This window comes from Pseudomonas sp. TE3911 (assembly GCF_054062775.1).
Genome location: NZ_JBSSFP010000001.1, coordinates 4406429 through 4519045 on the forward strand (window position 1 = coordinate 4406429; position 112617 = coordinate 4519045).

112 protein-coding genes, 2 pseudogenes and 1 riboswitch (1 of these 115 running past the window's edge) are annotated in these 112617 nt (G+C 58.2%); of the genes and pseudogenes, 49 read left to right on the forward strand and 65 right to left on the reverse strand.

Features of this window, described 5'->3' with window-relative positions; translation table 11 throughout:
• Window positions 1-266 precede the first annotated feature (266 nt).
• Both ACVWXD_RS19970 and ACVWXD_RS19975 read right to left on the reverse strand, forming a co-directional pair.
• Window positions 267-1949 carry a fatty acid--CoA ligase gene (locus tag ACVWXD_RS19970; protein WP_260367765.1) on the reverse strand — a complete coding sequence of 561 codons (1683 nt, stop codon included), beginning with the start codon at window positions 1947-1949 and terminating at the stop codon, window positions 267-269.
• 262 nt (window positions 1950-2211) lie between these two features.
• A complete protein-coding gene (locus ACVWXD_RS19975) occupies window positions 2212-2844 on the reverse strand; it encodes a LysE family translocator (protein WP_016978297.1) in 633 nt (210 codons plus the stop codon).
• Window positions 2845-2928: 84 nt separating this feature from the next.
• On the opposite strand from ACVWXD_RS19975, the gene ACVWXD_RS19980 reads away from it, so the two are divergent.
• The 3 genes from ACVWXD_RS19980 (at window position 2929) to ACVWXD_RS19990 (ending at window position 5768) form a co-directional block, all read left to right on the forward strand.
• Window positions 2929-3894, forward strand: a complete 966-nt coding sequence (locus ACVWXD_RS19980) for a 2-hydroxyacid dehydrogenase (RefSeq protein ID WP_032886304.1) — start codon at window positions 2929-2931, stop codon at window positions 3892-3894.
• Window positions 3895-3924: 30 nt separating this feature from the next.
• On the forward strand, window positions 3925-4923 hold the full coding sequence (locus tag ACVWXD_RS19985) for a class I SAM-dependent methyltransferase (RefSeq protein WP_032886303.1): 999 nt from the start codon (window positions 3925-3927) through the stop codon (window positions 4921-4923).
• Between the two features lie 50 nt (window positions 4924-4973).
• A riboswitch (yybP-ykoY riboswitch) is annotated at window positions 4974-5095 on the forward strand.
• Window positions 5096-5183: 88 nt separating this feature from the next.
• Window positions 5184-5768 carry a TMEM165/GDT1 family protein gene (locus ACVWXD_RS19990; protein ID WP_005784895.1) on the forward strand — a complete coding sequence of 195 codons (585 nt, stop codon included), beginning with the start codon at window positions 5184-5186 and terminating at the stop codon, window positions 5766-5768.
• A gap of 136 nt (window positions 5769-5904) precedes the next feature.
• Here ACVWXD_RS19990 and ACVWXD_RS19995 read toward each other — a convergent pair whose 3' ends face one another.
• The 4 genes from ACVWXD_RS19995 to ACVWXD_RS20010 form a co-directional block, all read right to left on the reverse strand.
• Entirely contained in the window at window positions 5905-6723 is an 819-nt protein-coding gene (locus ACVWXD_RS19995; protein WP_032886302.1) for a M48 family metallopeptidase, read from the reverse strand.
• 141 nt (window positions 6724-6864) lie between these two features.
• Window positions 6865-7485 (reverse strand): SOS response-associated peptidase, encoded by a 621-nt coding sequence (locus tag ACVWXD_RS20000; protein WP_457371273.1) that lies wholly within the window; start codon window positions 7483-7485, stop codon window positions 6865-6867.
• Window positions 7486-7521: 36 nt separating this feature from the next.
• Window positions 7522-7782: a putative signal transducing protein gene (locus ACVWXD_RS20005; RefSeq protein WP_095183856.1), complete on the reverse strand. Its 261-nt coding sequence runs from the start codon at window positions 7780-7782 to the stop codon at window positions 7522-7524.
• 11 nt (window positions 7783-7793) lie between these two features.
• A complete protein-coding gene (locus ACVWXD_RS20010) occupies window positions 7794-7976 on the reverse strand; it encodes a CPXCG motif-containing cysteine-rich protein (protein WP_081797681.1) in 183 nt (60 codons plus the stop codon).
• A gap of 132 nt (window positions 7977-8108) precedes the next feature.
• Between ACVWXD_RS20010 and ACVWXD_RS20015 the strand changes: the two genes are divergently transcribed.
• Window positions 8109-9272 carry a 1-acyl-sn-glycerol-3-phosphate acyltransferase gene (locus tag ACVWXD_RS20015; RefSeq protein WP_177326426.1) on the forward strand — a complete coding sequence of 388 codons (1164 nt, stop codon included), beginning with the start codon at window positions 8109-8111 and terminating at the stop codon, window positions 9270-9272.
• Window positions 9273-9392: 120 nt separating this feature from the next.
• On the opposite strand, the gene ACVWXD_RS20020 is transcribed toward ACVWXD_RS20015, so the two are convergent.
• Window positions 9393-9650 (reverse strand): hypothetical protein, encoded by a 258-nt coding sequence (locus ACVWXD_RS20020; protein ID WP_095184310.1) that lies wholly within the window; start codon window positions 9648-9650, stop codon window positions 9393-9395.
• A gap of 183 nt (window positions 9651-9833) precedes the next feature.
• On the opposite strand from ACVWXD_RS20020, the gene ACVWXD_RS20025 reads away from it, so the two are divergent.
• On the forward strand, window positions 9834-10043 hold the full coding sequence (locus ACVWXD_RS20025; protein ID WP_122680353.1) for a hypothetical protein: 210 nt from the start codon (window positions 9834-9836) through the stop codon (window positions 10041-10043).
• Window positions 10044-10099: 56 nt separating this feature from the next.
• Here the strand turns inward: ACVWXD_RS20025 and ACVWXD_RS20030 are convergent, their stop codons facing one another.
• The gene (locus ACVWXD_RS20030; RefSeq protein ID WP_032886297.1) at window positions 10100-10687 is read right to left on the reverse strand and encodes a YajG family lipoprotein; all 588 of its coding nucleotides are present in this window, start codon (window positions 10685-10687) and stop codon (window positions 10100-10102) included.
• A gap of 194 nt (window positions 10688-10881) precedes the next feature.
• Between ACVWXD_RS20030 and ACVWXD_RS20035 the strand changes: the two genes are divergently transcribed.
• Both ACVWXD_RS20035 and mqo read left to right on the forward strand, forming a co-directional pair.
• Window positions 10882-11115 (forward strand): hypothetical protein, encoded by a 234-nt coding sequence (locus tag ACVWXD_RS20035; protein WP_032886296.1) that lies wholly within the window; start codon window positions 10882-10884, stop codon window positions 11113-11115.
• Window positions 11116-11843: 728 nt separating this feature from the next.
• Entirely contained in the window at window positions 11844-13352 is a 1509-nt protein-coding gene (gene mqo, locus ACVWXD_RS20040; RefSeq protein WP_032886295.1) for a malate dehydrogenase (quinone), read from the forward strand.
• A gap of 55 nt (window positions 13353-13407) precedes the next feature.
• On the opposite strand, the gene ACVWXD_RS20045 is transcribed toward mqo, so the two are convergent.
• The 3 genes from ACVWXD_RS20045 to ACVWXD_RS20055 all read right to left on the reverse strand — a co-directional run bounded on the left by ACVWXD_RS20045 (window position 13408) and on the right by ACVWXD_RS20055 (window position 14924).
• A complete protein-coding gene (locus ACVWXD_RS20045) occupies window positions 13408-13695 on the reverse strand; it encodes a PA4642 family protein (RefSeq protein WP_095183854.1) in 288 nt (95 codons plus the stop codon).
• 125 nt (window positions 13696-13820) lie between these two features.
• The gene (locus ACVWXD_RS20050; protein WP_032886293.1) at window positions 13821-14306 is read right to left on the reverse strand and encodes a hypothetical protein; all 486 of its coding nucleotides are present in this window, start codon (window positions 14304-14306) and stop codon (window positions 13821-13823) included.
• 60 nt (window positions 14307-14366) lie between these two features.
• Window positions 14367-14924 (reverse strand): hypoxanthine-guanine phosphoribosyltransferase, encoded by a 558-nt coding sequence (locus ACVWXD_RS20055; protein ID WP_032886291.1) that lies wholly within the window; start codon window positions 14922-14924, stop codon window positions 14367-14369.
• Window positions 14925-15088: 164 nt separating this feature from the next.
• Between ACVWXD_RS20055 and upp the strand changes: the two genes are divergently transcribed.
• The gene (gene upp / locus ACVWXD_RS20060; protein WP_004372055.1) at window positions 15089-15727 is read left to right on the forward strand and encodes a uracil phosphoribosyltransferase; all 639 of its coding nucleotides are present in this window, start codon (window positions 15089-15091) and stop codon (window positions 15725-15727) included.
• A gap of 2 nt (window positions 15728-15729) precedes the next feature.
• Window positions 15730-17004, forward strand: a complete 1275-nt coding sequence (locus tag ACVWXD_RS20065) for a uracil-xanthine permease family protein (protein ID WP_099601142.1) — start codon at window positions 15730-15732, stop codon at window positions 17002-17004.
• 124 nt (window positions 17005-17128) lie between these two features.
• Here the strand turns inward: ACVWXD_RS20065 and hisC are convergent, their stop codons facing one another.
• The 9 genes and pseudogenes from hisC to mlaE form a co-directional block, all read right to left on the reverse strand.
• Window positions 17129-18181 (reverse strand): histidinol-phosphate transaminase, encoded by a 1053-nt coding sequence (gene hisC, locus ACVWXD_RS20070; protein WP_032886289.1) that lies wholly within the window; start codon window positions 18179-18181, stop codon window positions 17129-17131.
• A 3-nt stretch (window positions 18182-18184) separates the two neighbouring features.
• The gene (gene hisD, locus ACVWXD_RS20075; RefSeq protein WP_032886288.1) at window positions 18185-19504 is read right to left on the reverse strand and encodes a histidinol dehydrogenase; all 1320 of its coding nucleotides are present in this window, start codon (window positions 19502-19504) and stop codon (window positions 18185-18187) included.
• A 128-nt stretch (window positions 19505-19632) separates the two neighbouring features.
• The gene (gene hisG / locus ACVWXD_RS20080; RefSeq protein ID WP_003171824.1) at window positions 19633-20268 is read right to left on the reverse strand and encodes an ATP phosphoribosyltransferase; all 636 of its coding nucleotides are present in this window, start codon (window positions 20266-20268) and stop codon (window positions 19633-19635) included.
• A gap of 239 nt (window positions 20269-20507) precedes the next feature.
• Window positions 20508-21773 carry a UDP-N-acetylglucosamine 1-carboxyvinyltransferase gene (gene murA, locus ACVWXD_RS20085; protein WP_010213103.1) on the reverse strand — a complete coding sequence of 422 codons (1266 nt, stop codon included), beginning with the start codon at window positions 21771-21773 and terminating at the stop codon, window positions 20508-20510.
• A gap of 23 nt (window positions 21774-21796) precedes the next feature.
• Entirely contained in the window at window positions 21797-22036 is a 240-nt protein-coding gene (locus ACVWXD_RS20090; protein WP_032886286.1) for a BolA family protein, read from the reverse strand.
• Between the two features lie 114 nt (window positions 22037-22150).
• The gene (locus ACVWXD_RS20095; protein WP_032886285.1) at window positions 22151-22456 is read right to left on the reverse strand and encodes an STAS domain-containing protein; all 306 of its coding nucleotides are present in this window, start codon (window positions 22454-22456) and stop codon (window positions 22151-22153) included.
• Window positions 22453-23100, reverse strand: coding sequence for an MlaC/ttg2D family ABC transporter substrate-binding protein (locus ACVWXD_RS20100; protein ID WP_032886283.1), 648 nt, complete (start codon window positions 23098-23100; stop codon window positions 22453-22455). Before ACVWXD_RS20100 ends, ACVWXD_RS20095 begins: the two co-directional genes overlap by 4 nt.
• Window positions 23101-23111: 11 nt before the next feature.
• A complete protein-coding gene (gene mlaD / locus ACVWXD_RS20105) occupies window positions 23112-23579 on the reverse strand; it encodes an outer membrane lipid asymmetry maintenance protein MlaD (RefSeq protein WP_003171814.1) in 468 nt (155 codons plus the stop codon).
• Window positions 23579-24293 (reverse strand): annotated as a pseudogene (gene mlaE, locus ACVWXD_RS20110) (lipid asymmetry maintenance ABC transporter permease subunit MlaE). Before mlaE ends, mlaD begins: the two are co-directional and overlap by 1 nt.
• Between mlaE and ACVWXD_RS20115 the strand changes: the two are divergent.
• A complete protein-coding gene (locus ACVWXD_RS20115) occupies window positions 24219-24407 on the forward strand; it encodes a hypothetical protein (RefSeq protein ID WP_457371606.1) in 189 nt (62 codons plus the stop codon). The pseudogene mlaE and the gene ACVWXD_RS20115 overlap by 75 nt on opposite strands.
• On the opposite strand, the gene ACVWXD_RS20120 is transcribed toward ACVWXD_RS20115, so the two are convergent.
• Window positions 24377-25186, reverse strand: coding sequence for an ATP-binding cassette domain-containing protein (locus ACVWXD_RS20120; RefSeq protein WP_003171811.1), 810 nt, complete (start codon window positions 25184-25186; stop codon window positions 24377-24379). The genes ACVWXD_RS20115 and ACVWXD_RS20120 overlap by 31 nt on opposite strands.
• Window positions 25187-25497: 311 nt before the next feature.
• On the opposite strand from ACVWXD_RS20120, the gene ACVWXD_RS20125 reads away from it, so the two are divergent.
• From ACVWXD_RS20125 to ACVWXD_RS20170, 10 genes are all read left to right on the forward strand, one after another.
• Window positions 25498-26472, forward strand: a complete 975-nt coding sequence (locus tag ACVWXD_RS20125; RefSeq protein ID WP_032886281.1) for a KpsF/GutQ family sugar-phosphate isomerase — start codon at window positions 25498-25500, stop codon at window positions 26470-26472.
• On the forward strand, window positions 26473-26997 hold the full coding sequence (locus tag ACVWXD_RS20130; RefSeq protein ID WP_095183849.1) for a KdsC family phosphatase: 525 nt from the start codon (window positions 26473-26475) through the stop codon (window positions 26995-26997).
• A gap of 8 nt (window positions 26998-27005) precedes the next feature.
• Window positions 27006-27578, forward strand: a complete 573-nt coding sequence (gene lptC / locus ACVWXD_RS20135) for an LPS export ABC transporter periplasmic protein LptC (RefSeq protein ID WP_032886279.1) — start codon at window positions 27006-27008, stop codon at window positions 27576-27578.
• Window positions 27565-28098, forward strand: a complete 534-nt coding sequence (gene lptA / locus ACVWXD_RS20140; RefSeq protein ID WP_095183848.1) for a lipopolysaccharide transport periplasmic protein LptA — start codon at window positions 27565-27567, stop codon at window positions 28096-28098. Before lptC ends, lptA begins: the two co-directional genes overlap by 14 nt.
• Window positions 28098-28823: an LPS export ABC transporter ATP-binding protein gene (gene lptB, locus ACVWXD_RS20145; protein ID WP_004372092.1), complete on the forward strand. Its 726-nt coding sequence runs from the start codon at window positions 28098-28100 to the stop codon at window positions 28821-28823. Before lptA ends, lptB begins: the two co-directional genes overlap by 1 nt.
• A gap of 197 nt (window positions 28824-29020) precedes the next feature.
• On the forward strand, window positions 29021-30514 hold the full coding sequence (locus ACVWXD_RS20150) for an RNA polymerase factor sigma-54 (RefSeq protein ID WP_032886277.1): 1494 nt from the start codon (window positions 29021-29023) through the stop codon (window positions 30512-30514).
• A gap of 75 nt (window positions 30515-30589) precedes the next feature.
• On the forward strand, window positions 30590-30895 hold the full coding sequence (gene hpf, locus ACVWXD_RS20155) for a ribosome hibernation-promoting factor, HPF/YfiA family (RefSeq protein WP_017138237.1): 306 nt from the start codon (window positions 30590-30592) through the stop codon (window positions 30893-30895).
• A 12-nt stretch (window positions 30896-30907) separates the two neighbouring features.
• On the forward strand, window positions 30908-31372 hold the full coding sequence (ptsN, locus tag ACVWXD_RS20160; RefSeq protein ID WP_032886276.1) for a PTS IIA-like nitrogen regulatory protein PtsN: 465 nt from the start codon (window positions 30908-30910) through the stop codon (window positions 31370-31372).
• Window positions 31373-31374: 2 nt separating this feature from the next.
• Entirely contained in the window at window positions 31375-32232 is an 858-nt protein-coding gene (gene rapZ, locus ACVWXD_RS20165; protein ID WP_032886275.1) for an RNase adapter RapZ, read from the forward strand.
• A 16-nt stretch (window positions 32233-32248) separates the two neighbouring features.
• On the forward strand, window positions 32249-32521 hold the full coding sequence (locus tag ACVWXD_RS20170) for an HPr family phosphocarrier protein (protein WP_032886274.1): 273 nt from the start codon (window positions 32249-32251) through the stop codon (window positions 32519-32521).
• Between the two features lie 37 nt (window positions 32522-32558).
• On the opposite strand, the gene ACVWXD_RS20175 is transcribed toward ACVWXD_RS20170, so the two are convergent.
• The 6 genes and pseudogenes from ACVWXD_RS20175 to pmbA all read right to left on the reverse strand — a co-directional run bounded on the left by ACVWXD_RS20175 (window position 32559) and on the right by pmbA (window position 37806).
• Window positions 32559-33452 (reverse strand): ZIP family metal transporter, encoded by an 894-nt coding sequence (locus ACVWXD_RS20175; protein WP_260367761.1) that lies wholly within the window; start codon window positions 33450-33452, stop codon window positions 32559-32561.
• A 33-nt stretch (window positions 33453-33485) separates the two neighbouring features.
• Window positions 33486-34097, reverse strand: a complete 612-nt coding sequence (locus ACVWXD_RS20180) for a superoxide dismutase (RefSeq protein WP_260367760.1) — start codon at window positions 34095-34097, stop codon at window positions 33486-33488.
• 1 nt (window position 34098) lies between these two features.
• Window positions 34099-34526: pseudogene (locus ACVWXD_RS20185) on the reverse strand (hypothetical protein).
• A gap of 27 nt (window positions 34527-34553) precedes the next feature.
• Window positions 34554-35930 (reverse strand): class II fumarate hydratase, encoded by a 1377-nt coding sequence (locus ACVWXD_RS20190; RefSeq protein ID WP_095183842.1) that lies wholly within the window; start codon window positions 35928-35930, stop codon window positions 34554-34556.
• Complete coding sequence (locus tag ACVWXD_RS20195; protein ID WP_032886269.1) at window positions 35923-36318, reverse strand: hypothetical protein; 396 nt, start codon at window positions 36316-36318, stop codon at window positions 35923-35925. The genes ACVWXD_RS20190 and ACVWXD_RS20195 overlap by 8 nt, the downstream gene beginning before the upstream one ends.
• A 141-nt stretch (window positions 36319-36459) precedes the next feature.
• A complete protein-coding gene (pmbA, locus tag ACVWXD_RS20200) occupies window positions 36460-37806 on the reverse strand; it encodes a metalloprotease PmbA (protein ID WP_457371274.1) in 1347 nt (448 codons plus the stop codon).
• Window positions 37807-37914: 108 nt separating this feature from the next.
• Between pmbA and yjgA the strand changes: the two genes are divergently transcribed.
• Window positions 37915-38436 (forward strand): ribosome biogenesis factor YjgA, encoded by a 522-nt coding sequence (gene yjgA, locus ACVWXD_RS20205; RefSeq protein ID WP_017138246.1) that lies wholly within the window; start codon window positions 37915-37917, stop codon window positions 38434-38436.
• A 45-nt stretch (window positions 38437-38481) separates the two neighbouring features.
• On the opposite strand, the gene tldD is transcribed toward yjgA, so the two are convergent.
• The 8 genes from tldD to mreB all read right to left on the reverse strand — a co-directional run bounded on the left by tldD (window position 38482) and on the right by mreB (window position 49706).
• Window positions 38482-39924 (reverse strand): metalloprotease TldD, encoded by a 1443-nt coding sequence (gene tldD / locus ACVWXD_RS20210; RefSeq protein ID WP_032886267.1) that lies wholly within the window; start codon window positions 39922-39924, stop codon window positions 38482-38484.
• A 16-nt stretch (window positions 39925-39940) separates the two neighbouring features.
• Entirely contained in the window at window positions 39941-40789 is an 849-nt protein-coding gene (locus tag ACVWXD_RS20215) for a carbon-nitrogen hydrolase family protein (protein WP_099601135.1), read from the reverse strand.
• Window positions 40790-40852: 63 nt separating this feature from the next.
• Window positions 40853-44668, reverse strand: a complete 3816-nt coding sequence (locus tag ACVWXD_RS20220; RefSeq protein ID WP_401383048.1) for a YhdP family protein — start codon at window positions 44666-44668, stop codon at window positions 40853-40855.
• A 76-nt stretch (window positions 44669-44744) separates the two neighbouring features.
• A complete protein-coding gene (gene rng / locus ACVWXD_RS20225; RefSeq protein ID WP_032886264.1) occupies window positions 44745-46202 on the reverse strand; it encodes a ribonuclease G in 1458 nt (485 codons plus the stop codon).
• Between the two features lie 70 nt (window positions 46203-46272).
• Window positions 46273-46869 carry a Maf family protein gene (locus tag ACVWXD_RS20230; protein ID WP_032886263.1) on the reverse strand — a complete coding sequence of 199 codons (597 nt, stop codon included), beginning with the start codon at window positions 46867-46869 and terminating at the stop codon, window positions 46273-46275.
• A 51-nt stretch (window positions 46870-46920) separates the two neighbouring features.
• On the reverse strand, window positions 46921-47409 hold the full coding sequence (gene mreD, locus ACVWXD_RS20235) for a rod shape-determining protein MreD (protein WP_032886262.1): 489 nt from the start codon (window positions 47407-47409) through the stop codon (window positions 46921-46923).
• Window positions 47409-48530, reverse strand: a complete 1122-nt coding sequence (gene mreC / locus ACVWXD_RS20240; protein WP_095183838.1) for a rod shape-determining protein MreC — start codon at window positions 48528-48530, stop codon at window positions 47409-47411. The genes mreD and mreC overlap by 1 nt, the downstream gene beginning before the upstream one ends.
• A gap of 138 nt (window positions 48531-48668) precedes the next feature.
• Window positions 48669-49706 (reverse strand): rod shape-determining protein MreB, encoded by a 1038-nt coding sequence (mreB, locus tag ACVWXD_RS20245; protein ID WP_002555108.1) that lies wholly within the window; start codon window positions 49704-49706, stop codon window positions 48669-48671.
• 210 nt (window positions 49707-49916) lie between these two features.
• On the opposite strand from mreB, the gene gatC reads away from it, so the two are divergent.
• From gatC to ACVWXD_RS20275, 6 genes are all read left to right on the forward strand, one after another.
• Window positions 49917-50204, forward strand: a complete 288-nt coding sequence (gene gatC / locus ACVWXD_RS20250) for an Asp-tRNA(Asn)/Glu-tRNA(Gln) amidotransferase subunit GatC (protein WP_003188556.1) — start codon at window positions 49917-49919, stop codon at window positions 50202-50204.
• A gap of 16 nt (window positions 50205-50220) precedes the next feature.
• The gene (gene gatA, locus ACVWXD_RS20255) at window positions 50221-51672 is read left to right on the forward strand and encodes an Asp-tRNA(Asn)/Glu-tRNA(Gln) amidotransferase subunit GatA (RefSeq protein ID WP_457371275.1); all 1452 of its coding nucleotides are present in this window, start codon (window positions 50221-50223) and stop codon (window positions 51670-51672) included.
• Window positions 51673-51682: 10 nt separating this feature from the next.
• The gene (gatB, locus tag ACVWXD_RS20260; protein WP_032886259.1) at window positions 51683-53128 is read left to right on the forward strand and encodes an Asp-tRNA(Asn)/Glu-tRNA(Gln) amidotransferase subunit GatB; all 1446 of its coding nucleotides are present in this window, start codon (window positions 51683-51685) and stop codon (window positions 53126-53128) included.
• A gap of 159 nt (window positions 53129-53287) precedes the next feature.
• The gene (locus ACVWXD_RS20265) at window positions 53288-53659 is read left to right on the forward strand and encodes a septal ring lytic transglycosylase RlpA family protein (protein ID WP_032886258.1); all 372 of its coding nucleotides are present in this window, start codon (window positions 53288-53290) and stop codon (window positions 53657-53659) included.
• A gap of 58 nt (window positions 53660-53717) precedes the next feature.
• Window positions 53718-54764, forward strand: a complete 1047-nt coding sequence (locus tag ACVWXD_RS20270; protein ID WP_122755591.1) for a calcium/sodium antiporter — start codon at window positions 53718-53720, stop codon at window positions 54762-54764.
• Window positions 54761-55141 (forward strand): carboxymuconolactone decarboxylase family protein, encoded by a 381-nt coding sequence (locus ACVWXD_RS20275; protein WP_457371276.1) that lies wholly within the window; start codon window positions 54761-54763, stop codon window positions 55139-55141. The genes ACVWXD_RS20270 and ACVWXD_RS20275 overlap by 4 nt, the downstream gene beginning before the upstream one ends.
• Here ACVWXD_RS20275 and ACVWXD_RS20280 read toward each other — a convergent pair.
• From ACVWXD_RS20280 to kdgD, 5 genes are all read right to left on the reverse strand, one after another.
• Window positions 55138-56079, reverse strand: a complete 942-nt coding sequence (locus ACVWXD_RS20280; RefSeq protein ID WP_122755590.1) for an AEC family transporter — start codon at window positions 56077-56079, stop codon at window positions 55138-55140. The genes ACVWXD_RS20275 and ACVWXD_RS20280 overlap by 4 nt on opposite strands.
• Before the next feature lie 191 nt (window positions 56080-56270).
• On the reverse strand, window positions 56271-57824 hold the full coding sequence (gene garD / locus ACVWXD_RS20285) for a galactarate dehydratase (protein ID WP_032886254.1): 1554 nt from the start codon (window positions 57822-57824) through the stop codon (window positions 56271-56273).
• An 11-nt stretch (window positions 57825-57835) separates the two neighbouring features.
• Window positions 57836-59200, reverse strand: coding sequence for an MFS transporter (locus ACVWXD_RS20290; RefSeq protein ID WP_032886253.1), 1365 nt, complete (start codon window positions 59198-59200; stop codon window positions 57836-57838).
• Between the two features lie 98 nt (window positions 59201-59298).
• Window positions 59299-60744: an aldehyde dehydrogenase family protein gene (locus tag ACVWXD_RS20295; RefSeq protein WP_032886252.1), complete on the reverse strand. Its 1446-nt coding sequence runs from the start codon at window positions 60742-60744 to the stop codon at window positions 59299-59301.
• A gap of 54 nt (window positions 60745-60798) precedes the next feature.
• Window positions 60799-61710, reverse strand: a complete 912-nt coding sequence (gene kdgD / locus ACVWXD_RS20300) for a 5-dehydro-4-deoxyglucarate dehydratase (RefSeq protein WP_032886251.1) — start codon at window positions 61708-61710, stop codon at window positions 60799-60801.
• A gap of 234 nt (window positions 61711-61944) precedes the next feature.
• Here kdgD and ACVWXD_RS20305 point away from each other — a divergent pair, with 234 nt between their 5' ends.
• Together ACVWXD_RS20305 and ACVWXD_RS20310 are read left to right on the forward strand one after the other, a co-directional pair.
• Window positions 61945-63099, forward strand: a complete 1155-nt coding sequence (locus ACVWXD_RS20305) for a phospholipase (protein ID WP_457371277.1) — start codon at window positions 61945-61947, stop codon at window positions 63097-63099.
• A gap of 276 nt (window positions 63100-63375) precedes the next feature.
• Window positions 63376-63618, forward strand: coding sequence for a hypothetical protein (locus tag ACVWXD_RS20310; protein ID WP_032886249.1), 243 nt, complete (start codon window positions 63376-63378; stop codon window positions 63616-63618).
• 80 nt (window positions 63619-63698) lie between these two features.
• Here the strand turns inward: ACVWXD_RS20310 and ACVWXD_RS20315 are convergent, their stop codons facing one another.
• From ACVWXD_RS20315 to rplM, 8 genes are all read right to left on the reverse strand, one after another.
• Complete coding sequence (locus ACVWXD_RS20315) at window positions 63699-64445, reverse strand: FadR/GntR family transcriptional regulator (RefSeq protein ID WP_457371278.1); 747 nt, start codon at window positions 64443-64445, stop codon at window positions 63699-63701.
• A gap of 157 nt (window positions 64446-64602) precedes the next feature.
• The gene (locus tag ACVWXD_RS20320) at window positions 64603-65022 is read right to left on the reverse strand and encodes a ClpXP protease specificity-enhancing factor (protein WP_181642847.1); all 420 of its coding nucleotides are present in this window, start codon (window positions 65020-65022) and stop codon (window positions 64603-64605) included.
• A gap of 17 nt (window positions 65023-65039) precedes the next feature.
• Window positions 65040-65657: a glutathione S-transferase N-terminal domain-containing protein gene (locus ACVWXD_RS20325; RefSeq protein ID WP_032886246.1), complete on the reverse strand. Its 618-nt coding sequence runs from the start codon at window positions 65655-65657 to the stop codon at window positions 65040-65042.
• A gap of 148 nt (window positions 65658-65805) precedes the next feature.
• On the reverse strand, window positions 65806-66585 hold the full coding sequence (locus tag ACVWXD_RS20330; RefSeq protein ID WP_095183832.1) for a cytochrome c1: 780 nt from the start codon (window positions 66583-66585) through the stop codon (window positions 65806-65808).
• Entirely contained in the window at window positions 66585-67796 is a 1212-nt protein-coding gene (locus ACVWXD_RS20335) for a cytochrome b (protein WP_032886244.1), read from the reverse strand. The genes ACVWXD_RS20330 and ACVWXD_RS20335 overlap by 1 nt, the downstream gene beginning before the upstream one ends.
• Window positions 67796-68389 (reverse strand): ubiquinol-cytochrome c reductase iron-sulfur subunit, encoded by a 594-nt coding sequence (petA, locus tag ACVWXD_RS20340; RefSeq protein WP_032886243.1) that lies wholly within the window; start codon window positions 68387-68389, stop codon window positions 67796-67798. The genes ACVWXD_RS20335 and petA overlap by 1 nt, the downstream gene beginning before the upstream one ends.
• 266 nt (window positions 68390-68655) lie before the next feature.
• The gene (rpsI, locus tag ACVWXD_RS20345) at window positions 68656-69048 is read right to left on the reverse strand and encodes a 30S ribosomal protein S9 (RefSeq protein ID WP_003216038.1); all 393 of its coding nucleotides are present in this window, start codon (window positions 69046-69048) and stop codon (window positions 68656-68658) included.
• Window positions 69049-69062: 14 nt separating this feature from the next.
• Window positions 69063-69491 carry a 50S ribosomal protein L13 gene (rplM, locus tag ACVWXD_RS20350; RefSeq protein WP_003171742.1) on the reverse strand — a complete coding sequence of 143 codons (429 nt, stop codon included), beginning with the start codon at window positions 69489-69491 and terminating at the stop codon, window positions 69063-69065.
• Window positions 69492-69739: 248 nt separating this feature from the next.
• Between rplM and ACVWXD_RS20355 the strand changes: the two genes are divergently transcribed.
• Window positions 69740-70780: an NADP(H)-dependent aldo-keto reductase gene (locus ACVWXD_RS20355; protein WP_457371279.1), complete on the forward strand. Its 1041-nt coding sequence runs from the start codon at window positions 69740-69742 to the stop codon at window positions 70778-70780.
• Window positions 70781-70885: 105 nt separating this feature from the next.
• Here the strand turns inward: ACVWXD_RS20355 and ACVWXD_RS20360 are convergent, their stop codons facing one another.
• A complete protein-coding gene (locus ACVWXD_RS20360) occupies window positions 70886-72022 on the reverse strand; it encodes an acyl-CoA dehydrogenase family protein (RefSeq protein WP_099601127.1) in 1137 nt (378 codons plus the stop codon).
• Window positions 72023-72242: 220 nt separating this feature from the next.
• Between ACVWXD_RS20360 and ACVWXD_RS20365 the strand changes: the two genes are divergently transcribed.
• A complete protein-coding gene (locus ACVWXD_RS20365; RefSeq protein ID WP_177326430.1) occupies window positions 72243-73163 on the forward strand; it encodes a GlxA family transcriptional regulator in 921 nt (306 codons plus the stop codon).
• 112 nt (window positions 73164-73275) lie between these two features.
• Here the strand turns inward: ACVWXD_RS20365 and zapE are convergent, their stop codons facing one another.
• The 3 genes from zapE to ACVWXD_RS20380 all read right to left on the reverse strand — a co-directional run bounded on the left by zapE (window position 73276) and on the right by ACVWXD_RS20380 (window position 76459).
• Entirely contained in the window at window positions 73276-74370 is a 1095-nt protein-coding gene (gene zapE / locus ACVWXD_RS20370) for a cell division protein ZapE (protein WP_457371280.1), read from the reverse strand.
• Between the two features lie 79 nt (window positions 74371-74449).
• The gene (locus ACVWXD_RS20375; protein WP_122755587.1) at window positions 74450-75805 is read right to left on the reverse strand and encodes a tryptophan--tRNA ligase; all 1356 of its coding nucleotides are present in this window, start codon (window positions 75803-75805) and stop codon (window positions 74450-74452) included.
• 24 nt (window positions 75806-75829) lie between these two features.
• Window positions 75830-76459: an alpha/beta hydrolase gene (locus tag ACVWXD_RS20380; RefSeq protein WP_095183828.1), complete on the reverse strand. Its 630-nt coding sequence runs from the start codon at window positions 76457-76459 to the stop codon at window positions 75830-75832.
• Window positions 76460-76606: 147 nt separating this feature from the next.
• On the opposite strand from ACVWXD_RS20380, the gene ACVWXD_RS20385 reads away from it, so the two are divergent.
• Window positions 76607-77044, forward strand: a complete 438-nt coding sequence (locus tag ACVWXD_RS20385) for a YhcB family protein (RefSeq protein WP_032886236.1) — start codon at window positions 76607-76609, stop codon at window positions 77042-77044.
• A gap of 166 nt (window positions 77045-77210) precedes the next feature.
• Here the strand turns inward: ACVWXD_RS20385 and ACVWXD_RS20390 are convergent, their stop codons facing one another.
• The 3 genes from ACVWXD_RS20390 to ACVWXD_RS20400 form a co-directional block, all read right to left on the reverse strand.
• Window positions 77211-78935, reverse strand: coding sequence for an SbmA/BacA-like family transporter (locus ACVWXD_RS20390; protein WP_442116529.1), 1725 nt, complete (start codon window positions 78933-78935; stop codon window positions 77211-77213).
• A gap of 97 nt (window positions 78936-79032) precedes the next feature.
• Window positions 79033-79593 carry a response regulator transcription factor gene (locus ACVWXD_RS20395; RefSeq protein WP_003171731.1) on the reverse strand — a complete coding sequence of 187 codons (561 nt, stop codon included), beginning with the start codon at window positions 79591-79593 and terminating at the stop codon, window positions 79033-79035.
• Entirely contained in the window at window positions 79586-80848 is a 1263-nt protein-coding gene (locus ACVWXD_RS20400) for an ATP-binding protein (RefSeq protein WP_032886234.1), read from the reverse strand. The genes ACVWXD_RS20395 and ACVWXD_RS20400 overlap by 8 nt, the downstream gene beginning before the upstream one ends.
• 396 nt (window positions 80849-81244) lie before the next feature.
• On the opposite strand from ACVWXD_RS20400, the gene ACVWXD_RS20405 reads away from it, so the two are divergent.
• The 11 genes from ACVWXD_RS20405 (at window position 81245) to ACVWXD_RS20455 (ending at window position 98068) form a co-directional block, all read left to right on the forward strand.
• Window positions 81245-81949, forward strand: a complete 705-nt coding sequence (locus ACVWXD_RS20405; RefSeq protein WP_095183826.1) for an SIMPL domain-containing protein — start codon at window positions 81245-81247, stop codon at window positions 81947-81949.
• A gap of 880 nt (window positions 81950-82829) precedes the next feature.
• On the forward strand, window positions 82830-85334 hold the full coding sequence (locus ACVWXD_RS20410; RefSeq protein WP_401382581.1) for a hypothetical protein: 2505 nt from the start codon (window positions 82830-82832) through the stop codon (window positions 85332-85334).
• A gap of 111 nt (window positions 85335-85445) precedes the next feature.
• On the forward strand, window positions 85446-87047 hold the full coding sequence (locus tag ACVWXD_RS20415; protein WP_122680371.1) for an ABC transporter substrate-binding protein: 1602 nt from the start codon (window positions 85446-85448) through the stop codon (window positions 87045-87047).
• Between the two features lie 258 nt (window positions 87048-87305).
• Window positions 87306-88934 (forward strand): ABC transporter substrate-binding protein, encoded by a 1629-nt coding sequence (locus ACVWXD_RS20420; RefSeq protein ID WP_032886231.1) that lies wholly within the window; start codon window positions 87306-87308, stop codon window positions 88932-88934.
• A 355-nt stretch (window positions 88935-89289) separates the two neighbouring features.
• Window positions 89290-90843, forward strand: coding sequence for an ABC transporter substrate-binding protein (locus ACVWXD_RS20425; RefSeq protein WP_375803695.1), 1554 nt, complete (start codon window positions 89290-89292; stop codon window positions 90841-90843).
• Window positions 90844-91014: 171 nt separating this feature from the next.
• Complete coding sequence (locus ACVWXD_RS20430; RefSeq protein ID WP_032886229.1) at window positions 91015-92430, forward strand: OprD family outer membrane porin; 1416 nt, start codon at window positions 91015-91017, stop codon at window positions 92428-92430.
• A gap of 80 nt (window positions 92431-92510) precedes the next feature.
• The gene (locus ACVWXD_RS20435) at window positions 92511-94109 is read left to right on the forward strand and encodes an ABC transporter substrate-binding protein (protein ID WP_095183824.1); all 1599 of its coding nucleotides are present in this window, start codon (window positions 92511-92513) and stop codon (window positions 94107-94109) included.
• A 76-nt stretch (window positions 94110-94185) separates the two neighbouring features.
• Entirely contained in the window at window positions 94186-95196 is a 1011-nt protein-coding gene (locus ACVWXD_RS20440; RefSeq protein WP_003171721.1) for an ABC transporter permease subunit, read from the forward strand.
• Window positions 95197-95206: 10 nt separating this feature from the next.
• A complete protein-coding gene (locus tag ACVWXD_RS20445) occupies window positions 95207-96118 on the forward strand; it encodes an ABC transporter permease subunit (RefSeq protein ID WP_032886481.1) in 912 nt (303 codons plus the stop codon).
• Between the two features lie 10 nt (window positions 96119-96128).
• Entirely contained in the window at window positions 96129-97097 is a 969-nt protein-coding gene (locus tag ACVWXD_RS20450; RefSeq protein ID WP_095183823.1) for an ABC transporter ATP-binding protein, read from the forward strand.
• Window positions 97097-98068, forward strand: coding sequence for a peptide ABC transporter ATP-binding protein (locus ACVWXD_RS20455; RefSeq protein WP_095183822.1), 972 nt, complete (start codon window positions 97097-97099; stop codon window positions 98066-98068). The genes ACVWXD_RS20450 and ACVWXD_RS20455 overlap by 1 nt, the downstream gene beginning before the upstream one ends.
• Window positions 98069-98165: 97 nt before the next feature.
• Here ACVWXD_RS20455 and ACVWXD_RS20460 read toward each other — a convergent pair whose 3' ends face one another.
• The 6 genes from ACVWXD_RS20460 to ACVWXD_RS20485 form a co-directional block, all read right to left on the reverse strand.
• Window positions 98166-98426, reverse strand: coding sequence for a hypothetical protein (locus ACVWXD_RS20460; RefSeq protein WP_095183821.1), 261 nt, complete (start codon window positions 98424-98426; stop codon window positions 98166-98168).
• Window positions 98427-98522: 96 nt separating this feature from the next.
• On the reverse strand, window positions 98523-98768 hold the full coding sequence (locus ACVWXD_RS20465) for a hypothetical protein (protein ID WP_032886224.1): 246 nt from the start codon (window positions 98766-98768) through the stop codon (window positions 98523-98525).
• 308 nt (window positions 98769-99076) lie between these two features.
• On the reverse strand, window positions 99077-100276 hold the full coding sequence (locus ACVWXD_RS20470) for an MFS transporter (protein WP_122752407.1): 1200 nt from the start codon (window positions 100274-100276) through the stop codon (window positions 99077-99079).
• Window positions 100269-101201 (reverse strand): hypothetical protein, encoded by a 933-nt coding sequence (locus ACVWXD_RS20475; RefSeq protein ID WP_457371281.1) that lies wholly within the window; start codon window positions 101199-101201, stop codon window positions 100269-100271. The genes ACVWXD_RS20470 and ACVWXD_RS20475 overlap by 8 nt, the downstream gene beginning before the upstream one ends.
• Before the next feature lie 133 nt (window positions 101202-101334).
• The gene (locus tag ACVWXD_RS20480; protein WP_457371282.1) at window positions 101335-102708 is read right to left on the reverse strand and encodes a DUF6002 family protein; all 1374 of its coding nucleotides are present in this window, start codon (window positions 102706-102708) and stop codon (window positions 101335-101337) included.
• A gap of 248 nt (window positions 102709-102956) precedes the next feature.
• The gene (locus ACVWXD_RS20485) at window positions 102957-104540 is read right to left on the reverse strand and encodes a peptide chain release factor 3 (RefSeq protein ID WP_032886221.1); all 1584 of its coding nucleotides are present in this window, start codon (window positions 104538-104540) and stop codon (window positions 102957-102959) included.
• A gap of 295 nt (window positions 104541-104835) precedes the next feature.
• Here ACVWXD_RS20485 and ACVWXD_RS20490 point away from each other — a divergent pair, with 295 nt between their 5' ends.
• The 6 genes from ACVWXD_RS20490 (at window position 104836) to ACVWXD_RS20515 (ending at window position 110484) form a co-directional block, all read left to right on the forward strand.
• The gene (locus tag ACVWXD_RS20490; protein WP_242460935.1) at window positions 104836-105588 is read left to right on the forward strand and encodes an ABC transporter permease; all 753 of its coding nucleotides are present in this window, start codon (window positions 104836-104838) and stop codon (window positions 105586-105588) included.
• Window positions 105589-105608: 20 nt separating this feature from the next.
• On the forward strand, window positions 105609-106502 hold the full coding sequence (locus ACVWXD_RS20495; RefSeq protein WP_286819136.1) for a glycine betaine ABC transporter substrate-binding protein: 894 nt from the start codon (window positions 105609-105611) through the stop codon (window positions 106500-106502).
• Window positions 106503-106514: 12 nt separating this feature from the next.
• Window positions 106515-107168 carry an ABC transporter permease gene (locus tag ACVWXD_RS20500; RefSeq protein ID WP_027604864.1) on the forward strand — a complete coding sequence of 218 codons (654 nt, stop codon included), beginning with the start codon at window positions 106515-106517 and terminating at the stop codon, window positions 107166-107168.
• Complete coding sequence (locus tag ACVWXD_RS20505; protein ID WP_032886218.1) at window positions 107165-108322, forward strand: osmoprotectant ABC transporter ATP-binding protein OsmV; 1158 nt, start codon at window positions 107165-107167, stop codon at window positions 108320-108322. Before ACVWXD_RS20500 ends, ACVWXD_RS20505 begins: the two co-directional genes overlap by 4 nt.
• A gap of 231 nt (window positions 108323-108553) precedes the next feature.
• Window positions 108554-108901 (forward strand): hypothetical protein, encoded by a 348-nt coding sequence (locus tag ACVWXD_RS20510; RefSeq protein ID WP_181642855.1) that lies wholly within the window; start codon window positions 108554-108556, stop codon window positions 108899-108901.
• Window positions 108902-109320: 419 nt separating this feature from the next.
• Complete coding sequence (locus ACVWXD_RS20515; protein WP_181642856.1) at window positions 109321-110484, forward strand: type III PLP-dependent enzyme; 1164 nt, start codon at window positions 109321-109323, stop codon at window positions 110482-110484.
• A 73-nt stretch (window positions 110485-110557) separates the two neighbouring features.
• Here ACVWXD_RS20515 and ACVWXD_RS20520 read toward each other — a convergent pair whose 3' ends face one another.
• From ACVWXD_RS20520 to ACVWXD_RS20535, 4 genes are all read right to left on the reverse strand, one after another.
• Window positions 110558-110959 carry a type II toxin-antitoxin system HicB family antitoxin gene (locus tag ACVWXD_RS20520; RefSeq protein WP_095183816.1) on the reverse strand — a complete coding sequence of 134 codons (402 nt, stop codon included), beginning with the start codon at window positions 110957-110959 and terminating at the stop codon, window positions 110558-110560.
• Between the two features lie 55 nt (window positions 110960-111014).
• The gene (locus tag ACVWXD_RS20525; RefSeq protein ID WP_095183815.1) at window positions 111015-111197 is read right to left on the reverse strand and encodes a type II toxin-antitoxin system HicA family toxin; all 183 of its coding nucleotides are present in this window, start codon (window positions 111195-111197) and stop codon (window positions 111015-111017) included.
• Between the two features lie 197 nt (window positions 111198-111394).
• On the reverse strand, window positions 111395-112144 hold the full coding sequence (locus ACVWXD_RS20530) for a tetratricopeptide repeat protein (protein WP_181642857.1): 750 nt from the start codon (window positions 112142-112144) through the stop codon (window positions 111395-111397).
• A gap of 2 nt (window positions 112145-112146) precedes the next feature.
• Window positions 112147-112617, reverse strand: partial view of a Fe2+-dependent dioxygenase gene (locus ACVWXD_RS20535; RefSeq protein ID WP_032886214.1) — the 3' portion only. The gene runs 210 nt beyond the window's last position; the window shows 471 of its 681 coding nt (coding positions 211-681); its start codon lies off the right edge, out of view — the gene reads right to left on this strand; the stop codon is at window positions 112147-112149.

A 112617-nucleotide genomic window follows, 5' to 3' on the forward strand; every position in this document is an offset into this window, starting at 1 on the left:
GGAATACAACGATTCCAATGCCGCCTGGCAACTGAACCTCCATGGCCCGAAGCGACGCATCCTTGAAAAACTCTGGGTGGGACTATAGCCAGCAGGGGGTACCGCTTGATCCCTCTAAAGTGTGATTTGCATCACCAACCCGTCTGCCACAGCCCTTTCGCCATGTCGGCGAAGGCCGACGCGGCAAGGATGGCTGAAAATTGGCAAATCACAAGTGAGGGCGCGAGATAGAGCATCGCCGTGCCACGAGGGCACGGCAAATCAGCTCAGAGGGTGGACAGGAAGGTACTGTTGTTGGCCTGCCACTCGATGATGTCAATACGGATACGTTTTTTGTCGAGCTTGCCGACACTGGTCTTGGGAATTTCGGTAACAACGGCGATCTGGCTCGGAATCGCCCACTTGCTCAAATGGCCCAGTTCGACAAAAGGCTTGAGGTGCTCCTTGAGCTCGCGGGCCCCTATCACATGGCCATCATGCACCACCAGCAGCGCAAACGGACGCTCGCCCCACTGCGGATCGGCGATGCCCACCACCGCTACTTCGCGTACCGCCGGGTGACGGCTGACCAGGTCTTCAAGGGCCAGGGAGGAGATCCACTCGCCGCCGGTCTTGATCACATCCTTGATGCGGTCGCGGATATCGATCACGCCAAATGCATCCAGCGTGGCCACATCGCCGGTGTGCATCCAGCCGCCGGCCCATAGCTCCGCGCCCTTCTGCGGCTCGTTGAAATAGCCCTCGCTGAGCCACGGCGCACGCAGCACCAGCTCGCCCTGGGACTCGCCGTCGGCGGGCAGGAAGTTGCCCTCGCTGTCGATGATTGCCGCGTCGACCAACGGCCCTGGCACGCCGGCCTTGATGCGGTAGGTGATGCGCTCGTCTTCGCTGCCGGCCAGTAGTTCTTCGTTGAGGTGGGCGCAGGACACCAGCGGCCCTGTCTCGGACATGCCGTACGCAGCGGTCAGCTGAATCCCACGAGCCTTCGCCGCCTCATACAACGTGCGATTGAGGGCGCTGCCACCGATGACGATTTTCCAACCGCCAAAATCGACGCCTTGGGCGGCCTTGGCGTTGAGCACCATTTGCAGGATGGTCGGCACGCAGTGGGAGAAAGTGACCTTCTCCTTGCGCCACAGCTCCACCAGGTATTCGGGGTCGTAGCGGCCGGGGTAGACCTGTTTCAGGCCGAGCATGGTCGCCACATACGGCAGGCCCCAGGCGTGAACGTGAAACATCGGCGTGATCGGCATGTACACGTCGTTGGTGCCTAGCAGGCGCACGCTGTCGATGCTGCCCATGATGGTCGACACCCCGATGGTGTGCAGTACCAATTGGCGGTGGGTGAAGTACACGCCTTTGGGGTTACCGGTGGTGCCGGTGGTGTAGAACGTGGTCGCGACGGAATGCTCGTCGAAATCCTGAAAGTCGTACTTGGTGCTGGCGGCAGCCAACAGGGTTTCGTACTCGCCTACCAGGTTAGGCAGCTCGGCCGTTTTTGATTCACCGTCAGTGAGCAGCAGCGTCTTGTCGACGGTGGTAAGTTGCCCGGCGATGGCTTGGTACAATCCCACGAACTCACTGTTGACCAGCACAAAGCGGTCTTCGGCGTGGTTCATGGTGTAGAGAATCTGTTCCGGCGACAGGCGCACGTTGATGGTGTGGATCACCGCGCCGATCATCGGGATCGCAAACATGCATTCCAGGTAACGATGGCTGTCCCAGTCCATCACTGCCACGGTATCACCGGCCTTTACCCCGGCTTCGGTCAGCACGTTGGCCAAGCGCGCGACCCGCTCGATCAGGGTCGGGTAGGTGTAACGCAGCTTGTCGCGGTAGACGATTTCCCGGGTCTTTTCGTAACGGGCGCCGGACATCAACAGGCGCTTGATCAACAGCGGATATTGGTACGCACCTTCGGCGGGGGGAATAACACGGGTCTGCAACATACGAATCCCTTTTATGACTGCACGGTCTTGGCTGAACGATCTGCACTGTAGAGCGCTTATGTTTCAGCTAAATCAGCCAAAGGAATGATTTGCAGCCCCCAGTGAATGCTAGCTTTGCGCCATTATCCAGGGACACTAGAGGTCAAATGTGGGAGGGGGCTTGCTCCCGATAGCGGTGTTTCAGTCGACACACGTATTGACTGATCCACCGCCATCGGGAGCAAGCCCCCCACATTCGATTGTCTTCACTTGAGACCCGCGTTTACTTCATGCTCGTGAACGCCAGTTTCACGCCGATTGCAATCAACACCGCCCCCATGGTCCGATCAAACCAGTGCCCCATCCGCGCAAAGCCTGCGCGCACGCGCTGCTGGCTGAACAACATCGCCACCAGGCAAAACCACAGCGCCGTCGCCACCGCCAGATACACACCGTAACCGGCCTGGATCGCCAGCGGCGTGTGAGGGTTGATCACTACGGTGAACAGCGAAAGGAAGAACAGCGTGGCCTTGGGATTCAAGCCATTGGTCACGAAACCGGCGGTAAACGCGCCGCGCGGGGTGCGCTCGCCCGCTTCACGGTGCAACTCGCCCTCGGCGACAGGCTTGGCCGGTTGCGCGCGCAGGGCCTTGAAGCCGATGTACAGCAGGTAGGCCGCCGCCGCCCATTTCAGGGCGTTGAACAACACGATGGACTGGGAAACGATCAGGCCGATACCGAGCAACGAATAGCCCACGTGCAGAAAAATCGCCGAGCCCACTCCCAGCGCGGTCCAGGTCCCGGCGCGACGGCCGTGGGTAACACTTTCGCGAACCACCACCGCGAAATCCGGGCCGGGGCTGGCCACCGCCAACAGGTGAATCAGGGCTACGGTCAAAAACTCGGCGGCGTACATATTCACTCCATTAAGTAACGGATTATTTCATCTGATAGGCTCGGCAGATTACGCCTTCGAACCCTGTCGCAAAAGGTACAGTTGATGACGAACAATCGCCGCGCCGTCTTCCTTGATCACCCGTCCCTGGACCTTGGGGACCTCGACCTCAGCGGTCTGAGAGACTGCTTCAGCGACCTGCAGCTGTACTCTGATACCACGCCGCTGAATGTGATTGCGCGCCTGCAAGGCGTCCAAGTAGTTATCAGCAACAAGATTGCCCTGAACACCGAAACCCTGGCGGCCTGCCCGGACCTCAAGCTGATCCTGGTATCGGCCACCGGCACCAACAACGTTGACCTCGACGCCGCCCGCGCTCACGGCATCACGGTGAGCAATTGCCAAGGCTACGGCACGCCTTCAGTGGCGCAGCATACGATCATGCTGCTGCTCAACCTGGTGACGCGCGTAAAGGACTATCAGCGCGATGTGAGCGCAGGCAAATGGCAAGAAGCCAAGCAGTTCTGCCTGCTGGACTACCCCATCGTCGAGCTTGAAGGCAAAACCCTCGGTTTGCTCGGCCATGGTGAATTGGGCAGCGCCGTGGCACGGCTGGCCGAGGCTTTTGGCATGCGCGTAATTCTTGGGGCCATTCCCGGGCGCCCTGCACGTGCCGACCGCGTGCCCCTGGATGAACTGCTGGCCCAAGTGGACGCACTCACCCTCCACTGCCCACTCAACGAGCACACTCGCGACTTTATCGGCGCCCGCGAACTCGCACTGCTCAAGCCAGGCGCGTTTGTGGTCAACACCGCGCGCGGTGGCTTGATCAACGAACAGGCCCTGGCGGATGCCTTGCGCAGCGGTCACTTGGGCGGCGCGGCCACCGATGTGCTGAGCGTGGAGCCACCAGTCAACGGCAACCCGTTGCTGGCCGATGACATTCCCCGGCTGATCGTCACACCACACAACGCCTGGGGCAGTCGCGAAGCGCGGCAGCGCATCGTCGGCCAACTGACGGAAAACGCCCTGGGCTTTTTCAGCGGCGCCCCGCTGCGCGTCGTCAGTTGATAAACTGCGCCCCTTTTCAAGGAGCAGACCATGGATCCGCGCAGTGAAGTACTGCTTCGTCAGGCCGAACTTTTTCAAGGCAACCTGCTGTTGGTGGGCTTGCCCGCCGACGACCTGCTGGGTCGCCTGCCCAACGCCCATGGGTGGTGCTGGCATGCCGGTGACCAGGCGGCGCTCGACGCACGCTTCCCGGACCGCAGCCAATTTGGCGTGAATGTGCCAGAGCGTGAGTTCGACGCAGCGGTGATTTTCCTGCCCAAGTCCAAGGACCTCACTGACTACCTGCTCAACGCCGTGGCCGCACGCCTGCCCGGCGCCGAGCTGTTTTTGGTCGGCGAGAAAAAAAGCGGTATCGAAAGTGCCGCCAAGCAGATGATCCCCTTCGGCAAGCCGCGCAAGCTCGACAACGCCCGGCATTGCCAGCTGTGGCAAATCACCGTTGCCAACGCGCCGCAAGCAGTGGAACTGGAGAGCCTGGCGCAAGTCTTCGAAGTGCCACTGGCCGAAGGTCCGCTCAAAGTAGTGAGCCTGCCGGGCGTGTTCAGCCATGGCCGCCTGGATCGTGGCACCGAGTTGTTGCTGGCGCATTTGGACAAATTGCCGAGTGGCCATCTGTTGGACTTTGGTTGCGGCGCCGGCGTGCTGGGGGCTGCGGTGAAACGTCGCTACCCGCACAACAGCGTGACGATGCTGGACGTGGACGCCTTCGCCGCTGCCAGCAGCCGCTTGACCCTCGCTGCCAATGGGCTGGAAGCCGAGGTGCTCACCGGTGATGGCATCGATGCTGCACCGATGGGTCTGAATGCGATCTTGAGCAACCCGCCGTTCCATGTCGGTGTACACACCGATTATTTCGCCACCGAGAACCTGCTGCGAAAAGCAGCGAAACACTTGGCAAAAGGCGGCGAACTTCGCCTGGTAGCTAACAGTTTCCTGAAATACCAACCGCTGATTGAAGAGCATTTGGGCGTGTGTGCGATCAAGGCCGAGGGCAATGGTTTTCGCATCTACCGTGCCAAACGCGGCTGATGGCTATTTGAAAAAGAAGGCTTGCCGAATGGATTTTGCCTAGGCAGAATCCGCTCCGTCCTAGGGGAGTAGTCTCCCACGAGCGCCACGCTCGTCCGGCATACGTCAACATACTTGGTCAACAGACCATGGCGTATGCGACCCAGGAGTCCGCACAGACGGACCGGGGTTTGACAAGACCTATGACACGCACACCTTACCCGGGGCGGGAAGGCTGTACGTGTCATAGCCGTGTCGACCCGCCCCTGGAAACTTACCTGATGCTGGATTCATTACTCGTTCCTACCGCAATCGTTGCCTTGGCCGAAATCGGCGACAAGACGCAACTGCTCGCGCTCATTCTCGCTGCTCGCTTCCGCAAGCCTTGGCCAATCATCGCCGGCATCGTCGCCGCGACCCTGGCCAACCATGCGGCTGCCGGCGCAGTGGGGGCCTGGTTTGGCAGTTTTTTCTCGGATGCGGTGTTGCACTGGATCCTCGCAGCCAGCTTCTGCGCCACCGCGCTGTGGACCCTGGTGCCAGACAAACTCGACGATGACGAAGCCAGTACCACGCGCAAGTTCGGGCCGTTCCTGACCACGCTGATTGCATTCTTCCTGGCGGAAATCGGTGACAAGACTCAGATCGCCACGGTGATGCTGGCCGCGCAATATCCGGAGCTGTGGCTGGTGATTATCGGCACCACTCTGGGCATGTTGATTGCCAACGTACCGGTGGTTCTGGCGGGGAATTTCGCGGCGGAGAAACTGCCGCTGACGTTGATTCGTCGACTGGCGGCTACGGCGTTTTTTGTCCTGGCGATCGTGGCGGTGTACAAGGCCATGCAGAGCAGCGGGTGGATCTAAGGATCTAAGCCTGCAAACCCAATCCAATGTGGGAGGGGGCTTGCCCCCGATAGCAGTAGATCAGTCAATGCATCTGCTAACTGACCCAACACCATCGGGGGCAAGCCCCCTCCCACATTTGGATCTTCATCAAGCCTTAGGACTTCTTGGCCTGTTGATACAACGGCATCACCTTAGGAATCGCCGCCTGCAAGGACGCGATTCGGCTGTCCGACGCCGGGTGAGTACTCATGAACTCCGGTGGCGAGCCTTCCGACGCCTTGGCCATCTTGTTCCACAGCGTGATGGCCGCGTTCGGGTTGTAGCCGGCGCGAGCCGACAGTTCCAGGCCGATCAGGTCCGCTTCGTTTTCATTGCTCCGGCTGTTGGGCAAGGTCATGCCGTAGTTGGCGACCGTGTCCGCCAATGCCAGGCTATCTTGACCCAAACCGAACAACGCACCAGCACCCTGCTTGGCGATCTCGATACCGTACGCCTTGGACATTGCCTCACGACCGTGCTCGCGCAAGGCGTGGGCGATTTCATGGCCCATCACTGCTGCCAACTCGTCATCGGTAAGCTTGAGATTGTCGATCAGTGCGCTGTACACAAAGATCTTGCCGCCAGGCCCACAGTTGGCGTTCATCTCATCGCTTTTGATCAAATTCACTTCCCACTTCCACTGCGCTGCATCAGGACGGAAGGTGGGCGCCTGGGCGATCAAACGCTTGGCAATTGCCTGCACGCGCTTGGCGTTGGCGCTGGTCTTGTCCAACTGGCCTTTGGTACTGGCCTCACCCAGCGTCTGCTGGTAGGACTGGGCATACATCTGGTCGACTTCCTGACTCGACAGCATGCTGAACATGTATTGCTTGCGCTCAACCCCAACGGCGCCGCCGCTGGTGGTATTGACCGACTGACACCCAGCCAGCAGCATCGCCGCAGCCAATACACTTACCGCCAATGTTCTTTTCATCAACACTCTCTCCCTGAAAAAGACGCCCTGAAAAACGCCCTCAAAACATGGCGCGTATCGTAGGCGCTCATTTGTATCAGCGCCAGATACAACAGACGCGTAACCGCGGATTTTCGGATACATCCCACGGCGCCTTCAGGTTTAGGCCGGAGTCAGGCACTCCGGCCCATTGAGCTTGGGATCGTTGACCATATTAGCCAGGACCCGCTCGCGCAGTGGGACGGGCTCACTGGCCAATAGACCTTGCAGCACATGCAACGGCGTCTCGGGATCGAGCCAGGCGGCCTGCCCTGCGGCATCAAGAATCAGCGGCCGGCGCTGGCTCTGGGCCGCCTGGGTCACCACCGCCGTGCTCAACCACACTTGTTCCTGCACCGGGTAGGCCTCCCAGATCGCCGCAAAAAACAACGTGGAGCCTTCCCCCGGCGTCAGCCAGTACGGGCGTTTGCGCTGGGTGCCGCGCCACTCATAAAAACCATTGGCGGGCAGCAGGCAGCGGCGCTGGCGAAAGGCCTCGCGGAACATCGGCTGCTCGGCGAGGGTTTCGGCGCGAGCATGGGCCGGGGTGCGGGAAAGGTCGGTCAGCCAGGGCGGCGTCAGGCCCCAACGGGCGCGGGCCAGGGTGTGATGGCCGTCGTTCAGGCGCTGGATCAGCACCGAATCATTCGGGGAGATGTTCCACTGGGCCTGCTGGTCAGCCGGAAAGCCTGGCAAGGCAGCAAAGGAGGGATTCCAGCGAAACAGGGCATAACGTCCACACATGGGGCAACACGACTCTTGGGTAAACCGGCCGACAGCCTAACAGACCAGCACGTCGGGGAAGCTGTCGGGTTCATCACCCGGCAGCGGTTGCGCCCCGATATAGGCAGTAATCAGCTCCCGGGCATCAGCCGCCCGGTCATTGTCTACTTCCAAACCCAGAAGACCGAAGATCGGTAGCTCGCCGGTGCCGCCGAGCAAATGGCGCCCCACCAAATGTGCTTCGATGCCTTCGCTGGCGAGCATCTGTTGCAGCAGCTCGCCTTCCATCAGGTTTTCCGGTTCGTAGATTCGCTGCATGAGCTTGCCTGTTATTCGTTTTCACTGCGGGTTTCAAGCATCCACTCTTCACCATGGACCTGCAGGTCGAAAATAATCGGTCGGCAACACACCTGACAATCTTCTATGTAGGTCTGATCACCGCCGGATAAATCCACCGCTGTCTCTACCGTTTCACCACAATAAGGACAATCGTACGTCGTAGTTTCCAGCATCGCAGCCTCCAAGGTGACTTGTGCGTATAATCGCCGGTCTATTTACAGGGCTATTTCCGGCCGAGCCCATTACTCGGGCCGCACCCTGATATTTCCTCTACTTACCCTAGCCGTTTCTAACAAGAGAGCATGATGGGCGAATTCGATACCATCCGACCTTACAACGACAGCGAAGTCCCGGCAGTGCTGGACCGACTGTTCAGTGACAAGGCCTTTCTGGACATCCTGACCCACTTCCGCTTCCCGCGCTTTGCCGGCGCCCTGGGCTGGCTGCTCAAGCCGATGATTGCCCGCAAGCTGCGCCGTGAATTTGCCGGCGTCACCACCGTGGCTACGCTGCAGGACAAAGTCGAGTACTACGTCGACCATACCATTGACCGGGCGACCGATGGCGTTACCTACACAGGCGTCGAACAGCTCAAATCCGGTACCGCTTACCTGTTTCTGGCCAACCACCGCGACATCGTGATGGACCCGGCCTTCGTCAACTATGCCGTGTACCACGCCGGCCTGCCGACGCCACGCATCGCCATCGGCGACAACTTGCTGCAAAAGCCGTTTGTCAGCGACCTGATGCGCCTGAACAAGAGCTTTATCGTGCACCGCTCAATCACCGGGCGAAAGGAGAAGATGGCGGCGTTCAACCTGCTATCGGCCTACATCAATCATTCGATACGCAACGACTGCCAGTCGATCTGGATCGCCCAGGCCGAAGGCCGCGCCAAGGATGGGGATGACCGCACCGAGTCAGCCATCCTCAAGATGTTCCATGTCAGCCGCAAGGACGAGCCGTTTGCCGAGGTGATCCAGTCACTGAACCTGACGCCGGTATCCATCAGCTACGAGTACGACCCGTGCGATGCAGCCAAGGCCCGCGAGTTGTATATCCGCGCCACCACCGGGACCTACGTCAAGGCGCAGGGTGAAGATGACGTGAGCATTGCCCTGGGCATCACCGGCTACAAAGGCCGCGTGCACATCAACTTCGCGCCGCCCATTAGCGAGCGCTTCGAAGACACCAAAGTGCTGGCCGTGGAAATGGATCGGCAAATTCTCGGCGGTTATCGGCTATTCCCGGTGCACTACCTGGCGTACGCCCAGTGGGCCGACGCCGACCCGCAATTGCAGGTGCCAAAGGCGGCCGAAGTGTTCCCGGCCGATGAGCTGGCGAAAGCGAAAGCTGAGTGGGAGCGGCGCTTGAACGAATGCCCGGCGGAACACCGACCATTTCTGGTGGTGCAATATGCGACGCCGGTGCGTAATCAATATCGGGTCAAGGCCGGAATCCCGCTGTAAACACCGATCAGAAAATGTGGAAGGGGGCTTGCTCCCGATAGCGGTGAGTCAGCTAATGAATACTTGGCTGACACACCGCTATCGGGGGCAAGCCCCCTCTTACATTGGTTCTGCCGTGTTTTAGATTCGGGTGCTGAGCCAGGAAATAGCCAGCGCCAGCACCAGGCAGGCGAACCCGATGCGGTAAGCCACACGATTTGCCCGCTCGGTACGCGCGTCCAGGAACAGCATGGGCTGATCAATCGCGCGCGCTTCACTTTGCGCAGCCAGGTCAGCCATGGCGCGCTGCTCGCGCAGGCGGGTGATGGAGAGCAGCGCTGCACCGGAGCAGGCCACCAATAAAGCCACAACATTGATCAACAGTGCGGGCAGCGCCATCGCAAACCTCGGGTGAAACGGTGTCTGGGTATCGGTTCCGATATCAACCTGAACGGTAGTGGCGGCCAGCGCCAAACCGCTCCATCTTCCATGGACGGCTAATGTATCCAGTAATTTACGGCGTCACCTGAACGTCACCTTAACAAGCCACTCTGTTGCCCTTCGAACACTCAGGAGCTTGTCATGCTGCACGCGCACAACCAGGATCGGCTGTATCTAATTGCTCAAAGCGATGAGCAGGAGGCGCTGGTCGGCAGCCTGGCGTTCAACGTGCAGGACCGCCATTGGCTGGTCTATTGCGCCCTTGGCGGGCACCAGCATGCAAACTCGCCAGAGGCCGACCTGTTGACAGGTGTGAGCCTGCTGGACTTCTGTATCGACACCGCCGCGTGAAACTGCAGACGAAAAAAAACCGGGCTCATGACTGAGCCCGGTCTTTATTTGGACGGTTACTGCGAGCTGAGCAATGAACCGATGCTTGGATCCTTGAACAGGCGAGTCAAGGCGTCGCTCAGGACGTCGCTGACCAGCTTGGTATTGGTTTCCTGGTTCGGCGACATACCGAAACGCTGGTTCAACGATGCGCCGTAACGACCGCTATAGCGACGGGTGCCCGCGGTGACATCGGACTTGAAGGTTGCGCCGATGGCGGCTTCTGTCACATAGAGACCTTCTTTAGGCGACTGATACTTCAGCTCAGCCAAGGTGATGGTCAACTGAGGAGCGCCCGGCGCGTTGGCGCTCGGGGTAAAGCCCAGCAGGCGCACGGCGGCTTCGGCCTGAGCTTGCAACTTGGGCAGCACGTCCTGACCAGTCACAGAGATAAGCGCGGTCTCCGGGTACAAGCCCCCGCGAGAGCCCAACGTTGGCGAAGGACGACCATCCACAACACGCACCGACACCGGCTGACCATGACCCACTGGCGCCAACTGCGTGGTGAGCTTCGGTTGCGGGCTCAGTTGTTGCGGGCTGTTGGCGCAGCCAACCAAGGTCAAACTGGTCACAGTGATCAAACCGAACAACAGGCGTTGCAACATGCGCTTCTCTCCAGAAATCAGGTACCGACAGGCCGGCAGTATAACGGGGCGCCCCCGCAGGGAACTAGCGTCAGTTACAACCTATGACTCGTCGGCTCGACAGCGGTTCGCTGTCACCGATATGTAATAGCCGTTACATGGGCTCGTCATCCTCGCAAGGCATGCTTGGCCTCAATCTCAGGAGGTCTATCGCCATGCATTTTCTCTGGACGCTGTTTACGCGCAAACCTGCCCTTCGCCAGTTCGCCCGGCTTGATGCGCAAGGCCGCTGCCAGGCCTTTAAAGAGTGCAGCCAGCCGCCTTTGGGCGACGGCTGGGTAGAAATTGATGAAATCCGCCTGAGCTGGATGCACCACCCGCTGCCCGCCGGCGCCCGTGTCAGCCCACGCCCGGCGCGGTCGCCGCGGCACCAGCCGTTGGCCGCCTGACCGAAGACCTAATAAAAGTCATAAAACACGCCCATTTCCCTGACGTTCTTCGCTACAATCTCCCCCCGATTATAAGGACGTCTCCTGATCGGGCCTCGCAGCATCGTTAATGCCTCGGTATTAACTCCAAGAATCGCCCACAGAGAGCCGCCCACACAGATCGAGTGAAGCTGGCGCGCTTGCTGTTTCCTTTGCAAACCACCCGCCTTTACCGAATCTGCCAGAGCTGCCATTGCGCTCGGCCACTTGAGTTGTTTGCCCGTATTGCCGCGTGTCGGCAGATGTCTTGCGGGCCAAGTGCCAGGCTGAGGCAGCCCTTTTTTGAGGTTCACGTCTTCAAAAGAGCGTGAAAAAACGGGTTTTCACAACTTCACAAGAGTGTGGCGAGCAAATGAATAGTTTGGCGTTTGTAAAAGCACCATCAGCGTCTGGAACAGCCCAACCACACAGGACTGAGTACTCCTCAACAACCGGAGCTTGAGCCTGTCCGCTACGGATTGATTGCACGAATCGCACGCTTTGACCATAAGTCGAATTGCCACAGGCGCCCATGAATGCGTTCATAGGCAGATTAGGCCGGGCAGGAAGCGTGCGCCGAAGTTGCAAAGAATTGCGAAACGGACATGGCGATCCTGGCCATGGGTAACCTGGGGCAACACGTGAACCGCCCCGTCACTCCTGGCAGCCATGCCGTCAATTTGGTGCTGCAGATTTTGGAGACGCGTTAAATGGCGCATAACGAAGCAGTCGACGTAGTACTGGTAGGGGCCGGCATCATGAGTGCCACCCTGGCCGTATTGCTCAAAGAGCTCGACCCCGGCCTCAAGCTGGAAGTCGTTGAGCTGATGGATTCGGGTGCAGCGGAGAGTTCCAACCCATGGAACAACGCCGGTACCGGTCATGCCGGTCTGTGCGAGCTGAACTACACGCCGCAGGCCGCCGATGGTTCCATCGACATCAAGAAAGCCGTGCACATCAACACTCAGTTCGAGGTGTCGAAGCAGTTCTGGGCGTACCTGACCAAAAAGGGCACCTTTGGCTCGTCCAAGTCCTTTATCAGTCCGGTGCCGCACCTGAGCTTCGTACAGGGCGACAAAGGCGTGGACTTCCTCAAGAAGCGCTTTGAAACCCTCAGCCAGCACCACGCGTTTTCGGACATGCACTACACCGAAGACCGCAGCGAAATGGCCGAATGGATGCCGCTGATGATGCCGGGCCGCCCGCTCGACGAAAAAATCGCTGCCACTCGCGTAATGAATGGCACCGACGTCAACTTCGGCGCCCTGACCAATCAGCTGCTTAGCCATCTGACCAGCTCCCCGGATGCCCAGGTCAAGTACAGCAAGCGCGTGACCGGCCTCAAGCGCAACGGCGCCGGCTGGACCGTGAGCATCAAGGACGTCAACAGCGGTACCAGCCGTGAGGTGGACGCCAAGTTTGTATTCCTCGGCGCCGGTGGCGCGGCGCTGCCGCTGCTGCAAGCTTCGGGCATCGAAGAAAGTAAAGGCTTCGGCGGCTTCCCGGTCAGCGGCCAATGGCTGCGTTGCGACAACCCGGAAGTGGTCAAGCACCACCAGGCCAAGGTCTACAGCCAGGCCGCCGTCGGCTCGCCACCGATGTCGGTGCCGCACCTCGACACCCGTGTAGTGGATGGCAAGAAATCCCTGCTGTTCGGGCCATACGCCGGCTTCACCACCAAGTTCCTCAAGCACGGCTCGTTCCTAGACCTGCCGATGTCGATTCGTGCCAGCAACATCGGACCGATGCTGGCCGTGGCCCGCGACAACATGGACCTGACCAAGTACCTGGTCAGCGAAGTGCGTCAGTCCATGGAACAACGCCTGGAATCCCTGCGTCGCTTCTACCCTGAGGCGAAAGCCGAAGACTGGCGTCTTGAAGTGGCCGGCCAACGGGTGCAGATCATCAAGAAAGACCCGAAAAAAGGCGGCGTGCTGCAATTCGGCACCGAGCTGGTAGCGGCCAAAGACGGCTCGCTGGCGGCGCTGCTGGGCGCGTCCCCAGGTGCCTCGGTGACGGTGTCGATCATGCTGGAACTGATTGAGCGCTGCTTCCCGGCCAAAGCCGCCGGTGAGTGGGCAGCCAAGCTGCACGAGATCTTCCCTGCCCGGGAAAAAGTGCTTGAGACTGATGCCGAGCTGTATCGCAAGATCAACACGCAGAACAACATCAGCCTGGAACTGGTTGAGCAAAGCAACGAGGCCGAAAGCTACGCTTGAGGCCTGGCTGCAATAAAAAAACGCCCCTCGGGGCGTTTTTTTGTGGCCGGGATAATCAGCCGCGAGCGTTTTTGATCAGCTCGATGTAATCGTCCGCGTTGCGCTGATCCTTGATCAGATCAACGAAGGTCTGCCCATGCTCATCCTTGCCATCCAGGTCCAGGCCGGCTTCCTTGAAAAAGCCCAGGAAGCGCTCAAAGTCGTCGATACGCAGGCCACGATAGGCCTTGATCAGTTTGTGCAGGGACGGTGAAGTCGCGTCGACCGGCTCGAAGTCCAGGAACAACTTGATCTGATCGTCGCCGATCTCATCGCCAATCACCTGTTTCTTATCTTTACGCATTACCGACTCCAGCCTGCAGACATTTACACGGGGTTTGAAGTCTACCTGCGAGCCGCGGGCTTCGAAAGCGCTGAAGAACCAATATGGGAGCAATCCCCCACCACATTTATTCTTCAATGTTAGCGCTACTTGGTACGTACAACGCCGGTATGCAGGTCCGCCCAGATATGGCCGTTGGCGTAACTGAGGAACTGAACATACACCGTGTCATTGCGCAGCAAATCGACGATCACCCGGTACTGGGCCACCGGATAAGACAGCGTCAGGGTCTTGCTCTTGTCGTCAAACACCGGCTTTTTCAGGCTTTTACTTTCGGCATCGAAGTTGAGCACCACTTGGCTGATGCTCGCACCTTTGTTCAGGGGCTTGCCCTTCAGCCGGAGCATCAGTGGCGAGGTCACCGGGATAGGTTGTTGGTTGGATTGGCGCTGGTTGCCCACCACCACCGCGTACTCCGTGACTTGCAGCAACTGCTGCTGGTCAGGGCTTTCAGTCCGCAGGGTGAGGTCATCGGGAGGCAGAAATTGACCATGCATAGGCGCCGGTGCGGCGGCCAGGGGCAAACTCAGGGTCAGCGCCAGGGCGGCGCAAGTGCGAATCAAAAGGCTCATGGACAGCTCCAGACGCAGGGGCCAAGCACGATAGCATGACAACCCTGCGCCGGGCCTGGATCACATACCTTTGACGGCGTAGATCCCATTGGCGTTGCGCCAGTAGCCTTTGTAGTCCATGCCATAACCGAAGATGTAGCGGTCGATGCACGGCAGGCCAACGTAATCAGCCTTAAGGTCCGGGCGAGCCTTGCGGTCGTGGTCTTTGTCGATCAGTACGGCGGTGTGCACTTTGCGCGCGCCGGCGTGTTTGCAGAAATCGATGATCGCGCCGAGGGTGTGACCTTCGTCGAGGATGTCGTCGATGATCAGCACGTCGCGGTCAATGAACGAGACTTCCGGCTTGGCCTTCCAGAACAGATCGCCGCCAGTGGTTTCGTTGCGATAGCGAGTCGCGTGCAGGTAAGACGCTTCCAGCGGAAATTGCAGGTGAGTCAGCAATTTGCCGGCGAAGATCAGGCCGCCGTTCATCACGCAAAAGACCACCGGGTTGGTGTCGGCCATTTCGCGAGTGATGTGGGCGCCAACCTTGGCGATCGCAGCTTCGACTTGCGCTTCGGTGTACAGGCAATCAGCCTCACGCATGATTTGACGGATATGCTCAAGATCAGCGGACATGGCGCTCTCCAAGGGGGTGCTGTGGCAAGAAAAGCGGGCGAAGGTACGCTTCTCATGCGCTCCGAGCAAGCCTTAATGGACTAACGTACTAGATGCCTATAGGACAACACCCTCGGATAGATTAATCTAGGCCGGTTTTTTTGCCCGCCGCCGGAGCCTTTCCCATGCCCACTCGCGAGATCCGCCACCCGCTGATCCAGCACAAGCTCGGCCTTATGCGCCGCGCCGACATTAGCACGAAGAACTTCCGTGAGCTTGCTCAGGAAGTCGGAGCGTTGCTCACTTACGAAGCCACCAAGGATTTGCCCCTGGAAACCTACGAGATCCCCGGTTGGGCCGGTCCCGTCCAGGTGGAAAAAATCGCTGGTAAGAAAATAACCGTGGTGCCGATCCTGCGCGCCGGTATCGGCATGCTCGAAGGCGTACTCAGCCTGATTCCGGGTGCCAAAGTCAGCGCCGTGGGCGTGGCCCGCAACGAAGAAACCTTGCAGGCTCACACCTACCTGGAAAAACTCGTACCGGAAATCGACGAGCGCCTGGCCATGATTATTGACCCGATGCTCGCTACCGGCAGTTCCATGGTCGCCACCATCGACCTGCTGAAGAAAGCCGGCTGCAAGGACATCCGCGCCATGGTGCTGGTCGCCGCTCCCGAAGGCATCGCCGCCGTCGAGAAAGCCCACCCGGACGTGCAGATCTACACCGCTTCCATCGATGAGCGCCTGAATGAACACGGTTACATCATCCCTGGCCTGGGCGACGCCGGTGACAAGATCTTCGGCACCAAGCAGAAGGACGCGTGAGCATGCAGGATGAATTCAACGACCCGCTTTGGCGCCAGATCCTGTCTGGCGCACAAATGCTCTTCGTAGCATTTGGCGCGCTGGTGTTGATGCCGCTGATCACAGGTCTTGATCCAAACGTCGCACTGTTCACCGCCGGCCTGGGCACGTTGTTGTTCCAGGTGGTGACAGGGCGGCAGGTGCCGGTATTCCTGGCATCGAGCTTTGCCTTCATTACCCCGATCATTCTCGCCAAGCAGCAGTTCGGCCTGGCGGCGACCATGGGCGGGGTAATGGCGGCCGGTTTTGTTTACACCTTCCTAGGGGCAGCGGTAAAGATCAAAGGCACTGGTTTCATCGACCGACTACTACCGCCTGTGGTAATCGGGCCAGTGATTATTTCCATCGGCCTGGCCATGGCGCCGATCGCGGCCAACATGGCGATGGGTAAAGGCGACAACGGTGCCGAACTGATCCCGTACAAGACCGCCATGCTGATCTCGATGCCAGCGCTGCTTACCACGTTGATCGTGGCGGTGTTCGGCAAAGGTATCTTCCGCCTGGTGCCGATCATCTCCGGTGTGCTGGTAGGTTTTGCCATGTCGTTCTACTTTGGCGTTGTCGACACGGCCAAGATCGCCGCTGCGCCTTGGTTCGCCCTGCCCCACTTCACCGCGCCGGAATTCAACTGGCAGGCGATCCTGTTTATCGTCCCAGTGGCCCTGGCCCCGGCGATTGAACACATCGGTGGTGTGATTGCGGTGGGCAGCGTGACCGGTCGCGACTACCTGAAGAAGCCTGGTCTGCACCGCACCCTGCTGGGTGACGGGATCGCCACCACGGCAGCCGGCCTGTTTGGCGGCCCGCCGAACACTACCTACGCCGAAGTAACCGGCGCGGTAATGCTGACCAAGAACTACAACCCGAAAATCATGACCTGGGCGGCGGTATTCGCCATCAGCCTGGCGTTTATCGGCAAGTTCGGCGCGCTACTGCAGAGCATTCCGGTGCCGGTAATGGGGGGGATCCTGTGCCTGCTGTTCGGCTCGATTGCCGCAGTGGGGATGAACACATTGATTCGCCACAAGATCGACCTGGGCGAGGCGCGCAATCTGGTGATTGTGTCGGTGACCCTGGTGTTCGGTATTGGCGGTGTGCTGGTGGGGACCGGAACTGGTCCAGATGACTTCGGCCTGAAGGGCATTGCTCTGTGCGCGGTGGTAGCGATTGGTTTGAACCTGCTGCTGCCGGGCAATGATGGCTGGAAGAACAAGAAGCCAGATGAGCCGTTGATCTAACTGCCAATACAAACCAATGTGGGAGAGGGCTTGCCTCCGATAGCAGTGTGTCAGTCAATACATTAACTGACTGATACGCCGCCATCGGGGTCAAGCCCCCTCCCACATTTGATTTCAGCGCCCGTTAAAGCTCGCCGAGGCCATCAATCAGCGCCTGGTTCTGCTCCGGCGTACCGATGCTGATCCGCAGGAACTGGGCAATCCGCTCCTGCTTAAAGTGCCGCACGATAATCCCTTGCTCACGCAGCTTGGCCGCTAGGCCGGCAGCGTCATGCCGTGGGTGGCGCGCAAAGATGAAGTTGGCCGCTGATGGCAGCACCTCAAAACCTTTGCCTTCCAATTGCGCGACTACTTTGTTACGGCTGTCGATCACCAACTGGCACGTCTTCTCGAAGTACTCACGGTCCTCAAACGCCGCTGCCGCGCCGACAATCGCCAAACGATCCAGCGGGTAGGAGTTGAAGCTGTTCTTGACCCGCTCCAGCGCCTCGATCAGGTCCGGGTGACCCACGGCCAAGCCCACGCGCAAACCGGCCAGTGAGCGCGATTTGGAAAGGGTCTGGGTCACCAGCAGATTAGGGTAGCGATCCACCAGGCTGATGGCGGTTTCGCCGCCGAAGTCGATATAGGCTTCATCGACCACCACCACCGAATCCGGGCTGGCCTTGAGGATCTGCTCTACTGCGTCCAGCGCCAGCACGCAGCCGGTCGGCGCATTCGGGTTGGGGAAGATGATCCCGCCGTTGGGCCTGGCGTAATCCGCAACACGGATCTGAAATTTCTCATCCAACGGCACCGGGTCGGACTGGATGCCGTAAAGACCGCAGTACACCGGATAGAAGCTGTAGCTGATATCCGGGAACAGCAGCGGCAGGTCGTGCTGGAACAGGCCGTGGAAGATGTGCGCGAGCACTTCATCAGAGCCGTTACCGAGAAACACTTTGCCGGCGTCGACCCCGTAATACTTGGCCACCGCCTGCTTGAGCAGGTCGCTGTTGGGGTCCGGGTACAAACGCAGGTTGTCGTTCAACTCGGCCTGCATCGCGGCCAGTGCTTTGGGCGACGGACCGTAGGGGTTCTCATTGGTGTTGAGCTTGACCAGTTTGGTCAACTTTGGCTGTTCGCCGGGTACGTAAGGCACGAGGTCCCTGACGAAGGGGCTCCAGAATTTGCTCATGTGTTATTTCCCCTCTTCCAAGATTCGATACTCAGCACTACGGGCGTGTGCGCTCAACGACTCACCGCGGGCCAGCACCGAAGCGGTCTTGCCCAACTCGGAAGCACCTTGTGGCGAGCAGAAGATGATCGACGAGCGTTTCTGGAAGTCGTATACCCCCAGCGGTGATGAGAACCGCGCGGTGCCGGAGGTCGGCAACACATGGTTCGGGCCGGCGCAGTAGTCGCCCAGCGCTTCACTGGTGTGGCGCCCCATGAAGATCGCACCGGCATGGCGAATCGACGGCAGCCAGGCCTGTGGGTCAGCCACGGACAGCTCCAGGTGCTCCGGGGCGATACGGTTAGCCACTTCGATGGCCTGTTCCATGTCACGCACCAGGATCAGCGCGCCACGGCCGTTGATGGATTTCTCGATGATCTCTGCACGGTCCATGGTAGGCAGCAGCTTATCGATGCTGGCGGCAACCTTGTCGAGGAACTCGGCATCGGGGCTGACCAGAATCGCCTGGGCGTCTTCGTCGTGCTCGGCCTGGGAGAACAGGTCCATGGCGATCCAATCCGGATCGGTCTGGCCGTCGCACACTACGAGGATTTCCGAGGGACCGGCGATCATGTCGATGCCAACCTGGCCAAAAACGTGGCGCTTGGCGGTGGCGACGTAGATGTTGCCAGGCCCCACCACTTTGTCGACCTTCGGCACGCTTTCGGTGCCGTAGGCCAGGGCCGCGACGGCTTGAGCACCGCCAATGGTGAACACACGGTCAACACCAGCGATGCAGGCCGCAGCCAGCACCAGTTCGTTGATTTCGCCGCGCGGGGTCGGTACCACCATAACCACTTCGGTCACGCCCGCCACCTTGGCCGGAATTGCGTTCATCAACACCGACGATGGATACGACGCTTTGCCACCTGGCACGTAGAGACCGGCACGATCCAGCGGCGTGACCTTTTGGCCCAGCACAGTGCCGTCGGCTTCGGTATAGCTCCAGGAGTCCTGTTTCTGCTTTTCGTGGTAGCTGCGCACACGCGCCGCCGCGACTTCCAGGGCTTCACGCTGAGGCGCAGTGATGCGCGTCAGTGCGAGCTCCAGGCGTTCGCGGGGAAGGATCAGATCGGACATGGATTTGACGTCCAGACCGTCGAACTGACGGGTGAAATCCACCAGCGCCGCATCACCACGCTCGCGCACGGCCTTGATGATGTCGAGCACCCGCTGGTTGACCGAGTCGTCGGACACGCTTTCCCAGCTCAGCAGATGATCCAGATGATGGGCGAAATCCGGGTCGGCAGCGTTGAGTCGGGCAATTGCAGTGGACGTGGTCATAGCGAGGGCCTCAATAGAATTGGCAAAAACTCAGGCGCCCTAAACTAGCAGTCGTTTCCGCTTGGGCACCTGAGAATTCTGGCTATGAGGCGGATAGACGGGCGCAGCCTTTCAGCTACGCGGGTAGGTCAACCGCGGTGTCGAGACTCCACTGCGGTGCGCAGGGTGTCGATCAACGCTTGGATACGGGCGTGCTGCATCTTCATCGACGCTTTGTTGACGATCAAGCGGGAGCTGATATCGGCGATGAAATCCTGTGGTTCGAGACCATTGGCACGCAGGGTGTTGCCGGTGTCGACCACATCGATGATCTTGTCGGCCAGGCCGATCAGCGGCGCCAGCTCCATCGAGCCGTAGAGCTTGATGATGTCGACCTGGCGGCCTTGCTCGGCGTAGTAGCGCTTGGCAACGTTGACGAACTTGGTTGCCACGCGCAGGCGGCCTTTAGGCTCGACGTCACCGACACGGCCGGCGGTCATCAGCTTGCACAGGGCAATACGCAGGTCCAGCGGCTCATACAGGCCCTGGCCACCGTATTCCATCAACACGTCTTTACCGGCGACGCCGAGGTCGGCCGCGCCATGCTCAACGTAGGTCGGCACGTCGGTAGCCCGCACGATCAGCAGGCGAACGTCGTCCTGGGTCGTAGGGATGATCAGCTTGCGGCTCTTGTCCGGATTCTCGGTCGGCACGATGCCCGCTTCAGCCAGAAGCGGCAAAGTGTCGTCAAGGATGCGGCCCTTGGACAGTGCGATGGTCAACATGGGAAACGTCAGTCCTTCATCAGGCTATTGCTGTCCGGTCGCAAACGGCGCCAGACGCAGATCGAGGCCATGACAGCCTCGATTTGAAACAAATTCAGCATACTGCGAGCTGACACCGTCTGTAGTGAGTGGGCTTGCCCCACGCTGAACTGCGTAGCGACCCAAAAAACGGGACTGCTACGCAGTCCGGCGCGGGGCAAGCCCGCTCACCACAGTGACGGTGTTTTCAGCTCCGGGAACTAGCCCGGTACGCGGCGGATTTTAGCGCCGAGCATCTGCAGTTTCTCTTCGATGCACTCGTAACCACGGTCGATGTGGTAGATGCGGTCGATCAGAGTGTCGCCTTCGGCGATCAGCGCCGAGATCACCAGACTGGCCGAAGCACGCAGGTCGGTAGCCATGACTGGCGCGCCCTTGAGCTTCTCGGTGCCGGTAACGATGGCGGTGTTGCCTTCAACCTGAATCTTCGCGCCCATGCGGTGCAGTTCATACACGTGCATGAAGCGGTTTTCGAAGATGGTCTCGATCACGGCACCAGTGCCTTCGGCAATCGCGTTCAGGGAGATGAACTGCGCTTGCATGTCAGTCGGGAACGCCGGGTACGGAGCGGTCCGCACGTTGACGGCTTTCGGCCGCTTGCCGTGCATGTTCAACTCGATCCAGTCTTCGCCGGTGGTGATTTCGGCGCCAGCTTCGCGCAGTTTTTCCAGGACCGCTTCCAGGATGGTCGGATCGGTGTCCTTTACCTTGACGCGACCACCGGTAACGGCGGCAGCAACCAGGTAGGTACCGGTCTCGATGCGGTCAGGCATCACTTTATAGGTTGCAGTGTGCAGGCGCTCTACACCATCAATGGTAATGGTGTCGGTGCCGGCACCGGAAACCTTCGCGCCCATGGCGTTCAGGAAGTTGGCCAGGTCGACCACTTCCGGCTCACGCGCGGCGTTTTGCAGGACGCTGCGGCCTTTGGCCAGGGCAGCGGCCATCATGATGTTCTCGGTACCGGTCACGCTGACGGTATCAAAGAAGAAGTTCGCACCACGCAGGCCGCCTTCCGGCGCCTTGGCTTTGATGTAGCCGCCTTCAACGTCAATGACTGCGCCCATGGCTTCCAGGCCACGGATGTGCAGGTCCACTGGACGCGAGCCGATAGCGCAGCCGCCAGGCAGGGCGACTTCGGCTTCACCGAAACGGGCAACCATCGGGCCCAGCACCAAGATCGACGCACGCATGGTTTTCACCAGTTCGTACGGGGCGATCAGGGTCTTGATGGTGCGTGGGTCAATTTCGACGGCCAGCTTCTCATCAATCACAGGCTCGATGCCCATGCGACCGAACAGCTCGATCATGGTAGTGATGTCGTGCAGGTGCGGCAGGTTGGCCACGGTCACCGGGCCATCGCACAGCAGGGTCGCTGCCAGGATCGGCAAGGCGGAGTTTTTTGCACCGGAAATGCGAATCTCGCCATCAAGGCGAGCACCGCCGGTAATAATCAATTTATCCATAAGAATCTCGACGCCTAGGGGGCTCAGGTGCGCTCGGCCCAGGCCGCGCGGCTGAAAAATTTCATAGTGACCGCATGGATGCTGCCATCGGTGATCCACGGGTTCAAATGGGCATAGATCTGCTGCTGACGCTTGACTGGGCTCAATGCCGCCAGTTCATCGCTAATCACGTTCAGCTGGAAGTTGCAGCCTTCGCCTTCAACTTCTACGGTCGTATCCGGCAGCTTTCCTTCAAGAAAGCTCTTAACTTCTAGGGCCTGCATGCTCAACCTCTATCGGCGCCCAGTGCGCACGGGTCGCACATCATACAAAAAAGCCCCGCGCCTGCGAACCCCGCATAGCAGGACTCTGACGGGGGGCTTCTCTAATAATGTGTATTAAGGATGCGCCAACAGCTCGGTCAGACCGGAAACTTCGGCAATTTCGCGCATGTCTTCGGGCAACGCACGGATGCTAACCGGCTTCTTGGCCGCTTCGGCATCACGCATGAAGCACAGCAGCAACGACAACCCGACACTGCTGGACTTGGTTACCGCTGAGCAATCCAGGACCAACTCCGGCGCAGCGCTCGACTTGATCAGTGCTTGGCCATGCTTGCGCAGAGCCGGGCCAGTTCGGTAATCCAGCACCCCGCTGATGAACAGCTGGCCAGAGTCGCCGAGACGAACAGCCGACTCGGTCATTGCGCCGGCTTCCCAGCAGCTTTATCGGTTTCTTCCTTGGCCTTGGCGACTTCACCGGCCCAACCATTGATGGTTTTGTCTAGGTCGTTGCCATTGCGCTGCATGGCGTCGGCAAACTGGTCACGGAACAGCTTGCCGATATTGATGCCGTTGATGATCACGTTGCGCAGTTTCCACTCGCCGTTGATCTTCTCCAAGGTGTACTGCACCGGGTACACGGCACCGTTATTACCTTTGACGCTCATGTTGACGCTGGTGCGATCGCCCGACTCATCACCGGCTGGAGCAACGGTAATACCTTGGTTGTTGTACTCAAGCAAAGCGTTGCCATAGAACTGGAACAGGCCGCGCTTGAAGTTTTCCTGGAACGTCTGCATCTGCGCAGGCGTGGCCTTGCGCGAATATTTGACCGTCATGATGCTGCGTGAGATGCCTTCAGCATCGACGACCGGACCGACGATGCTGTTGAGCGCTTCATAGAACTTGGTTGGATCTTGCTTGTACTGTTCTTTATTGGCCGTCAGGTCAGCCAGCATCTTGCTGGTGGTGTCCTGCACCAGTTCGTGCGCAGAACCTGCCGCGTTGGCCATCAATGGCAGTGCTGCAAGCAGTACCAGCAGGCCACGTCGCAAGGTAGAGATCATGAACAGATTCCTCATTTGGCGTCTTTATTGACCGTATTGAGCAAAAATTTTCCGATCAGGTCCTCAAGTACCAGCGACGACTGAGTGTCGTGGATGGTCGAACCATCCTTGAGCAGGGCTGTTTCCCCGCCCACGCTGACACCGATGTACTTCTCGCCCAGCAGCCCCGCAGTGAGGATAGATGCAGTAGAGTCGGTAGGCAGATTATCCACCTTCTTGTCCAGTTGCATCGTCACTCGCCCGGTGAAGCTGTCGCGATCCAGATCGATTGCCGTGACCTTGCCAATGGTTACACCGGCCATGGTCACTTTAGCTCTGACAGTCAAACCGGCGATATTGTCGAAGTACGCGTAAAGTTTATAAGTATCGGCGGTTGGGCTGGCCGAAAGACCGCTGACTCGCAGAGCCAGCAACAGTAAAGCCAGGATGCCAGCCAGCAAGAAAAGGCCGACACCGATTTCCACAGTGCGGTTTTGCATCAGAAGTCTCCAAACATCAAGGCGGTCAAAATGAAGTCAAGGCCAAGTACTGCCAGCGAGGCGTACACAACGGTCTTGGTGGTGGCACGACTGATCCCTTCTGAGGTGGGCTCACAGTCATAGCCTTGGAATACGGCGATCCAGGTCACTACAAAGGCGAAGACGATGCTCTTTATAATGCCATTGAGCACGTCACCACTGAAGGTCACGCTGTTTTGCATGTTGGCCCAGTAGGAGCCGTCGTAGACGCCAAGCCAGTCCACCGCTACCCACGAACCGCCCCAGATACCGACCACGCTGAAGATCATCGCCAGCAATGGCAGGGAAATAAAGCCGGCCCACAGGCGCGGGGCAACAATGTATTTGAGCGGGTCCACACCGATCATTTCGAGGCTGGACAGCTGCTCGGTAGACTTCATGTTGCCAATTTCGGCAGTCAACGCGGAACCTGCGCGCCCGGCGAACAGCAACGCGGTCACCACCGGGTCCCAGTTCACGTAGCAGCGTCAGGGCAACCATCTGCCCCACTGCCTGCTCCGAACCGTAGCTGGACAGGATATTGAAGCCCTGCAACGCCAGCACCATGCCGATGAACACCCCGGAGACCACAATGATCACCAGGGACATCACACCCACCGAATGCAGCTGCTTGATCAACAGGCCAAAGCCACCGCCAATACCGCCGCGGCCGAGCAAGGCGTGGAACAGGAAAATCGTCGAGCGGCCGAGCACTTCGACGATGTCGATGCCGGAGCGACCGAAAAGGCGAACTTTCTCGATAAGAGATGTTTTGCGCATCAACGCTTCCCCAGAAGATCTGAGCGGTAATCCGCTGCCGGAAAGTGGAAAGGCACAGGGCCATCGGGGTCGCCGGTCATGAATTGGCGAATGCGCGGGTTGTCGGCGTTCATCAGCTCTTCAGGCGTACCCTGCCCCAGCACCTGGCCATCACCGACCACATAGAGGTAATCGGCAATGCTCGCGGTTTCTGCAAGGTCGTGGGAGACCACGATACTGGTGATACCCAGGGCATCGTTGAGCAGACGGATCAGTCGTACCAGCACACCCATGGCGATCGGATCCTGACCCACGAAGGGCTCGTCGTACATGAGAATCTGTGGATCGAGGGCAATGGCTCGCGCCAGGGCCACACGGCGCTTCATGCCGCCGGACAGTTCGTCGGGCATCAGATCAATTGCGCCACGGAGGCCGACGGCCTGCAATTTCAGCAACACAATGTCGCGAATCATTTCGTCGGACAGCTGGGTATGCACCCGCAGCGGAAACGCTACGTTCTCGAACACATCGAGGTCGGTGAACAGCGCACCGCTCTGGAACAGCACGCCCATATGCTTGCGCGCATCGAACAGATCACTGCGCGACAGCGTAGGCAGGTTTTGGCCATTGACCCACACTTCGCCGGCGCTGGGACGCAATTGCATGCCCATCAACCGCAACAGCGTGGTCTTGCCGCAACCGGACGGCCCCATGATGCCCGTGACCTTGCCACGGGGAATGCGAATATCGACGTTATTGAAGATGCTGCGCGTCCCGCGCTTGAAGGTCAGTCCCTTCAGCTCGACCGCGTAGGCGTTATCGGCACTCATCTAAACTCCTTGGGATGCAGCCTCTCACTCAGACACCACGCATGCGACAAACGTTTGCAACGGCGACGCATATAGATAGCCACATGGGCTGGGCGGACCGAACTGGCGGCGAACTATATCACTGCTCGTACAAGGCGCCCAAGGCCGGAACAGCGCTAGTTCAGTTTGGGGACAGGGAAAAAACGTTGCCGACTGTGTGACTGAGGATCGATCTCAGTCCCCTGCTGAATAAAGCCTGACGAACTTGCGTGAGGGAATTGATCATTACCGCTATAATCGCCGACTTTTCGTCAGGCTATACGATTTCAGACATGAGCCAATCCAGCGACCTTATCCAATCCGCACAACGCACCATCCGCCTCGAAGTCGAAGCCGTAGAAGGCTTACTGGCCCATATCGACGCAGATTTCGTACGCGCCTGCGAGATGATTCTGGCCAGTAAGGGCCGCGTTGTCGTGGTCGGCATGGGCAAATCGGGCCACGTCGGCAACAAGATCGCCGCCACCCTGGCGAGCACCGGGACCACGGCGTTTTTCGTGCATCCGGCGGAGGCGAGCCACGGCGACATGGGCATGATCACCAAAGATGACATCATCCTGGCGCTGTCCAACTCCGGCACCACCAACGAAATCGTGACCCTGCTGCCGCTGATCAAGCGCCTTGGCATCCAGATGATCAGCGTCACCGGCAACCCGGAGTCGACCCTAGCCAAGGCTGCCGATGTTAACCTGAACGTTCACGTCGCCCACGAAGCCTGCCCGCTGAATCTGGCACCAACCTCCTCCACTACCGCTGCCTTGGTTATGGGCGACGCCCTGGCCGTTGCGCTGCTTGAAGCTCGCGGGTTCACGGCTGAAGACTTCGCGTTCTCCCACCCGGGTGGCGCACTGGGCCGCCGCCTGCTGCTGAAAGTGGAAAACGTTATGCATTCAGGCGATGAATTGCCCCACGTCCAGCGCGGCACCTTACTGAAGGACGCGCTGATGGAAATGACTCGCAAGGGCCTGGGCATGACCGTGATCCTTGAAGCTGACGGCCGCCTGGCTGGGGTATTCACCGACGGCGACCTGCGCCGCACCCTGGACCGCACCATCGATATCCACACTGCGACCATCGATGCAGTGATGACGCCACACGGCAAGACCGCACGCCCTGAGATGCTGGCAGCCGAAGCATTGAAGATCATGGAAGACCACAAGATCGGCGCCCTGGTGGTTGTCGATAGCGACGACCACCCGGTTGGCGCCCTGAACATGCACGACTTGCTGCGTGCGGGAGTGATGTAAATGACCAGCGACCTGTTGCAACGCGGCAAAAACATCAGACTGGCGATTTTCGACGTTGACGGCGTGCTGACCGATGGCCGCCTGTACTTCCTCGAAGACGGCAGCGAATTCAAGACGTTCAACACCCTCGATGGCCAAGGCATCAAGATGCTGATGGCTGCAGGCGTGCAAACCGCGATTATCAGCGGCCGAAAAACGCCCGTTGTGGAACGCCGCGCACAAAACCTGGGGATTCCTCACCTGTATCAGGGCCGCGAGGATAAACTGGTAGTTCTGGACGAGCTTCTTGGCCAACTCAACCTAAGCTATGAGCAGGTCGCCTACTTAGGCGATGATCTGCCCGACCTGCCGGTCATTCGTCGAGTAGGGCTTGGCATGGCCGTCGCCAATGCGGCGGCGTTTGTTCGCGAGCACGCCCATGGCATCACCTGCGCCCGTGGTGGCGAAGGTGCAGCACGCGAGTTCTGCGAACTGATCCTGCGAGCCCAAGGCAGCCTTGAAGCGGCCAACGCCGCCTACCTATAGAGCGTTTTATGCTGAGCAAAAAGATTCGCAACTTCCTGTTATTCGGGGTCATTGCCGCGCTGTTCCTCGCGGTGGGCTACTGGAATATCAGTCCGGGGCGCTTCCTCGACCAGCCTGTTGCGCAGGTCGACGAGGGGGCCATCGACTATTACGCCACCAATGCCTATAGCGTGCAGTTCCTGCCCGACGGCAAGCTGCAGTACGAAATGACGTCGGACAAAGTCGAGCACTTGAAGGCCACCGAAGTCACTCTGCTGACTAATCCGGACCTGAACCTGTACCGCGGCACCGAATTTCCGTGGCATGTCACCAGCAAGCGTGGTGAGGTGAACCCCGACGGCACCGAGGTAGAACTGATTGACTCGGTACGTGTTGCGCGCACGGATGCCAAAGCCCGTGACACGGTGATTACCAGCAGTCGCATGACCGTATTCCCGCAGAAGCAATATGCGCAGACCGAGCAAGACGTTAGAATCGACGGCGCTGGCGGTGTATCGACTGGCAAGGGAATGAAAGCGTATTTGAAAGAAAGCAGGATACACCTGCTATCGAACGTAAGAGGACAGTATGAGGCTCGTTAAAACTCTCCCTATTTTGCTCGGTTTGGGCGCAGCACTGGGAAGCGTGAGCGCCTGGGCTCTGCCGAACGATAGCCAGCAACCGATCCACATCTCGGCTGACGATGCGCAACTGGATGACAAGCAAGGTGTTGCCACCTATACCGGCGGCGTAATCATCACCCAAGGGTCGATGAAGATCACCGGTAATACCGTGACACTGACGCGTACCCAAGCCGGTGACATCGACGTCGTGACCTCAGTGGGCAACCTGGCTTACTTCGAACAGAAGCAGTCCGCTGCCGACACTGGCCCGATGAAGGGCTACGGCAAGACCATTCAGTATCACGCCCAGCAGAATCGCATTGTGCTGATCGACCAGGCCAAGGTGCTCAGCCCCGATGGCAACTCCACGGAAGGTGAAAAGATCACCTATGACACCGTGAAACAGATCGCTAACGCCGGTCGTGCCAATGGCAGCAAGGTCACCGCACCGCGCCCACGCATCGACATGGTTATCCAGCCGAAGAAGAAGGCCGAGTAATGGCAACCCTGAAAGCCCAGCATCTGGCCAAGGCCTATAAAAGCCGTCAGGTCGTGCGCGACGTCAGCCTGTCGATCGACAGCGGCCAGATCGTCGGCTTGCTCGGCCCCAACGGCGCAGGCAAGACCACATGCTTCTACATGATTGTTGGCCTGGTCCAGGCGGATCAGGGTCGCGTACTGATCGACGATCTGGATGTCAGCCACCAGCCAATGCACGGTCGTGCACGCGCGGGTATCGGCTATCTTCCTCAAGAAGCATCGATCTTCCGCAAACTGTCAGTTGCCGACAACATTATGGCCATCCTTGAAACTCGCAAGGAACTGGACCGTGACGGCCGCCGACAGGAGCTGGAAAGCCTGCTGCAGGAATTCCATATCAACCACATTCGCGACAACCTTGGCATGAGCCTGTCCGGTGGTGAGCGGCGTCGCGTGGAAATCGCCCGCGCCCTGGCCACTGCCCCCAAGTTCATTCTGCTGGACGAACCGTTTGCCGGCGTCGACCCTATCTCGGTTGGCGACATCAAGCAGATCATCCATCACCTCAAGGCCAAGGGCATCGGTGTACTGATCACCGATCACAACGTGCGTGAGACCCTCGATATCTGCGAAACCGCGTATATCGTCAACGATGGTCAACTGATCGCAGAAGGCGACTCCGCCACCATCCTGGCCAACGAACTGGTCAAGGAAGTGTACCTGGGTCACGAGTTTCGCCTGTAAAGCCGCCTGCACAAACAAGGCGGTGGCAGGTCGTTTGCCTGATGCGCGGGAGTCAATGAAAACCTCCGGTTTTTTATTGTTACCGCGCTCTAGGCAAAGCCCTCGATATCAGGCATATAATTTGCTTATGTTTGGCGCTCACGCGCCCTGTCGTGGATGGCGCGTTGCGCCGGCGAATAAGGTGTTAAGCCCCTGCCATGAAACCATCGCTAGTCCTAAGAATGGGCCAGCAGCTGACGATGACACCGCAGCTGCAACAGGCCATCCGCCTGCTCCAATTGTCGACCCTGGACCTGCAACAGGAAATCCAGGAGGCCCTGGAGTCTAATCCGATGCTCGAACGCCAGGAAGAAGGCGACGACTTCGATAATGCAGACCCGTTGGCCGACAACATCGAGCAAAAGCCCAACGCAGACGTGCAGGAACCGTCCTACCAGGAAACCGCCCCTACGGTGGATAACCTTGAGGAAGGCGATTGGAACGAACGCATTCCCAACGAGCTTCCCGTAGACACTGCTTGGGAAGACGTCTACCAGACCAGCGCCAGCAGCCTGCCCAGCAACGACGATGATGAGTGGGACTTCACTACCCGCACGTCCGCCGGCGAAAGTCTGCAGAGCCATTTGTTGTGGCAGCTGAACCTCGCGCCGATGTCGGACACCGATCGCCTGATCGCCGTCACCCTGATCGATTGCATCAATAACCAAGGCTATCTGGACGAGACACTCGAAGAGATTCTTGAGGCCTTCGACCCCGAACTAGATATCGAACTGGACGAAATCGAAGCCGTCCTGCACCGCATCCAGCAATTTGAGCCCGCGGGTATTGGTGCGCGCACCCTTAGCGAATGCCTGCAGCTGCAACTGCGCCAGCTGCCCGCCAAGACCCCATGGCTCGCCGAGGCCCAGCGCCTGGTCACCGACTACATCGACCTGCTCGGCAGCCGCGATTACAGCCAACTGATGCGTCGCATGAAGCTCAAGGAAGACGATCTGCGCCAGGTCATCGAGCTGGTGCAAAGCCTCAACCCGCGTCCCGGCTCGCAGATCGAGTCCAGCGAGGCCGAATACGTAGTTCCTGACGTGATCGTGCGCAAGGACAACGAGCGCTGGCTGGTGGAGCTTAACCAGGAGTCAGTGCCACGCCTGCGAGTCAACCCGCAATATGCAGGTTTCGTGCGACGCGCCGACACCAGTGCCGACAACACCTTCATGCGCAACCAGTTGCAGGAGGCGCGCTGGTTCATCAAGAGCCTGCAAAGCCGTAACGAAACCCTGATGAAAGTCGCCACGCAGATCGTCGAGCATCAGCGCGGCTTCCTGGAATACGGCGATGAAGCGATGAAGCCTTTGGTTCTGCACGATATCGCCGAAGCGGTAGGCATGCACGAGTCGACGATTTCCCGCGTTACCACGCAAAAATTCATGCATACCCCACGGGGTATTTATGAGTTGAAATACTTTTTCTCCAGCCATGTCAGCACCTCAGAAGGCGGCGAATGCTCGTCCACGGCAATCCGCGCAATCATCAAAAAACTGGTTGCCGCGGAAAATCAGAAAAAGCCGTTGAGTGACAGCAAGATCGCTGGTTTACTGGAGGCACAAGGCATTCAGGTCGCCCGTCGAACCGTCGCCAAGTACCGCGAATCCCTTGGGATCGCGCCTTCCAGCGAGCGTAAGCGTTTGATGTGACGGGCGGGCCACAGCGTTCCAGTGGCGGGTATTCCTACCCGCCGCTTTATGCACTGGCAACGAAGGAGAAGCTGTATGCAAGTCAACATCAGTGGACACCATGTAGAAGTCACCCCTCCCCTGCGCGAATATGTCGAGCAGAAGCTGAAAAGGCTTGAGGGTCATTTTGACAAGATCACCAATGTGCAAGTGATCATGAAGGTCGACAAGCTTCAGCAGAAAATCGAAGCGACCCTACAGATTCCCGGTGGCGAAGTAGTCGCCAACGCCGAGCATGAAGACATGTATGCATCAATCGATGCCTTGACTGACAAGCTCGACCGCCAACTTAAAAAGCATAAGGAAAAGCAGCAGAGCCTTCTTCAGGGCACAGGCCGCTAACACTCCCCACCCATGATTCGACTTGAAACCATCCTGACCCCCGGCCGTTCCCTCGTGAACGTGCCGGGCGGTAGCAAGAAGAAAGCCCTCGAACAAATTGCCAACCTGATCAGCAGCCAAGTGCCTGAACTGGAGATGCAAGATGTCTTCGAGGCTCTGATTGCCCGTGAAAAACTGGGTTCCACCGGTTTTGGTAACGGCATCGCCATTCCTCACTGTCGCCTCAAAGGCTGTGAGACACCTGTCAGCGCGCTGCTGCACTTGGACGCGCCTATCGATTTCGATGCCATTGATGGCGCCCCGGTCGACCTGCTGTTTGTTCTGTTGGTCCCACAGGCCGCCACCGATGCGCACTTGGAACTGCTTCGGCAGATCGCCAGCATGCTCGACCGCAAAGAAGTACGCGACAAACTGCGCAGTGCCGGCAGCAATGAGGCGCTGTACCAAGTTGTCCTGGATGAGCAAAACGGGCAGTAATCATGCGTTTGATCATCGTCAGCGGCCGCTCCGGCTCGGGTAAAAGTACCGCCCTCAACGTTCTTGAGGACAACGGCTTCTATTGCATCGATAACCTGCCGGCCGGCCTACTGCCGGAGTTGGCGGAACGCGCTCTTATCCACACCGAGCTGGCGCAACCTCTGGTTGCCGTTTCGATCGACGCCCGCAACCTACCCAGCCACCTCTCTCGGTTCCCGGAACTGTTGGAAGAAGTGCGCGCCAAGCATATTCATTGTGATGTGCTGTACCTGGACGCCGATGAAGAGACGCTGCTCAAACGCTTCTCCGAAACCCGTCGACGCCACCCCCTCAGCAGCCCTCACCGTTCTCTGGCTGAAGCCATCGAGGACGAAACCAAGTTGCTGGGGCCGATCATTGACCTCGCCGACCTTAAGATCAACACCACCGGCCTTAACCTTTACCAGCTGCGCGATGCCATCAAGCTGCGCCTGCTGAACCAACCGGAGCCTGGCACGGCGTTTCTCGTCGAGTCTTTTGGCTTCAAACGTGGCATGCCGGTGGATGCCGATCTGGTGTTCGACGTGCGCTGCCTGCCCAACCCCTACTGGAAGCCAGAGTTACGCGACCAATCAGGGCTGGACCTGCCTGTGGCTGAGTACCTAGCCGCGCAGCCGGATGTGGAGGAGATGTTCCAGGACATTTCCAGCTATCTGCTCAAGTGGCTGCCGCGCTTTGCCGCGAGCAACCGGGCCTATGTCACTATTGCCATTGGATGCACCGGCGGTCATCACCGTTCGGTATACCTGACCGAGCGCTTGGGCCAAGCACTGCAACAAACCCTCAAGAACGTCCAGGTTCGCCACCGCGACCTTAGCTGAAAGGAACACCTGCGCGATGCCCGCTCTGGAAATTGAAATCATCAACAAGTTGGGCTTGCACGCCCGCGCCTCGGCCAAGTTTGTCGGAGTAGCCGGGCAGTTCCCCTGCCAGATCAGGGCTGGACGCACACCTGAAAGCATGGTCGACGGCAAAAGCATCATGGCAATGATGATGCTGGCGGCCGGCAAAGGCACCAAAATTCATTTGAAGACCGAAGGCGAGCAAGACCAGGAAGCGATGGAAGCTCTGGTGGCGTTGATCAACAACTACTTTGATGAGGGTGAGTAACCTCACCCTTTGACACAAACGTGAAGCCGCAACGGCTTCACCCCAATGCGGTATCCATCGCCATCATCAAGCAAAATCCAATGCAGAGCCCCAAGCTGGCGAGCTTTTCGTGGCCATTGCGCCGCGACTCCGGGATCACCTCATGGGTCACTACCAACAGCATCGCCCCGGCAGCCAGCGCCAGCCCCAAAGGCAACAACACCTCGGCCAGGCTCACCAGCCAAGCGCAGAGCACGGCAAACACCGGTTCCACCAAGCCTGAAGCAGCACCAATCAGGAATGCCTTGGCCCGCGACATCCCTGCCCCGGCCAACACCAACGCAATCACAAGACCTTCGGGCACATCCTGCAAGGCGATGCCCATGGCCAAGCTGCCGGCATCCGGCATGCCGCCGCCGGCGGAGACGCCAACCGCCATGCCTTCCGGAATGTTGTGAGCAATGATAGCGAACACGAATAGCCAGATGCGCGGCGGTATCACCGGTTTGTCCGGCGTGCCCACCAGCATTTCCGGACTCGCGCCGGAGACCTTGCGGTCAACCAGATACAGCCCGAACGCTCCCAACATAATGCCGAAACTGATCAGCCCGCTCGCGCCCCAGGACGTAAGCCCCAGGTTTTCTGCAGCAGCGATACCCGGTACCACCAGCGAAAAGGCGGTTGCAGCCAGCATCACGCCAGCCCCAAAGCCCAGCAAGGTATCGCTCACGGCCACCGGCATCCGCCGAATCACCAATACCGGAACCGCGCCCAGCGCAGTACCGAGCGCGCAGATCGCCCCGCCCTGCAAAGCACGCAGGATGCGCGGTTCAAGGTCCAGCCAGGCCAGCCCGTGGGCCACCAGCAATGCAGTACCTGCCAGTAGCAGTAGCGAGCCAAGCGCATAACGAAACATTCGCACGCTGCCGATCGCCAGTGTTTCAGTGCCCATAGTCGGCCTTAGATCTTGTTATAGAGGTAAATGTCAGGCCATAGCAGCCTGATAGCGTGCGGCAACTTCTGGCCAGTTAATAACACTGTAGAAGGCATTGATGTATTCCGGGCGGCGGTTCTGGTAGCGCAAATAGTAAGCATGCTCCCATACGTCCAGGCCGAGGATCGGCGTGTTGCCGCTCATCAGCGGGCTGTCTTGGTTACCGCTGCTTTCCACCACCAAGGTCTTTTGCGGCGTAACGCTCAGCCAAGCCCAGCCGCTGCCGAAGCGGGTCAATGCGGCTTTGGTGAAGGCCTCCTTGAAACTATCAAAACCTCCAACTTGCTCGTCAATTGCCTTGCCCAATGCGCCCTCTGGCTTACCGCCCCCTTGAGGTGACATCACCGTCCAGAACAGCGAGTGGTTAGCGTGGCCGCCACCTTGGTTGATCACGGCTGCGCGAAGCTTTTCCGGTAGTTGGTGCACGCTGGACACCAGTTTTTCCACCGGCCAGCCGGCGAACTCAGTGCCCTCGACGGCGGCATTAAGGTTGTTGATGTAGGTCTGGTGATGCTTGGTGTAGTGAATTTCCATGGTTTGCGCATCAATATGCGGCTCCAGGGCATCGTAGGCGTAAGGCAAGGCAGGCAAGGTATAGGTCATATCAATGTGCTCCGTATTGAGGCGTAGTCGGTTGCGCAGCAGTACCGCCCAGCAAGCGATGGGTGCGCGGGTACTCGCCGTGATCGCTGATGAAATTCAACAGTTCGACGTAAGTCTTGCTGCTCTGGCGCAGGGCCGCCTCCCGCAGCTGCGGGCTCAGGCGCGCGTCCTGCATGGTCTGCAGCAAGCGCTGGTGAATGGCGCAAAGGTATTCGGCGCTTTCCTCAGGCTGATTCAAGTGCAGGTGCAGGTCCGCCAGGTTGTGATGGGAAATGACGCAGCCGCCACTGCTTCGTCGGCATTCGCCCAGCGTTCGAACAACACCTGGGCCAAGGCCAGGGCTTGCAAATAGGCCTCGCGAGCGTCAACCAACTCGCCTTGCATAAAGCAGCGATTGGCCCGTTCGATCGTGCGCTTCCAGTGCTCCATGGTGAGCCTCCAAAGCAGAGTCGGTGATTAAACGCCGCCAGCCGTGAGCTTTTCCGGATCCAGCAGGATTTCCAGTTGGCTGCGCGGCAAGTCGGTGTGCTCAAGGGCGACATCAATCACTGGACGGCCTTGCTGATAGGCCTTCTTGGCGATTTCAGCAGCCTTTTGGTATCCAATGATCGGGTTGAGTGCAGTAACCAGTATCGGGTTGCGCGACAGTGCTTCCTTGAGCTTGGCTTCATTGACCTTGAAGCTGGCGATGGCTTTGTCCGCCAGCAGGCGGCTGGAGTTGGCCAGCAGTTCGAGGCTGCTGAGCAGGTTCTGGGCGATGATAGGCAGCATCACGTTCAGCTCGAAGTTGCCGGATTGGCCAGCGACGGTAATCACCGTGTCATTGCCAATGACTTGTGCAGCCACCATGGCAGTCGCTTCAGGGATTACAGGGTTGACCTTGCCGGGCATGATCGAAGACCCCGGCTGCAGGCCTTCCAGCTCGATCTCACCCAGGCCGGCAAGTGGACCGGAGTTCATCCAGCGCAGGTCATTGGCGATCTTCATCAGCGATACGGCGGTGGCTTTCAGTTGGCCGGACACCGCCACGGCTGTGTCCTGGGAACCAATCAGCGCAAACAGGTTTTTACCCGGAGTGAATTTCACATCCGTCAGGCTGCTTAGTTGCTGACTGAAACGCGCCGCGAATTCCGGATGGGCGTTGATCCCAGTGCCCACCGCCGTTCCGCCTTGCGCGAGGGCCTGCAGGCTTGGCAGCAAGTCCTGCAGATGACCGATATTGGCTTTGAGTTGCTGCGCCCAACCATCGAGTACCTGACTCATACGGACCGGCATGGCGTCCATCAGGTGCGTGCGGCCTGTCTTGATGAACGGGTGAACTTCTTTGGCTTTCTGCTCGATCACCTGCACCAGGTGAAGAAGCGCCGGAAGCGTTTGCTCGTGCAATACCAGCGCCGCGCTGACGTGAATAGTGGTCGGGATAATGTCGTTGCTGCTTTGGCCGCAGTTGACGTGATCGTTCGGGTTCACCGCTTCGCCCAGCAAACGGCTGGCGAGGGTCGCGATCACTTCGTTGGCGTTCATGTTGGAGCTGGTACCAGAGCCGGTCTGGAAGATATCCACCGGGAAGTGCTGCATGAAGTCGCCTTCCAGCAACCCTTGGGCAGCATCAACGATGGCCTTGCCCTGCCCTTCGCTGATTTGCTTGAGGTCGACGTTGACCTTGGCAGCAGCAGCCTTGGCAAGGATCAAGGCGCGAATAAACTGTGCCGGCATACGTTGGTGGCTGATAGGGAAGTTGTTCACTGCGCGCTGGGTCTGTGCACCATACAAGGCCTCGGCAGGCACTTGCAGTTCGCCCATGCTGTCGCGTTCGATACGGGTGTTACTCATCGTTAGATCCTTGCACCAGGTCGGAGTGGGAGATTGATGGCAGCAATTCGCACGTCGCCAATTGCCAGGCAAAGGTCTGCCAGCGCTTGAGGCGGCAGGCACAGTGGGAGAGTTTTTCCAAGTCGCGCAGCGGGCGCCAAGCCTGATCCAGACAAGTGGAACGCCAATGCCAAGGCAAGGCGATATCACTGGCGGTATCGATTAACAGGCGGAATGACGTTTCAGCGATCGTCCACGGATGAGTCGCAGTGCAGCACGCCAGGTATCGACCCTCATTTAGGTAATGTTCGATCAGGCGAGGTTCATTAGGATCGAGGCCGCATCGAATCTGACGACTCATCCAGCGCCAGCTTTCCAGGTACGGATCCTCATGCAGGACAGAACTCATGATCCACACTCATTCGATAATGATATTTATTATTAAATGATATTGAGAATCAACGCAATGGCGGCATCGTGATCGCCCTGAATTCCAAGCACAAAAAAAGCGCGCTATCCGTGGGATAGCGCGCTTCTCAGAGAGGATCGATCAGCTGCCGGCGACAGTCATCCGCTCGATCAACACCGACCCGGTGCGAATATTGCTGCGCAGTTCCAGATCGTTACCGACGGCAATGATCTGCTTGAACATGTCACGCATATTGCCGGCAATCGTCACTTCCTGAACCGCGAACTGAATCTCGCCATTTTCCACCCAGAAACCCGCCGCGCCGCGGGAGTAATCGCCGGTGACCATGTTCAGGCCGTGCCCCATCAATTCGGTTACCAGCAGGCCACGTCCCATACGCCGCAACAGCGCTGCCTGATCTTCATCGCCATGGGTCACGAACAGGTTATGTACGCCGCCGGAGTTGGCAGTGCTGGGCAGGCCGAGTTTGCGGCCTGAATAAGTACCCAGTACGTAAGACACCAACTCACCGTTCTCGACGAACGGCTTGGCGTACGTGGCCAGGCCATCGCCATCGAACGCCGAGCTGCCCATGGCGCGCATCAAGTGCGGACGCTCATCAATGGTCAACCAATCGGGAAAGAGCTTCTGGCCAATGGCGCCTTCAAGGAACGACGATTTACGATACAGATTGCCGCCCGAAATCGCGCCAAGGAAACTGCCAAACAAACCGCCCGCCAGCTCCGCTGAAAACAGCACCGGCACTTCGCAGGTTGGCACCGGACGGGCGCCCAGGCGGCTAGCGGCACGTTGTGCGGCACGCTGACCAATGCTGACCGGGTCGGCCAGCAGTTCACCCTGACGGCTCACGTCATACCAGTAATCACGCTGCATCTGGCCATTGGCCTCGGCGATCATCACGCAGCTCAAGCTATGACGGGTGGATGCATATCCCCCGATAAACCCGTGGCTGTTGCCATAAACACGACAGCCTTGGTGAGTATTCAACGTGGTGCCATCGGCGTTCTTGATGCGGGCATCAGCATCAAACGCAGCGGCTTCACAGGTCAGCGCCAGCTCAATGGCCTGCTCGGGCGTAATGTCCCAGGCATGGAAAAGATCGAAATCCTTCAAGTCCTTGGCCATCAGCGCTTTGTCTGCCAGACCTGAGCTTTCATCTTCGGAAGTGTGCTTGGCAATCGCCAACGCGGCGGCCACAGTCTCGCGAATGGCTTCCGGGCCACTGGCGGAGGTACTGGCCGACCCTTTGCGCTGCCCCGAATACAAGGTGATGCCAAAGCCCTGGTCGCGGTTGAATTCAACAGTTTCCACTTCCCGCTGACGTACCGACGTCGACAGACCCTGCTCCAGCGAGACCGCAACTTCACAGGCACTGGCCCCCTGGCGCTTAGCCTCGGCAAGGATCTGCTCGACTTGTTCCTGCAGGGCCGGTAACGCTTGCGGACCGACGCTTTGGGCTGCACTCATGGTTTTCTCCACTCAAATTCTGCTTTCGGTTAAGGCCATCGAGCGACCGGGCCGGACAAGCGGCCCCCGACTGGTTATCATGGCGGCGTTTCTTTGCGGACTGCCACCATGGTTGATTCTTACGACGACTCCCTCGATGGGGAGAAAAGCAAAACCCAGGTCAAACGTGAGCTGCATGCTCTGGTTGACCTTGGCGAGCGCCTTACAACGCTCAAGAAAGACTTGATTGCAAAACTGCCACTGACCGACGAGATGCGCCGGGCGCTTGCTGACGCACCCAAGCACACTGCGAATATCGCGCGTAAACGGCACATCATGTTTATCGGCAAGCTGATGCGCGATCAGGACACTGACGCCATTCTGGCCTTGCTTGATCAAACCGATGCCTCCACTCGCCAGTACAACGAACGTTTCCATAATCTGGAACGTTGGCGTGACCGCCTGATCTCGGGCGATGACGCAGTGCTGGAGAAATTCGTGCTGGACTACCCGGATGCGGACCGCCAACAACTGCGCTCCCTGATCCGTCAGGCCCAGCACGAGCAGGCGCATAACAAGGCGCCCGCCACCAGCCGTAAAATCTTCAAATACATCCGTGAGCTGGACGAGACTCAACGCGGACTGCGTTGATGCCCTTCCCCGGGTGGCGGTCTTCGCCACCCGAAGCTCCATCCCTTACGACCCCGTGCCACCCACGGTGATCGCATCAATTTTCAGGGTTGGCTGGCCGACACCGACCGGTACTGACTGCCCATCTTTCCCGCACACGCCTACGCCGCTGTCCAGCGCCAAGTCGTTGCCGACCATCGACACCTTGCTCATGGCTTCCGGGCCATTGCCAATCAACGTTGCCCCTTTGACCGGCGCGGTAATCTTGCCGTCTTCGATCAGGTACGCCTCGCTGGTGGAGAACACGAATTTACCGCTGGTGATATCCACCTGGCCGCCGCCGAGGTTGGCGCAGTAGATACCGCGTTTTACCGAGGCGATGATTTCTGCCGGATCGCTTTCGCCACCGAGCATGTAGGTGTTGGTCATGCGGGGCATCGGCAGGTGCGCGTAGGACTCACGGCGGCCATTACCGGTGCGCGCCACGCCCATCAGGCGGGCATTGAGTTTGTCTTGCATGTAACCCTTGAGCACACCATTTTCAATCAAGGTGGTGCACTCGGTAGGCGTGCCTTCGTCATCGACGCTCAGCGAACCACGGCGACCAGCCAAGGTTCCGTCATCGACAATGGTGCAGAGCTTGGACGCAACCATCTCGCCCATACGCCCGCTGTAGGCAGAGCTGCCCTTGCGGTTGAAGTCACCTTCCAGGCCGTGGCCCACGGCTTCGTGGAGCAATACCCCTGACCAGCCAGAACCCAGCACCACCGGCAGCGTACCCGCCGGGGCCGGAATAGCTTCCAGGTTCACCAACGCCTGGCGCAGCGCTTCACGGGCATAGCCCATCGCGCGGTCTTCAGTAAGGAAATAACGGTAGTCAGTACGCCCGCCGCCGCCATGCCCACCGCGCTCGCGGCGACCGTTCTGTTCGACGATCACACTGACATTGAAGCGCACCAAAGGCCGTACATCCGCCGCCAGGCCGCCGTCGGTGGATGCCACCAGGATGCGCTCCCACACACCGGCCATGCTCACGGTGACCTGCTGGATACGTGGATCCAAGGCGCGGGTAGCTGCGTCGATGCGCTTGAGCAAATCGACCTTTTCCGCCCGGCTGATCACTTCCAAAGGATTGTCCGGCGCGTATAGCTGGGCCACGTCCTGAGTGCTGAACGCTTGCACCGTGCCATTTTGGCCGGCGCGGGAGATCGAACGCGCTGCACGTGCGGCAAGACCCAAGGCCTCCAAAGTGATTGCGTTGCTGTAGGCAAAACCGGTCTTTTCACCGGATTGCGCGCGCACGCCGACACCTTGGTCGAGGTTGAAACTGCCTTCCTTGACGATGCCATCTTCCAGCGCCCAGGACTCGGAAATCTGGCCCTGGAAATACAGGTCAGCGGCGTCGATTCCTGGCCCGGCAAGATCGCCCAACACGGTTTGCAAGCTTTCGATGGTCACGCCACCGGGTGCCAGGAGGTGTTCACTGACTGAGGACAACAACTCGCTCATAGGTTTGGCCTTAAATTCATCGTTCTGAAGCAGGTCGCTGCGCGCCCTGCGAGAAAAAGCGCCGATGGTTGACCACCGGCATGCGCGCCCGTATCGACGCCTGTTCACTGCTATCGCGCTCGGCCAGCAACACCGCTTCGCCTTGATCCTGTTGTGTCAGCACACGCCCCCACGGGTCGACAATCGCTGCATGACCATGGGTTTCCCGTGGCCCCGGATGCACGCCGCCCTGGGCCGCCGCCAGCACATAGCACTGGGTTTCGATGGCCCGTGCGCGTATCAGCACGTCCCAGTGCGCGGCACCGGTTACAGCGGTAAAGGCCGAGGGCGCAGTGATCAATTCAGCCCCCGCCGCCCGCAACTCGCTGTACAGCTCAGGAAAGCGAAGGTCGTAACACACCGTCAGGCCCAAACGGCCGACCGGTGTATCCGCCACCACCACGTTACTCCCGAAAGCATAGTCGTCGGACTCCCGATAGCGACCCCGGGCATCCGCCACATCCACGTCAAACAAATGCAGCTTGTCGTACCGAGCAACGATTTCGCCATGATCATCGATCAACAGTGAGCAGGCATTGGATTTGGAGTTCGGTTGGTCCTTGGGCGGCAACGGCAATGTGCCGGCCACTATCCATAAGGTGAGGTCGCGGGCGGTCTGTTTCAACCACGGCAGGATCGGACCTTCGCCCAGAGCCTCAGCCCGACCGATGTCCGCCACGTCGCGGCGGCCCATTGCGGCGAAGTTTTCCGGCAGCACCGCCAGCTTCGCGCCGCCCGCCGCCGCTTTTTCCAACAAACGCCGAGCCTGTGCCAGATTGGCCAACACATCGCTCTGGCTGACCATTTGAATTACCGCAAAGGACATGAGCCGACACTCCGTAATGGGCATGCACCAAAAAAAGAGAGCCCCATGCTACTCCGCAGGCCCTCAGTTTGGTTTTTCAAATGGCTTGTCGAAGGTGATTTTTGGATCCTTCCACGGTCCTTCCACCTTGTATTGGACGCTGGCAAAACGCGAAACCCGATCACCAATCAGCTTGTCGATCAGGAACAAAGCCCCACCAATGGCAGGTGCACCGACGATCAGTGCAGCGATCGGCAGGTTGTTGGTCACAGGCAACGTCACCAACAACTTGGCATCGACGCGGTCAGCTACCAAGTCCAAGGTACCGTTCAGTTCCAAGTTGCTCGACGGCCCGGTCATAGTGATCGGCTCCCGCGTGACGAACACACCGTTGCTCGCCGCCAACAGGCCTTTGACTCGGTCATAGCTCAAGCCTTTGCCGAGCAGGTCGGAGAAATCCAGCCGCAGGCGTCGCCCGATGGAGTTGAAGTTGAGCAGACCGAACACCCGCAGCGCCTGGGCGCCACCTTCTACTTCAACAAACTGACCTTTTCGGAACGCTGCATCCAGGCTACCGGAGAAGCGCTTTGGCCCGACCCATGCCGGCGAACCAGGCCAACGCCCATCCACATCCAGATGGAAGTCTTCGCTGGTTACAGTGGGTGCATAGCCCCAGCCCTTGAGTACATCGGCGATATTTTTACCGTCCAGGCGGCCTTTGTACCAACTGCTGCTGCCCCCTGGAGCGCCTTCCCATCCGCCAGCGCCTTTGAGCTGCATGCCCTTCAGACCCAGGTCCAGATCGCTGAAAGCCAAGCCTTTAGTAGTTGGACGGATTTTTAGCGACCACGCGCCCAGCAGCTCGGGCCCCTGGAACAGTTGCGCAATAGCGATATCCAGAGCCGGAATATCCTTTGGGTCGATGCTGCCCAACGGGTCGGGGGCGTTTTCATCGGCCTGCACCGTAGGGTCCACCGCCGGTAGTTTTACGTATTGCAGGTTGACCCCAATCGGCGCGACCTTACTATCAGGCAAGGTCACACTGCCCTTGGCCTGCTGACTGTCGAACTGCAAGCCCCAGGCAACGGGTTTTCGGTCCAACTGCAGATTGACCTGATCGAACTGAGTACCTAAACCGGTGAGCTTGCCTATCTTGAAGTCGGCACCGCTTAGCAGTTGCTTGGCACTGCCACCCGGATCGTTGCCGGCATACTGGCTCACCAGTTTTTTCCACGGATCGATGTCGAGCTCCGAAAGCACTCCACGAATGCGCAAGCCCTTGGCAGCGGGCAGCACTGCATCGCCATCGCCGAGGAACAACTCGCCACGGCCATCATTGAATTTGTCCGGCGGCGCAGCAAAGGTAAAGTTGGCCAGCTCACCGTAATCAAACCAGTAGCGTCGTTCGGCGCCCTGCAAGGTCATGCGGAATACGCTGTCACGCCCCTGGCTCGCTGGCATGCCGAACGGTGCAGGCAAGTCCACCGCAACACCCTTGAGATTGGAGCTGACCATCAACTGGCTGTCGGCACCGTCCAGGTTGAGCTGCAACTGATACGGAATATCACCAGAAACCGGCAACGGCTGGCTGATTTTCAACCACTCTGTCAGCCGCTTGACCGTCACCTGGCCCCTGGCGGTTACACGGGTGCTGATATTGCCCGGTTTGCCATCGGCAAAGATTTGCGCGGAGATCGGCCGGTCAAACGCCTGGGCCGTGATGTTCTCGCCACTGAGGCCCTTGGCGCTGTCGAAGCGGAAATTGCCCTTGAGTTGAGTCAGGTCCAGGGGTGGTTCAGCCAGTTGCAGGCGTGCCTTGTCGGTCTGGAAATCCACTACGATCTTGGGCTCGATGCCTTTAACAAGCGGAACATCCAGGTCCAACTTGCCTTGCAGGTCGCCTTCGCCTTTCCAGCCGGCAAAAGTGGAAGCGGTACCAATCGGCGCTTCTTGAAGGATCTTAAGCCCATCCCCCAGGCCGCCGGCAAAACCACCTGTCAGCAGCAGGTGACTTTCCTTGCCGGACGGTGCGTGGGGAATATTGACGTACACGTCCTTGACCTTGGTATCCAACAACTGGCCCTTGCTGGCCAGGATGCGCACACCAGTCTCTTCGACAAACACCTCACCCTTGACCTTGCTCACATGAGGCCAGCCCGGCTGGAACGCTAACTCGGCGTCATGCACCTTGAAGAACAGGCTGATATTGCGCGAAGCCGGCAACGCGTCGTGATTCAACGAACCCTGATACTGGAAAAAACCTTGATCCACCACCCCCTTGAGAATCGCCGTGCGCAGCCATTCATCAAGGGCCGGGCTCAGCACCGCAGGCAGGTACTTTGGAGTGAAACGCCCATCGCCGTCGACCATACCGACCCGCAGGTCCATGTAGTCTTCCTGGCTATGGTCGAAATGCAGGCGGATCAGGAAGTCCGCAGCGATCTTGCCTTCTTCTCCCAGCACCTTGATATACGGGGCGATGAGGGTGAAGCCTTCTTTATCCAGCTTCCAGGTCAGGCGCGCATTGGCCTGTAGATATTGCCAGGGCTTGGCGAAGATCGGATCGAGGTGCAGGGAAAAATCCTTGCTGTCCATGCGCAACTCGCCACCGCCCAAGTCGCCGCTGATACTGCCAGACACGTTTCGCGCGGCCGGTGCTCCGAAATAGGCGTCAAACCCGACCCGCTCAAGGTTGGCAGCAAAACTGACTTTTTGATCGGTCGTATCCTGAGGACGGAAATCCACCAGCACGTTGCGCAACAGGCCGATGGCCTTCAGATGCTCGACGGTCTTGGCGAAGCCTTCCGGCAGCGGCGCCAGAGCGTTCAGCAATGGCGTGATAGGGGTCAGGTCGAGGCGGTCAGCCTGCAGCTTCCAGACTTCCTGGTCCTTATCGGTGGCCAGAGTCTGTTGCAATTGCAGGCGCGACTCCCAGCGAGTTTCACCCAGGTTCATCGCCAGGGAATCAAACAGCACCTTAAGTCCCGTATCACTACGTTGCAGGTAAGCCGTGAGGGCCAGGTTTTCGATGAGCACTGGCTTGCGTTCTGCGTAGCGGCCTTTCACTTGTGGAGAGTTGAGGCGCACCACCGCGCTCTGCACAGTACCTTTGCCCCAGTTCAGCCAGAATTCACCGCCGGCTTTGAACTGCGTGAGTGTCCACTGCTGAGTCAGCTTGGCCGGAATCCACTTGGCCCAGTCGCTTTGCGGCAGGCTGAGATAGGCCTGAACCTCGGCATCCTTCCATTGGCTGGCGCGAATGCGGCTGCGCAGGCTGAGCGCCATAGGCTGCCCGTCTGGCAGGGTCAGGCGTGCGTCCAGACGTTGACGGGTGATGCCGGTGTGCAGACTCAGACCCACGTAGGTCAAGGTGACCGGTGCCTGATCGAACGGTTGCAAAGTGAGCTGGCTGTCGAGCAAGGACACGCGCTTTACCATCTGCATGCGCTTGAGCAATTGCTCCGGATCCAGCGGCTGCTGGTCCTGAACCGGCATGCCCTGAAGCGCCCAATGACCGTCCTTGTCTTCCTTGGCGCTCAGTTGCAGACCGCTGACCTGCAGGTGCGCGAGACGCACCTCACGCGCCATCAGGCTGTCCCAGATAGCCGGCACCACTTCGACCTGGTCAAGACGCAAGGCACTGCTGCCCTCGCCGACCATCACGTCATGGGCCAGCAACACCGGGGCAAAACCGCTCCAGCGCCCTTCCAGGCTGCCGATGTGCAGCGGCACGCCCACCGCCGCCTGGGCCTTGGCTTCGACTTCGGCACGGTATTCGGCTACCAGGGGGGTCAATTCACGACCCAAGCTCACATACACCGCCGCCAAAACCAGCAGCAAGGCGCACAGACCCAGGCCCCAGCGGGTCAAAGCGGCAAAAAAGCGTATCAGACGCTCCATGTCAGGCGACCCTCAAGGCAGTAGGCGGACGGCAGATCAAGGTCTGCCGGTCTCGAAGAAAGAACGCGAATGGGGATCAGAGCAGCACCACGTCGTATTGTTCCTGGGAATACATGGTTTCAACCTGGAAACGAATCGTGCGCCCAATAAATCCTTCCAGCTCGGCAACGTTGCCGGACTCTTCGTCCAGCAGCCGGTCGACCACTTTCTGATTGGCAAGCACTCTATAACCTTCGGCCTGATAGGCCCGCGCCTCTCGTAAGATTTCCCGGAAAATCTCGTAGCAAACCGTTTCGGGGGTCTTTAACTTACCCCGTCCCTGGCAACTGCTGCACGGTTCGCATAGCACCTGCTCAAGGCTTTCACGGGTGCGCTTGCGCGTCATCTGCACGAGGCCCAGCTCGGTAATACCGATGATATTGGTCTTGGCGTGATCGCGTTCGAGCTGCTTCTCCAGGGTGCGCAGCACCTGACGCTGGTGGTCTTCATCTTCCATGTCGATAAAGTCGATGATGATGATGCCGCCCAGGTTGCGCAGGCGCAGTTGGCGCGCAATCGCAGTAGCGGCCTCAAGGTTGGTCTTGAAGATGGTCTCTTCGAGATTGCGATGGCCAACGAAAGCGCCAGTGTTGACGTCAATGGTGGTCATAGCTTCCGCCGGGTCCACCACGAGATAGCCCCCGGACTTGAGCGGCACCTTGCGCTCCAGGGCCTTTTGGATTTCGTCTTCGACGCCATACAGGTCGAAGATCGGCCGCTCGCCAGGGTAGTGTTCCAAGCGGTCAGCAATTTCCGGCATCAACTCGGCAACAAATTGCGTGGTTCGCTGGAAGGTTTCCCGCGAGTCGATACGAATTTTCTCGATCTTGGGGCTGACCAGGTCGCGCAACGTGCGCAGCGCCAGGCCCAGGTCTTCATAGATGACGCTTGGCGCACCGATGGTTTTGATCTGTGCGCCGATCTGATCCCACAGACGCCGGAGGTAGCGAATGTCCATAAGGATTTCATCGGCACCCGCGCCTTCAGCGGCAGTACGCAGAATAAAACCGCCCGCCTCTTTGATGCCTTCGGCGGCCACGCAGTCGCTGACCACCTTTTTCAGGCGCTCGCGCTCAGCCTCATCTTCGATCTTCAGCGAAATGCCGACGTGGGCAGTACGCGGCATGTACACCAGGTAACGCGATGGAATCGACAACTGGGTAGTCAGGCGTGCGCCCTTGGAACCGATGGGGTCCTTGGTGACTTGCACCACCAGGCTCTGCCCTTCATGTACCAGGGCGCTGATGCTCTCTACCGCTGGCCCTTCGCGCAGGGAAATTTCCGACGCGTGGATAAACGCAGCGCGGTCCAGGCCTATGTCGACAAAAGCCGCCTGCATGCCCGGCAACACCCGCACTACTTTGCCTTTATAGATATTGCCCACGATCCCGCGTTTCTGGGTGCGCTCAACGTGCACTTCTTGCAGAACACCGTTCTCTACCACCGCCACGCGCGATTCCATCGGCGTGATATTGATCAGAATCTCTTCACTCATGGCTGGGTCTCGTTCAGGCGTTTTCACAATAGTGACCGATCGCTTAAGGCTGGGCGCTGATGCAAGGCGTTTAGCGCACGGTAAGGTTTTGCCAACAGGGTATGCCGAATTGGTCGAGCAGTTGCGCGGTTTCGCACACCGGCAGCCCTACTACGGCGGAATAACTGCCATTGAGGCCCGCGACAAACACCGAGCCAAGCCCTTGAATAGCATAGCCGCCCGCCTTGTCCTGGGGTTCGCCACTGTGCCAGTAGGCTGTCGCTTGTTCGACAGTGATCCCACAAAAACGTACACGACTGCTTACACATTGGGTTTCGCAGCGCTGGCCATCGGTGAGCGCGATGGCGGTGAGCACTTCATGCTCACGTCCAGACAAGGCCATCAACATCGCCAGGGCATCGGCCTGGTCTACCGGCTTACCGAGGATCTGACCGTCCACGATCACTGCCGTGTCGGCACCCAGCACACAAGCACCCAATGGATGATCAAGCGCAGCAAATCCGGCCAACGCCTTGCCGCGCGCAAGACGCTCGACGTAGGCAACAGCCGATTCATTGGTAAGAGGAGTTTCATCGATAGCGGCGCTGACCACGGTGAAAGGCACACCGATCTGGGTCAGCAATTCACGCCGTCTTGGGGAGCCCGAGGCCAGATAAAGCGAATTCATTGCAGACTCTCCCTGTGGGGTTCGATAACCAGGCAGAGCCTCGCAATCCATTCAATTGATTTTATAGCGTCGACGTAACCCACGCAGACCGAAACTGATCCAGGGCCACAACAGCGCACTGACCAAAGCTGGCAAAACCAGCGCCAGGGTCGGCTGACGGTTACCGGTCAAGGCACTGAGCCACAGTTGTACCAACTGCGCCAGACCGAAGATCACCAAAATCACCAGGCACTGCTGCCACATCGGGAACATGCGCAAACGCTGCTGCAACGACAGCACCAGAAAGGTGATGAGGGTCAGGATCAACGCGTTCTGGCCCAGCAAGGTGCCATATAGCACATCTTCCGCCAAGCCCAGGAACATGGCTGTGACCATGCCCACTTTATGCGGCAGGTTCAGTGACCAGAAGGCCAGCAGCAATGCCAGCCAGAGGGGTCGCAAGATTTCCATGAATTGCGGCAGCGGTGAAACGCTGAGCAGCAGTCCAATGGCGAACGTCAACCAAACGATCCAGCCATTGCTCGAATGAGTACTGGCCATTATTCCTCCCTCTGCCGCGTGGTGCCCGCCGCTGCAGCTGGAGGCTTCGTAGCGGGCGTCGTGGTGGCAGGCGTGCTGACAGGCGGTTTCGCTGCGGCCGGTTTCACCGGATGCGCGTTATGGGCCGCGGGCTTGACCGGCGTGGCCACGGGCGCTGCAACTGCTGGAGTTGCCGCCGGAACAACGGGAGTCGCCGCTGCGGGCTTGGGTACGGTCGCGGGAATCACCGGCGCCGTGCCGTTTTTCTTGTCCTCCGCTTCCTGGGCCTGGGCGGCGTCGTTGGCGCGCTCTTCCGGGGTGCGGTTATCGCTGAACACCAGCAGCAGGTAGCGGCTGCGGTTCAAGGCGGCAGTGGGCACGGCGCGTACAATGGCGAAGGGCTGACCGGAATCGTGGATCACTTCCTTAACTGTCGCTACCGGGTAACCCGCCGGGAACCGCTGACCCAGACCGGAGCTGACCAACAGGTCGCCTTCCTTGATGTCGGCGGTGTCGGCGACGTGACGCAGTTCCAGGCGCTCGGGGTTGCCGGTGCCACTGGCAATCGCGCGCAAGCCGTTACGGTTCACTTGCACCGGAATGCTGTGGGTCGTGTCCGTCAGCAGCAGAACCCGCGATGTGTAGGGCATCAGCTCTACTACTTGCCCCATGAGGCCACGGGCATCCAGTACCGGCTGCCCGAGGACCACACCGTCGCGCTCACCCTTGTTGATGATGATGCGGTGAGTAAAGGGATTCGGGTCCATGCCGATCAACTCGGCCACTTCGACCTTCTCGTTGACCAGTGCCGAAGAATTGAGCAGCTCGCGCAGCCGAACGTTCTGCTCCGTGAGGGCCGCGAGCTTTTGCATGCGCCCCTGCAAAAGCAGGTTTTCAGTCTTGAGTTTTTCGTTTTCGGCGACGAGCTCGGTGCGGCTGCCAAATTGGCTGGACACGCCCTGGAACAGACGTTGCGGCAGGTCGGTGATCCAGTAAGTCTGCATCAACACCAGCGACATTTGGCTACGCACCGGCTTGAGCAGTGAGAAGCGGGCATCGACCACCATCAGCGCGACCGAAAGCACGACCAGCACCAATAAGCGCACGCCCAATGAGGGGCCTTTGGCGAAAAGCGGTTTAATAAGCCGCTCCTCCCAGGCAAATGTTCTCTTTATTCATACGGCATCTAACCGGCCTGGATGCAGATTGAAGAAGATAAACGCCGACAGGCAGCACTGAGAAGTGCTGCCTGCGGGCGAAACATGGCGCAACCAACGAGTTTATTCGCTGGAAAGCAGGTCCATGGTGTGTTTATCCATCATTTCCAGTGCACGACCACCGCCACGCGCAACGCAGGTCAGCGGGTCTTCGGCGACGATCACCGGCAGGCCGGTTTCCTGGGCCAGCAACTTGTCGAGGTCACGCAACAGGGCGCCACCACCGGTCAGCACCAGGCCTCGCTCGGCGATATCGGAAGCCAGCTCCGGCGGCGATTGCTCCAGGGCGCTCTTCACAGCCTGAACGATGGTGGCCAGGGACTCTTGCAGAGCTTCCAGCACTTCATTGGAGTTCAGGGTGAAGGCACGTGGAACGCCTTCGGCCAGGTTGCGACCGCGAACATCGACTTCGCGAACTTCGCCGCCCGGGTAAGCGGTACCGATTTCCTGCTTGATGCGCTCGGCGGTGGATTCGCCGATCAGGCTGCCGTAGTTACGACGAACGTAAGTGATGATCGCTTCGTCGAAACGGTCGCCGCCTACGCGTACGGATTCGGCATACACCACACCGTTCAGGGAAATCAGGGCGATCTCGGTAGTACCACCACCGATATCCACCACCATCGAACCGCGAGCTTCTTCAACCGGCAGACCGGCACCGATCGCAGCAGCCATTGGCTCTTCGATCAGGAATACTTCGCGGGCACCGGCGCCAAGGGCCGATTCACGGATGGCACGACGCTCAACCTGGGTGGACTTGCATGGAACGCAGATCAGCACACGAGGGCTGGGCTGCAGGAAACTGTTTTCGTGAACCTTGTTGATGAAGTACTGCAGCATCTTCTCGCAGACACTGAAGTCGGCGATCACGCCGTCTTTCATCGGACGAATGGCAGCAATATTGCCTGGTGTACGGCCGAGCATGCGCTTGGCCTCGGTGCCAACGGCAACGACACTTTTCTGATTACCATGGGTCCGAATGGCCACAACCGATGGCTCATTCAGAACGATACCGCGCTCGCGCACGTAAATAAGGGTGTTGGCAGTGCCCAGGTCAATGGAAAGATCGCTGGAAAACATGCCACGCAGTTTCTTGAACATGGGGAAAGGACCCTAGGCAACGCGTGGGTAAAAAAGTGCGGCAAACTCTAACAACGACAGGGATTTTGGGCAAGGCGCCAATGTGCTAAATTGGCCGACTTTCTGTGCACCAACCCCCACAATCGCGGCCTTATGACCGTAGAAATGCGGTAGTGTTCCGACAATCTAACACACGGACAGCCTCCGTTCTGTTTTCCACAGGAGATTCCCATGGCGCTTGAACGCTCCGACGTGGAAAAAATCGCGCATCTGGCCTCGCTTGGCCTCAATGACGCCGATCTTCCACAGACCACCGCAGCCCTGAACAGCATTCTCGGGCTGGTTGACCAAATGCAGGCCGTAAACACCGACGGCATCGAGCCCCTGGCTCACCCGCTGGAAGCGAGCCAGCGCCTGCGCGCAGACGTCGTGACCGAGCGCAATAATCGCGAGGCCTACCAGTCCATCGCGCCAGCGGTCGAAAACGGCCTGTACCTGGTTCCGAAAGTCATCGACTAAAGGGAAAGAGCCTGCAATGCATCACATGACTCTGGCCGAGATCGCCCGCGGTCTCGCCGACAAAACGTTTTCTTCCGAAGAGCTGACCAAGACCCTGCTGGCGCGTATCGCCGAGCTCGATCCCAAGGTCAACAGCTTCATCAGCATCACCGAAGAGCTGGCCCTGAGCCAGGCCAAGGCCGCCGACGTACGTCGCGCCAACGGTGAAAATGGCGCGCTGCTGGGCGCACCTATCGCCCACAAAGACCTGTTCTGCACCCAGGGTATTCGCACCAGTTGCGGCTCGAGGATGCTCGACAACTTTAAAGCGCCCTACGACGCCACCGTGGTATCCAAGCTGGCCGCTGCTGGGGCCGTGACCCTGGGCAAAACCAACATGGACGAATTCGCCATGGGTTCGGCCAACGAGTCGAGCTACTACGGCGCGGTGAAAAACCCGTGGAACCTGGAACACGTGCCGGGCGGTTCGTCCGGTGGTTCCGCCGCCGCCGTTGCCGCGCGCCTCCTCCCGGCCGCCACGGCCACTGACACCGGCGGCTCCATTCGCCAACCAGCCGCCTTCACCAACCTCACCGGTTTGAAGCCGACTTACGGTCGCGTTTCCCGTTGGGGCATGATCGCCTACGCATCCAGCCTCGATCAGGGCGGCCCTCTGGCCCGCACCGCCGAAGACTGCGCGATTTTGTTACAAGGCATGGCTGGCTTTGATCCGCAGGACTCCACAAGCATCGATGAGCCAGTCCCGGACTACAGCAGCAGCCTGAATACCTCGCTCAAAGGCCTGCGCATCGGCGTGCCGAAGGAATACTTCAGCGCCGGTCTCGACCCGCGTATCGCCGAATTGGTGCACAACAGCGTCAAGACGCTGGAAGGCCTGGGCGCCGTGATCAAGGAAATCAGCCTGCCGAACAACCAGCACGCCATTCCTGCGTACTACGTGATCGCGCCGGCGGAAGCTTCGTCCAACCTGTCGCGTTTCGACGGCGTGCGCTTCGGCTACCGCTGCGAAAACCCGAAGGACCTGACCGACCTGTACAAACGCTCCCGTGGCGAAGGTTTCGGCGCCGAAGTTCAACGCCGCATTATGGTCGGTGCCTACGCCCTGTCGGCCGGCTACTACGACGCGTACTACCTCAAGGCGCAAAAAATCCGTCGCCTGATCAAGAACGACTTCATGGCTGCCTTTGAAGAAGTCGACGTGATCCTCGGCCCAACCACGCCGAACCCGGCCTGGAAGATCGGCGCCAAGACCGGCGACCCGATTGCCGAGTACCTGGAAGACCTCTACACCATCACCGCCAACCTCGCGGGCTTGCCGGGCTTGTCCATGCCCGCCGGCTTCGTCGATGGCCTGCCGGTGGGCGTGCAACTGCTCGCGCCGTACTTCCAAGAAGGCCGCCTGCTCAATGTGGCGCACCAGTACCAGTTGAACACCGACTGGCACACTCGCACCCCTAACGGCTTCTGAGGAGAACACTATGCAATGGGAAGTTGTGATCGGGCTGGAGATTCATACCCAGCTCGCCACCCAATCGAAGATTTTCTCCGGTAGCGCCACCACGTTCGGCTCCGAGCCCAACACCCAGGCGAGCCTGGTAGACCTGGGCATGCCCGGCGTATTGCCGGTGCTGAACCAGGAAGCGGTACGCATGGCGGTGATGTTCGGCCTGGCGATTGACGCCGAGATCGGTCAGCACAACGTGTTCGCGCGCAAAAACTACTTCTACCCGGACCTGCCCAAGGGCTACCAGATCAGCCAGATGGAACTGCCAATTGTCGGCAAGGGCTACCTGGACATCCCGTTGGAAGACGGCACCATCAAGCGTGTCGGCGTGACCCGTGCGCACCTTGAAGAAGACGCTGGCAAGAGCCTGCATGAAGAATTCAACGGCGCCACCGGGATCGACCTGAACCGCGCCGGCACTCCGCTACTGGAGATCGTGTCCGAGCCGGACATGCGCAGCGCCAAGGAAGCCGTGGCCTACGTAAAGACCATCCACGCGCTGGTCCGCTACCTGGGCATCTGCGACGGCAACATGGCAGAAGGCTCACTACGCTGTGACTGCAACGTGTCGGTGCGGCCAAAAGGCCAGGCCGAGTACGGCACCCGCTGCGAGATCAAGAACGTCAACTCGTTCCGCTTCATCGAGAAGGCGATCAACACCGAAGTACGTCGCCAGATCGAACTGATCGAAGACGGCGGCAAGGTGATCCAGCAGACCCGCCTGTACGACCCGAACAAAGACGAAACCCGCGCCATGCGCAGCAAAGAGGAAGCCAACGACTACCGTTACTTCCCCGATCCGGACCTGTTGCCGGTGGTGCTTGAGGATTCGTTCCTCAATGACATCCGCGCAACCCTGCCGGAATTGCCTCCGCAAAAACGCGAGCGCTTCCAGGAGCAGTTCGGCCTGTCGGTCTACGATGCCAGCGTATTGGCGTCCAGCCGCGAGCAAGCCGACTACTTCGAAAAAGTCGTGAGCATTGCCGGTGACGCCAAGCTGGCGGCCAACTGGGTGATGGTTGAGCTGGGCAGCCTGCTGAACAAGCAGGGCCTGGAAATCGACGAAGCCCCGGTGACCGCTGAGCAGTTGGGCGGCATGCTGCTGCGCATCAAGGACAACACCATCTCCGGCAAAATCGCCAAGACCGTGTTTGAAGCCATGGCGAGCGGTGAAGGCAGCGCCGACGAGATCATCGAGAAGCGCGGCCTGAAGCAAGTCACCGACAGCGGCGCAATCTCGGCGGTGCTGGATGAGATGCTGGCGGCCAACGCCGAACAGGTCGAGCAATACCGAGCGGCAGACGAAGCCAAGCGCGGCAAGATGTTCGGCTTCTTTGTCGGCCAGGCCATGAAAGCCTCCAAAGGCAAGGCCAACCCACAACAGGTGAACGAACTGCTGAAAAGCAAGCTCGAAGGCTGAATGCGATGAATGGTCCGGGTGAGAATTCACGCTTAACTCGGACCCGCGGTGGGAGGGGGCTTGCCCCCGATGGCGGAGTGTCAGTCATTACTGTTTTGACTGAATCACCGCTATCGGCGACGAGCCCCCTCCCATATTTGTGATGGGGGCACCTTGATAATGAAGCGTCTATTAGGCCTATGCGCCCTGTTTTCACTACTGGCCGGCTGCGCCAGCGGCCTCATCAACCCCAACGGCTACGACGAAACCGGCACCGCCTCCTATTACGGAGCCCGGCACCATGGCAAGAAAACAGCCAGCGGTGAACCTTTCAACCAGAACGCCCTGACCGCCGCCCACCGGCAATTGCCCTTCGGCACCCAGGTCAAGGTTACTAATCTCGACAACGACAAATCCGTCGTTGTGCGCATCAATGATCGCGGCCCGCATACCCGCGGGCGCTTGATTGATCTTTCACGCAAGGCTGCCGAGCAACTGGGTATGCTGAGCAGCGGCACTGCACGGGTTCGCGTGCAAGCCCTGAGCAACTGAAGACGGAGCCCTGGCCATTTTCGGATTAACCGCCCTCTCGCCCTGGAGCCTGCTCGAACTGATCAGCGGGCTTGTGCTGCTGATCATCGGCGCCGAAATCCTGGTGCGCGCCGCGGTGCGCCTGGCGGCCAGCCTCAAAGTGCGACCGTTAATCATCGGCCTGACGATCGTGGCCTTCGGCAGCAGCGCGCCACAGATGACCGTCAGCCTGCAGGCCACCCTGGCCGGCAATACCGACATCGCCGTGGGCAGCGTAATCGGCAGCAGCATCTTCAACATCCTGGTGACCCTTGGCCTGTCGGCGCTGATCATCCCCTTGCGAGTCTCGCGTCAGTTGGTACGCCTGGATATACCGGTAATGATCCTCGCCGGCCTGCTGGTGTTTACCCTTGCAGCCAATGAAGAACTGACGCCGCTCGATGGTCTTCTGCTGCTGATTGCGTTGATGGCCTACCTTGGCGTGCTGCACTACCAGACCCGCCACTCGCGGCGTCCACGCACGCTGGACACCGTGACCCAGGCGCCCTGGCTGAGCAGTGTATTGCTGATGCTCGGCGGTTTTCTGATCCTGGTGCTAGCCGGCCACCTGCTGCTCGGTGCGGCGGTGGACGTGGCCAGCGACCTGGGTTTGTCGGAACGCATCATCGGCCTGACGCTTATCGGCGTCGGTACCTCGCTGCCGTGCCTCGCGACCTCACTGATTGCCGCCCTGCGCGGCCAGCGAGAAATTGCCGTGGGCAACGTGATCGGCAGCAACCTGTTCAACCTGCTGGGCGTGTTGGGTCTAACCGCGCTGCTGGCGCCATCGCCACTGTCGGTGTCGCCCAACGCCCTGGATTTCGACCTGCCGGTGATGCTCGGCGTGGTGGTGCTGTGCCTGCCGGTGTTTTATACCGGCTACCGCGTCACCCGCGCCGAAGGTCTGGTATTGCTGGGCCTGTACCTGGCGTATGGGCTGCACGTGATGTCGTTTACCACCGGCATGCCCCTGGCCAACAAGCTTGAACAATTGATGCTGTATTACGTCCTGCCAGCGCTGGTGGTGATCCTGCTATTCACCTCGCTGCGCGCCTGGCGCCGCCAACACAAGAGGGAATCGAAATGACCGATCAGAAAAAGCCCGGGGTTGAGATGCGTCGCCAGGTCATGGGCGATGTATTCGTCGACCGCGCCCTGGGCAACACCACCGACTTCACCCAGCCGCTGCAGGATTTCGTCAATGAACATGCGTGGGGCAGTGTGTGGAACCGCGAAGGTTTGCCGCTGAAGACGCGCAGCCTGATCACCCTCGCCGCCCTCACCGCGCTCAAGTGCCCGCAGGAGCTCAAAGGCCACGTGCGTGGCGCGTTGAACAACGGCTGTACTGTGGAGGAAATTCGCGAAGCGCTGCTGCATTGCGCGGTGTATGCCGGTGTACCGGCTGCGATTGATGCGTTCCGCGCGGCCCAGGAAGTGATCGACAGCTACCAGAAGGAAGGCTAGATCCAGCCACCCGCCTGCAATACGAAAATCCCAATATTCGTGGTCACTGCCGCCATCAGCGTAGTGATCACGATAATCGCCGCCGCCAGCTCATGATTCCCCTCGGCCGCCCTGGCCATCACGAAACTTGCAGCGGCCGTCGGCGCGCCGAAGTACAGGAACAGAATCCCCAACTCCGGACCGCGAAAGCCCAGCAGCCACGCGCCCAAGGTCGCGACAACCGGCAGCCAGACCATCTTCATCAAGCTCGCGCTCAGCGCCATATTGCCGCTCTTGCGCAACGCCGCCAGTGACAAAGTGCCGCCAATGCAAATCAAGGCCAGCGGCAAGGTGGTATCCGCCAGGTACTGCATGGATTTTTCCAACCAGCCCGGCAGGCCAATCTGAAAATACGCGAACGGCGCCGCCACGATGACGCTGATGATCAGCGGGTTGGCCACCACACTTTTACAGATACTCCACGGGTCGGACTTGATCACCGGGCTGTACACCGCCAGCACGATGGTCGACAGGGTGTTGTAGAACAGGATGACCAGCGCCGCGAGAATCGCGCCGAGGGAAATGCCGTAGTCGCCGTACATGCTGGCGGCCAGGGCCAGGCCGATCACCCCGTTATTGCCGCGAAACGCGCCCTGAGTGTAGATGCCCCGGTCTTCACGCTTGCAGCGAAAAATCGCCCAACCCCAAGCCAGGGCAAAGCTCGCCAGCGTGGCGACGGCAAAATAGATCAGCAAACCCGGTTTGAGCGCCGAGTGCAGGTCGGCATGCAGGATGCCCAGGAACAGCAACGCCGGCATGGTGACGTTGAACACCAGGGACGAAGCCGTGTGGATAAAGTTGTCGTTGATCCAGTTGATGCGCTTGAGCAGCACACCCAGGAACAGCATGGCAAATACCGGCGCGGTGATGGTGAGGGTGGTGAGGAAGATAGCCAGCATGCCGGGGAGAACCTTGGTGAGCGTCGTTAGGTGGCTAATGATAAGCCATACAGCCCAACGGCGCCCGGTAGACCGCTATCGGGGGCAAGTTGAATCGTCGCACCGACCCTCCCACACTCGACCGCATTCCTACAAGATAAACGCGGTCAAACTGTGGGAGGGGCCTTGCCCCCGATGCAGGCGACTCGGTCTCAGGTAATCGGCGCCGGGTTAAACAACGTGATGTCGTTATGCAGCTTGTGATGCTCCGCCCAGGTCTTTTTCTTACCGCTGGCCACATCCAGATAGAAGTGGAACAACTCCCAACCCAGCTCCTCGATACTCGCACGCCCGGTAGCGATGCGCCCGGCGTCGATATCGATGAGGTCCGGCCAGCGCTGCGCCAGCTCCGTACGGGTCGACACCTTCACCACCGGCGCCATTGCCAGCCCGTACGGCGTGCCACGCCCGGTGGTAAACACATGCAGGTTCATCCCCGCCGCCAATTGCAGCGTACCGCAGACAAAGTCGCTGGCCGGCGTCGCACAAAAAATCAGGCCCTTGCTCTTGAAGCGCTCACCCGGACCCAGCACGCCGTTGATCGCGCTGCTGCCGGACTTGACGATGGAACCCAAGGACTTCTCGACAATATTCGACAGCCCACCCTTCTTGTTGCCCGGCGTGGTATTGGCGCTGCGATCTGCTTCGCCTTTGGCCAGGTAACGGTCGTACCAGTCCATTTCCCTGACCAACTCCTCGGCAACTTCCTTTGTTTGCGCACGAGAAGTCAGCAGGTAGATGGCATCGCGGACTTCGGTCACTTCGGAAAACATAACCGTCGCCCCAGCCCGCAACAACAAGTCAGAGGCGTAACCCAGCGCGGGGTTGGCGGTGATGCCGGAAAACGCATCACTGCCGCCGCACTGCATACCCAGGATCAGTTCGGATGCCGGCACGGTTTCCCGGCGGCGCTGGTCGAGCTTCTTCAGGCGGACTTCGGCCAAGTCCATGATCTGCTCGATCATCTCGGTAAAGCCGTGGCTGGAATCCTGCAACCGATACAGCCACGGCTCGCTCAGGTCGACCGAGCTGTCGTTGTCGTGCATCACCTGCCCGGCCTGCAATTTCTCGCAACCCAGACTGATCACCAGGGCTTCGCCGCCCAGGTTCGGGTTGCGCGCCAGGTTGCGTACGGTACGGATCGGGATGTACGCATCTGTCGCAGTGATCGCCACCCCGCAGCCGTAGCTGTGGGTCAGCGCCACTACGTCATCGACGTGTGGGTACTTGGGCAGCAATTCATCCTTGATGCGCTTGACCGCATGGTCCAGCACCCCGGTCACACACTGCACCGTGGTGGTGATGCCAAGGATGTTACGCGTGCCCACAGTACCGTCGGCGTTGCGATAGCCCTCGAAGGTAAACCCCTCCAGCGGCGCCTGGGTTTCGGGCACCTCGGTGGACAGCGGCAAGCTGTCCAGCGGTGGCGCGGTCGGCATGCGCAATTGATCTTCCTGGACCCAACTGCCGCGCGGAATCGGCGCCAGGGCGTAACCGATGGTCTGGCCGTAGCGAATAATCTGACCGCCTTCGGGGATGTCTTCCAGGGTCACTTTATGGCTCTGGGGGATGAAATCCACGGTCACCAGGCCGTCCGGAAACTCGGTACCGGCCGGTACGCCCTGGTCATTGACCACGATCACTACGTTGTCGCGCTCGTGCAAACGAATGGAACGCGGCGAGTCGGCATGTTCAATCAACTGCATCACGGGGCCCCTCAGGAATGCGCTTCGGTTAGGTTGGTCAACTCTGGCCCCTTGGTTGGCGGCTCTTTGAGTACTACACGTTTGATCGGACCGACGATGACCAGATAGCTGAACACCGCCACCAGTGCATTGGCGCCGACAAACACCAGGGCCCATTTAAAGGAACCGGTGGTGCTGATGATGTAGCCGATCACGATAGGCGTGGTGATAGAAGCCAGATTACCGAAGGTGTTGAACAAGCCACCACTGAGGCCGGCGATTTGTTTCGGCGAAGTGTCGGACACCACCGCCCAACCCAGTGCGCCAACGCCTTTGCCAAAGAAGGCCAACGCCATGAAGCCCACCACCATCCATTCAACGTCAACGTAGTTACACGCGATGATGCTACTGGAGACCAGCAAGCCCGCAATGATCGGCGCCTTGCGGGCGAACGTCAGCGAATGGCCTTTGCGCAGCAGGTAGTCGGAAATGACCCCACCCAGCACGCCACCGATAAACCCGCAGATCGCCGGTAACGAGGCGATGAAACCGGCCTTGAGGATGGTCATGCCACGGTCCTGCACCAGGTACACCGGGAACCAGGTCAGGAAGAAGTAAGTGATGCCATTGATGCAGTACTGGCCCAGGTACACGCCTAACATCATGCGGTTGGTCAGCAACTGGCGGATGTAATCCCACTTCGGCCCGTCGGTTTTCTTACCCTTGCCTTTGTCCTGATCCATATCGACCATCGCGCCATTGGCAGCGATGTGGTTGAGCTCAGCTTCGTTGATCATCGGGTGCTGGCGCGGGCTGTGGATCACTTTCAGCCAGATCAGCGAGAACACGATGCCGATCACGCCCATCACGATAAACACGTGCTGCCAGCCAAAGCGGTAGACGATCCAGCCCATCAGCGGCGCGAACAACACCGTGGCGAAGTACTGCGCCGAGTTGAAGATCGCCGAGGCCGTACCGCGCTCGGCGGTGGGGAACCAGGCCGCCACAATCCGAGCGTTACCCGGGAAGGAAGGCGCTTCGGCCAGGCCCACCATAAAGCGCAGCATGAACAGCGCAACAACCGCGGTGGATACACCGAACTCACCGACATAACCTTGCAGCACGGTGAACAGTGACCAGGTGAAGATGCTCAGGGCGTAGACTTTTTTCGAGCCGAATCGGTCCAGCAGCCAGCCACCGGGAATTTGCCCGGCCACGTAGGCCCAACCGAATGCAGAGAAGATATAACCGAGGGTGACCGCGTCGATGCCGAGGTCTTTCTGCAGGCTGGAGCCTGCGATGGCGATGGTGGCCCGGTCGGCGTAGTTGATCGTGGTCACCAGGAACAGCATGAGCAGGATCAAATAGCGGACGTGAGTCGGCTTGGTCGCTTGCATGTAGAAGTACTCCCACTAATTATTTTTTTTGCGGGTAATAGTTTTGTGTTTTTAGCGTGGGAGCCGGCAGGCGTCCGGCCCCCACTGGGTGCAGCGTCTTACGAGCCGATGTAGCTGGTTTTCACCACTGTGTAGAACTCTTGTGCATAGCGACCTTGCTCCCGCGAGCCATAGGACGAGCCTTTACGGCCACCGAACGGAACGTGGTAATCCACGCCTGCCGTGGGCAGGTTGACCATCACCATCCCAGCCTGGGAGTGGCGCTTGAAGTGGTTGGCGTATTTCAACGATGTGGTCGCAATGCCCGCCGACAAACCGAATTCGGTGTCGTTGGCCATGGCCAGTGCAGCCTCGTAGTCCGCAACGCGCACAACGTTTGCCACTGGACCGAAAATTTCTTCACGGCTGATGCGCATGGCGGCTTCGCTGTCGGCAAACAGCGTCGGTGCCAAGTAGTAACCCTCAGTGTCACACGTCACCAGGCCGCCACCGCTGACCAGCCGCGCGCCTTCGCTTTGGCCAATGTCGATGTATTTCAAGTCCTGATCCAACTGAGCTTGGGAAACCACCGGACCGATGTCGGTACCGCTTTTCAACGCGTGGCCAACCTTGATCGACTTCATGCGCTCGGCCATGGCCGCGACGAACTGGTCGTGAATACCAGCGGTGACGATCAAACGGCTGGACGCGGTGCAACGCTGGCCAGTGGAGTAGAACGCGCTCTGTACCGACAGCTCGACAGCTTGCTTGAGGTCGGCGTCGTCGAGAATGATCTGCGGATTCTTGCCGCCCATTTCCAACTGCACTTTGGCCTGGCGCGACACGCAGCTGACGGCGATCTGACGGCCCACACCGACGGAGCCGGTGAAGCTGATGCCGTCGACTTTCGGACTGTTGACCAGCACGTCGCCTACCACGCGGCCGCTGCCCATCACCAGATTGAACACACCGGCAGGGAAACCGGCGCGGGAGATAATTTCTGCGAGGGCCCAGGCGCAGCCCGGTACCAGTTCGGCCGGCTTGATGACTACGCAGTTGCCGTAAGCAAGCGCCGGGGCGATCTTCCATGCAGGAATGGCGATCGGGAAGTTCCACGGCGTGATCAGGCCGACCACACCGAGCGCTTCACGGGTGACTTCAACGTTGACACCCGGGCGTACCGACGGCACGTAGTCGCCGGACAAACGCAGGCACTCACCGGCGAAGAACTTGAAAATGTTACCGGCGCGGGTCACTTCGCCGATGGCTTCAGGCAAGGTCTTGCCCTCTTCCCGGGCCAGCAGGGTGCCGAGCTCTTCACGGCGCGCGAGGATTTCGCTGCCAACTTTATCCAACGCATCATGACGCGCCTGGATACCGGACGTGGACCACGCCGGAAATGCTGCGCGGGCGGCGTCGATGGCAGCGTTGACTTGAGTGACGTCAGCCTTGGCGTATTCACCAATGACATCAGACAACTCCGAGGGATTGAGGTTGGTGCAGTAGTCGGCGCCGGTTACCCATTGGCCGTTGATGTAGTTTTCGTAACGTTGGACTTGGGACACGAATCTTCTCCTGACGCAAAAGGCCGCTGATTACTCAGCGGCCTTGTGAATGGGTTATTGCGGACCTTGCTTGTCGATCAGCGCGGCCAAGGCTTCGTATTCTTCCGGCAGCAGGTCGGTCAGCGGCGTACGCACTGGGCCTGCGTCATAGCCAGCGATTTTTGCGCCTGCCTTGACGATACTCACGGCATAGCCGGACTTGCGGTTACGGATGTCCAGGTAAGGCAGGAAGAAGTCGTCGATGATCTTGGCGACGGTGGCGTGATCATCCTTGGCAATAGCGTGATAGAAGTCCATCGCGGTTTTCGGGATGAAGTTGAACACCGCCGAGGAGTACACCGGCACGCCCAGAGCCTTGTAGGCAGCGGCGTAAACCTCTGCAGTCGGCAGGCCGCCGAGGTAGCTGAAACGATCGCCCAAACGGCGGCGGATCGACACCATCAACTCGATATCGCCCAGGCCATCCTTGTAGCCGATCAGGTTCGGGCAGCGCTCGGCCAAACGCTCCAGCAACGGAGCGGTCAGGCGGCACACGTTACGGTTGTAGACCACCACACCGATTTTCACCGATTTGCACACTGCTTCAACGTGGGCTGCAACGCCGTCCTGACTGGCTTCGGTGAGGTAGTGGGGCAGCAACAACAGACCTTTGGCGCCCAGGCGTTCAGCCTCTTGGGCATATTCGATGGCTTGGCGTGTCGAACCGCCAACACCGGCGAGGATCGGCACGCTGGTGGCGCAAGTATCAACAGCGGTCTTTACCACTTGGGAATATTCGCTGGCCGCCAGGGAGAAAAACTCACCCGTGCCGCCTGCGGCGAACAATGCGGTGGCGCCGTAAGGGGCCAGCCATTCAAGACGCTTGATATAGCCCGCTTGGTGGAAGTCACCCTGGGCGTTGAAATCGGTCACCGGGAAAGACAGCAGACCGTGGGAGAGGATGGACTTCAGCTCTTGTGGATTCATTATTCGAACACCCTGGGTAAAGACTTTCTGTCGAAAGATTGTTGTTGGTTTTGGTGATGTCGTACGTCATCGTACAACTATAAAAAGATTCGTCAACTGCAATTCATCGGCCTTCGGTTTAAACGGTGTTGATAGAAGCGTTCTTGACGTAGGAAATTTATCCTCTATGCTCGTCAGTACTGTATATACATACAGCCATTACGGAAGATTCCTACGACATAGCAAGGAGCTAACATGTCAGATCTTGATCTCGTAGCACCCGAAAAAACTCAACCGATCCTGCGATTCGAAGGTGGCGAACACACCGCCATCGGCGACGACACACTGTTGCGCTTCAACACGAACGCCCCGGCGATTCCCGCCCGGCAAGTCGAACTGCACCTACCCAATGGGCTGGCACTGACTTACGGCCAAGTGATTGCCCTGGGCGGTGACTTCTATGGCATTCCTGGCAAGCCGATCAGCGATGGCGCCTCCCCTGCCGAGCGCGTGCAACGCTTCACCGCCGCCTTTAACTCGCTGGCAGTGTTGCCGGCCTCACGGGATGAAGCAGGAAAGATTCTCGCGGTGATGCAAAAGGAAATCAGCGCGGTCAATCAAGCCATTAAAGATGGCAAACAACCCCATGAAGCCTATGACGCGCTGGGTGATACGTTGTCCGAGGAATGGAACCGAATCACCGGGGGCGGCAGTACGGTATCGGCGCTGGTTCCGCTGGGCCGTTACCTGAAACTGGCGGCGGACAACGCCGATCACTTCGGCGAATGGGCGCTATCGGCCTACCTGGCGGGGCATACGGCAGCGTTGCAACAGGCCGTGATAGCGCATCAAACCGGTACCGATCAGGCACTGGAACTGGCGTATGCCATGAACAGTTTTGCTGATCACTTCTTGACCGATCTGTTTTCCGCGGGCCACTTGCGGGTGCCACGCAAGCAACTGGCGGCGGTGGTCACGCCGGAAGAGTTGGGCTCGCTGATCAGTCGCTTCATGCACGATGAAGACAGCAAATTCGGGCTGAAGGTGCGCAATGCCATAGGTGATGAGTGGCACGCCTATGGAGATAAGCGCTATTTCGATACCGTTGACGCAAACAATCGAGCACAGGTCAAACGCGCCGTTCAGGCATCCGCAGACGAGATCTTTGAGACCTTCATCAGTGGTATCGCGCCCTCCCCGGCCAACTTCAAGGCTCCACTGTATGTGCCGGATTTGAACGCAGCACAGAACCCGGCAAATAACTTTTCGCCATTGTTCAAGATGGAGGGTGACAAAGTGCTGCGCCGCAAGGACGTGAATGACCTGAACGACAAGCATTGGACCAATGATTGGTGGGGGTGGAGTACGTATTTGTTGCTTAAGGACTACAAGCCGAGTCCTCAGACCTAGACAGTACCGCTTGTCGATACTGTGCTTTCTAACAGTTATGCACAGTTCATACACGAGGGATAACAAACCTCAGGGGCTAAGGCATTAGCTCCTGAGGCGATTCGCTGTAGCTCTCCTGATACCTGAAGTCGCCGCATCAGGACGTCGCCATGCCCCATTCCGAATATGCCGACAACGGAACTGACACCACGAACATCAAGAGGTCGTAACGTGGCGCAGGTTCCAGTCCGTGCTTGATTCTGCTTCTAGAACTCATACTGAGAAGAGAGGTGCTTCATGAAAACCACTGATGAAATTTTCGGCCTACTGGCATCCGGTTTCGAAGCCAGTCGGGATGAAAAAGATCAAGACTTTGATCCCGATAGGCCTTTGGCTGAGCTGATCGCTGACAAGAAAGAAAGGCTTCGGGTGATCAACTCGTCAATGACGGAGCTTCATTTACAACTGCCCGACGACGTGGCCGAGAAACCAACACTGGACGAATTGGCTGCCTATATCCAATCCAGGCAACAGTCATAGAAAAACGCTGAATGGCACATCGCCACGCTAGACACCCTGATCACCAAGCCGCCCAGTGATACCAACCAGCGGCGGCTTGATCAGCCTGCCCTTTCAGCCTCTTCATGGGCATGGCGCAGCCGTTCACGGCTGTTAGTCAGGTGCAAACGCATCGCCGCCCGCGCCGCATCTGAGTCCTGGCGGGCAATCGCCTCGTAAATCTCTTCGTGCTCACGGCTCAGGCGCCCCATGTAATGCTGTTGATCATCATGGGCCAGGCGCGCCGAATTCAAGCGGGTACGTGGAATGATGCTGGTGCCCAGGTGCGTCATGATGTCGGTGAAGTAACGGTTGCCGGTGGAGAGTGCGATTTCCAGGTGAAATGCGAAGTCTGAGGCGACGGCATCGCCGGCGTGCGCGGCGCTTTCATTCAACGCATCGAGTGCTGCACGCATCGCAGCCAACTGCTCTTCGCTACGACGCAGGGCCGCCAGGCCGGCAGACTCGACTTCCAGGCTGATACGCAACTCCAGAATCGCCAACACATCGCGCAGGGTCACGACCGTGGCGGGATCAATCCGGAAACCGCTGGGGCTCGGCGTGTCCAGCACGAAAGTGCCGATACCATGACGGGTTTCCACCTGCCCCGCCGCCTGCAAACGTGAGATGGCTTCGCGCACTACGGTGCGACTGACGCCATGGGCTTCCATGATCGCGGACTCCGTGGGCAGCTTGTCGCCCCGTTTGAGTTCGCCGTCACGGATCTGCTCAGACAGCACCGTGACCAATTCCTGGGCAAGGCTGCGGCGCTTGCGGGGAAGACGAAGGGCGGTGCTGGCGTTTTCCATGTGGAATCATCTATCTCGGTTGAGTAAAGAGGCATCATAGCCCATGGCGGTTGTACGATCACCGTTCAGTCGCGACTTTCACTTATATCCTTCACGCAAAAAAATGCCCCGACACAAATCGAGGCATTTTTCAGGCACACCCGAAGGCAAACGCCGATTACTTCACCACTTTCAGGCTAGGCCGGCCGCTAGGACGCGGTGGCTCGGCATCTGGTGGTGGCAGATCATCACCTTCTTCGCTTTCGATCGATTCGTCGCCCTCGAAAGGTGACTCCAGATCAAACACCATGCCCTGACCATTTTCCCGAGCATAAATCCCAAGAATGGCGCCAATCGGCACGTAGAGCGTGTGCGGTACACCGCCAAAACGCCCTTCGAAACTGACCGCCTCATTGTCCATGTGCAGGTGGCGCACGGCACTCGGCGATACATTGAGCACAATCTGCCCGTCACTGGCAAAACCCTGCGGTACCTGAACCGCAGGAAATTCGGAATTGACCAGCATGTGCGGGGTGCAATCGTTATCCACAATCCACTCGTAGAGCGCGCGGACCAGGTAAGGTCGACTGGAGTTCATCAACGGCTCCTTAAGCCTTAGCGCATATCGCGTTCGACACCAGACAGACTTGCCTGGAAAGCCTCACGCGCAAACTGGCGCTCCATGTAATCAAGCAGCGGCTTGGCCGGCCGCGGCAGTTCAATACCGAGAATCGGCAAACGCCAGAGTATCGGTAATAGGCAGCAATCCACCAAACTTTGTTCCTCGCTGAGGAAAAAAGGTTTATCGGCGAACAACGGCGAAACGCCGGTCAGGCTCTCGCGCAATTCCTTACGCGCCACGACACGGGCCGCCTCTTTGCTGCGCGAATCCAGAATCACATCCACCAGCCCACACCAGTCGCGCTGGATCCGATGGATCAGCAGGCGACTGTTGGCACGCGCCACCGGATATACCGGCAGCAAAGGCGGATGAGGGTAACGCTCATCCAGGTATTCCATCACCACGGTCGACTCCCACAACGCCAGGTCACGATCGACCAGGGTGGGCAAGCTGCCGTAAGGGTTCACTTCGATCAGTTTTGGCGGATGACGGCCCGCCTCCACACTGATGATCTCGGCGCTGACACCCTTCTCTGCGAGCACGATACGTACTCGGTGGGAATAGTGGTCGGCGGGGTCGGAGTAACAGGCCAACCGATTGGTCACGCCCATGGCGGTCCTCCTCGCTTGTTGAAATTATCGGAAGCTCAAAAACGAGCGCGCCCAGAGAGCATCTCTGTAACGGCGGGTTAACCCGTTCGCTACGTATTCAGAGATGCCGCTGGGCGCGCAAGATTAACAGCAATTGCTTACGGTTGGATCAATGCACATCCTTCCAGTATTCGCGTTTGAGCAGATAGGCGAATACGAAGAAGAAAGCCAGGTACAGCAAGACGTAAGTACCGATGCGCTGGTGCTGCAGTTTGACCGGGTTGGCCGAGTAGGCCAGGAAGGTCACGAGGTTCTTGACCTTCTCGTCGAACTGCTCGTCAGTCAGCGAACCGGGGGTTTCGATCTTCAGTTGATCGCACGCTTCATGAGTCAAAGGCGTACCGGTCAACGGATCATATTGCTTCTTACCGTCTTCAACGACCTGGATCTGCTTGCATCCTACCACTTGCTTGCCCTGAAGGCCGACCAGAACGTTAGGCATGCCGACGTTCGGGAATACTCGGTTGTTCACGCGATAAGGCCGGGCCGGATCTTCGTAGAACGACTTCAGGTAGCCGTACAGCCAGTCGGTGCCGCGCACACGGGCTACCAGGGTCAGATCAGGCGGTGCGGCGCCGAACCAGGCCTTGGCGTCCGCCGGTTGCATACCGATATTCATGTGGTCGCCAATCTTGGCACCGGTGAACACCAGCTTATCCAACATCAGTTCGTGGGGAATGCCCAAATCATCGGCAACCCGCTCGTACCGCTGGAACTTGGCACTGTGACAGCCCATGCAATAGTTGGCGAACGTACGCGCGCCGTCTTGCATGGCAGCCTTGTCAGACACGTCGATATCGACTTTTTCCAGCTCCGGACCACCGTGCTCGGCAGCGAAGGACAGTAGCGGCAGCGCCGCAAGCATCAATGCAACGAATAATTTTTTCATCAGCCAGTCACCCTTTCCGGAACCGGTTTGGTCTTCTCAAGCCGGGTATAGAACGGCATCAGAATGAAGTAGGCGAAGTACAGGAAGGTGCAGACCTGCGACAGCAACGTACGTTCAGGAGTTGGCGCCAATACGCCCAACACACCCAGGATCACGAACGAAATGCAGAACACCCACAACCAGATCTTGCTCAGCCAGCCTTTGTAGCGCATGGATTTGACCGGACTTCGATCGAGCCAAGGCAACACGAACAGCACGGCAATGGCTGCACCCATGGCGATCACGCCCATGAGCTTGTCGGGGATGGCCCGCAAGATTGCGTAGAACGGCGTGAAATACCAAACCGGGGCAATGTGCTCAGGTGTCTTGAAGGCGTTGGCCTGTTCGAAGTTCGGCTTCTCCAGGAAATAACCGCCCATCTCCGGGAAAAAGAACACGATCGAGCAGAACACGAACAAGAACACGACCACGCCGACGATGTCTTTCACGGTGTAGTACGGGTGGAATGGGATTCCATCCAGCGGGATGCCGTTCTCATCCTTGTGCTTCTTGATGTCCACGCCGTCCGGGTTGTTAGAGCCAACTTCGTGCAACGCCAAGATGTGCAGAACCACCAAGCCTAGGATCACGATAGGCAAGGCCACCACGTGCAAGGCAAAGAAGCGGTTCAGGGTGATACCGGAGATCAGGTAGTCACCACGAATCCACTGGGTCAGATCGTTGCCGATAACCGGGATCGCGCCGAACAGCGAGATGATCACCTGGGCGCCCCAGTAAGACATCTGCCCCCAAGGTAACAGGTAACCCATGAAGGCTTCGGCCATCAGCGCCAGGTAGATCAGCATGCCGAAGACCCACACTAACTCGCGGGGTTTCTGGTACGAACCGTAGAGCAGGCCGCGGAACATATGCAGATATACGACGATGAAGAACATCGACGCACCCACGGCATGTAGCAATCGAAGGATCGCGCCATGATTGACGTCACGCATGATGCCTTCAACGGAAGCAAACGCCTCCTCCGCTGACGGGGTGTAACTCATCGTCAGCCATACACCGGTCACGATCTGGTTGACCAGCACCAGAAGGGCCAGGGAGCCGAAGAAGTAGAAGAAGTTGAAGTTTTTTGGCGCGTAGTACTTGCTGAGATGGTCTTCCCACATCTTAGTGGCGGGGAAGCGCGCATCTACCCAATCCATGAACTTGCTCATCACGCGTTCTCCTTATCGAGGCCAATGACAATAAGGTCGTCAGTTTCGTAGGTATGCGGAGGCACGGGCAGGTTCAAAGGAGCAGGCTGGGACTTGTAGACACGACCGGCGAGGTCGTAGTGAGAACCGTGGCACGGGCAGAAATAGCCGCCGACCCAGTCCTTCCCCAGATCTGCCGGCGCTACTTCCGGGCGGAAGGTGGGCGAGCACCCCAGATGGGTACATAGACCAACCAGTAGCAGAATCTCTGGTTTGATCGAGCGCACTTCGTTTTTGGCGTAGGCGGGTTGGTCGGAATTCTCAGATTTTGGGTCAGACAACTGGCCTTCGATCTTTTTCAGATTCCCCAGGATTTCCTCAGTACGACGAACGATGAAGACTGGCTGGCCGCGCCACTCAGCAATCATCTGCTGGCCTGGCTCGATCTTGCTGACATTCACCTTCACCGGTGCACCTGCGGCTTTCGCCTTGGCACTGGGAAACCATGACCCCACGAACGGGACCGCAGCCCCCACCGCTCCTGCAGCACCCACCACGGATGTGGCTGCTACTAAGAAGCGACGCCGGCCTGCATTCACGCCGTCATTGCTCATTCAGTCCTCTCCCATCAGCTTTTTGGCCTGTTAAATCAGGCGTCTACTAAGTATTGAATCTTTACTTATAAAAATTTTGTCGGATGGTAATGAAAAGCCCCACGTATGACAAGGGAATTGCCCGAGGCTCTGCCTCCAGGCCTTGTAGTATAGGGGGTCTACGGATGTGGCAAGTTGTCACGGCGAAAAATCTAGATAAATCGCAGGCAATAAAAAACGCCCAGCTCCGTGAGGAGGCTGGGCGTTTTTGTGGAACGTAAAGCGAATTAACGCTTCGAGTACTGCGGACGCTTACGCGCTTTACGCAGACCGACTTTCTTACGTTCAACTTCACGAGCATCGCGAGTAACGAAGCCAGCTTTGCGCAGAGCGCCACGCAGGGTTTCGTCGTACTGCATCAGAGCGCGAGTGATACCGTGGCGAATTGCGCCAGCTTGACCACTTACACCGCCACCGATAACGGTGACATAGATGTCGAACTTCTCAACAGTCTCGGTCAGTTCCAGCGGCTGACGAACTACCATGCGGGCAGTTTCGCGACCGAAGAAATTTTCCAGAGTGCGGTTGTTGATCGAGATGTTGCCAGTGCCCGGACGCAGGAAAACGCGTGCGGTTGCGGTTTTGCGACGGCCAGTGCCGTAATTTTGAGTCGCCGACATAATGAACTATTCCGTTAAAACTTCAGTTCTTGGGGCTGCTGAGCAGCATGAGGGTGTACAGCGCCCGCATAGACTTTCAGCTTGCGAAACATATCGCGACCCAGTGGGCCCTTAGGCAGCATACCTTTGACCGCGATTTCGATCGGGGCTTCAGGCTTCTTGGAGATCAGGCCTTCGAAGTTCGAAGACTTGATACCGCCTGGGAAACCGGAGTGACGGTAGTACATTTTGTCTTGCGCTTTGTTGCCGGTAACACGTACCTGCTCAGCGTTGATGATCACGATGTAGTCACCGGTATCAACGTGAGGGGTGTACTCAGGCTTGTGCTTGCCACGCAGACGGCTGGCGACTTCAGTGGCCAGACGACCCAGGGTCTGACCAGCGGCGTCGACGACAAACCAGTCGCGCTGAACTGTTTCCGGTTTTGCAGTAAAAGTTGTCATTCTTTAATAGCCTCAGGGGCCGCCCTGTAAATTAGACGGCGGATCTTACTGAATAGTGCGTACTTTGACAAGTCAAAGGCAGCCGGATACAGACGCTATCGGGGGCTCGGGTCGGCGCGTCCGTTCAACGGCAAGATTCTTCGGCAGGCGGCGCATCACTTCCACTGCAGAAAGAGGTGGGCAATTATGCAGATTGCGAAAAAAAATTCAACCTGCTTTTATGATTGTTTTCCCCGAAGGAGTACCCGATGGATTATCGACAGCTGGGCCGTACGGATCTGAACGTGAGCGCGATAGCCTTGGGCACCATGACCTGGGGCGAGCAAAACAGCGAGGCAGAGGCCTTCGCGCAGATCGAGCGAGCCAAGGCCGCGGGGGTCAACTTCCTCGACACGGCCGAAATGTACCCGGTGCCGCCCAAGGCCGACACCTATGCCACCACCGAGCGTTATATCGGTAATTACTTCAAAAGCCGTGGCGACCGTGCCGACTGGATCCTCGCCAGCAAGATCGCCGGCCCCGGCAACACCATCGACTACATCCGCGATGGCCACCTGCGCCACAACCGCAAGCACATCGTCGACGCCTTGGACGCCAGCCTCAAGCGCCTGCAAACAGACTGGATCGACCTCTATCAATTGCACTGGCCAGAGCGCAGCACCAATTTCTTCGGCCAACTGAGCTACAAGCACAAGGACGAAGACGACCTCACCCCACTGGAAGAAACCCTCGAAGCGCTGGACGAACAGGTAAAAGCCGGCAAGATTCGCCACATCGGCCTGTCCAATGAAACCCCATGGGGCACCATGAAATTCCTCGCTTTGGCCGAAGCCCGTGGCTGGCCCCGTGCAGTGTCGATCCAGAATCCCTACAACCTGCTCAACCGCAGCTTTGAAGTGGGCCTGGCGGAAGTCGCCATTCGTGAACAGTGCGGCCTGCTGGCCTACTCGCCCCTGGCATTCGGCATGCTCAGCGGTAAATACGAAGGTGGTGCACGCCCGGCGAAAGCGCGTCTGACGGAATACAGCCGTTTCAGCCGTTACTTCAACCCGCAGTCGGAAGCGGCTTGCAGCCGATATGTTGCACTGGCTCGGGAGCATGGCCTGGACCCGGCGCAGATGGCGTTGGCGTTCGTGACCCAGCAACCGTTCGTGACCAGCAACATTATTGGCGCAACGTCGCTGGAGCAACTGGACAGCAACATCGCCAGTGCTGATCTGACGCTGTCGAAGGAAGTACTGGAAGGGATTGAGGCGATTCAGAAGGATCATCCGAATCCTGCGCCTTGATTGATCTGTAGACCGCTATCGGGGGCAAGCCCCCTCCCACATTGGCATGCACTCCACGTGTGGGAGGGGGCTCGCCCCCGATGACGCTCCAAGACCAGCAAAAAATCAAAGCGCCCGCGCAATGATCTCCTTCATGATCTCATTGGTCCCCGCATAAATCCGCTGCACCCGAGCATCCGCCCAGGCTCGTGCAATCGGGTACTCCCACATAAAGCCGTAACCGCCGTGCAACTGCACGCATTCGTCGAGCACCTTGCATTGCAGGTCAGTGGCCCAGTACTTAGCCATCGCAGCTGTAGGCACATCCAGCTTGCCCTCCAGGTGCAGCGCCATGCATTTATCGACAAACACTCTGCCGATCTGAATCTCAGTCGCCATCTCCGCTAACTTGAACCGCGTGTTCTGGAAATCGGCAATCGCTTTGCCGAACGCTTTGCGTTCACGGGTGTACTCCAGCGTCCATTGCAACGCCGCTTCGGCTGAGGTGATCGCGCCGATGGCCACGGTCAATCGCTCCTGGGGCAGTTCCTGCATCAAGTAGGCGAAGCCCATGCCCGCCTGGCCCAACAGGTTTTCCTTGGGCACCCGCACGTCCTGGAAGAAAAGCTCCGAGGTGTCCTGGGCCTTCATGCCGACCTTCTCCAGCCGCTTGCCCTTGGCGAAGCCGTGCGTGTCAGCCTCCACCAGAAACAGGCTGGTACCCTTCGCGCCGGCCTTGGGATCGGTCTTGGCCACGACGATTACCAGCTCGGCCAGATAGCCGTTGGTGATAAAGGTCTTGGAACCGTTGATCACATACTCGTCGCCATCCAGCACGGCGGTGGTCTTGACCCCTTGCAGGTCGGAACCGGCACCCGGCTCGGTCATCGCGATGGCGGTGACCATCTCGCCGGAGATCAATTTGGGCAGGTATTTGTGCTTCAGCGCCTCACTGCCGTAATGCAGGATATAAGGCGCGACGATGTCCGAATGCAGAGAGAAACCAATACCGGTCAGGCCCAGCCGACTGATCTCCTCAATCACCACCGCACTGTAGAGAAAGTCCGCACCCAACCCGCCATACGCCTCTGGAAGATGGGAGCACAGCATCCCCGCCTCCCCTGCCTTGCTCCATAGAGTGCGGTCGATATACCCCTGTTTTTCCCATTGCCCATGGAACGGCGCAGCGTCTTTTTCGAGGAAGGTGCGCACGCTCTCGCGAAAGAGTTCGTGCTCAGGACTGAACAAAGTTCTGGGAATCATGGGTCACCTGCGTGGATTGTCGGACAAAAACAAGCCCACAGAGCCTATGCCGCGAAAGCATGACAGGACACTGGACACATGCGACAAAAAATAAGACGATCCAGCCGTCTGGTGACCACTTTCCCCTATAAGAATAAATGAAATTATGTCTAACCAAATCTCCACGCCCCTGAGGCGCGTCAGCATTTTGGCCATTGATCGGGTATTCGCTTCGACCCTCATGCAAGCCAAGGATTTCTTCCACCTAGCAAGCCTGCGTTATGGCAAACAGCAAGGCCTGGGCCTGACGCCGGCGTTTGAAACACGCCTGGTGAGCCCGGATGGGCAATCGGTGCGCAGCTTCAGCGATGTGATCATGCCCGTGGACGGCGGCCTCGAAGACGCCGACATCATCGTATTACCGGCCTTCTGGGATGACTTCGACGCCCTGTGCACCCGCTACCCCCAAGTGCTGCCGTGGCTGCGTGACCAACACGCTCGCGGCGCCGTGCTCTGTGGCGAAGCCACCGGGGTGTTCTGGCTGGCCGAAGCTGGACTGCTCGATGGCAAGGAGGCGACCACCTACTGGCGCTTCTTCAATGCATTCAGCGAACGCTTTCCCAAGGTCCAGCTCAACCAGGACAAGCACCTCACCGACGCCGACAACCTGTATTGCGCCGGTGGCACTACCTCGGCGTGCGACCTGTATATCTACCTGATCGAACGCTTCTGCGGCGCCAACATCGCCCAGGCCGTGGCCCGTGACATTCTCTACGAAGTGCAGCGCAGCTACTCGCCGGGGCGTATCGGCTTTGGTGGGCAGAAGCTGCACCAGGACGTGATCATCCTGCAGATCCAGCATTGGCTCGAAGAGCATTTTGCCGACAAATTCCGCTTCGAAGACGTCGCCCGGGAGCACGGCATGAGCATCCGCAACTTCATGCGGCGCTTCCAGACCGCCACCGGCGATAAGCCGCTGCATTACCTGCAACGACTGCGTATCGAGACGGCCAAGGGCCTACTCTCGGGCAGTCGCAAGAGCATCAAGACCATCAGTTATGAGGTGGGTTACGACGATGCGAGTTTCTTTGCGCGGTTGTTCAGGCAACACACGGAGTTGTCGCCAAACCAATATCGCCAGCAGTTCCAGCAGGCCGCGTAAGCAAATACGGGAGGGGGCTTGCCCCCGATAGCGGCGGATCAGTCAGTGCATCTGTTACTGAAAGACCGCTATCGAGGGCAAGCCCCCTCCCGCATTTTTTACTGTGTCGGTCTTAGGGTTTGTGCCCGCGCGACAGGAACTCGTGGGACTGCATCTCAAGCAAGCGGCTCAGTGTGCGCTGGAACTCAAAACTCAAGCGGCCGCCGGTATACAGGTCCTTGAGCTCGACTTCCGCCGAGATGATCAGCTTCACGTTACGGTCGTAGAACTCATCGACCATGTTGATAAAACGACGCGCGATGTCGTCGGTGGTGACGCTCATCTGTTCCACGCCGCTCAAGATCACCGCGTGGAAAATCTTGCCCAGTTCGATGTAGTCGTTCTGGCTACGCGGACCGTCGCACAACTGGCGGAATTCGAACCAGGCCACGTCATCGCAGGTACGCAGCGCGATGATTTCGCGGTTCTCGATCATCAGCTTGTCGTTTTCCACCGCCTGGGTGCATTCCGGCGTCAGCGCGCGAAAGCTTTTGCGCAGGCTTTCGTGGGCGGCTTCATTCAGCGGGAAGTGGAACAGCTCCGCTTGCTCCAGATGGCGCAGGCGGTAGTCAACACCGCTGTCGACGTTGACGATCTCGGTATTCTGCTTGATCAACGCGATGGCTGGCAGGAAGCGCGCACGTTGCAGGCCGTCTTTGTACAAGCCGTCCGGCACGATGTTCGAGGTGGCGACCAGGGTCACGCCGTTCTTGAACAGCTCTTCCATCAGGGTGCCAAGGATCATGGCGTCGGTGATATCGGAGACGAAGAATTCATCGAAGCAGATCACCCGCGCTTCATCGGAGAAGCGCTTGGCGATGATGGTCAGCGGGTTTTTCTCACCCGGCAGGGTCTTCATCTCTTCGTGCACACGCTTCATGAAGCGGTGGAAGTGGGTGCGGACCTTTTCCTTGAACGGCAGCGCTTCGAAGAAGGTGTCGACCAGATAGGTCTTGCCACGGCCCACGCCGCCCCAGAAATACAGGCCTTTGACCGGCGCATGGTCTTTCTTGCCAAACAGCTTGCTGAGCATCCCTGGCTTGCTTTGCGAGGCCGCAACCAGGTCGTCGTACAGACGTTGCAAATGACGCACCGCCGTTTCCTGGGCCGCGTCATGGAAGAACTCAGGGCGTTTCAGATCAGCTTGATATCGTTCTAGGGGCGTCATAATTTCGTTAGCAAGGCAACAAAAACGGGCCGTCACTGTAACGACGGCCCTGGATAATGGCAATCAACCCTTGGTCGGGTTAATCCTCGATTGGGGTCAACGCGATGCGCAACGCTTGGATGGCGGCATCGCGGGTCGCGCTGTCGGCGAACTGAGCGCTGTCGGCCACGGCCGCGCCGTCCAGCCAAACGCTGAAGCCCAAGGCTTCAGGACGCACGTCCAGCATCACGCCACTTTGCAGCTGCTTGGTCACTGCGCCAGCGGCTTTACCGTCGGCAAAGTTGCGCGACAGCAGCAGTTGCTCGCCATCGGCAGCCAACAGGCGGAAGCGGAAGCTGCCGTCGTCTTCGCGAAAGCTCACAAAGCGCGCTGCTTTTGCGGCTTTCTTCTTGGTGCTGACGGGAGCAGCAGCCTGCTCGACGAATGAACGCAAGCCAACCGCCTCACGCAACTCGGCGAGGAAAGGTGCGGCCACGGCACGGGCCTTCTTGGCGCCGACCAGCAGCAGGTCTTCCATGTCCGACGGGCGCGACATCAGTTGATGATAGCGTTCGCGGGCTTCGCCCAGTTGGCCGTCCAACAGCTGGAACAGACGGCTCTTGGCCTCGCCCCAGCCCAGGCCTTGCAGCAGCTCGCCGCGAAACTCTTCTTCCTGGGCCTTGCTGGCAAACGCCTGATAGAGGGTGAACAGGTGCGAGTTGTCCGGGTCCTTGGCTTCGCCAGGTGCGCGCGAATCGGTGACGATCCGCGAGATGGCGTCTTTCATGTCCTTGGCGCTGGTGAACAACGGGATGGTGTTGTCGTAGCTCTTGGACATCTTGCGGCCGTCCAGGCCCGGCAAGGTGGCGACGCTTTCTTCGATCAACGCCTCGGGCATGGTGAAGAATTCTTTGCCGTTGCCGAACAGGTGGTTGAACCGCTGGCCGATGTCGCGGGCCATTTCCACGTGCTGGATCTGGTCACGGCCGACCGGCACTTTGTGTGCGTTGAACATCAGGATGTCGGCCGCCATCAGCACCGGATAGCTGTACAAGCCCATGGTGATGCCCGCGTCCGGGTCTTCGCCGGTTTCCACGTTCTTGTCCACCGAGGCCTTGTAGGCGTGGGCGCGGTTGAGCAGGCCCTTGGCGGCGACGCAGGTCAGCAGCCAGGTGAGCTCGGGGATCTCTGGAATGTCGGACTGCCGGTAGAAGGTCACTCGATCCACATCCAGGCCACCGGCCAGCCAGGTCGCAGCGATTTCCATGCGCGAGCGCTGGATGCGCTGCGGGTCATCGCATTTGATCAGGGCGTGGTAGTCGGCCAGGAAGTAGAAGGAATCGGCGTTGGCGTCCTGGCTGGCCAGGATCGCCGGGCGGATCGCACCGGCGTAGTTGCCCAGGTGCGGCGTGCCAGTGGTGGTGATGCCGGTGAGGATACGGGTACGAGTCGTCATGGGTAATCGCTTATCAGACTGCTATCAATTCGAGAGGCGCGGCAGTACCAGATCCTTGAGATCGGTCAGCTTGCCATGAAAAAAGTGTCCGCATTCTGCCACTTTCAGCAGCTCATGGGGGCGATTCAGAGCCGCGGACCAGTCGTAGACGAGTTGCGGCTCGACCACTTCGTCGGTTTCCGGCTGGATCAGGGTCAACGGGCAGCCTTGGGGCAGTACATCCGTGTCGCGCAGGCGCATCACAGCGGCAGCGACCATAAACAGGTGTGCGAGTTTTTCGCCCTTGGCTTCCAGGCGACCACCGAGGCTGGCTGCCACATAACCACCGAAGGAAAAACCAAGTAAGGTCATCGGCAGTCCGGGATGTTTTTCCCGCAGCCAGGTAGCGGCCGCTTCAGCATCGTCGACTTCGCCAGTGGCCATGTCGTGGGTACCGGCACTCGCACCGACGCCACGGTAATTAAAACGCAGCGTAATCAAACCGGCGTCGCGGGCGGTACGTTGCAGGGTCGAAACGACTTTATTGAGCATGGTCCCGCCCTGCACCGGATTAGGGTGGCAGATCAGCGCCAGGCCACGTGGCTCGGGGTGATCCAGGTACAGGGCTTCCAATTGGCCTACCGGGCCATCGATCAAAACGGGGGTTTCACGCATGAGCAAGGAATGAACTCCGTGACCTCTCAAAGGGTCGACTCGTCTAGCTAAAAGTCTGTGCATGGCATCATTGCGAGCTTAATCGCGGTATACAGCGCAGGTTTGAGCCGTTAACGTAAAGCAAAGCCGTTTATAGAGGAAGGACTCGTGGAACACTCGCTCTTAGTTTGGTTGTTGCCGACTCTTGCCCTGGTTGCCGGTGTCGCCATTGGATTCCTGGTTGCTCGCCTGCTGCCGAATGCCGCGCCTAACCGCACGCAGCGTCAGTTGGATGACATTCAGGAACGTTTTGACAGTTATCAGAACGAGGTTGTTACCCACTTCAACAGCACCGCAAACCTGGTCAAGAAGCTCACTCAGAGCTATCAGGAAGTACAGGATCATCTCGCCGATGGCGCCAATCGCCTCGCCCTCGACGACATCACTCGTCAGCGTCTGCTGGCTGCGCTGCATTCCGATGCACCGCAAACTCCGCGGGAACGCCTGACCCCACCTCGGGAAAACCAGGAGCCACCACGGGACTACGCGCCAAAAACGCCAAACGCCCCAGGGATGTTGGATGAGCATTACGGCTTGAAGAAGTAAGTTATTTTCAAGCAATAAAAAAGCCCGGTTGATCGATGATCAACCGGGCTTTTTGTTGGGCCTCGCCCTTGCGGGAGGGGGCTTGCCCCCGATAGCGGTAGATCAGTTGATACATGTGCAGACTGACACACAGCTATCGGGGGCAAGCCCCCTCCCACATTGGTTTTCAGGCCACGGGCTGTTCTTGAAGCCACCCTGCCTCGATGCGCACATGCCGCCCATGGAAGCGCTTGAGGCTGCTGCGGTGGCCGACACTGACAATGCTCAGCCCCGGCAACTCATCAATCAGCGCCTTATACAGCGTCGCCTCATCCTCTTCATCCATCGCGGAAGTCGCTTCGTCCATGTACAGCCATTGCGGCGCGAACAGCAAGGCACGGGCAAAGGCCAGGCGTTGTTGCTCGCCCGGTGAAAGCATGCGTTGCCAGTGGTTGGCCTCGTCCAAACGCGTGACCAGGTGCGGCAGGCGGCAGGTTTGCAGGACCTGTGCATAACGTTCTGCCGGGTAGGTGCTGTCGTCCTGTGGATAACTCAACACGGATTTCAACGTACCAATCGGCAGGTAGGGCTTCTGCGGAAGGAACAGATAACGCGCCGCCGGCATGCGAATGCTGCCGTAACCCTCCAGCCACAGATGGCCCATCGCGCGCAGCAAGGTGCTTTTACCGCTGCCGGAACGGCCGCTGAGCATCAGGCGCTGGCCTGGTTCAACAATCATGTTGGCGTCGGTCAGCAAGTGGCGACCATCACTCAGGTTCATGCCCAAGCCCTGCACTACCAGACGCTCGCCCTCCGCGCTGACCTCTATGGCTGCCGGGCGTTGCTCGTTTTCACTCATGGCTTGCTGGAAGCTCAGCAGACGGTCACTGGTAGCACGCCAGGCGGCCAGGTCGGTGTAAGCGCTGATAAACCAGCTGAAGTTACTTTGCACGTTGCCGAACGCCGAGTTGATTTGCATGAGCTCACCCAGTTCGATCTTGCCGGCAAAGTACCGTGGCGCGGCCACGACAAATGCAAAGACAATCGCAATCTGCTCATAGCCGGCGGTGAAGAATGTCAGGCGCTTGGACACCTTCATGATGTCCCAGAAGTTGTGCCAGACCTTGCCGAAACGCGCGCTCAAGCGCTGGTTCTCGTTGGGCTCGCCGTTGTACAGGGCAATGCTCTCGGCATTCTCGCGCACCCGCACCATGGAGAAACGTAGGTCAGCTTCGAAACGTTGTTGTTGGTTGCTCAAGCCAATCAAGCGGCGACCGATCAGATGGGTCAACCAACTGCCGACACCGGCGTAAACCAACGCACACCAGAACATGTAGCCGGGGATGGTGATGCCGAACACTTCAATGCTACCCGACACGCCCCACAGGATGACGGAGAACGACACGAGGCTGACGACATTGCGCAGCAGCCCGAGGCCAAGACTTAACGTGTTCGAGGTGAAGCTATTGAGGTCTTCCGAAATACGCTGGTCCGGGTTGTCGGTGTAACCGCCCTGCTCCAGCTGGTAGTAGTTTTTTTGGCTTAGCCAACGCGCAAAATGCTTTTCAGTGAGCCACGCCCGCCAGCGAATGGTCAGCATCTGCGTCAGGTAAAGACGGTACACCGCGGCGAGAATGGCCACCGCTGCGATGCCGCAAAAATAGCCGATCTGCTGCCAGAAAGCGGCGGTGTCTTTGTTCTCAAGGGCGTTGTAGAAGTCCTTGTACCAGTGGTTGAGCCACACGGAAATCGCCACGCTGAACAGCGACAGGGCGATCACCGCTGCCAGCAACAACCAGGCCTTACCTTTCTCTTCACTGTGCCAATAGGGCGTGATCATCGCCCAGGTTCGCCGAAAAAATTGCCCACGAACAGCGTCGTTGACCGCAGAGTACTCAGCGTTCTGATTCATCGTTCAGGCTCGTAGGAAAGAAGGCAGGCGTTTGAACCGATCATAGTTGATCGGTTCAGGGCTCCGTGCGGCCTGAAGCGGGTTGTTCAGCCTAGGTTCAGCGTCGTACCGGACGTTTCTGCAGCTTGCGTTGCAGGGTGCGGCGGTGCATGCCCAGGGCGCGGGCGGTAGCGGAGATGTTGCCTTCGTGCTCGGTCAGGACACGCTGAATGTGCTCCCACTGCAGGCGGTCCACCGACATCGGGTTTTCCGGCACCAGGGTGTCGAGGTCGGCATGCTCGGAGAGTAAGGCGGCCAGCACATCGTCGGCGTCCGCCGGTTTGCACAGGTAATTGCAGGCGCCGCGCTTGATGGCCTCGACGGCGGTGGCGATGCTGGAGTAACCGGTGAGAATCACCACGCGCATTTCCGGGTCGAGTTCCAGCAGCTTGGGCAGCAGCACCAGACCGGAGTCGCCGTCCATCTTCAGGTCGAGCGCGGCGTAGTCCGGCAAATCGGCCTGTGCGATGGTCAGGCCTTCTTCAGCCGAACCTGCGGTGCTCACACGAAAGCCGCGACGGCTCATGGCGCGCGCCATCACGCGGGTAAAGGTAGCGTCGTCATCTACCAGCAGCAGGTGCGGCAGTTCTTCGCCTTCGACTTGGATCTCGTCACTCATCGATATCTCCTCGTGCAACACGGGGCAGGCGCAGCTCGGTGAGCGTACCGCCTTCCTCATGACTATAGAGCTTCACTGAGCCACCCGCGCGGGTCACGCTGGCCTTGCTCAAAAACAGGCCCAAGCCGAAGCCTTTGCCCTTGGTGGTAAAGAAAGGTTTGCCGATCTGCTCGGCAATGGCCAGCGGCACACCGGCGCCGTGGTCACGAATGCTGATGGTCACGTTTTCTGCGTCCCAATCCAACTGTACGCCAAGGCCTTCCGGGCAGGCGTCGGCAGCATTGTTCAGCAGATTGAGCAGCGCCTGAGTCAGGTCCGGCGGCGGCGCCATGCGCGGTACGGTGCCCTGCCCCAGCAGACTGAAACGATAACTGGCTTCGGGACGCATCAGGTGCCAGCGGTTGAGCGCTTCGTCGAGCCACTGTGTCACGTCCTGCATCTCCACCGCCAGGCGGCGATTGGCTTCGGCGGCGCGCACCAATTGCTGCAAAGTCTGCTTGCACTGCTTGACCTGCTCGCGCAATACGCCGAGGTCTTCTTGCAGCGCAGGATCGGGGTGGTCCTGAACCATTTCGTTAAGCAGCACGCTCATGGTGGCCAGCGGTGTACCCAACTCGTGGGCGGCTCCGGCGGCCTGGGTGGCAACGGCCAGCAGTTGCTGGTCGCGCAGGCCTTCTTCACGGCGAATGGCGCGCAGTTCTTCCTGGCGGCGCAGTTCTTCGGCCATGCGCGCGGCGAAGAAGGTGATAACGGCGGCAGACAGGGCAAAACTCAGCCACATCCCATAGATCTGCAGGTTTTCCCGGGCAATTGGGAACGTTTGCAGCGGGTAGAACTGTGCCAGCAGCAAGGTGTAGAGGGTCAGGGCGATACCCGACAGCACCACCGAGTAGCGCCACGGCAACGTCACGGCGGCGATGGTCAACGGCACCAGGTAATAAGACACGAACGGGTTGGTGGAGCCACCGGAGAAATACAGCAACACACTGTGGATAAACAGATCGCAGGCCAGTTGCAGCGCGTATTCGAGTTCGGTCACCGGCCATGTAGTGCGCAAGCGGATGGCAGTGAACACGCACAGCACGATAGAGAAACCAAGGGTCACGCCCAGTTGTAACCACGGCAGCGGCAGCAGGTCGAACCAATAGGCAAGCCCGACCGAACCGGCCTGTGCGGCCAGTACAAGGGTACGAATGAACGTCAGGCGCCAGAGATTCTGGCGGGTGGCGGAAGTCAGTTTTACGGCGGCGAGCATGAGCTCTCCCGGTGAGCGCAGCTGGTAGATCGCATCGAGTATAACCAAGACACGACGATGGCAGGGTGCGTGCGGCAAACCGCCACAGCACCTTCGCACACATATTCTGCGGCATTCATTCAGGAACCGCTGTGAACGACGGACCACCCAAGGCGCATTTCCCACGCGTCACTCAGGAGGTGCCCATGACTGTAATTGATCACAGCAGGACCGAGGGCTGGTTACGGAAGCTCTGAAATGGAACTTCAGCTACAGGCCCACCGCTTCCACCCGGCAAGGCGCAGTCGCTGAGCCTGGCAAACGGCCCTTCTACAATTTGTTTGTATTGTGTAAACCCGAAGAACCCCACGTCGCCGTCTACAGTCATACCGAACACGAATATCCCAAGGAGCTTCCATGTCTCGTTTCAATCGCAGTGCAGCCGTTCTCACCCTCAGCGCGCTGGCCAGCCTTCCGGCGCTGGCCGCCGATGAGCTGCATTACAACCAGATCTCTCTGCGTGCCGAAGTCAGCCAGGAAGTGGCCCGCGACAAGATGATCGTTACGCTCTACACCGAGTCCCAGAACAGTGACCCGGCCAAACTCGCCGCCACTATCACCACCGCCATGAACACAGCGCTGGGCCAGGCTCGTGAAGTCAAGGCTGTGACTCTGCGCCAGGGCAGCCGCAACAGCTACCCGATCTACGACAACAAGACCCAGAAAATTACCGGCTGGCGTGAACGTGCCGAACTGCGTCTGGAAAGCGCGGACTTCCCGGCACTGTCCAAACTCACAGGCGAGCTGCTGAGCACCCTGAAAATGGACAGCATGGATTTCGCGATCGCCGACAGCACCCGCAAGGCCAGCGAAGACGCCCTGCTCAAGGACGCGGTGGCTGCCTTCAAAGCGCGCGCACAACTGGCCACCGACGCCCTGGGCGGCAAGGGTTACAAAATCGTCAACCTGAACTTCAACACCAATGGTTATCCACAACCCTACGCACGCGGGGCGATGATGATGAAAGCCGCCGAGATGGATTCTGCACCGACGCCGGAAGTCGAGGCCGGTACCAGCCAGGTCAACATGAGCGCCGACGGGGTGATCGAAGTCTTGCAGTAACCGTTTCAATTCATAAAAACGGCGCAGCCTGATGGCTGCGCTTTTTTTTGCCTGTCATTCCATCAATGCAATAACGCCAAGCGGCGCCCGTCAAACAAACCACACTTTAATAGGATCACCGCTATCAAAGAGGGCGATGCCGATACAGCTGCCCCCGAACGAAGCAGACCTATACTTAAAAATAAATTGCACATAAAACGCCAACATAAAAATTGAACCGTTGCCTTGTGGGCTGCCACTTAGTTAAGCCAACCACTTCTAACTCACTGCTTAACTAATCGAACACACCAACAGGAACCATTCACACAACTTTTATGCTTCGGCGCAAAACACGAAAACCGTAAATTTCAATTACAACACAACTCCATTCAGGCACAGGGCAACCAGGCACCGCCAAGAAGTCGGAACAAACACTTATGCCTGATAGATCGACATAGAAAACATTATTCGAGCGCTCATAAGGATGATGGGATTGCGAGAGTTAACCCAATGGAAACGACGCGAAACATAATCTAACCAGCACCAAAATACCGGCAGTTGAAAACAATAGTCACACCGAAGCTATTGCTTGGCGACAGACGATTAACACTATGACATCCACGAGTAAAATGAGCCTTTAATGAACATACATTCAGCGTCCCCACTTCCACCTGCACATCGCCACCATGCTCATTCAATCAGCGCTCCCCCCTCTTCACAGAATATAACTGAGAGCGGAAGGGGCACCTCACGCCATACGACGAGTCCGGCCACGCCCAGCAATCCTGAAGCAGCTGTCCAAACAAGAGTGATTTATGGGTCAGACACTTTATCTGCGCCTTCGGCTGGCTACACCCTGCAAGAACGCAAGCAGCGCATCAATGATTACGCTTTTCGCGTCATGATGCTGACTGAAAAAATACCCAGCATCCATCAGGGTGAAAGAAGCGTTAACTTCCAGAATGCCCGACTGTTCATGGAGCCCGCCGGCTACTTCAGCGGTGGTTTATTGGCCGCGGGGTACGACCCTCATGAAAAATTCACGGTGACGTTCTCTTCCTACACGGGAATGGGAAAGCCGGAAAACCTGAGCAGCAGGTCGGAGCGCACCTACTTTGCATGGGAAATTGCAGCAGGTGCTTTAGCGCACGATAAAGTGCAACGGGGCGGCCCGGTCAACTTCAACGAAATGGATATAGCGGCGAAGGATAAAAGGAAGATCGACCAACTGGAGTCGGTTGGTAAAACCCTTCAAAATCATTGGGAAAATGAAGTATCCAAACCCATGCGCGATCCTTCGGGACCACTGGCGGCCATCTCTGGAGAAGCGGACGCGTATGTTGTAAAGGGAACATTGCAAAGCCTGCGCAGTGATATAGGGAGCTTTAACAAGTTAAGCCCTCAAGGGCAACAAGCGGTCGCGCGCACCCTGGACAACAACTCGCAAGTCATCATTCCAAACGTATACGGCTATCCAATGTCAGGATATGCCTTTATTGCGTACACCCCTTATGATGGAAATTATGAACACCGGCCCAACCAAGGGTTAATGATTGACATCAAGAATGGTTCTGTCCATGAATTACATGGTGATGCAGATTTTGCAAGCTGGGCTAAAGACAACCACGCCAACTTACTGAGAAGTTTTAATACCCGAGACATACAAGGAGGCAAGGATTCGCACTGGCCAAGTGCGGCCTATGTGCTTGATACGTTAATCTCAGGAGCCAATGCCCACTTCCCTGGTTATCACAACTTTCTTTCAGATGAGGAGATACCGGCGGCGCAACTATTTAACTACACCCGAGCCCGAGGCGGTGATTATCGGTTGAAGTTTGGCACCTTGAACAATGGCGTGGCCTCTCACTATCAAGCGGTGAATGCCAAGAATGCGTTATGGTCCGACCAGACTGAAGTCTTTGGTTCCTCGCAGCAGGACTGGAAGTCTGCGAAAGACTTCTGGGGTAATACATTCGGGTACGTCCCTGTCATTGGCAACACGGGCAACATCGTATTCGGCGTCCATGATGGCCTCTACGGTATGACGGCAGAAGATCGTGTGGGAGGCAATGCAGCAGCGGTCATATCAAGCCTGCAATTAGCCCATGAACTTGCTCCAGGCGCTGTAGAGTCCGGACTGAGTGACACCCTCAAGGGTACTGGCCTCCCGAGTGCCGAAAATTACACCTGGAAGCGAAACTCGCAGACACACGACTTTGAGTTCGTGAACGCTCCCAAGCCCCCAAAAAATACCGATGACATCAGCGTTCCAACTAAAGGACTGCCTGGCAACCGGCTGCGCCCCAGCCAAGCGGGGAACATCAGCCAGCACGCGGTGCCGGACGGCGAGCAACTGATCAAAAACACTGCACCCAACGCCAAGGGTATTTATCAGATCAAGGATGCGAGCACAGGCGCCGACCGCTGGCTCATCCGCTACGCCGACGCAACCGGCACCAGCAAGGTGTACGAGATCCGGGAGGATTTCAAACTGAGCAACAACTATGTGCAGATCATTGACCGCGAAACCAGACTGCCAGTGACGACTGTCCACTCTTCGGGCAATGGCGAATGGGTGTCGGCCAAAGGAAACGGCGGTATCAGGTTGCCCTGGGGGCGCAGCATCTCACCCCCACAAATCGAGGAAATAAAGCCCACACCGTCCTTTGCCAATCATTTCCTCAATACCGACGGCAAACAGATGGAAGGTTCCGCAAGAGTCGATGAATTCTTGAAAATCAAAGCGGGAACCAACTACGACTTCGCCACTACCAATTTCGAGGTCAGCGGAAGCCGCCCCAGAGCGAATTTCAAGGTGTTTTGGAACATCGACGAGACTGGATTTTCCGTTGAATCGGGTGAAAAGGCACAGCTCACGGAACACAGCTCCAGCGAATACTCACCCAACTTTGTTTTGGATATAAACCGCAATCCCTACAGCGTCACCTCGACCGAAAATGGGCTAACCGAGACCCTGCAACTGGACGCCACGGCGGGTTCGGCCGAAAGCATCAGGCAAGCGAGGCTCAGGCAGTTTGAGAGCGCAATTGCTGATGCGGACCTACGTGCGCGCATTTCCGAAGTAGCCCATCAAGGCTCAATAGCCCCGGCCACCATTGAATTGAACGGCAGTTCGGTACTGCAGGATGGCTACTACTTTGGCGCTGACGACACCCAGTTCCACATCAATCACGATGTGTCTAATGGCGGGTCCGATAGTGTGACGACGGTCCGGATCACCTCCAAAGGGCACCTCTCCAACCCGGAAAAAGATATCAACCGTGTTCCGGGTGTGGAGGTGATCATCAAGAGAACGTTCACGATCCGGGAAGGCAATGATCTGGATAGTTTATTCACGATCGACAAAGACGCCCCCACTCACATCGAAGTAGTGGTCGCCCCATAGCCGAAGCCTGGCTACAACGCCCCCTTACATGACGCCCCTGAACGGCGGTAACCTCGGTCACCGCCGTTTTCATTTGGCTACGGTTACATGCCTGCCACTTCAGGGGTCTCCATGGAAAGAATCGCCTTAAAACCGCTCCTCCTCGCCGCCGGCCTGCTGGCGTTCATGCCAATGGCCCAGGCCGCCAGCACCCTGGTCTATTGCTCCGAAGCGAGCCCCGCCGGATTCGATCCCAGCCAGTACACCAGCGGCACTGATTTTGATGCTTCCGCCGAAACCGTGTTCAACCGTCTGACCCAATTCAAGCGCGGTGGCACCGAAGTCGAACCCGGTCTGGCAACAAGCTGGGATGTGTCCAGCGATGGCCTGACGTATACCTTCCACCTGCGCGATGGCGTCAAGTTCCACACCACCGATTTCTTCACGCCCACCCGTGACTTCAATGCCGAAGACGTGTTGTTCACCTTCAACCGTCTGCTCGATGCCGACAGTCCGTTTCGCAAGGCCTACCCTTCCGAATCGCCGTACTTCACTGACATGGGCCTGAACACCACGATCAAAAGCGTCGAAAAACTCGACGAACATACCGTGCGTTTCAACCTGAACAACGTCGATGCGTCCTTCGTGCAAAACCTGGCCATGAGCTTTGCCTCGGTGCAGTCCGCCGAGTACGCCGCGCAATTGCTCAAGCAAGGCGCAGCCTCGGACATCAATCAGAAGCCGGTGGGCACTGGACCATTTGTGTTCAAGCGCTACCAAAAGGACTCGCAGATTCGCTACGTGGCCAATAAACAGTATTGGAAACCCGAGGACGTAAAGCTCGATAACCTGGTGTTCGCCATCACCCCGGATGCGGCGTCGCGCCTGCAAAAACTCAAGGCCGGCGAATGCCAGGTCAGCGGTTACCCGCGCCCCGCCGATATCGAAGTGATGAAACAAGACCCGAATCTGCGCGTGCTGCAGCAAGCCGGGTTCAACCTGGGCTTCCTGGCGTACAACGTGACCCACCCGCCACTGGACCAACTCAAGGTGCGCCAGGCCCTGGACATGGCGATCGACAAGCCGGCGATCATCAAGGCCGTGTACCAGAGCGCCGGACAATTGGCGCAGAACGCACTGCCACCGGCGCAGTGGTCTTATGACCCCACCATCAAGGACGCCCCTTACGATCCCACCAAAGCCAAGGCGCTACTTAAAGAAGCAGGGGTTGCACCCGGTACCACCATCAACCTATGGGCGATGACTGTACAACGCGCGTCCAACCCGAATGCGCGCATGTCGGCACAGATGATCCAGCAGGATTGGGAAAAAGTGGGCATCAAGGCCAATATCGTCAGTTATGAATGGGGCGAGTACATCAAGCGCGCCAAAAATGGCGAGCACGACGCGATGATTTACGGCTGGACCGGTGACAACGGCGACCCGGATAACTGGCTCGGCGTGCTCTACAGTTGTGCCGCGGTGAAGGGCAGCAACTACGCCAAATGGTGTAACCCGGCCTACGACAAGCTGGTGCAGCAAGCAAAGGTCAGCAGTGACCGTGAGCAGCGCATCAAGTGGTATCAACAGGCGCAAAAAATTCTTAAAGAACAAGTACCTATAACGCCTATTGCAAACTCGACGGTTTTCCAACCCCTGCGCAAAGAAGTCAAAGACTTCAAGATCAGCCCGTTTGGCCTGACGCCCTTCTACGGCGTGAGTCTAGATAAGTAACAGCGACGCCCCAACCAAGTGCGCTAGACGCCTTGGTTGGGCTTTTTTGGTGCGCCCTGCGCACCGAAAAAACCCTCAAAACAGATACAAATATGTCAAAACTTTCATAATTGCGACATTCCTGTACGTTCGTACCACTCTTTCCCGCCTGCAACGGTTCAGCATCTTGCAATGGGTATGGCGCCTGCATAAGTATCCGCAGGCCGACTCACGAGGTCGCCCTCACCACCAAAAATGACAACAAATCATGAGGCCAACATGCTTAAACACGCAGTCATTCCGTTAATTGTTAGCGCTGGCCTTATGGCCGCAGCCCCTTTCGCCCAAGCGGCGACTAACCTGGTGTTCTGCTCCGAAGGGAGCCCGGCCGGTTTCGATCCAGGCCAGTACACCACCGGAACAGACTTCGATGCTTCGGCCGAAACCATGTTCAACCGTCTGAGCCAGTTCGAACGTGGCGGCACCGCTGTTGTTCCTGGCCTCGCCACCAGCTGGGACGTATCCCCGGATGGCCTGACGTACACTTTCCACCTGCGCGAAGGCGTCAAGTTCCACACCACCCCGTACTTCAAGCCCACTCGTGAATTCTCGGCTGACGACGTACTGTTCACCTTCAACCGAATGATCAACAAAGACGATCCATTCCGTAAGGCCTACCCCACTGAGTTCCCGTACTTCACGGACATGGGTATGGACACCAACATCAAGAACATCGAGAAAGTCGACGCCCACACCGTCAAGTTCACCCTTGGCACCGTGGACGCCGCTTTTATCCAAAACCTGGCGATGAGCTTCGCGTCGATCCAGTCGGCCGAATATGCCGCCCAGTTGCTGAAGAACGGTACGCCTCAGGACATCAACCAGAAGCCAATCGGCACTGGCCCGTTCGTGTTCAAGAGCTACCAGAAAGACTCGAACATTCGTTACACCGGCAACAAGGACTACTGGAAACCTGAAGACGTGAAGATCGACAACCTGATCTTCGCTATCACCACCGACCCGTCGGTGCGTATCCAGAAGCTCAAGAAAAACGAATGCCAGATCACCCTCTTCCCGCGTCCGGCCGACCTCAAAGCGCTGGGCGAAGACAAGGACCTGAAACTGCCGAACCAGGCCGGTTTCAACCTGGGTTATGTCGCCTACAACGTCATGGACAAGGTCAAGGGCAGCGACCAGCCCAACCCACTGGCTGACCTGCGCGTACGCCAGGCGCTGGACATGTCGGTCAACAAGCAGCAGATCATCGACTCCGTTTACCAGGGCGCCGGCCAACTGGCCGTCAACGCCATGCCGCCGACTCAATGGTCCTACGACACCACCATCAAGGACGCCGCCTACAACCCTGAGAAAGCCAAGGCGCTGCTCAAGGAAGCGGGCGTCAAGGAAGGTACCGAAATCGTGCTGTGGGCCATGCCGGTTCAGCGTCCGTACAACCCGAACGCCAAACTGATGGCTGAAATGCTGCAGAACGACTGGTCCAAGATCGGCCTGAAGGTCAAGATCACCAGCTACGAGTGGGGCGAGTACATCAAGCGTTCCAAAGGCGGCGAGAACCAGGCCATGATCATTGGCTGGAGCGGCGACAATGGTGACCCGGACAACTGGCTGAACGTGCTGTTTGGCTGCGATTCCCTGTCCGGCAACAACTTCTCCAAGTGGTGCGACAAGAAATTCGACGGCGTCGTGAAAGAAGCCAAGGCCACATCGGATGTCGCCAAACGCACCGAGCTGTATAAGCAGGCGCAACATATCCTCAAAGATGCAGTCCCGATGACACCTATCGCGCACTCGACGGTGTATCAACCCATGCGCAACACCGTGCAGGACTTCAAGATCAGCCCGTTTGGCTTGAACTCCTTCTACGGCGTGAGCGTCAGCGGCAAGTAAGGATCATTGACGGCGACGTTTCGTAACGTCGCCGTTATTACATCCGCCTGGCCCTTAGGAAATTGACCACGTTCGCAGCCGATGCTTCCTACAGCAACGAACTGCGAAACGGGACTCCGTTGCCTACAGGGTCAATCCAATTTGGCGCATTTACTGTGAAGTCCGCGACCCATAACGTCGTAGGACAGCAGAGGCTCCGACTTGGGAAAGGCACTTGCTGTGTGTGGGATCAGTGATGTCTCCCTGGCTTTGCGCCTGGGTGATTGCTCGCTGATGACAACTACAAACAAGGATCGGGATCGTCATGCGCCATACCACCGTTCTATCCGCCATTTTTGGCACAAGCCTGCTGGCCATGGCCACCATGAGCCACGCCGCCGACAAGAAGAGCCTGGTGTTCTGCTCGGAAGGCAGCCCGGCAGGTTTTGACACCGCGCAATACACCACCGCCACCGACAACGACGCGGCCGAGCCGCTGTACAACCGGCTGGTTGAGTTTGAAAAAGGTGCAACCAACGTACAGCCTGGGCTGGCGACCAAATGGGATATTTCCGAAGACGGTCTGACCTACACCTTCCATTTGCGTGAAGGGGTGAAATTCCACAGCAACAAGGAGTTCAAGCCGACGCGCGACTTCAACGCCGACGACGTGCTGTTCACCTTCAACCGCATGCTGGACCCCGACCACCCTTTCCGTAAGGCCTACCCCACCGAGTTTCCGTACTTCAACGGGATGAGCCTGAACAAGAACATTGCCAAGGTCGAAAAAACCGACGCAAACACCGTGGTGATGACCCTGAACACGGTGGACGCCGCGTTCATACAAAACATCGCCATGAGCTTCGCTTCGATCCTCTCAGCCGAATACGCCGAGCAGTTGCTCAAGAGCGGCAAGCCCAGCGACATCAACCAAAAACCGATCGGCACTGGCCCGTTCGTGTTCCAGCGCTATCAGAAAGACTCGCAGATCCGTTACACGGGCAACAAACAGTACTGGGACCCGAGTCGAGTTCAGCTCGATCAACTGATTTTCGCCATCAACACCGACGCCTCGGTGCGGGTGCAGAAGCTCAAGGCCGGGGAATGCCAGGTGACCTTGCATCCGCGTCCGGCTGACGTCGATGCGCTCAAGGCCGACCCGAAGCTTCAACTGCTGACCAAGCCGGGCTTCAACCTCGGTTACATCGCCTACAACGTGCGCCACAAGCCATTCGACCAGCTCGAAGTGCGCCAGGCGCTGGACATGGCGGTGAATAAGCAGAGCATCCTGAATGCCGTGTACCAAGGCGCGGGGCAACTGGCGGTCAACGCCATGCCGCCGACGCAATGGTCTTACGACGACACCATCAAAGACGCCGCCTACAACCCGGAAAAAGCCAAGGAACTGCTCAAGGCTGCCGGTGTGAAGGAAGGTACCGAGATCACCCTGTGGGCGATGCCGGTGCAACGGCCGTACAACCCCAACGCCAAGCTGATGGCCGAAATGCTGCAAAGCGATTGGGCCAAGATCGGCCTGAAAGTGAAGATCGTCAGCTACGAATGGGGCGAGTACATCAAGCGCACCAAGAACGGTGAGCACGATATCAGCCTGATCGGCTGGACCGGCGACAACGGTGACCCGGACAACTGGCTGGGCACCCTCTACAGCTGCGACGCTATCGGCGGGAACAACTACTCCATGTGGTGTGACCCGGCGTACGACAAGTTGATCAAGCAAGCCAAGGTCGTCACCGACCGCGAACAAAGGACTGTTCTCTACAAGCAGGCTCAGCAATTGCTCAAGCAGCAAGTGCCGATCACGCCTGTCGCCCACTCGACGGTCAACCAGCCGTTAAGCACCAAAGTCGAAGGGTTCAAAGTGAGCCCCTTCGGCCGCAACGTGTTCTCGGGCGTCAGTATTACCCCATAAGAAAATAACCGGATTGCAGGAGAGCGAAGTCAGCTCTCCGGCAAACGTGCAGCCTTTTATTGGGATTTTTCCTACGGCAAACGTTTGCAAGTGCCTGAGCGAGTTACACACCAATAGTCGGTTCACCTAAAAAGACCGGCATAAAAAAAGAGAACCAAAGGAGCTTCACCCATGAAACTGAGCAGCAAAGCGCTTCTGGCCCTGGCCATCAGCACCATCACGGCAACCGCCTACGCTGAAACCCAAAGCCAGGACTTCGTTCCTACCACGTTGGCCGGCACCAGCGCCCAAAGCGAGGCCAAAGGCTTTATTGACGGTCAAAGCCTGGGCGGCACCACGCGTAACTGGTACTCGAACGAAAAATTCAACCGCAACACCCGCATCACCTATTTCAAGGATAAAGGCGACCTGACCAAGACCAGCATTTCCCGTCGTTACAACTGGGACCAAGGCACCATCCTCAATTACACCTCGGGGTTTACCCAAGGCACCGTTGGGGTCAGCACCGAAGTTGCGGCCTACAACGTGATCGCTCTGATCCGTGATCAAAAAGACATCGGCGGCGGCTCCAACCGCACCCTGGCCCACGACCGCGGTGACGCGGTGGACCAGTGGAGCAAACTGGGCCTGGCCAACGTCAAGTTCCGCGTATCCAACACCACGCTGACCGCCGGCCGCCAGAACTTCAGCAGCGGCATCGTCGACACCATCGGCAACCGTGCCCTGCCGTCGAGCTTTGAAGGTGTGAGCTTCAACAGCGAAGAATTCAGCAACCTGTCGTTCCAGGGCGGCGTGTTCGATCGCGTTTCGCCACGTACCGAACAGAGCCTGTCGAAGTTCCGCAGTGAGTACAACAGCAAGGGCGCAGCGGGCGTCGAGACTGACAAGGTTTACACCCTGGGCGCTAACTACCAGCCGCTCAAGAGCCTGAAAACCAGCTTCTTCGCAGCCAACGTGAAGGACTTCTGGAACCAGTACTACTTCGGCGCTACCCACGAGCTGGGTGACAGCTCGGTACTGGGCCTGACCACCGGCTTCAACTACTACAAAACCGTCGATGAAGGCAAAAAGCTGATGGGGGATATCGACAACGATACCTACTCCCTGTCCCTGGGCCTGACCCACCAGGCCCACAGCCTGACGTTCTCGTACCAGCAAGTGAACGGTAACGAGTACTTCGACTACCTGCACGAAACCAACGGTATCTACCTGGCCAACTCCCTGACGTCGGACTTCAACGGCCCGAACGAGAAGTCCTTCCAGGTTGCCTACGGTATCAACATGGCCGAATACGGCGTGCCTGGCCTGAAGTTCAACATCTACACCGCTCGCGGCTGGGGCATCGACGGTACGCACTACACCGGCAACCGCGGTGTAGAGAACAAAGGCTACGACGGTGTCCAGGCTCAGGATGGCGAACACCACTATGAATACGGTGTTGGCGCGTCTTACGCCCTGCAAAGTGGCCCGCTCAAAGCCACCACCATTCGCGCCACCTACGTAGCGCACCGTGCTAGTGAACAACAGTCTGACGGCAACCTGAACGAATTCCGTCTGGTTACCACCATCCCGTTCAACATTCTTTAATTAGCGCCAGGTAAACGGCGGGCTCAGGACGAGCCCGCCGTCTACGCTTGTCTGGTCCCATCGATTGCAGAGGGCTCTGAATGAAAATGCTCCCGCTACAAGCTGCCGTTGCCGCAGCGCTGTTAAGCGTCGCTATCGGCGTATCGGCCAAACCCCTGGTGGTCTGCACCGAAGCCAGCCCGGAAGGTTTTGACCCGGTCCTTTACACCACCGCCGTCACCGCCGATGCCGCCGCTGAAACCATGTTCAACCGTCTGGTCGACTTCAAGCCAGGCACCACCGAAGTGGTGCCTGCACTGGCCAAAGACCTGCCAGAGATCAGCGCCGATGGCCTGACCTACACGTTCCACCTGCGTGACGACATCAAGTTCCACACTACCGACTACTTCAAACCCACGCGCAACCTGAATGCCGATGACGTGCTGTGGAGCTTCCAGCGCCAGCTGGACCCGAATCACCCTTGGCACAACAAGTCCGTCGTGGGCTATCCCTACTTTGAAAGCATGGGCTTCAAGGAACTGCTCAAGAGCGTAGAGAAGACTGACGATCACACCGTCGTCTTTACCCTGACTCGTCCTGAAGCACCGTTTTTGGCCGACCTGGGTATGGCGTTCTCTTCGATCCACTCCGCCGAATACGCCGACCAACTGCTCAAGTCCGGTAAGACCGACGACCTGAACGCCAAGCCGATCGGTACCGGTCCGTTCATCTTCACGCGCTACGCCAAGGACGCCCAGGTACGCTTCAAGGCCAACCCGGAGTATTTCCGTGGCAAGCCGGCAGCAGATCCGCTGATCCTCGCGGTCACTACCGACAATAACGTACGCCTGCAGAAGCTCAAGGCGAACGAATGTCAGATCGCGCTGTTCCCCAAGCCCGATGACATTCCAAGCATCAGGAAAGACCCGAACCTCAAGGTCGATGAACTGGCGGCGATGACCACCAGTTACACCGCAATGAACACCACTCACAAGTACATGAGCGATGCACGGGTTCGCCACGCGATCAATATCGCGTTCGACAAAGCAGGCTATACCGAAGCCCTCTTCGGCAAAGGCAATGCGGTCGTGGGCACCGGCCCGTATCCACCGACTTTGCTGGGTTTCAATACGAACCTGAAAAACCCGCCCCGTGACCTCGACAAAGCCCGCGCCCTGCTCAAGGAAGCCGGTGTACCGGAAGGCACCGAGTTCACCCTGTTTACCCGTAACGGCGGCGGCCCAACCAACCCCAACCCGATGCTCGGCGCCCAGCGCATGCAGGCGGATCTGGCGCAGGTTGGCTTGAAAGTGAATATCAAAGTCATGGAATGGGGCGAGATGCTCAAGCGCGCTAAAAACGGCGAGCACGACATGGTCTCGGCTGGCTGGGTAGGCGATAACGGCGACCCGGACAACTTCCTCACGCCCAACCTGAGTTGCGATGCCGCTAAAAACGGCGAAAACTACGCCCGCTGGTGTAACAAAGAGTTTCAAGCCCTGATCGACAAAGCCCGCGCAATTGATGAACCCGCGGCTCGGGCTGCGCTCTATGAACAAGCACAGGACGTTTTCGAAAAGGACCAACCATGGCTTCCCATGGCTTACCCGAAACTGTTCACCGCCATGCGTAAAAACGTAGAAGGCTTTACCCAAAGCCCTCTAGGTACAAATAACTTCGCCACCACCCAGGTGAAGTAAATAAGAGAAACGCTCGGCGCCGTCCACCAGGACGGTGCCGAACCTGCCTAACCGGCTGATTGAGGTACACACCAAGATGTTTAGTTTTATTGCCCGCCGACTGGGGTTATTGATCCCCACGTTTTTCGGCATCACGTTGCTGACGTTTGCGTTGATTCGCATGATCCCCGGCGACCCCGTCGAAGTCATGATGGGCGAACGACGAGTCGACCCCGAGATGCACGCACAGGCAATGGAGCGCCTTGGCCTTAACAAGCCGCTGTATGCGCAATATTTGGACTATGTCGGCAAACTCGCCCAAGGCGACCTTGGCGAATCGCTGCGTACCCGTACCAGCGTGTGGACCGAATTCACCGCCCTTTTCCCGGCGACCCTGGAACTGTCCATGGCCGCCCTGTTGTTCGCCGGTATCCTGGGCCTGTTGGCCGGGGTGATCGCGGCACTCAAGCGAGGATCCCTGTTCGACCACGGGGTGATGGGCATCTCCCTCGCGGGCTATTCGATGCCGATCTTCTGGTGGGGCCTGATCCTGATCATGTTCTTCTCGGTGAGCCTGGGCTGGACCCCGGTTTCCGGGCGTATCGACCTGCTCTACGACATCGAGCCGCGCACCGGCTTCATGCTGATCGACACCCTGCTGGCTGACGAGCCGGACGCGTTCTGGGATGCGCTGCACCACCTCATCCTGCCGGCCATCGTGCTCGGCACTATTCCATTGGCAGTGATCGCACGGATGACCCGTTCATCCATGCTCGAAGTGCTGCGTGAAGACTACATCCGTACCGCCAAGGCCAAAGGCCTGTCGCCGGCACGCGTGGTATTTGTCCACGGCCTTCGTAACGCGCTGATCCCGGTACTGACCGTGGTCGGCCTGCAAGTCGGCACCCTGCTGGCTGGTGCGGTACTGACCGAAACCATCTTCTCGTGGCCCGGTATCGGCAAATGGCTGATCGAAGCCATTGGCGCGCGGGACTACCCGGTGGTGCAAAACGGCATCCTGCTGATCGCCTGTCTGGTGATCCTGGTGAACTTCGTGGTGGATATCCTCTACGGCTTCGCCAACCCACGCATCCGTCACCAGCGCTGAGATCATGACCATGACCACACCTACTCCCGTGTCAGCAGTCGATCAAAGCCTGCTGTACCCGTCCCCGTACAAAGAATTCTGGCAAGCCTTTTCCAAGAACAAAGGCGCGGTTGCCGGCCTGTTCTTCATGTTGTTGATCGTGTTTTGCGCGATCTTCGCGCCGTGGGTTGCACCCCACAACCCGAGTGAGCAATACCGTGACTTCCTGCTCACCCCGCCGTCGTGGCTGGAAGGCGGTCAGATCCAGTTCCTGCTCGGCACCGACGAGCTGGGCCGTGACTTGCTCTCGCGCCTGATCCAAGGTTCGCGCCTGTCGCTGCTGATCGGTTTGTCGTCGGTGGTGATGTCGCTGATTCCGGGCATCCTGCTGGGGCTGTTCGCCGGCTTTTTCCCGCGCCTGCTCGGCCCGACCATCATGCGTTTGATGGACATCATGCTGGCCCTGCCGTCGCTGCTGCTGGCGGTTGCCATTGTCGCAATCCTCGGCCCAGGCCTGATCAACACCGTGATCGCCATCGCTATCGTCTCGCTGCCGTCCTATGTGCGTCTGACCCGCGCAGCGGTGATGGGCGAGTTGAACCGTGACTACGTGACCGCCGCTCGCCTCGCCGGTGCCGGCCTGCCACGCCTGATGTTCATCACCGTGCTGCCTAACTGCATGGCACCGCTGATCGTGCAGGCGACCCTGAGTTTCTCTTCGGCGATTCTCGACGCTGCCGCGTTGGGCTTCCTCGGTTTGGGCGTTCAACCGCCAACCCCTGAGTGGGGCACCATGCTGGCTTCGGCCCGTGACTACATCGAACGCGCCTGGTGGGTGGTGAGCTTGCCTGGTTTGACCATTTTGCTCAGCGTGCTGGCAATCAACTTGATGGGTGACGGACTGCGCGATGCGCTGGACCCGAAACTCAAGAACGCCGCCTGAGGAGATTCCCATGTCACTGTTAGAAATCAAGAATCTCAACGTACGATTCGGCGACAAGACCGCCGTACCAGTGGTCGATGGCCTCGACATTTCGGTCGACAAAGGCGAAGTCCTGGCGATCGTTGGCGAATCGGGCTCGGGTAAATCCGTGACCATGATGGCGCTGATGGGACTGATCGAGCATCCCGGCATCGTTACCGCCGACGCCCTGAACTTTGACGGCAAGGACATGCTCAAGCTGAGCAACCGCCAGCGCCGCCAGATCGTCGGCAAAGACCTGGCGATGGTGTTCCAGGACCCGATGACTGCGCTGAACCCCAGCTACACCGTGGGTTTCCAGATTGAGGAAGTGCTGCGCCTGCACCTGAAAATGTCCGGCAAGCAAGCGCGCAAGCGTGCCATCGAGCTGTTGGAAAAGGTCGAAATCCCAGGCGCCGCCAGCCGTATGGACGCCTACCCGCACCAACTGTCCGGCGGCATGAGCCAACGTGTGGCAATCGCCATGGCCATTGCCGGCGAACCGAAACTGTTGATTGCGGATGAGCCGACCACCGCGTTGGACGTGACCATTCAAGCGCAGATTATGGACCTGCTGCTGGCCCTGCAGAAAGAGCAGAACATGGGCCTGGTGCTGATCACCCACGACCTCGCCGTCGTGGCGGAAACCGCCCAGCGCGTGTGCGTGATGTACGCCGGCCAAGCCGTGGAAGTCGGCCAAGTGCCGCAACTGTTCGACATTCCGGCACACCCGTACAGCGAAGCGCTGCTCAAGGCGATCCCTGAACACAGCCTCGGAGCTACGCGCCTGGCCACGCTGCCGGGTATCGTGCCAGGCCGCTATGACCGCCCGCAGGGTTGCCTGCTGTCGCCGCGTTGCCCGTATGTGCAGGACAGCTGCCGTCAGACACGCCCGGGCCTCGACCCTAAATCCAACAGCCTTGCACGCTGCTTCTACCCCTTGAACCAGGAGGTGGCGTAATGGCCGTCGTTCTTACCGCCCGCGACCTGACCCGTCACTACGAAGTGTCCCGTGGCCTGTTCAAGGGCCACGCCACCGTGCGCGCCCTCAATGGTGTGTCGTTCGAACTGGAAGCCGGCAAGACCCTCGCGGTTGTAGGCGAGTCGGGTTGCGGCAAATCTACCCTGGCCCGTGCACTGACGTTGATTGAAGAACCGTCGTCCGGCTCCCTGAAAATCGCCGGCCAGGAAGTGGCCGGCGCCGACAAGGCCCAGCGCAAGCAATTGCGCAAAGACGTGCAGATGGTGTTCCAGAGCCCGTACGCCTCGTTGAACCCGCGCCAGAAGGTCGGCGATCAACTCGGCGAGCCGCTGTTGATCAACACCAATCTGTCCGCCGCCGAACGCCGCGAAAAAGTGCAGGCGATGATGAAGCAAGTGGGCCTGCGCCCTGAGCATTATCAGCGCTACCCGCACATGTTCTCCGGTGGTCAGCGCCAGCGCATCGCCCTGGCCCGCGCCATGATGCTGCAACCGAAAGTGCTGGTGGCGGATGAACCGACCTCGGCACTGGACGTGTCGATCCAGGCGCAGGTACTCAACCTGTTCATGGATTTGCAGCAGGAATTCAACACGGCCTACGTGTTCATTTCCCACAACCTGGCGGTGGTGCAGCACGTCGCGGATGACGTGATGGTGATGTACCTCGGCCGTCCAGTGGAGGTGGGCCCTAAAGAGGACATCTACGCGCGCCCTTTGCACCCGTACACCCAGGCGCTGTTGTCGGCCACCCCTACCATTCATCCGGATCCGAACAAACCGAAGATCAAAATCGTCGGCGAGTTGCCCAATCCACTGAACCCGCCGTCAGGATGCGCTTTCCACAAGCGCTGCCCGTACGCGACGGCGCGGTGCAGCAGCGAGGAGCCGCAATTGCGCGCCTTGGATAACCGGCAGGTGGCTTGCCACTATGCCGAGCAGTTCGTGGCCTGATCCCCACAAAAAAGGCCCTGGGTTTCACTCCAGAGCCTTGCTTGAGTTCTACAGCCCTTCCCGCCAGGTTGCGCATCAGCCTGGCAGGAGGGGTTTTTTATGTCTGGCTGTCGCCTTCATCGTCCGGGTCATCGCTGTCCGGATCATCGGTGGTGGAGTCATCATCATCCTTGCTGCCGCCTTGGTCTTGATCACCCGGTTCAGCCTCGGACTTCGCCAGTTGCAGATCCTGCGCACTGTGCACCGCCGACAGCGCCACACCGCCCTGCGCCGGGTTATGCGCCCAGGCCGTCGACATCCCCAACGACAACAGCACCAGCACCTTTATCAACAACACTACGCGTTGAAAAATACTCATGGTTGATTCCGTCCAGTCAGTAGGTGAATCCCGCGCGGCAGCTGTTCAGCCCCGCCAGCGTTGACGCTAGCCGCGATACGGTGTTTGCGCCAGGGCTCAGGTGTCGCCGTCGTCGTAGGTTTCGCTGTCTTCGCCTTCGTTGTAAGGGTTTTCCGCATCCTCCTTGGGCGCAGGCTGGGCTTGCGGCTGCCAACTGCCGGAGTTGACCTCGTTTTGCTTCTTCTTGGTGACAGGGCCGGTGTCCTTCCACTGCGGCGCTCCTGCGCCCGCCAGTGCCGGAAGGGCCGTCAGCCCCAGAGCGGCCAGCAACACCAAGGGGATGGCGCGTTGAACATTTCGCACGGTGGTCTCCTTTACAGTCGGTGGGTAAACGCTAGACCCGATGCAGGCTTCTCGCCAATCCCATGCCTGTTGAAAGCAAAAATGTGGGAGGGGGCTTGCCCCCGATAGCGTAGTGTCAGCCCCGAATGTACTGGCTGACACACTGCTATCGGGGGCAAGCCCCCTCCCACATTTGTTTTGCAACGCCCAAGAAGAAGGGCGAAGCCATCACAGCTTCGCCCTTCTTCTTACCGCTCAGACCTTAATGGTGCTCGCGAGTAGCCCGGAATTTCACATCCGGCCAACGCGCCTCCATAAATGCCAGGAGTCTATAAGGGTTCGGGTTCGAAACGAGTAGCTTGATAGATAAAGGGCATTGAACACATTGCCAATGTAGCTGTTACCACCCAAATGCTATGCCCACCGAACAAACCGTAAATTTGTCCGCCCAATGCCGGACCAAAAACGGCACTGGCACTCCAGCAAACAGAAAAAAGCCCGAAGTAATGCCCGCTTTTACCAGATTGCGCAAACTGCATAACAAGTACGCTTAGGGTCGGCAAAAATAGAATTTCGCCAAGCGTCCAAAGTGCAGTTGATATAAAAACATAAAATGGATCAGAGCCAAAAGGCAACATACTTAGCCCAACAGCAAGCAGCAGACTGCCGGTTAAAATCTGGCGACGAGCCCCCCAGCGCTCAGTCCAGTGAGAAATTGGAATTTGCAGTACCACAATCAACCCAGCATTCAATGCAAATTGCCATCCTATAAAGTCCGCACCGAGGTGATAGTAGTCGATCAAGTAATTCCCAAGCATGCTGTAGATCGGTTCAAAGGCAAGTCCAAGTAAAACGCTGGCCGCCAATAGCCAGAGAAAAGATCGGTCTCTGTAGGGCTTTTGGGAAGTCTTATTGAAGTCGTCTGGAACACACGACACTTCTACAGTTCTATGTAAAATCGAATAGGCAAACCACAGAAGCCCAGAAAACATCACCGCAGCACTGACAAAAAACAACCATCGAAAGTCGATTTGTGCCAATGCACCGCCCATCACCCCTGCAACCGCCATTCCTAAATTCGCTGCGACGCGATTCAATGCCTGGGCCCGAGGCCTTTCCATCACATCACAATATTCCATGATTAAACGTTGGTGCAGTGTTCGAACGGCCCCATCAAATACACCGCCTAATACCAGAAGCCCAGCAAGCACATACATATTCGTACTAAGCCCCAAGAGAACCAGTACGATGCCACATCCGAATAAAAGTATTAGAGTAAGTTTTGCGCAAGGGACATGATCACTTAATAAGCCCCCACCCAACGAACCTACTAAAAGGCCGACACCATAACCCGACAACAACCAGCCGACCCATTCAATAGGCAAACCCAGAATTTGACGGAGATACAGCGCCATAAACAGCTTGACCATGGCGCTCACTCGATTAATAAAAATCAGTGATGCAAGCACCCAAGCTACTTGACTGAAATAATGATTAAGTCGAGAGGCAAAGAAATTAAACCTAACCATATAGCGAATCCAAATCCCGAAACACCGCCCCATCTATTCCGCTTGACTCGAACGGAATATCTAAGCGCGCAACATTATTTGCATCGTAAAAATATAGCGCCTTTAACGACTTACACCCAGCCTCTATTAACAGAGGGTTATTTATTAAAAAATACCTGACTGAGGGGCTAAGTGCTGCCATCCGAATAAGCAAACGCCAATCACCGAAATTATTTTCCGGAATAACAGCTCTCGTACCAAACCGTTTTTTATATTGAAACGTCCCCTTAGTCAAAAATGGCTCGCACCCCTGAAAATCAACATAGTCAATAGCTGAATTATTCGCCGCCCACTCTATAATTGAGTGATAAACAAAGTTTTGAGAGCCGTTAACCCGATAAGTACCGCTCCCATTTTTAACTCCGATTAGCCGAGCATTTAGTATCCGACCAGACTTATCAATTTGCGAAACGCTTCCCGCGACCCACTCCTTGGCATCGTATATCCGAAACAACACGCCTTGTTTGAACAAGCGAGCGTATGCTTCTTTTTCCTCGACGCTACGCGCCAGATCTCCATAGCGACTCTTCATCGTTGGCAAATGCATCGAGTGATAAAACTCAAAAAAATCATGATCTTCAAACGAAACATTGTAATGAAATCCCTGAGCGACACATTGCTCTCGCCGCTTACCCTCTCTCTTAGACAGCTGGCTCTTTATGTCATCCCAGGGTCCAGACACATCAACCGCCTGATGGATACGACTTACCCCCACAACATCACTGTCCAGCGCAAAGTGGCTAATGATCGTCTTAGGGGCCATTAGACATAACATCTCGCTTTTGACTATTTGCAGAAAGCATTCAAGCTCCCTCCATTCAAAAGCGCCTTGACGGACTACAGATGAACGTTCGAAAAAACGCTCTTCTATAAACAAACGGCGCAATATAGACCAACCCCTCTCTGACACCCACATATGTAATTTCAGCCTCTTCACCTAATACAGAGTACCCCTTGACAACGCGAAAATGGCATAACTTATCTACCGACATACTCACAACCCAACTTTATGCTTAACGCTAGCGAAAAAAAGCCAGCATTTCTTCAGCAGTGTTTATATAAGTCAAACCATTTGTAGGGATGCGTTTATAATCCTGACATGAGTAGGAGCCAGAAGCATGTATGGTACATCCGTTACTCGGCGTTAATAATCCACGATCAATTGCATTCAAACACCCGCAGAGCGCCATGACTAATGACCACTCCTTGAGATCCCGAGGGTCTGAGGGTAGCTTCACCGGGGTATTCGCTAATAATTGCACGCACTCGCTATAACGCTGCAAGCATTCATGAAGAGATACAACAATACCTGAACCGCCGCCTTCTCTTATTGCTGCAGTCATCTCATCAGCAGTAGTAGGCTGATGTGTATAAAAAGTTGGTTCAAGGACCTCACTTGGACTCCAAGTCGTAGTAGGGAAATGTGGGGATGCTGATTGCCCCCATAGTCCGCCGACCAAACGTGAATAGCGAGGCGTAGACGTTCCGGAAAAATCACCATCCAGCATGTGGAGTACCATGTCACTTGTAGCCAAATGCTGGACCAATAGAAATGATGGCGATGCTACAGCGTGCTTGTTCTCCCTTAAAAATTTTACCCCTGACAAATAGCCTAAGAGTCCATATGCGCTTGAGACTGCATGCACATGTACTGTTTTTCTGCCCACATCCCAGGCGTCTCCGTATTCGAAGTCAAAAAAAGCTCGGGTTTGGTCAGAAAAGCGGTAGTTTTCAAGGCGTAGCGAATGCCATAACTTTAGGTCGCTGATCCCTGCCTTAGAAAACGCCTCCTTAAAATTCTGACCGATCACCTTCACTCGTTCTGGCGAGTCCGTATCTAGCACGAAAATTGGATTTAGAGCACGAAGCCTCGGATTGTCATATAGTTCTGTAGATCTAAGTTTTTCGACAGTTTGGGCTGGGGTCAGTGTAATAATCCTCAGTTGTGTTTCATCAACCAATTTTGCCTGCAGGGCACGCAGTACAGCGTCGCGCAATGCTATTGCCTTATTTCCCGAGGAAGGTGAAAACAGTAAAATCCTCTCCCCTGTTTTCTGGATATGACAGATAGCGCGAGCAACTATCAGGGTCGATGCAAGTGTTTTCGTTGTTTGTGTATTTGGATTTCCTCTCAGATCAAGTAAGCGTAGTGGTACGTCCCTATACGCTCCAAGCTCAAAAAACTGCGCTGTCGCTACTGAAAGAAATTGGCGCATAGGCTCATTTAATAACGGCAGTTCCATTGAAGGTTCGAACCCGCCATTAGAGCTAGGCGATTCAAAACCGGCAGAACTTTGTGAAAGTAAATCGTAGTAGCGTTCTAGAATAGCGACCCTTTCATTGACTCTTCCTTCCACGCTTCTTAACGCCGCTGCCGGGTTAGCATTATCCATCTGTAGTTACTCCATAAAATAGGGTAGCGCGACATGGAAGCTAGACGTAGGAAAAACCCTTGTCATCATGAAAATCAAGACGAACAAAGAAATAGAATAGAGCTACTTATATGAAGGATTTGGACTACTGCTTTATAAGAAAAAAACCACAGATAAATATTTAGAAAACCACTATGGCACTCATCGGGAGGTCCCACAAAAAAGGGCGAAGCCATCACAGCTTCGCCCTTCTCCTTACCGCTCAGACCTTAATGGTGCTCGCGAGTAGCCCGGAATTTCACATCCGGCCAACGCTCTTCCATCAGCGCCAGGTTGACCCGTGTCGGCGCCAGGTAGGTCAGGTGACCACCGCCGTCGACCGCCAGGTTTTCCACAGCCTTGTTGGAGAACTCTTCCAACTTCTTCTTATCGCTGCAATCGATCCAGCGCGCCGAGTACACGGTGATTGGCTCGTAGGAGCATTCGACCTTGTATTCCTCTTTCAAGCGGCTGGCGACCACATCGAACTGCAGCACGCCGACAGCGCCGAGGATGATGTCGTTGCTGCGCTCGGGGAAGAACACCTGGGTGGCGCCCTCTTCCGCCAGTTGCTGCAGGCCTTGGCGCAGTTGCTTGGATTTCAGCGGGTCACGCAGGCGTACGCGGCGGAACAGTTCCGGGGCGAAGTGCGGGATACCGGTGAAGCCCAGCGCTTCGCCTTCGGTGAAGGTGTCGCCAATCTGGATGGTGCCGTGGTTGTGCAGGCCGATGATGTCGCCGGCGTAAGCCTCTTCGAGTTGTTCACGCTCGGAGGAGAAGAACGTCAGGGCGTCGCCGATGCGTACGTCCTTGCCGGTGCGCACGTGGCGCATCTTCATGCCTTTTTCGTATTTGCCGGAGCAGATACGCATGAAGGCGATACGGTCGCGGTGTTTCGGGTCCATGTTCGCCTGGATCTTGAACACGAAACCGGTGAATTTCTCTTCGACCGGCTCAACCGTGCGCTCGTTGGCCACACGGGCCAAAGGCTTCGGCGCCCAGTCCACGACGGCGTCGAGTACATGGTCGACACCGAAGTTGCCCAACGCGGTACCGAAGAACACCGGAGTCAGTTGGCCGTCGAGGAATTCCTGCTGATTGAACTCATGGCAGGCGCCCTGCACCAGTTCCAACTGGTCGACAAAACGGTCGTACTCGTCACCCAGATGGGCGCGGGCTTCGTCCGAGTCGAGTTTCTCGATGATCTTGGTTTCGGTGCGTTCGTGACCGTGGCCGGCGGTGTAGACAATGATGTAGTCATCCGCCAGGTGGTACACGCCCTTGAAGTCGCGGTAGCAACCAATCGGCCAGGTTATCGGCGCGGCCTTGATCTTCAGGACTGCTTCGATTTCATCCAACAGCTCGATCGGGTCGCGGATATCGCGGTCGAGTTTGTTGATGAAGCTGACGATAGGTGTATCGCGCAGGCGGCATACGTCCATCAACGCGATGGTCCGTGGCTCAACGCCCTTACCGCCGTCGAGGACCATCAAGGCCGAGTCCACCGCAGTCAGGGTGCGGTAAGTGTCTTCGGAGAAGTCTTCGTGGCCCGGGGTGTCGAGCAGATTGACCATGTGGTCGCGATACGGGAATTGCATGACCGACGTGGTAATGGAAATACCCCGTTGTTTCTCCATCTCCATCCAGTCGGATGTCGCATGGCGGTCGGATTTGCGGGATTTCACCGTGCCGGCCACAGCGATCGCCTTGCCCATCAGCAGGAGCTTCTCGGTGATGGTGGTTTTACCGGCATCGGGGTGGGAAATAATAGCGAAAGTGCGGCGTTTCGCGACTTCGGCGGCCTGGTGGGTCATGGGAAATCGCCTGGCAGGTGAGTCAAAAAAGGGCGGCGAGTATAGCGCAAACCCCGGGGGCCGGACCACCGTTCACCCGATTGGGGGTGGCTAAATGCTGCCAAGTATGGAACCTTTTAAAAGGTAGAGACGTCCACTCCCCTGCTACCGCACTCGGAACAGGGGCTGATAAATCAGCAAGTTAGCCTGACGAGGCTGCGCTCATGGCTCGGATTGATACCGCGTTGCCGGTATGGACGAGCTGCTTTTCGCGACCACATTCGCCGACAGCCAGGAATGGCATTGCCGCTCGGAAATGTGTTCGCCGACAAAAGAAAAAAGGAGTCCGCCTGTGGCTATTCGCTATGGCAAAGGGCTGATAGGAGGAGTGGTTGTCGTCGCTCTCCTGGCCCTGCTGGTCCACTGGATCGGCATCAACACGATCGAACTGTACCGCGACGATTTGTTGTTTTACCTGCAAGCTCATTTGATCCTTGTTCTAGTCTCCATGCTGGCGGCCCTTATTGTGGGCATCCCCGCCGGTATCCTGCTCAGCCGACCGAACATGGTCGGGCGCGCAGAACGCTTCATGCAGATCTTCAACATCGGTAACACCGTCCCTCCCCTGGCCGTACTGGCCATCGCCCTCGGCGTCCTCGGCATCGGCAGTGGTCCGGCCATCTTCGCGTTGTTTCTCGCGTCCCTCCTGCCCATCGTGCGCAACACCTACGAAGGCCTGAAAAACGTTCAAGGCTCACTGAAAGAAGCGGCCACCGGCATCGGCATGACGCCTCGCCAGGTGCTGTTTCGTGTGGAATTGCCCAACGCAGTGCCGATCATCATCGGCGGCGTGCGCGTGGCGCTGGCGATCAATGTGGGTACTGCGCCGCTCGCGTTCCTGATTGGTGCAAACAGCCTCGGCAGTCTGATCTTCCCCGGCATCGCCCTGAACAATCAGCCGCAATTGCTGCTCGGCGCCGCGTGCACCGCGTTGCTGGCCTTGCTGCTTGACGGTCTGGTGACCATGGCCAGCCGCCTCTGGCTGGAACGCGGGTTGCGTCCGTCTTAAGGCTTTGCAAAGGAATTCACATGAAAAAACTGACCTTGATATTGAGCTGCGCCCTGCTGTTGGCAGGTATTGCGCAAGCCGCTGAAAAACCGGTGATCCGCATCGGCGCACGGGTGTTCACCGAACAGACCCTGCTGGCCGAAATCACTTCCCAGTACCTGCGCACCAAGGGTTACGACACCCGCGTGACCGGCGGCCTGGGCAGCAACCTGGCGCGCAGTGCCCAGGAAAGCGGGCAACTGGATCTGATCTGGGAATACACCGGCGTGTCGCTGGTGGCCTACAACCACATCGACGAGAAGCTCAACAGCGAACAGTCCTACGCTCGGGTCAAAGAACTCGACGCGAAAAAAGGCCTGGTCTGGCTCTCGCCATCGCGCTTCAGCAACACCTACGCACTGGCACTGCCAGAGAAAGTGGCTGAAGAGCATCCTGAGATCAACAGCATCAGCGACCTCACCAAAGCCATGGCGCAAGACACCAAGGAACACCGCTTGGTGGCCCTGGACACCGAGTTCGCCAACCGCTCCGACGGCTTGGCCGGCATGGTCAAGCTGTATGACATGAACCTGACCCGCGAGAACACGCGGCAGATGGACGCCGGCCTGGTCTACACCGCCTTGCGTAATGGCCAGGTGTTTGCCGGTTTGGTCTACACCACCGACGGTCGCCTGAACGCCTTCAAGCTCAAGCTGCTGGCGGATGACATGCACTACTTCCCGGACTACACCGCCGCGCCGGTGGTGCGTCAGGAATACCTCGACAAGCACCCGCAACTGGCTGCCGAGCTCAAGCCGCTGGCCACTCTGTTCGACGACGAAACCATGCGCCAGCTGAATGCGCGGGTCGACGTCGACCATGAAAGCCCATCCGCTGTTGCCGCCGATTTCCTGCGCCAACATCCCATCAACTAAGAAGGAGAAGACATGGAATTCCTGAACGCCTTTTCCCATCTTGATTGGGCCCAAGTCCTGCACCTGACCTGGCAGCACATCACCCTGGTCGGCATCGCGGTAATTCTGGCAATTGTCGTGGGTGTGCCCCTGGGCGTGCTGATGACGCGCTTCCCGACCTTGGCTGGCCCGCTGCAAGCCAGCGCAACGGTACTGCTGACCGTACCGTCCATCGCGCTGTTCGGCCTGCTGCTGCCGTTCTACTCGAAGTTCGGCCAGGGCCTGGGACCGATGCCGGCGATCACCGCCGTGTTCCTCTACTCCCTGTTGCCGATCATGCGTAACACCTACTTGGCGCTGACCGGCGTCGAACCGGGCATTCGCGAGGCCGCCAAAGGCATCGGCATGACCTTCGGCCAGCGCCTGCGCATGGTCGAACTGCCCATCGCCGTGCCGGTGATCCTCGCCGGTGTGCGCACCGCCGTGGTGATGAACATTGGCGTCATGACCATCGCCGCCACCATCGGCGCCGGTGGCCTGGGTGTACTTATTCTGGCTTCCATCAGCCGCAGCGACATGTCGATGCTGATCGTTGGCGCAGTGCTGGTCAGTCTCCTGGCCATCTTCGCCGACCTGCTTTTGCAATGGCTGCAACGCTCGCTGACTCCAAAAGGACTGCTCAAATGATCGAACTTCAAAACCTGACCAAGACTTTTCAAAGCAACGGCAAAACTGTTTCGGCCGTGAACGACGTAAGCCTGACCGTCAACGAAGGCGAGATTTGCGTATTCCTCGGCCCTTCGGGCTGCGGTAAGAGCACAACGCTGAAAATGATCAACCGCCTGATCAAGCCGACCTCGGGCAAGATCCTGATCAACGGCGAAGACACCACCGACCTCGACGAAGTGACCCTGCGTCGCAACATCGGCTATGTGATCCAGCAGATCGGCCTGTTCCCGAACATGACCATCGAGGAAAACATCGTGGTCGTGCCCAAGCTGCTGGGTTGGGACAAGCAAAAATGCCACGACCGCGCCCGCGAGTTGATGAGCATGATCAAGCTGGAGCCTAAGCAGTATCTGCACCGCTACCCGCGTGAACTGTCGGGCGGCCAGCAACAGCGGATCGGCGTGATTCGCGCACTGGCGGCCGATGCGCCGTTGTTGCTGATGGATGAGCCGTTCGGCGCGGTCGACCCGATCAACCGCGAGATGATCCAGAACGAGTTCTTTGAGATGCAACGCGCGCTGAACAAGACCGTGATCATGGTCAGCCACGACATCGACGAAGCCATCAAACTGGGTGACAAGATCGCGATCTTCCGCGCCGGCAAGCTGCTGCAGATCGACCATCCGGATACGCTGCTGGCGCACCCGGCCGATGAGTTCGTCAGCAACTTCGTCGGCCAGGACAGCACCCTCAAGCGCCTGCTGCTGGTGAAGGCCGAAGACGCGGCGGACAACGCCCCGTCGGTGAGCCCGGAAACCCCGGTGGCCGATGCCCTGGAGCTGATGGACGAAACCGACCGCCGCTATGTGGTCGTCACCTGCGCCGAGAACAAAGCGCTGGGTTATGTACGACGTCGCGACCTGCACCGTCAGACCGGCACTTGTGGCCAGTACCTGCGCGAATTCAACGCCACGGCGGCGTATGACGAGCACTTGCGCATCCTGTTGTCGCGTATGTACGAGTTCAACCGTTCGTGGCTGCCGGTGATGGATGCCGAGCGGGTGTTCCTGGGTGAAGTGACCCAGGAGTCGATTGCCGAGTACCTGAGCTCCGGTAAGTCCCGTGGGGGCAAGACCAGTATCGTTTCGCCGGCTGAGACAGCCTTGAGCTGATGCACAGTTAGACCCATTCACGCTGAAACGGCCCATCACTGTTCGAGTTTTCCACAAACCCGGCAGTGCATGAGCCGAGTCAGGACGCGATAAGCCGCGCAAATCTCATTCTAACTAAGCCTTAAAGACTGTCAGAACTCACAGGTTCCAAGGATTCAGGAATAGGTTCCAATGCGCCTCGACACATCGAAACGCTCTTGCACCTAACGTCTTGAACCTACGAGGCTCCCTATGAGTACGAAAGAATCGGCCACTCCAATTTCTGGGGAAGAATCCCGGGCCCCAGCGGCAATGATCATCGGTGGAATCGCTGATCCACAGCGTGTCAAACAAGGCAACGACTTCACATTGACGATCGCTGCCCAGCTCGTGGACGAACGCGGCACCGCGATTCCAAACGTCACCACAACCTGGAGTACAAGCACATCAGGGGCCAGCTTCGCATCAGGCCCGGGGCCATTGAACGGTACGCTGACGGTAAGGAATGTACAGAGCACTACAAACGTTTCATTTACCGTTTCCACGGCTCAATACCCGAACATTAGGAAGACCCACAGCTTCAGCCTGATTCCGTTCTGACGGTTTGTTGGCTGACTCGCCCACGCTGATAGCCTTCGTGGCGAAGGCACTTGCTCCTTCGCCACGAAAGCGCTGAAACGCCTTCAAATTTCCCCTTTTGGGGAACATCAATCCGTCACACCTGTCGGTTACATAAGTAGCTGCACGCCATCGCGCGACGAACGCGTGCAAAAACGCGACATTTTTAGTTGATCTCAAGCCCCTCACGCCCTAAAGTTCGCGCCGAACGTCCATGCTGGAAACGATCCATCCGGCTCAAGTACTGACGACGAGACAGCAAGGCCAAGGGACGCAGTTGATCCCATGGCCTTTTTGCTTTCGGCGACATGCCTTGGGAAGTAGGCGAACCAAAGTGGGGATACGGAGGACGTTCATTTGCACCCATTGCTAATTTTAGTTTGCCCTTAGGAGTTCCCAGCATGTCGATCAACGTCGAAGATTATTTCGCGCGCGCCACTTTTGACAAACTGAAGGCGTTCGCCGACAAGCAAGAAACCCCGTTCGTGGTAATCGACACCGCCATGATCAGCCAGGCCTACGATGACCTGCGCGCCGGTTTCGAATTCGCCAAGGTGTATTACGCGGTCAAGGCCAACCCTGCCGTCGAGATCATCGACCTGTTGAAAGACAAGGGTTCGAGCTTCGACATCGCCTCGATCTATGAGCTGGACAAGGTCATGGACCGTGGCGTCAGCGCCGACCGTATCAGCTACGGCAACACCATCAAGAAATCCAAGGACATTCGCTACTTCTACGAGAAGGGCGTGCGCCTGTTCTCCACCGACTCCGAAGCCGACCTGCGCAATATCGCCAAGGCCGCGCCGGGTTCGAAAGTGTATGTGCGCATCCTCACCGAAGGCTCGACCACCGCTGACTGGCCTCTGTCGCGCAAGTTCGGCTGCCAGACCGACATGGCCATGGACCTGCTGATCCTCGCCCGTGACCTGGGCCTGGTGCCGTACGGTATCTCGTTCCACGTAGGCTCCCAGCAGCGCGACATCAGCGTGTGGGACGCGGCAATCGCCAAGGTCAAAGTGATCTTCGAGCGCCTGAAGGAAGAAGACAACATCCACCTCAAGCTGATCAACATGGGCGGCGGCTTCCCGGCCAACTACATCACCCGCACCAACAGCCTGGAAACCTACGCTGAAGAAATCATCCGCTTCCTCAAGGAAGACTTCGGCGACGACCTGCCGGAAATCATCCTGGAGCCAGGCCGTTCGTTGATCGCCAACGCCGGTATCCTGGTCAGCGAAGTGGTGTTGGTTGCACGTAAGTCCCGTACCGCCGTCGAGCGTTGGGTGTACACGGATGTGGGCAAGTTCTCCGGCCTGATCGAAACCATGGACGAAGCCATCAAGTTCCCGATCTGGACCGAGAAGAAAGGCGAGATGGAAGAAGTGGTCATCGCCGGCCCAACCTGTGACAGCGCCGACATCATGTACGAAAACTACAAGTACGGCCTGCCGCTGAACCTGGCCATCGGTGATCGTTTGTACTGGTTGTCGACCGGTGCCTACACCACCAGCTACAGCGCAGTTGAGTTCAATGGCTTTCCGCCGCTGAAGTCGTTCTACGTGTAAGTAGCCGGCCAATAAAAAACCCATGACGTGTCATGGGTTTTTTTATGCCTGTGATTTGTCATCACCCGTTGCGTCACGCAGATAACTCACGCAACGCCGCCGTCGCCAGAAACCCTGACCGCGACGCATAGCGGTGATCCTTTTGCACTCGCTCATCAATGCGCTGCAACAACTGTTCCGGCAAAGAAGCATTGAACCGCACCGATCTCCCCAGATAAGGGGTGAGATCAAAGTCGACTATCGCCCATACGCCACCGGCAAAATCCGGGTTATCCCAATGGGCATCAACCTCCTGCGCATGGGGAAGTGTTTCCTGGTCTGCAACCAGCCCTTCCAGATGCAGTGCGAGTGCCTCACGGACATTATCCAGCGCTTCGGAAAACGACCCACCAGCCGAAAAACACCCTGGTACGTCGGGGACCGTCACGCTGTAGTCCGAGTCAGCATCTTTATGTACTACCACGGGAAACTTCATTGTTCCTCCTTTGAACGAGCCTCACAGAACTCATTCAACTCATCAATCGGGGCCATCACTTGAGACCTGCTGACTTGAAAATACTGTGCAAAGTGCCCTTTGCAATTTCCGACTTGGGATGAGGAACGGTCACTCGCCCTCGCTTCACCGGGTGCTTGAACTGGTGATGACTGCCCTTTACTGCCACCTCAAACCAACCATCCGCAACCAGCAGCTCAATCACCTCTCGACTTCTCATCGCCTCACCCTTCAGTGTGTATATTACACACCGCCATTAGGCAATGCGCTTTTTTATACACACGAGACACACCAATGAAAAAGCCCGCTTAACGTATAAGCAGGCTCGTGTGAGGCAATGATGACGATGTGTAAATCCTTTTCGCCAGCGAAGTAATGTCAGTTTCTATGCCACGGACTGTTAAAAGCTTTTGTGCACTATGAAAGCATCGCAGCCCGCTGTTGATAGGCCTGCGCCATCGCACGAATACGCGGATCATTCGCCGCTGCCAGCGCCTTGTGCGCCGTGCGCAGGAACTTCAGATTACCGCCCGCCAACGCCTTGCGCAGCCACTCCAGCGCCGCCTCGATCTGGCCTCTGTCAGCCAACACCGCCGCATAACTGAACTGCCCGCGAAAATCCCCGCCTTCGGCTGAGCGGCGGTACCACTCAACGGCTGCATCCAGGTCCTTCGGGCAAAACTGGCCTTCTTCCAGGTAGCGCCCCAGCAGGTTCATCGACTTGGCGTGCCCCTGCTCCGCCGCCTGGCGATAACGCATCAGTGCTTGCTGCTGATCTTCAGCAACACCACGGCCGGTCGCCAGTAAGTTGGCGTAGTTGTACTGCCCCCAATCCAATCCGGCCTGCGCCGCCAAGCGGTACTCCCGCACCGCCGCCGCTTCATCGACGGCACAGCCCCAGCCATGCTCAAGGCAACGCCCGGCCATATTACGAGCCATCAAATGCCCGCTCTGAGCCGCAATGCGGAACCAGCGCAATGCCAGCGCTTCATCGCGTGCAATGCCGCGTCCCTCCAGCAGGATTTGCCCGAGCAAGGCCTGGGCATCCACCACACCTTCCTTCGCTGCGATCAGAATCGCCTGGGCGGCGCGTACCGGTGAGTCGTCGAGCATGCCTTGCAGTTGTTCGACGTTGAGCACCTCTTCGCGGCGCAATAGGAAGCCCATGCTCAGACCTCTACCCAGCGACGCAGCAGGTTGTGATAGGTGCCGGTGAGCTGAATCAGCGCGGGATGATCGGGCACGTCGCGGGTCAGTTGCTGGATCGCGCCGTCCATCTCGAACAGCAACGTGCGCTGGCTGTCTTCGCGCACCAGGCTTTGGGTCCAGAAGAACGAGGCATAGCGCGCGCCACGGGTTACGGCGTTGACTTTGTGAAGGCTGGAGCCGGGGTACAGCACCATGTCGCCGGCGGGCAACTTGACCCGTTGCAGACCGAAAGTGTCCTGGATCTCCAGTTCGCCGCCGTCGTATTCATCCGGGTCGCTGAAAAACAGCGTGGATGAAAGGTCGGTGCGCACCCGCTCGTGACTGCCTTTAGGCTGACGCACGGCGTTGTCGATATGGAAGTCGAAACTGCCACCGGCGGTGTAGCAGTTCAGCAACGGAGGGAACACCTTGTGTGGTAACGCCGCTGACAT

Excerpts from the sequence above, each read along its gene's own strand:
- ACVWXD_RS19970 (WP_260367765.1), bottom strand. The coding sequence starts at position 1,949 with ATGTTGCAGACCCGTGTTATTCCCCCCGCCGAAGGTGCGTACCAATAT.
- ACVWXD_RS19975 (WP_016978297.1), bottom strand. The coding sequence starts at position 2,844 with ATGTACGCCGCCGAGTTTTTGACCGTAGCCCTGATTCACCTGTTGGCG.
- ACVWXD_RS19980 (WP_032886304.1), top strand. The coding sequence starts at position 2,929 with ATGACGAACAATCGCCGCGCCGTCTTCCTTGATCACCCGTCCCTGGAC.
- ACVWXD_RS19985 (WP_032886303.1), top strand. The coding sequence starts at position 3,925 with ATGGATCCGCGCAGTGAAGTACTGCTTCGTCAGGCCGAACTTTTTCAA.
- ACVWXD_RS19990 (WP_005784895.1), top strand. The coding sequence starts at position 5,184 with ATGCTGGATTCATTACTCGTTCCTACCGCAATCGTTGCCTTGGCCGAA.
- ACVWXD_RS19995 (WP_032886302.1), bottom strand. The coding sequence starts at position 6,723 with ATGAAAAGAACATTGGCGGTAAGTGTATTGGCTGCGGCGATGCTGCTG.
- ACVWXD_RS20000 (WP_457371273.1), bottom strand. The coding sequence starts at position 7,485 with ATGTGTGGACGTTATGCCCTGTTTCGCTGGAATCCCTCCTTTGCTGCC.
- ACVWXD_RS20005 (WP_095183856.1), bottom strand. The coding sequence starts at position 7,782 with ATGCAGCGAATCTACGAACCGGAAAACCTGATGGAAGGCGAGCTGCTG.
- ACVWXD_RS20010 (WP_081797681.1), bottom strand. The coding sequence starts at position 7,976 with ATGCTGGAAACTACGACGTACGATTGTCCTTATTGTGGTGAAACGGTA.
- ACVWXD_RS20015 (WP_177326426.1), top strand. The coding sequence starts at position 8,109 with ATGGGCGAATTCGATACCATCCGACCTTACAACGACAGCGAAGTCCCG.
- ACVWXD_RS20020 (WP_095184310.1), bottom strand. The coding sequence starts at position 9,650 with ATGGCGCTGCCCGCACTGTTGATCAATGTTGTGGCTTTATTGGTGGCC.
- ACVWXD_RS20025 (WP_122680353.1), top strand. The coding sequence starts at position 9,834 with ATGCTGCACGCGCACAACCAGGATCGGCTGTATCTAATTGCTCAAAGC.
- ACVWXD_RS20030 (WP_032886297.1), bottom strand. The coding sequence starts at position 10,687 with ATGTTGCAACGCCTGTTGTTCGGTTTGATCACTGTGACCAGTTTGACC.
- ACVWXD_RS20035 (WP_032886296.1), top strand. The coding sequence starts at position 10,882 with ATGCATTTTCTCTGGACGCTGTTTACGCGCAAACCTGCCCTTCGCCAG.
- mqo (WP_032886295.1), top strand. The coding sequence starts at position 11,844 with ATGGCGCATAACGAAGCAGTCGACGTAGTACTGGTAGGGGCCGGCATC.
- ACVWXD_RS20045 (WP_095183854.1), bottom strand. The coding sequence starts at position 13,695 with ATGCGTAAAGATAAGAAACAGGTGATTGGCGATGAGATCGGCGACGAT.
- ACVWXD_RS20050 (WP_032886293.1), bottom strand. The coding sequence starts at position 14,306 with ATGAGCCTTTTGATTCGCACTTGCGCCGCCCTGGCGCTGACCCTGAGT.
- ACVWXD_RS20055 (WP_032886291.1), bottom strand. The coding sequence starts at position 14,924 with ATGTCCGCTGATCTTGAGCATATCCGTCAAATCATGCGTGAGGCTGAT.
- upp (WP_004372055.1), top strand. The coding sequence starts at position 15,089 with ATGCCCACTCGCGAGATCCGCCACCCGCTGATCCAGCACAAGCTCGGC.
- ACVWXD_RS20065 (WP_099601142.1), top strand. The coding sequence starts at position 15,730 with ATGCAGGATGAATTCAACGACCCGCTTTGGCGCCAGATCCTGTCTGGC.
- hisC (WP_032886289.1), bottom strand. The coding sequence starts at position 18,181 with ATGAGCAAATTCTGGAGCCCCTTCGTCAGGGACCTCGTGCCTTACGTA.
- hisD (WP_032886288.1), bottom strand. The coding sequence starts at position 19,504 with ATGACCACGTCCACTGCAATTGCCCGACTCAACGCTGCCGACCCGGAT.
- hisG (WP_003171824.1), bottom strand. The coding sequence starts at position 20,268 with ATGTTGACCATCGCACTGTCCAAGGGCCGCATCCTTGACGACACTTTG.
- murA (WP_010213103.1), bottom strand. The coding sequence starts at position 21,773 with ATGGATAAATTGATTATTACCGGCGGTGCTCGCCTTGATGGCGAGATT.
- ACVWXD_RS20090 (WP_032886286.1), bottom strand. The coding sequence starts at position 22,036 with ATGCAGGCCCTAGAAGTTAAGAGCTTTCTTGAAGGAAAGCTGCCGGAT.
- ACVWXD_RS20095 (WP_032886285.1), bottom strand. The coding sequence starts at position 22,456 with ATGACCGAGTCGGCTGTTCGTCTCGGCGACTCTGGCCAGCTGTTCATC.
- ACVWXD_RS20100 (WP_032886283.1), bottom strand. The coding sequence starts at position 23,100 with ATGATCTCTACCTTGCGACGTGGCCTGCTGGTACTGCTTGCAGCACTG.
- mlaD (WP_003171814.1), bottom strand. The coding sequence starts at position 23,579 with ATGCAAAACCGCACTGTGGAAATCGGTGTCGGCCTTTTCTTGCTGGCT.
- ACVWXD_RS20115 (WP_457371606.1), top strand. The coding sequence starts at position 24,219 with ATGCAGCTGCTTGATCAACAGGCCAAAGCCACCGCCAATACCGCCGCG.
- ACVWXD_RS20120 (WP_003171811.1), bottom strand. The coding sequence starts at position 25,186 with ATGAGTGCCGATAACGCCTACGCGGTCGAGCTGAAGGGACTGACCTTC.
- ACVWXD_RS20125 (WP_032886281.1), top strand. The coding sequence starts at position 25,498 with ATGAGCCAATCCAGCGACCTTATCCAATCCGCACAACGCACCATCCGC.
- ACVWXD_RS20130 (WP_095183849.1), top strand. The coding sequence starts at position 26,473 with ATGACCAGCGACCTGTTGCAACGCGGCAAAAACATCAGACTGGCGATT.
- lptC (WP_032886279.1), top strand. The coding sequence starts at position 27,006 with ATGCTGAGCAAAAAGATTCGCAACTTCCTGTTATTCGGGGTCATTGCC.
- lptA (WP_095183848.1), top strand. The coding sequence starts at position 27,565 with ATGAGGCTCGTTAAAACTCTCCCTATTTTGCTCGGTTTGGGCGCAGCA.
- lptB (WP_004372092.1), top strand. The coding sequence starts at position 28,098 with ATGGCAACCCTGAAAGCCCAGCATCTGGCCAAGGCCTATAAAAGCCGT.
- ACVWXD_RS20150 (WP_032886277.1), top strand. The coding sequence starts at position 29,021 with ATGAAACCATCGCTAGTCCTAAGAATGGGCCAGCAGCTGACGATGACA.
- hpf (WP_017138237.1), top strand. The coding sequence starts at position 30,590 with ATGCAAGTCAACATCAGTGGACACCATGTAGAAGTCACCCCTCCCCTG.
- ptsN (WP_032886276.1), top strand. The coding sequence starts at position 30,908 with ATGATTCGACTTGAAACCATCCTGACCCCCGGCCGTTCCCTCGTGAAC.
- rapZ (WP_032886275.1), top strand. The coding sequence starts at position 31,375 with ATGCGTTTGATCATCGTCAGCGGCCGCTCCGGCTCGGGTAAAAGTACC.
- ACVWXD_RS20170 (WP_032886274.1), top strand. The coding sequence starts at position 32,249 with ATGCCCGCTCTGGAAATTGAAATCATCAACAAGTTGGGCTTGCACGCC.
- ACVWXD_RS20175 (WP_260367761.1), bottom strand. The coding sequence starts at position 33,452 with ATGGGCACTGAAACACTGGCGATCGGCAGCGTGCGAATGTTTCGTTAT.
- ACVWXD_RS20180 (WP_260367760.1), bottom strand. The coding sequence starts at position 34,097 with ATGACCTATACCTTGCCTGCCTTGCCTTACGCCTACGATGCCCTGGAG.
- ACVWXD_RS20190 (WP_095183842.1), bottom strand. The coding sequence starts at position 35,930 with ATGAGTAACACCCGTATCGAACGCGACAGCATGGGCGAACTGCAAGTG.
- ACVWXD_RS20195 (WP_032886269.1), bottom strand. The coding sequence starts at position 36,318 with ATGAGTTCTGTCCTGCATGAGGATCCGTACCTGGAAAGCTGGCGCTGG.
- pmbA (WP_457371274.1), bottom strand. The coding sequence starts at position 37,806 with ATGAGTGCAGCCCAAAGCGTCGGTCCGCAAGCGTTACCGGCCCTGCAG.
- yjgA (WP_017138246.1), top strand. The coding sequence starts at position 37,915 with ATGGTTGATTCTTACGACGACTCCCTCGATGGGGAGAAAAGCAAAACC.
- tldD (WP_032886267.1), bottom strand. The coding sequence starts at position 39,924 with ATGAGCGAGTTGTTGTCCTCAGTCAGTGAACACCTCCTGGCACCCGGT.
- ACVWXD_RS20215 (WP_099601135.1), bottom strand. The coding sequence starts at position 40,789 with ATGTCCTTTGCGGTAATTCAAATGGTCAGCCAGAGCGATGTGTTGGCC.
- ACVWXD_RS20220 (WP_401383048.1), bottom strand. The coding sequence starts at position 44,668 with ATGGAGCGTCTGATACGCTTTTTTGCCGCTTTGACCCGCTGGGGCCTG.
- rng (WP_032886264.1), bottom strand. The coding sequence starts at position 46,202 with ATGAGTGAAGAGATTCTGATCAATATCACGCCGATGGAATCGCGCGTG.
- ACVWXD_RS20230 (WP_032886263.1), bottom strand. The coding sequence starts at position 46,869 with ATGAATTCGCTTTATCTGGCCTCGGGCTCCCCAAGACGGCGTGAATTG.
- mreD (WP_032886262.1), bottom strand. The coding sequence starts at position 47,409 with ATGGCCAGTACTCATTCGAGCAATGGCTGGATCGTTTGGTTGACGTTC.
- mreB (WP_002555108.1), bottom strand. The coding sequence starts at position 49,706 with ATGTTCAAGAAACTGCGTGGCATGTTTTCCAGCGATCTTTCCATTGAC.
- gatC (WP_003188556.1), top strand. The coding sequence starts at position 49,917 with ATGGCGCTTGAACGCTCCGACGTGGAAAAAATCGCGCATCTGGCCTCG.
- gatA (WP_457371275.1), top strand. The coding sequence starts at position 50,221 with ATGCATCACATGACTCTGGCCGAGATCGCCCGCGGTCTCGCCGACAAA.
- gatB (WP_032886259.1), top strand. The coding sequence starts at position 51,683 with ATGCAATGGGAAGTTGTGATCGGGCTGGAGATTCATACCCAGCTCGCC.
- ACVWXD_RS20265 (WP_032886258.1), top strand. The coding sequence starts at position 53,288 with ATGAAGCGTCTATTAGGCCTATGCGCCCTGTTTTCACTACTGGCCGGC.
- ACVWXD_RS20275 (WP_457371276.1), top strand. The coding sequence starts at position 54,761 with ATGACCGATCAGAAAAAGCCCGGGGTTGAGATGCGTCGCCAGGTCATG.
- ACVWXD_RS20280 (WP_122755590.1), bottom strand. The coding sequence starts at position 56,079 with ATGCTGGCTATCTTCCTCACCACCCTCACCATCACCGCGCCGGTATTT.
- garD (WP_032886254.1), bottom strand. The coding sequence starts at position 57,824 with ATGCAGTTGATTGAACATGCCGACTCGCCGCGTTCCATTCGTTTGCAC.
- ACVWXD_RS20290 (WP_032886253.1), bottom strand. The coding sequence starts at position 59,200 with ATGCAAGCGACCAAGCCGACTCACGTCCGCTATTTGATCCTGCTCATG.
- kdgD (WP_032886251.1), bottom strand. The coding sequence starts at position 61,710 with ATGAATCCACAAGAGCTGAAGTCCATCCTCTCCCACGGTCTGCTGTCT.
- ACVWXD_RS20305 (WP_457371277.1), top strand. The coding sequence starts at position 61,945 with ATGTCAGATCTTGATCTCGTAGCACCCGAAAAAACTCAACCGATCCTG.
- ACVWXD_RS20310 (WP_032886249.1), top strand. The coding sequence starts at position 63,376 with ATGAAAACCACTGATGAAATTTTCGGCCTACTGGCATCCGGTTTCGAA.
- ACVWXD_RS20315 (WP_457371278.1), bottom strand. The coding sequence starts at position 64,445 with ATGGAAAACGCCAGCACCGCCCTTCGTCTTCCCCGCAAGCGCCGCAGC.
- ACVWXD_RS20320 (WP_181642847.1), bottom strand. The coding sequence starts at position 65,022 with ATGAACTCCAGTCGACCTTACCTGGTCCGCGCGCTCTACGAGTGGATT.
- ACVWXD_RS20325 (WP_032886246.1), bottom strand. The coding sequence starts at position 65,657 with ATGGGCGTGACCAATCGGTTGGCCTGTTACTCCGACCCCGCCGACCAC.
- ACVWXD_RS20330 (WP_095183832.1), bottom strand. The coding sequence starts at position 66,585 with ATGAAAAAATTATTCGTTGCATTGATGCTTGCGGCGCTGCCGCTACTG.
- ACVWXD_RS20335 (WP_032886244.1), bottom strand. The coding sequence starts at position 67,796 with ATGAGCAAGTTCATGGATTGGGTAGATGCGCGCTTCCCCGCCACTAAG.
- petA (WP_032886243.1), bottom strand. The coding sequence starts at position 68,389 with ATGAGCAATGACGGCGTGAATGCAGGCCGGCGTCGCTTCTTAGTAGCA.
- rpsI (WP_003216038.1), bottom strand. The coding sequence starts at position 69,048 with ATGTCGGCGACTCAAAATTACGGCACTGGCCGTCGCAAAACCGCAACC.
- rplM (WP_003171742.1), bottom strand. The coding sequence starts at position 69,491 with ATGACAACTTTTACTGCAAAACCGGAAACAGTTCAGCGCGACTGGTTT.
- ACVWXD_RS20355 (WP_457371279.1), top strand. The coding sequence starts at position 69,740 with ATGGATTATCGACAGCTGGGCCGTACGGATCTGAACGTGAGCGCGATA.
- ACVWXD_RS20360 (WP_099601127.1), bottom strand. The coding sequence starts at position 72,022 with ATGATTCCCAGAACTTTGTTCAGTCCTGAGCACGAACTCTTTCGCGAG.
- ACVWXD_RS20365 (WP_177326430.1), top strand. The coding sequence starts at position 72,243 with ATGCAAGCCAAGGATTTCTTCCACCTAGCAAGCCTGCGTTATGGCAAA.
- zapE (WP_457371280.1), bottom strand. The coding sequence starts at position 74,370 with ATGACGCCCCTAGAACGATATCAAGCTGATCTGAAACGCCCTGAGTTC.
- ACVWXD_RS20375 (WP_122755587.1), bottom strand. The coding sequence starts at position 75,805 with ATGACGACTCGTACCCGTATCCTCACCGGCATCACCACCACTGGCACG.
- ACVWXD_RS20380 (WP_095183828.1), bottom strand. The coding sequence starts at position 76,459 with ATGCGTGAAACCCCCGTTTTGATCGATGGCCCGGTAGGCCAATTGGAA.
- ACVWXD_RS20390 (WP_442116529.1), bottom strand. The coding sequence starts at position 78,935 with ATGAATCAGAACGCTGAGTACTCTGCGGTCAACGACGCTGTTCGTGGG.
- ACVWXD_RS20395 (WP_003171731.1), bottom strand. The coding sequence starts at position 79,593 with ATGAGTGACGAGATCCAAGTCGAAGGCGAAGAACTGCCGCACCTGCTG.
- ACVWXD_RS20400 (WP_032886234.1), bottom strand. The coding sequence starts at position 80,848 with ATGCTCGCCGCCGTAAAACTGACTTCCGCCACCCGCCAGAATCTCTGG.
- ACVWXD_RS20405 (WP_095183826.1), top strand. The coding sequence starts at position 81,245 with ATGTCTCGTTTCAATCGCAGTGCAGCCGTTCTCACCCTCAGCGCGCTG.
- ACVWXD_RS20410 (WP_401382581.1), top strand. The coding sequence starts at position 82,830 with ATGATGCTGACTGAAAAAATACCCAGCATCCATCAGGGTGAAAGAAGC.
- ACVWXD_RS20415 (WP_122680371.1), top strand. The coding sequence starts at position 85,446 with ATGGAAAGAATCGCCTTAAAACCGCTCCTCCTCGCCGCCGGCCTGCTG.
- ACVWXD_RS20420 (WP_032886231.1), top strand. The coding sequence starts at position 87,306 with ATGCTTAAACACGCAGTCATTCCGTTAATTGTTAGCGCTGGCCTTATG.
- ACVWXD_RS20425 (WP_375803695.1), top strand. The coding sequence starts at position 89,290 with ATGGCCACCATGAGCCACGCCGCCGACAAGAAGAGCCTGGTGTTCTGC.
- ACVWXD_RS20430 (WP_032886229.1), top strand. The coding sequence starts at position 91,015 with ATGAAACTGAGCAGCAAAGCGCTTCTGGCCCTGGCCATCAGCACCATC.
- ACVWXD_RS20435 (WP_095183824.1), top strand. The coding sequence starts at position 92,511 with ATGAAAATGCTCCCGCTACAAGCTGCCGTTGCCGCAGCGCTGTTAAGC.
- ACVWXD_RS20440 (WP_003171721.1), top strand. The coding sequence starts at position 94,186 with ATGTTTAGTTTTATTGCCCGCCGACTGGGGTTATTGATCCCCACGTTT.
- ACVWXD_RS20445 (WP_032886481.1), top strand. The coding sequence starts at position 95,207 with ATGACCACACCTACTCCCGTGTCAGCAGTCGATCAAAGCCTGCTGTAC.
- ACVWXD_RS20450 (WP_095183823.1), top strand. The coding sequence starts at position 96,129 with ATGTCACTGTTAGAAATCAAGAATCTCAACGTACGATTCGGCGACAAG.
- ACVWXD_RS20455 (WP_095183822.1), top strand. The coding sequence starts at position 97,097 with ATGGCCGTCGTTCTTACCGCCCGCGACCTGACCCGTCACTACGAAGTG.
- ACVWXD_RS20460 (WP_095183821.1), bottom strand. The coding sequence starts at position 98,426 with ATGAGTATTTTTCAACGCGTAGTGTTGTTGATAAAGGTGCTGGTGCTG.
- ACVWXD_RS20470 (WP_122752407.1), bottom strand. The coding sequence starts at position 100,276 with ATGGTTAGGTTTAATTTCTTTGCCTCTCGACTTAATCATTATTTCAGT.
- ACVWXD_RS20480 (WP_457371282.1), bottom strand. The coding sequence starts at position 102,708 with ATGGATAATGCTAACCCGGCAGCGGCGTTAAGAAGCGTGGAAGGAAGA.
- ACVWXD_RS20485 (WP_032886221.1), bottom strand. The coding sequence starts at position 104,540 with ATGACCCACCAGGCCGCCGAAGTCGCGAAACGCCGCACTTTCGCTATT.
- ACVWXD_RS20490 (WP_242460935.1), top strand. The coding sequence starts at position 104,836 with ATGTGTTCGCCGACAAAAGAAAAAAGGAGTCCGCCTGTGGCTATTCGC.
- ACVWXD_RS20495 (WP_286819136.1), top strand. The coding sequence starts at position 105,609 with ATGAAAAAACTGACCTTGATATTGAGCTGCGCCCTGCTGTTGGCAGGT.
- ACVWXD_RS20500 (WP_027604864.1), top strand. The coding sequence starts at position 106,515 with ATGGAATTCCTGAACGCCTTTTCCCATCTTGATTGGGCCCAAGTCCTG.
- ACVWXD_RS20505 (WP_032886218.1), top strand. The coding sequence starts at position 107,165 with ATGATCGAACTTCAAAACCTGACCAAGACTTTTCAAAGCAACGGCAAA.
- ACVWXD_RS20510 (WP_181642855.1), top strand. The coding sequence starts at position 108,554 with ATGAGTACGAAAGAATCGGCCACTCCAATTTCTGGGGAAGAATCCCGG.
- ACVWXD_RS20515 (WP_181642856.1), top strand. The coding sequence starts at position 109,321 with ATGTCGATCAACGTCGAAGATTATTTCGCGCGCGCCACTTTTGACAAA.
- ACVWXD_RS20520 (WP_095183816.1), bottom strand. The coding sequence starts at position 110,959 with ATGAAGTTTCCCGTGGTAGTACATAAAGATGCTGACTCGGACTACAGC.
- ACVWXD_RS20525 (WP_095183815.1), bottom strand. The coding sequence starts at position 111,197 with ATGAGAAGTCGAGAGGTGATTGAGCTGCTGGTTGCGGATGGTTGGTTT.
- ACVWXD_RS20530 (WP_181642857.1), bottom strand. The coding sequence starts at position 112,144 with ATGGGCTTCCTATTGCGCCGCGAAGAGGTGCTCAACGTCGAACAACTG.